At 39.7% G+C, this 115,343-nt stretch carries 116 protein-coding genes and 2 pseudogenes (2 of these 118 cut by a window edge); 79 read left to right on the top strand and 39 right to left on the bottom strand.

The window, feature by feature from the left end; all coding sequences use genetic code 11:
• Positions 1 to 287 carry the end of a DUF6155 family protein gene (locus M3182_RS02950; RefSeq protein WP_251435286.1) on the top strand. 310 nt of this gene lie to the left of the window's left edge, so the window shows 287 of its 597 coding nt (coding positions 311-597); the start codon falls outside the window, past its left edge; it ends in the stop codon at positions 285 to 287.
• A 45-nt stretch (positions 288 to 332) separates the two neighbouring features.
• Positions 333 to 1,019, top strand: coding sequence for a hypothetical protein (locus M3182_RS02955; RefSeq protein WP_251435288.1), 687 nt, complete (start codon positions 333 to 335; stop codon positions 1,017 to 1,019).
• 140 nt (positions 1,020 to 1,159) lie between these two features.
• On the opposite strand, the gene M3182_RS02960 is transcribed toward M3182_RS02955, so the two are convergent.
• Positions 1,160 to 1,708, bottom strand: a complete 549-nt coding sequence (locus tag M3182_RS02960; RefSeq protein ID WP_251435291.1) for a biotin transporter BioY — start codon at positions 1,706 to 1,708, stop codon at positions 1,160 to 1,162.
• A gap of 183 nt (positions 1,709 to 1,891) precedes the next feature.
• On the opposite strand from M3182_RS02960, the gene M3182_RS02965 reads away from it, so the two are divergent.
• The 3 genes from M3182_RS02965 to M3182_RS02975 all read left to right on the top strand — a co-directional run bounded on the left by M3182_RS02965 (position 1,892) and on the right by M3182_RS02975 (position 2,966).
• A complete protein-coding gene (locus M3182_RS02965) occupies positions 1,892 to 2,413 on the top strand; it encodes a hypothetical protein (RefSeq protein WP_251435293.1) in 522 nt (173 codons plus the stop codon).
• Positions 2,410 to 2,619 (top strand): hypothetical protein, encoded by a 210-nt coding sequence (locus M3182_RS02970; RefSeq protein WP_251435296.1) that lies wholly within the window; start codon positions 2,410 to 2,412, stop codon positions 2,617 to 2,619. The genes M3182_RS02965 and M3182_RS02970 overlap by 4 nt, the downstream gene beginning before the upstream one ends.
• A 98-nt stretch (positions 2,620 to 2,717) precedes the next feature.
• Positions 2,718 to 2,966, top strand: a complete 249-nt coding sequence (locus M3182_RS02975; protein ID WP_251435298.1) for a SunI/YnzG family protein — start codon at positions 2,718 to 2,720, stop codon at positions 2,964 to 2,966.
• A gap of 84 nt (positions 2,967 to 3,050) precedes the next feature.
• On the opposite strand, the gene speD is transcribed toward M3182_RS02975, so the two are convergent.
• From speD to M3182_RS02990, 3 genes are all read right to left on the bottom strand, one after another.
• Positions 3,051 to 3,860 (bottom strand): adenosylmethionine decarboxylase, encoded by an 810-nt coding sequence (gene speD, locus M3182_RS02980; protein WP_251435300.1) that lies wholly within the window; start codon positions 3,858 to 3,860, stop codon positions 3,051 to 3,053.
• A gap of 250 nt (positions 3,861 to 4,110) precedes the next feature.
• Positions 4,111 to 5,505 (bottom strand): amidase, encoded by a 1,395-nt coding sequence (locus tag M3182_RS02985; RefSeq protein WP_251435302.1) that lies wholly within the window; start codon positions 5,503 to 5,505, stop codon positions 4,111 to 4,113.
• Positions 5,502 to 5,687: a hypothetical protein gene (locus M3182_RS02990; protein ID WP_251556253.1), complete on the bottom strand. Its 186-nt coding sequence runs from the start codon at positions 5,685 to 5,687 to the stop codon at positions 5,502 to 5,504. Before M3182_RS02990 ends, M3182_RS02985 begins: the two co-directional genes overlap by 4 nt.
• Before the next feature lie 1,079 nt (positions 5,688 to 6,766).
• Between M3182_RS02990 and M3182_RS02995 the strand changes: the two genes are divergently transcribed.
• From M3182_RS02995 to M3182_RS03005, 3 genes are all read left to right on the top strand, one after another.
• Positions 6,767 to 8,842 carry a catalase gene (locus M3182_RS02995; protein ID WP_251556260.1) on the top strand — a complete coding sequence of 692 codons (2,076 nt, stop codon included), beginning with the start codon at positions 6,767 to 6,769 and terminating at the stop codon, positions 8,840 to 8,842.
• Positions 8,843 to 9,231: 389 nt separating this feature from the next.
• Positions 9,232 to 11,289: a catalase gene (locus tag M3182_RS03000; RefSeq protein ID WP_251435309.1), complete on the top strand. Its 2,058-nt coding sequence runs from the start codon at positions 9,232 to 9,234 to the stop codon at positions 11,287 to 11,289.
• A gap of 308 nt (positions 11,290 to 11,597) precedes the next feature.
• Positions 11,598 to 12,794: a hypothetical protein gene (locus M3182_RS03005; protein ID WP_251556261.1), complete on the top strand. Its 1,197-nt coding sequence runs from the start codon at positions 11,598 to 11,600 to the stop codon at positions 12,792 to 12,794.
• Positions 12,795 to 13,064: 270 nt separating this feature from the next.
• Here the strand turns inward: M3182_RS03005 and M3182_RS03010 are convergent, their stop codons facing one another.
• Positions 13,065 to 13,433: a hypothetical protein gene (locus tag M3182_RS03010; protein WP_251556263.1), complete on the bottom strand. Its 369-nt coding sequence runs from the start codon at positions 13,431 to 13,433 to the stop codon at positions 13,065 to 13,067.
• 55 nt (positions 13,434 to 13,488) lie between these two features.
• Between M3182_RS03010 and M3182_RS03015 the strand changes: the two genes are divergently transcribed.
• Positions 13,489 to 13,725: a hypothetical protein gene (locus M3182_RS03015; protein ID WP_251556265.1), complete on the top strand. Its 237-nt coding sequence runs from the start codon at positions 13,489 to 13,491 to the stop codon at positions 13,723 to 13,725.
• 306 nt (positions 13,726 to 14,031) lie between these two features.
• On the opposite strand, the gene M3182_RS03020 is transcribed toward M3182_RS03015, so the two are convergent.
• From M3182_RS03020 to M3182_RS03045, 6 genes are all read right to left on the bottom strand, one after another.
• Positions 14,032 to 14,637 carry a hypothetical protein gene (locus tag M3182_RS03020; RefSeq protein WP_251556267.1) on the bottom strand — a complete coding sequence of 202 codons (606 nt, stop codon included), beginning with the start codon at positions 14,635 to 14,637 and terminating at the stop codon, positions 14,032 to 14,034.
• Between the two features lie 371 nt (positions 14,638 to 15,008).
• Complete coding sequence (locus M3182_RS03025; protein WP_251556269.1) at positions 15,009 to 15,854, bottom strand: aldo/keto reductase; 846 nt, start codon at positions 15,852 to 15,854, stop codon at positions 15,009 to 15,011.
• Between the two features lie 422 nt (positions 15,855 to 16,276).
• Positions 16,277 to 18,865 (bottom strand): FtsX-like permease family protein, encoded by a 2,589-nt coding sequence (locus tag M3182_RS03030; protein WP_251556272.1) that lies wholly within the window; start codon positions 18,863 to 18,865, stop codon positions 16,277 to 16,279.
• Positions 18,862 to 19,545 (bottom strand): ABC transporter ATP-binding protein, encoded by a 684-nt coding sequence (locus tag M3182_RS03035; RefSeq protein ID WP_251435343.1) that lies wholly within the window; start codon positions 19,543 to 19,545, stop codon positions 18,862 to 18,864. Before M3182_RS03035 ends, M3182_RS03030 begins: the two co-directional genes overlap by 4 nt.
• Before the next feature lie 133 nt (positions 19,546 to 19,678).
• On the bottom strand, positions 19,679 to 20,680 hold the full coding sequence (locus tag M3182_RS03040; protein WP_251435416.1) for a sensor histidine kinase: 1,002 nt from the start codon (positions 20,678 to 20,680) through the stop codon (positions 19,679 to 19,681).
• A 1-nt stretch (position 20,681) separates the two neighbouring features.
• Entirely contained in the window at positions 20,682 to 21,365 is a 684-nt protein-coding gene (locus M3182_RS03045; protein ID WP_251556273.1) for a response regulator transcription factor, read from the bottom strand.
• 373 nt (positions 21,366 to 21,738) lie between these two features.
• Between M3182_RS03045 and M3182_RS03050 the strand changes: the two genes are divergently transcribed.
• Positions 21,739 to 22,611 (top strand): AraC family transcriptional regulator, encoded by an 873-nt coding sequence (locus M3182_RS03050; RefSeq protein ID WP_251556275.1) that lies wholly within the window; start codon positions 21,739 to 21,741, stop codon positions 22,609 to 22,611.
• A 62-nt stretch (positions 22,612 to 22,673) separates the two neighbouring features.
• Here M3182_RS03050 and M3182_RS03055 read toward each other — a convergent pair whose 3' ends face one another.
• Positions 22,674 to 23,543 (bottom strand): alpha/beta fold hydrolase, encoded by an 870-nt coding sequence (locus M3182_RS03055; protein ID WP_251556277.1) that lies wholly within the window; start codon positions 23,541 to 23,543, stop codon positions 22,674 to 22,676.
• Between the two features lie 141 nt (positions 23,544 to 23,684).
• Here M3182_RS03055 and M3182_RS03060 point away from each other — a divergent pair, with 141 nt between their 5' ends.
• The 5 genes from M3182_RS03060 (at position 23,685) to M3182_RS03080 (ending at position 27,593) form a co-directional block, all read left to right on the top strand.
• Positions 23,685 to 24,650: a quinone oxidoreductase family protein gene (locus M3182_RS03060; protein ID WP_251556279.1), complete on the top strand. Its 966-nt coding sequence runs from the start codon at positions 23,685 to 23,687 to the stop codon at positions 24,648 to 24,650.
• A gap of 178 nt (positions 24,651 to 24,828) precedes the next feature.
• The gene (locus M3182_RS03065; RefSeq protein ID WP_251556281.1) at positions 24,829 to 25,623 is read left to right on the top strand and encodes a class I SAM-dependent methyltransferase; all 795 of its coding nucleotides are present in this window, start codon (positions 24,829 to 24,831) and stop codon (positions 25,621 to 25,623) included.
• 57 nt (positions 25,624 to 25,680) lie between these two features.
• The gene (locus M3182_RS03070; protein WP_251556283.1) at positions 25,681 to 25,908 is read left to right on the top strand and encodes a hypothetical protein; all 228 of its coding nucleotides are present in this window, start codon (positions 25,681 to 25,683) and stop codon (positions 25,906 to 25,908) included.
• A 475-nt stretch (positions 25,909 to 26,383) separates the two neighbouring features.
• Positions 26,384 to 26,623, top strand: coding sequence for a phosphatase (locus tag M3182_RS03075; protein WP_251556285.1), 240 nt, complete (start codon positions 26,384 to 26,386; stop codon positions 26,621 to 26,623).
• Positions 26,624 to 26,786: 163 nt separating this feature from the next.
• Positions 26,787 to 27,593: an MOSC domain-containing protein gene (locus tag M3182_RS03080; RefSeq protein WP_251435362.1), complete on the top strand. Its 807-nt coding sequence runs from the start codon at positions 26,787 to 26,789 to the stop codon at positions 27,591 to 27,593.
• A 206-nt stretch (positions 27,594 to 27,799) separates the two neighbouring features.
• Here M3182_RS03080 and M3182_RS03085 read toward each other — a convergent pair whose 3' ends face one another.
• Together M3182_RS03085 and M3182_RS03090 are read right to left on the bottom strand one after the other, a co-directional pair.
• The gene (locus M3182_RS03085) at positions 27,800 to 28,342 is read right to left on the bottom strand and encodes a CBO0543 family protein (RefSeq protein WP_251556291.1); all 543 of its coding nucleotides are present in this window, start codon (positions 28,340 to 28,342) and stop codon (positions 27,800 to 27,802) included.
• A 132-nt stretch (positions 28,343 to 28,474) separates the two neighbouring features.
• A complete protein-coding gene (locus M3182_RS03090) occupies positions 28,475 to 29,362 on the bottom strand; it encodes a LysR family transcriptional regulator (RefSeq protein WP_251556293.1) in 888 nt (295 codons plus the stop codon).
• Positions 29,363 to 29,485: 123 nt separating this feature from the next.
• Between M3182_RS03090 and M3182_RS03095 the strand changes: the two genes are divergently transcribed.
• On the top strand, positions 29,486 to 30,145 hold the full coding sequence (locus M3182_RS03095) for a YczE/YyaS/YitT family protein (protein ID WP_251556295.1): 660 nt from the start codon (positions 29,486 to 29,488) through the stop codon (positions 30,143 to 30,145).
• Between the two features lie 222 nt (positions 30,146 to 30,367).
• Here the strand turns inward: M3182_RS03095 and M3182_RS03100 are convergent, their stop codons facing one another.
• Positions 30,368 to 33,016 (bottom strand): penicillin-binding protein 1A, encoded by a 2,649-nt coding sequence (locus M3182_RS03100; RefSeq protein ID WP_251556297.1) that lies wholly within the window; start codon positions 33,014 to 33,016, stop codon positions 30,368 to 30,370.
• Positions 33,017 to 33,348: 332 nt separating this feature from the next.
• On the opposite strand from M3182_RS03100, the gene M3182_RS03105 reads away from it, so the two are divergent.
• Positions 33,349 to 34,038, top strand: coding sequence for an FHA domain-containing protein (locus tag M3182_RS03105; RefSeq protein WP_251556305.1), 690 nt, complete (start codon positions 33,349 to 33,351; stop codon positions 34,036 to 34,038).
• Between the two features lie 244 nt (positions 34,039 to 34,282).
• Positions 34,283 to 34,639 carry a putative zinc-binding protein gene (locus tag M3182_RS03110; protein ID WP_251556307.1) on the top strand — a complete coding sequence of 119 codons (357 nt, stop codon included), beginning with the start codon at positions 34,283 to 34,285 and terminating at the stop codon, positions 34,637 to 34,639.
• An 82-nt stretch (positions 34,640 to 34,721) separates the two neighbouring features.
• Here the strand turns inward: M3182_RS03110 and M3182_RS26455 are convergent, their stop codons facing one another.
• On the bottom strand, positions 34,722 to 34,823 hold the full coding sequence (locus tag M3182_RS26455) for an IS3 family transposase (protein WP_432806634.1): 102 nt from the start codon (positions 34,821 to 34,823) through the stop codon (positions 34,722 to 34,724).
• A complete protein-coding gene (locus M3182_RS03115) occupies positions 34,801 to 35,028 on the bottom strand; it encodes a transposase (RefSeq protein ID WP_251435379.1) in 228 nt (75 codons plus the stop codon). The genes M3182_RS26455 and M3182_RS03115 overlap by 23 nt, the downstream gene beginning before the upstream one ends.
• 224 nt (positions 35,029 to 35,252) lie before the next feature.
• Here M3182_RS03115 and helD point away from each other — a divergent pair, with 224 nt between their 5' ends.
• Complete coding sequence (gene helD / locus M3182_RS03120; protein ID WP_251556319.1) at positions 35,253 to 37,598, top strand: RNA polymerase recycling motor HelD; 2,346 nt, start codon at positions 35,253 to 35,255, stop codon at positions 37,596 to 37,598.
• 251 nt (positions 37,599 to 37,849) lie between these two features.
• Here helD and M3182_RS03125 read toward each other — a convergent pair whose 3' ends face one another.
• Positions 37,850 to 38,173, bottom strand: coding sequence for a hypothetical protein (locus M3182_RS03125; RefSeq protein WP_251435384.1), 324 nt, complete (start codon positions 38,171 to 38,173; stop codon positions 37,850 to 37,852).
• Between the two features lie 61 nt (positions 38,174 to 38,234).
• Positions 38,235 to 38,396 (bottom strand): hypothetical protein, encoded by a 162-nt coding sequence (locus M3182_RS03130; protein WP_251435385.1) that lies wholly within the window; start codon positions 38,394 to 38,396, stop codon positions 38,235 to 38,237.
• Positions 38,397 to 38,504: 108 nt separating this feature from the next.
• On the opposite strand from M3182_RS03130, the gene M3182_RS03135 reads away from it, so the two are divergent.
• The 14 genes from M3182_RS03135 to M3182_RS03200 all read left to right on the top strand — a co-directional run bounded on the left by M3182_RS03135 (position 38,505) and on the right by M3182_RS03200 (position 49,572).
• A complete protein-coding gene (locus M3182_RS03135; protein WP_251435387.1) occupies positions 38,505 to 39,011 on the top strand; it encodes a phosphoribosylanthranilate isomerase in 507 nt (168 codons plus the stop codon).
• Between the two features lie 249 nt (positions 39,012 to 39,260).
• Positions 39,261 to 39,563, top strand: coding sequence for a hypothetical protein (locus tag M3182_RS03140; protein ID WP_251435390.1), 303 nt, complete (start codon positions 39,261 to 39,263; stop codon positions 39,561 to 39,563).
• Positions 39,564 to 40,127: 564 nt separating this feature from the next.
• Positions 40,128 to 40,760 carry a 3-hexulose-6-phosphate synthase gene (gene hxlA / locus M3182_RS03145; protein WP_251435392.1) on the top strand — a complete coding sequence of 211 codons (633 nt, stop codon included), beginning with the start codon at positions 40,128 to 40,130 and terminating at the stop codon, positions 40,758 to 40,760.
• A gap of 6 nt (positions 40,761 to 40,766) precedes the next feature.
• Positions 40,767 to 41,324, top strand: a complete 558-nt coding sequence (hxlB, locus tag M3182_RS03150; RefSeq protein ID WP_251435394.1) for a 6-phospho-3-hexuloisomerase — start codon at positions 40,767 to 40,769, stop codon at positions 41,322 to 41,324.
• Between the two features lie 328 nt (positions 41,325 to 41,652).
• Entirely contained in the window at positions 41,653 to 42,375 is a 723-nt protein-coding gene (locus tag M3182_RS03155) for an acyl-CoA dehydrogenase family protein (RefSeq protein ID WP_251435396.1), read from the top strand.
• Between the two features lie 11 nt (positions 42,376 to 42,386).
• Positions 42,387 to 43,397, top strand: a complete 1,011-nt coding sequence (locus M3182_RS03160; protein WP_251435399.1) for an acyl-CoA dehydrogenase family protein — start codon at positions 42,387 to 42,389, stop codon at positions 43,395 to 43,397.
• Between the two features lie 100 nt (positions 43,398 to 43,497).
• Entirely contained in the window at positions 43,498 to 43,662 is a 165-nt protein-coding gene (locus M3182_RS03165; protein WP_251435403.1) for a hypothetical protein, read from the top strand.
• Between the two features lie 621 nt (positions 43,663 to 44,283).
• Entirely contained in the window at positions 44,284 to 45,135 is an 852-nt protein-coding gene (locus tag M3182_RS03170; RefSeq protein WP_251435406.1) for a VOC family protein, read from the top strand.
• A gap of 18 nt (positions 45,136 to 45,153) precedes the next feature.
• Entirely contained in the window at positions 45,154 to 46,212 is a 1,059-nt protein-coding gene (locus M3182_RS03175; RefSeq protein ID WP_251435409.1) for an LLM class flavin-dependent oxidoreductase, read from the top strand.
• A 619-nt stretch (positions 46,213 to 46,831) separates the two neighbouring features.
• Positions 46,832 to 47,059, top strand: coding sequence for a hypothetical protein (locus M3182_RS26325; protein WP_432806682.1), 228 nt, complete (start codon positions 46,832 to 46,834; stop codon positions 47,057 to 47,059).
• An 81-nt stretch (positions 47,060 to 47,140) separates the two neighbouring features.
• Positions 47,141 to 47,956: an STAS domain-containing protein gene (locus M3182_RS03185; protein WP_251435412.1), complete on the top strand. Its 816-nt coding sequence runs from the start codon at positions 47,141 to 47,143 to the stop codon at positions 47,954 to 47,956.
• A 344-nt stretch (positions 47,957 to 48,300) separates the two neighbouring features.
• Positions 48,301 to 48,564 carry a hypothetical protein gene (locus M3182_RS03190; protein WP_251435414.1) on the top strand — a complete coding sequence of 88 codons (264 nt, stop codon included), beginning with the start codon at positions 48,301 to 48,303 and terminating at the stop codon, positions 48,562 to 48,564.
• A gap of 175 nt (positions 48,565 to 48,739) precedes the next feature.
• Positions 48,740 to 49,192, top strand: a complete 453-nt coding sequence (locus M3182_RS03195; RefSeq protein ID WP_251436897.1) for an SRPBCC family protein — start codon at positions 48,740 to 48,742, stop codon at positions 49,190 to 49,192.
• 179 nt (positions 49,193 to 49,371) lie between these two features.
• Complete coding sequence (locus M3182_RS03200) at positions 49,372 to 49,572, top strand: hypothetical protein (RefSeq protein WP_251436895.1); 201 nt, start codon at positions 49,372 to 49,374, stop codon at positions 49,570 to 49,572.
• Positions 49,573 to 49,670: 98 nt separating this feature from the next.
• Here the strand turns inward: M3182_RS03200 and M3182_RS03205 are convergent, their stop codons facing one another.
• The gene (locus M3182_RS03205; RefSeq protein WP_251436893.1) at positions 49,671 to 49,907 is read right to left on the bottom strand and encodes a DUF2536 family protein; all 237 of its coding nucleotides are present in this window, start codon (positions 49,905 to 49,907) and stop codon (positions 49,671 to 49,673) included.
• A 129-nt stretch (positions 49,908 to 50,036) separates the two neighbouring features.
• Positions 50,037 to 50,627 (bottom strand): YdeI/OmpD-associated family protein, encoded by a 591-nt coding sequence (locus M3182_RS03210; protein WP_251436891.1) that lies wholly within the window; start codon positions 50,625 to 50,627, stop codon positions 50,037 to 50,039.
• Between the two features lie 277 nt (positions 50,628 to 50,904).
• On the opposite strand from M3182_RS03210, the gene M3182_RS03215 reads away from it, so the two are divergent.
• Both M3182_RS03215 and M3182_RS03220 read left to right on the top strand, forming a co-directional pair.
• Entirely contained in the window at positions 50,905 to 52,074 is a 1,170-nt protein-coding gene (locus tag M3182_RS03215; RefSeq protein WP_251436889.1) for an MFS transporter, read from the top strand.
• Positions 52,075 to 52,095: 21 nt separating this feature from the next.
• A complete protein-coding gene (locus tag M3182_RS03220; protein ID WP_251436887.1) occupies positions 52,096 to 52,506 on the top strand; it encodes a DUF4304 domain-containing protein in 411 nt (136 codons plus the stop codon).
• A 276-nt stretch (positions 52,507 to 52,782) separates the two neighbouring features.
• On the opposite strand, the gene M3182_RS03225 is transcribed toward M3182_RS03220, so the two are convergent.
• Complete coding sequence (locus tag M3182_RS03225; protein ID WP_251436885.1) at positions 52,783 to 54,267, bottom strand: aldehyde dehydrogenase family protein; 1,485 nt, start codon at positions 54,265 to 54,267, stop codon at positions 52,783 to 52,785.
• 320 nt (positions 54,268 to 54,587) lie between these two features.
• Positions 54,588 to 55,946, bottom strand: a complete 1,359-nt coding sequence (gene brnQ, locus M3182_RS03230) for a branched-chain amino acid transport system II carrier protein (protein ID WP_251436883.1) — start codon at positions 55,944 to 55,946, stop codon at positions 54,588 to 54,590.
• 255 nt (positions 55,947 to 56,201) lie between these two features.
• Here brnQ and M3182_RS03235 point away from each other — a divergent pair, with 255 nt between their 5' ends.
• The 3 genes from M3182_RS03235 to M3182_RS03245 all read left to right on the top strand — a co-directional run bounded on the left by M3182_RS03235 (position 56,202) and on the right by M3182_RS03245 (position 59,023).
• Positions 56,202 to 56,831 carry a class I SAM-dependent methyltransferase gene (locus M3182_RS03235; RefSeq protein WP_251436881.1) on the top strand — a complete coding sequence of 210 codons (630 nt, stop codon included), beginning with the start codon at positions 56,202 to 56,204 and terminating at the stop codon, positions 56,829 to 56,831.
• A 203-nt stretch (positions 56,832 to 57,034) separates the two neighbouring features.
• Positions 57,035 to 57,853 (top strand): squalene/phytoene synthase family protein, encoded by an 819-nt coding sequence (locus M3182_RS03240; protein WP_251436880.1) that lies wholly within the window; start codon positions 57,035 to 57,037, stop codon positions 57,851 to 57,853.
• A 189-nt stretch (positions 57,854 to 58,042) separates the two neighbouring features.
• Positions 58,043 to 59,023, top strand: coding sequence for an NAD(P)-dependent alcohol dehydrogenase (locus tag M3182_RS03245; protein WP_251556321.1), 981 nt, complete (start codon positions 58,043 to 58,045; stop codon positions 59,021 to 59,023).
• 206 nt (positions 59,024 to 59,229) lie between these two features.
• Here the strand turns inward: M3182_RS03245 and M3182_RS03250 are convergent, their stop codons facing one another.
• A complete protein-coding gene (locus M3182_RS03250; RefSeq protein ID WP_251556323.1) occupies positions 59,230 to 59,439 on the bottom strand; it encodes a helix-turn-helix domain-containing protein in 210 nt (69 codons plus the stop codon).
• Positions 59,440 to 59,451: 12 nt separating this feature from the next.
• Positions 59,452 to 59,949 (bottom strand): DUF2975 domain-containing protein, encoded by a 498-nt coding sequence (locus M3182_RS03255; RefSeq protein ID WP_251556330.1) that lies wholly within the window; start codon positions 59,947 to 59,949, stop codon positions 59,452 to 59,454.
• Between the two features lie 334 nt (positions 59,950 to 60,283).
• Between M3182_RS03255 and M3182_RS03260 the strand changes: the two genes are divergently transcribed.
• The 8 genes from M3182_RS03260 (at position 60,284) to M3182_RS03295 (ending at position 66,654) form a co-directional block, all read left to right on the top strand.
• The gene (locus M3182_RS03260) at positions 60,284 to 60,811 is read left to right on the top strand and encodes a YceI family protein (protein ID WP_251556332.1); all 528 of its coding nucleotides are present in this window, start codon (positions 60,284 to 60,286) and stop codon (positions 60,809 to 60,811) included.
• Between the two features lie 354 nt (positions 60,812 to 61,165).
• Positions 61,166 to 61,723, top strand: a complete 558-nt coding sequence (locus M3182_RS03265; protein WP_251436870.1) for a hypothetical protein — start codon at positions 61,166 to 61,168, stop codon at positions 61,721 to 61,723.
• A 92-nt stretch (positions 61,724 to 61,815) separates the two neighbouring features.
• Positions 61,816 to 62,076: a hypothetical protein gene (locus M3182_RS03270; RefSeq protein ID WP_251436868.1), complete on the top strand. Its 261-nt coding sequence runs from the start codon at positions 61,816 to 61,818 to the stop codon at positions 62,074 to 62,076.
• An 82-nt stretch (positions 62,077 to 62,158) separates the two neighbouring features.
• The gene (locus M3182_RS03275) at positions 62,159 to 62,305 is read left to right on the top strand and encodes a hypothetical protein (protein ID WP_251436866.1); all 147 of its coding nucleotides are present in this window, start codon (positions 62,159 to 62,161) and stop codon (positions 62,303 to 62,305) included.
• 54 nt (positions 62,306 to 62,359) lie between these two features.
• Positions 62,360 to 62,629: a hypothetical protein gene (locus M3182_RS03280; protein ID WP_251436864.1), complete on the top strand. Its 270-nt coding sequence runs from the start codon at positions 62,360 to 62,362 to the stop codon at positions 62,627 to 62,629.
• A gap of 274 nt (positions 62,630 to 62,903) precedes the next feature.
• Positions 62,904 to 64,460, top strand: a complete 1,557-nt coding sequence (locus M3182_RS03285) for an amidase (RefSeq protein ID WP_251556350.1) — start codon at positions 62,904 to 62,906, stop codon at positions 64,458 to 64,460.
• Positions 64,461 to 64,775: 315 nt separating this feature from the next.
• Entirely contained in the window at positions 64,776 to 65,399 is a 624-nt protein-coding gene (locus tag M3182_RS03290; RefSeq protein WP_251436860.1) for a DUF4352 domain-containing protein, read from the top strand.
• Positions 65,400 to 66,066: 667 nt separating this feature from the next.
• On the top strand, positions 66,067 to 66,654 hold the full coding sequence (locus M3182_RS03295; RefSeq protein WP_251556352.1) for a CBO0543 family protein: 588 nt from the start codon (positions 66,067 to 66,069) through the stop codon (positions 66,652 to 66,654).
• A gap of 371 nt (positions 66,655 to 67,025) precedes the next feature.
• Here the strand turns inward: M3182_RS03295 and M3182_RS03300 are convergent, their stop codons facing one another.
• The gene (locus tag M3182_RS03300; RefSeq protein WP_251556354.1) at positions 67,026 to 67,901 is read right to left on the bottom strand and encodes an SDR family oxidoreductase; all 876 of its coding nucleotides are present in this window, start codon (positions 67,899 to 67,901) and stop codon (positions 67,026 to 67,028) included.
• Between the two features lie 309 nt (positions 67,902 to 68,210).
• Between M3182_RS03300 and M3182_RS03305 the strand changes: the two genes are divergently transcribed.
• The 3 genes from M3182_RS03305 to M3182_RS03315 all read left to right on the top strand — a co-directional run bounded on the left by M3182_RS03305 (position 68,211) and on the right by M3182_RS03315 (position 71,237).
• Positions 68,211 to 69,440, top strand: a complete 1,230-nt coding sequence (locus tag M3182_RS03305) for a Bcr/CflA family efflux MFS transporter (RefSeq protein WP_251556361.1) — start codon at positions 68,211 to 68,213, stop codon at positions 69,438 to 69,440.
• Positions 69,441 to 69,577: 137 nt separating this feature from the next.
• A complete protein-coding gene (locus M3182_RS03310; RefSeq protein WP_251436851.1) occupies positions 69,578 to 70,141 on the top strand; it encodes a Uma2 family endonuclease in 564 nt (187 codons plus the stop codon).
• A 364-nt stretch (positions 70,142 to 70,505) separates the two neighbouring features.
• Complete coding sequence (locus M3182_RS03315; RefSeq protein ID WP_251436849.1) at positions 70,506 to 71,237, top strand: gamma-glutamyl-gamma-aminobutyrate hydrolase family protein; 732 nt, start codon at positions 70,506 to 70,508, stop codon at positions 71,235 to 71,237.
• Between the two features lie 98 nt (positions 71,238 to 71,335).
• Here the strand turns inward: M3182_RS03315 and M3182_RS03320 are convergent, their stop codons facing one another.
• Positions 71,336 to 71,896 (bottom strand): NADPH-dependent FMN reductase, encoded by a 561-nt coding sequence (locus tag M3182_RS03320; RefSeq protein ID WP_251436847.1) that lies wholly within the window; start codon positions 71,894 to 71,896, stop codon positions 71,336 to 71,338.
• A gap of 464 nt (positions 71,897 to 72,360) precedes the next feature.
• Here M3182_RS03320 and M3182_RS03325 point away from each other — a divergent pair, with 464 nt between their 5' ends.
• Positions 72,361 to 74,646 carry a helicase C-terminal domain-containing protein gene (locus tag M3182_RS03325; protein ID WP_251436845.1) on the top strand — a complete coding sequence of 762 codons (2,286 nt, stop codon included), beginning with the start codon at positions 72,361 to 72,363 and terminating at the stop codon, positions 74,644 to 74,646.
• Positions 74,647 to 74,906: 260 nt separating this feature from the next.
• Positions 74,907 to 74,990, top strand: coding sequence for a putative holin-like toxin (locus tag M3182_RS26460; protein ID WP_432806649.1), 84 nt, complete (start codon positions 74,907 to 74,909; stop codon positions 74,988 to 74,990).
• Positions 74,991 to 75,217: 227 nt separating this feature from the next.
• Here M3182_RS26460 and M3182_RS03330 read toward each other — a convergent pair whose 3' ends face one another.
• Positions 75,218 to 75,652, bottom strand: coding sequence for a VOC family protein (locus M3182_RS03330; protein ID WP_251556368.1), 435 nt, complete (start codon positions 75,650 to 75,652; stop codon positions 75,218 to 75,220).
• A gap of 464 nt (positions 75,653 to 76,116) precedes the next feature.
• On the opposite strand from M3182_RS03330, the gene sigY reads away from it, so the two are divergent.
• The 6 genes from sigY to M3182_RS03360 are packed head-to-tail and all read left to right on the top strand — an operon-like array spanning position 76,117 to position 79,075.
• Positions 76,117 to 76,641, top strand: coding sequence for an RNA polymerase sigma factor SigY (gene sigY, locus M3182_RS03335; RefSeq protein WP_251556374.1), 525 nt, complete (start codon positions 76,117 to 76,119; stop codon positions 76,639 to 76,641).
• Positions 76,642 to 76,645: 4 nt separating this feature from the next.
• On the top strand, positions 76,646 to 76,975 hold the full coding sequence (locus M3182_RS03340; RefSeq protein WP_251556376.1) for a YxlC family protein: 330 nt from the start codon (positions 76,646 to 76,648) through the stop codon (positions 76,973 to 76,975).
• Positions 76,972 to 77,169 (top strand): transcriptional regulator, encoded by a 198-nt coding sequence (locus M3182_RS03345; protein ID WP_251556378.1) that lies wholly within the window; start codon positions 76,972 to 76,974, stop codon positions 77,167 to 77,169. The genes M3182_RS03340 and M3182_RS03345 overlap by 4 nt, the downstream gene beginning before the upstream one ends.
• 19 nt (positions 77,170 to 77,188) lie before the next feature.
• On the top strand, positions 77,189 to 77,389 hold the full coding sequence (locus M3182_RS03350) for a PLD nuclease N-terminal domain-containing protein (RefSeq protein WP_251436831.1): 201 nt from the start codon (positions 77,189 to 77,191) through the stop codon (positions 77,387 to 77,389).
• 16 nt (positions 77,390 to 77,405) lie between these two features.
• Entirely contained in the window at positions 77,406 to 78,296 is an 891-nt protein-coding gene (locus tag M3182_RS03355) for an ABC transporter ATP-binding protein (RefSeq protein WP_251557074.1), read from the top strand.
• Positions 78,293 to 79,075, top strand: coding sequence for an ABC transporter permease (locus tag M3182_RS03360; RefSeq protein ID WP_251556380.1), 783 nt, complete (start codon positions 78,293 to 78,295; stop codon positions 79,073 to 79,075). Before M3182_RS03355 ends, M3182_RS03360 begins: the two co-directional genes overlap by 4 nt.
• A gap of 186 nt (positions 79,076 to 79,261) precedes the next feature.
• Here M3182_RS03360 and M3182_RS03365 read toward each other — a convergent pair whose 3' ends face one another.
• The 4 genes from M3182_RS03365 to M3182_RS03380 form a co-directional block, all read right to left on the bottom strand.
• Positions 79,262 to 79,969 (bottom strand): DNA alkylation repair protein, encoded by a 708-nt coding sequence (locus tag M3182_RS03365; RefSeq protein WP_251556388.1) that lies wholly within the window; start codon positions 79,967 to 79,969, stop codon positions 79,262 to 79,264.
• 301 nt (positions 79,970 to 80,270) lie between these two features.
• On the bottom strand, positions 80,271 to 81,323 hold the full coding sequence (locus M3182_RS03370) for an ABC transporter permease (protein WP_251556390.1): 1,053 nt from the start codon (positions 81,321 to 81,323) through the stop codon (positions 80,271 to 80,273).
• Entirely contained in the window at positions 81,310 to 82,263 is a 954-nt protein-coding gene (locus M3182_RS03375) for an ABC transporter ATP-binding protein (protein ID WP_251436822.1), read from the bottom strand. The genes M3182_RS03370 and M3182_RS03375 overlap by 14 nt, the downstream gene beginning before the upstream one ends.
• A 2-nt stretch (positions 82,264 to 82,265) precedes the next feature.
• Positions 82,266 to 83,417: a COG1470 family protein gene (locus M3182_RS03380; protein WP_251556398.1), complete on the bottom strand. Its 1,152-nt coding sequence runs from the start codon at positions 83,415 to 83,417 to the stop codon at positions 82,266 to 82,268.
• A gap of 165 nt (positions 83,418 to 83,582) precedes the next feature.
• Between M3182_RS03380 and M3182_RS03385 the strand changes: the two genes are divergently transcribed.
• From M3182_RS03385 to M3182_RS03420, 8 genes are all read left to right on the top strand, one after another.
• On the top strand, positions 83,583 to 84,164 hold the full coding sequence (locus tag M3182_RS03385; RefSeq protein ID WP_251556404.1) for an RNA polymerase sigma factor: 582 nt from the start codon (positions 83,583 to 83,585) through the stop codon (positions 84,162 to 84,164).
• On the top strand, positions 84,157 to 84,858 hold the full coding sequence (locus tag M3182_RS03390) for an anti-sigma factor (protein ID WP_251436816.1): 702 nt from the start codon (positions 84,157 to 84,159) through the stop codon (positions 84,856 to 84,858). Before M3182_RS03385 ends, M3182_RS03390 begins: the two co-directional genes overlap by 8 nt.
• Before the next feature lie 360 nt (positions 84,859 to 85,218).
• A complete protein-coding gene (locus tag M3182_RS03395) occupies positions 85,219 to 85,941 on the top strand; it encodes a FadR/GntR family transcriptional regulator (protein WP_251435003.1) in 723 nt (240 codons plus the stop codon).
• A 40-nt stretch (positions 85,942 to 85,981) separates the two neighbouring features.
• Positions 85,982 to 86,959 (top strand): fumarylacetoacetate hydrolase family protein, encoded by a 978-nt coding sequence (locus tag M3182_RS03400; protein ID WP_251435005.1) that lies wholly within the window; start codon positions 85,982 to 85,984, stop codon positions 86,957 to 86,959.
• A gap of 146 nt (positions 86,960 to 87,105) precedes the next feature.
• Complete coding sequence (mhpA, locus tag M3182_RS03405) at positions 87,106 to 88,677, top strand: bifunctional 3-(3-hydroxy-phenyl)propionate/3-hydroxycinnamic acid hydroxylase MhpA (RefSeq protein ID WP_251435009.1); 1,572 nt, start codon at positions 87,106 to 87,108, stop codon at positions 88,675 to 88,677.
• 205 nt (positions 88,678 to 88,882) lie between these two features.
• The gene (locus M3182_RS03410; protein WP_251556411.1) at positions 88,883 to 89,770 is read left to right on the top strand and encodes a VOC family protein; all 888 of its coding nucleotides are present in this window, start codon (positions 88,883 to 88,885) and stop codon (positions 89,768 to 89,770) included.
• Positions 89,771 to 89,792: 22 nt separating this feature from the next.
• A complete protein-coding gene (locus tag M3182_RS03415) occupies positions 89,793 to 90,089 on the top strand; it encodes an antibiotic biosynthesis monooxygenase family protein (RefSeq protein ID WP_251435016.1) in 297 nt (98 codons plus the stop codon).
• Positions 90,090 to 90,326: 237 nt separating this feature from the next.
• Positions 90,327 to 92,324, top strand: coding sequence for an acetoacetate--CoA ligase (locus M3182_RS03420; protein WP_349775413.1), 1,998 nt, complete (start codon positions 90,327 to 90,329; stop codon positions 92,322 to 92,324).
• Between the two features lie 298 nt (positions 92,325 to 92,622).
• Here the strand turns inward: M3182_RS03420 and M3182_RS03425 are convergent, their stop codons facing one another.
• The 3 genes and pseudogenes from M3182_RS03425 to M3182_RS03435 all read right to left on the bottom strand — a co-directional run.
• On the bottom strand, positions 92,623 to 93,456 hold the full coding sequence (locus tag M3182_RS03425) for an STAS domain-containing protein (RefSeq protein ID WP_251556412.1): 834 nt from the start codon (positions 93,454 to 93,456) through the stop codon (positions 92,623 to 92,625).
• A 168-nt stretch (positions 93,457 to 93,624) separates the two neighbouring features.
• Positions 93,625 to 94,125: a helix-turn-helix domain-containing protein gene (locus M3182_RS03430; protein WP_251556425.1), complete on the bottom strand. Its 501-nt coding sequence runs from the start codon at positions 94,123 to 94,125 to the stop codon at positions 93,625 to 93,627.
• A 63-nt stretch (positions 94,126 to 94,188) separates the two neighbouring features.
• Positions 94,189 to 94,353: pseudogene (locus M3182_RS03435) on the bottom strand (cupin domain-containing protein); the annotation flags it as partial.
• Between the two features lie 169 nt (positions 94,354 to 94,522).
• Here M3182_RS03435 and M3182_RS03440 point away from each other — a divergent pair.
• Together M3182_RS03440 and M3182_RS03445 are read left to right on the top strand one after the other, a co-directional pair.
• Positions 94,523 to 96,445, top strand: a complete 1,923-nt coding sequence (locus M3182_RS03440) for a right-handed parallel beta-helix repeat-containing protein (RefSeq protein ID WP_251556427.1) — start codon at positions 94,523 to 94,525, stop codon at positions 96,443 to 96,445.
• A 255-nt stretch (positions 96,446 to 96,700) separates the two neighbouring features.
• Positions 96,701 to 97,204, top strand: a complete 504-nt coding sequence (locus M3182_RS03445; RefSeq protein ID WP_251557078.1) for a DUF4825 domain-containing protein — start codon at positions 96,701 to 96,703, stop codon at positions 97,202 to 97,204.
• 216 nt (positions 97,205 to 97,420) lie between these two features.
• Here the strand turns inward: M3182_RS03445 and M3182_RS03450 are convergent.
• Positions 97,421 to 97,681: pseudogene (locus tag M3182_RS03450) on the bottom strand (MerR family DNA-binding protein); the annotation flags it as partial.
• A 220-nt stretch (positions 97,682 to 97,901) separates the two neighbouring features.
• Here M3182_RS03450 and M3182_RS03455 point away from each other — a divergent pair.
• The 4 genes from M3182_RS03455 to M3182_RS03470 all read left to right on the top strand — a co-directional run bounded on the left by M3182_RS03455 (position 97,902) and on the right by M3182_RS03470 (position 103,108).
• Positions 97,902 to 98,942: an NAD(P)-dependent alcohol dehydrogenase gene (locus tag M3182_RS03455; protein ID WP_251556429.1), complete on the top strand. Its 1,041-nt coding sequence runs from the start codon at positions 97,902 to 97,904 to the stop codon at positions 98,940 to 98,942.
• 543 nt (positions 98,943 to 99,485) lie between these two features.
• Positions 99,486 to 100,493, top strand: coding sequence for a DUF3231 family protein (locus M3182_RS03460; RefSeq protein WP_251435031.1), 1,008 nt, complete (start codon positions 99,486 to 99,488; stop codon positions 100,491 to 100,493).
• 503 nt (positions 100,494 to 100,996) lie between these two features.
• On the top strand, positions 100,997 to 102,190 hold the full coding sequence (locus M3182_RS03465) for a D-alanyl-D-alanine carboxypeptidase family protein (protein ID WP_251435034.1): 1,194 nt from the start codon (positions 100,997 to 100,999) through the stop codon (positions 102,188 to 102,190).
• Positions 102,191 to 102,511: 321 nt separating this feature from the next.
• Entirely contained in the window at positions 102,512 to 103,108 is a 597-nt protein-coding gene (locus M3182_RS03470; RefSeq protein ID WP_251556431.1) for a hypothetical protein, read from the top strand.
• Here M3182_RS03470 and M3182_RS03475 read toward each other — a convergent pair.
• The gene (locus tag M3182_RS03475) at positions 103,100 to 103,579 is read right to left on the bottom strand and encodes a hypothetical protein (protein WP_251556432.1); all 480 of its coding nucleotides are present in this window, start codon (positions 103,577 to 103,579) and stop codon (positions 103,100 to 103,102) included. The genes M3182_RS03470 and M3182_RS03475 overlap by 9 nt on opposite strands.
• A gap of 557 nt (positions 103,580 to 104,136) precedes the next feature.
• Between M3182_RS03475 and M3182_RS03480 the strand changes: the two genes are divergently transcribed.
• The 7 genes from M3182_RS03480 (at position 104,137) to M3182_RS03510 (ending at position 114,297) form a co-directional block, all read left to right on the top strand.
• A complete protein-coding gene (locus M3182_RS03480) occupies positions 104,137 to 104,589 on the top strand; it encodes a tripartite tricarboxylate transporter TctB family protein (RefSeq protein ID WP_251435042.1) in 453 nt (150 codons plus the stop codon).
• A 16-nt stretch (positions 104,590 to 104,605) separates the two neighbouring features.
• Complete coding sequence (locus M3182_RS03485) at positions 104,606 to 106,126, top strand: tripartite tricarboxylate transporter permease (protein ID WP_432806683.1); 1,521 nt, start codon at positions 104,606 to 104,608, stop codon at positions 106,124 to 106,126.
• 214 nt (positions 106,127 to 106,340) lie between these two features.
• The gene (locus M3182_RS03490) at positions 106,341 to 107,375 is read left to right on the top strand and encodes a tripartite tricarboxylate transporter substrate binding protein (protein ID WP_251556434.1); all 1,035 of its coding nucleotides are present in this window, start codon (positions 106,341 to 106,343) and stop codon (positions 107,373 to 107,375) included.
• Positions 107,376 to 108,397: 1,022 nt separating this feature from the next.
• Entirely contained in the window at positions 108,398 to 108,649 is a 252-nt protein-coding gene (locus tag M3182_RS03495; protein WP_349775418.1) for a hypothetical protein, read from the top strand.
• A gap of 155 nt (positions 108,650 to 108,804) precedes the next feature.
• On the top strand, positions 108,805 to 110,757 hold the full coding sequence (locus M3182_RS03500; RefSeq protein WP_251556446.1) for a putative thiazole-containing bacteriocin maturation protein: 1,953 nt from the start codon (positions 108,805 to 108,807) through the stop codon (positions 110,755 to 110,757).
• Positions 110,757 to 112,694 carry a TOMM precursor leader peptide-binding protein gene (locus tag M3182_RS03505; protein WP_251556452.1) on the top strand — a complete coding sequence of 646 codons (1,938 nt, stop codon included), beginning with the start codon at positions 110,757 to 110,759 and terminating at the stop codon, positions 112,692 to 112,694. Before M3182_RS03500 ends, M3182_RS03505 begins: the two co-directional genes overlap by 1 nt.
• 25 nt (positions 112,695 to 112,719) lie before the next feature.
• Positions 112,720 to 114,297, top strand: coding sequence for a SagB family peptide dehydrogenase (locus M3182_RS03510; RefSeq protein ID WP_251556459.1), 1,578 nt, complete (start codon positions 112,720 to 112,722; stop codon positions 114,295 to 114,297).
• Between the two features lie 145 nt (positions 114,298 to 114,442).
• Here the strand turns inward: M3182_RS03510 and M3182_RS03515 are convergent, their stop codons facing one another.
• Positions 114,443 to 114,778, bottom strand: coding sequence for a L,D-transpeptidase (locus M3182_RS03515; protein WP_251435059.1), 336 nt, complete (start codon positions 114,776 to 114,778; stop codon positions 114,443 to 114,445).
• A gap of 106 nt (positions 114,779 to 114,884) precedes the next feature.
• Between M3182_RS03515 and M3182_RS26095 the strand changes: the two genes are divergently transcribed.
• On the top strand, positions 114,885 to 115,007 hold the full coding sequence (locus M3182_RS26095) for a hypothetical protein (protein WP_285866904.1): 123 nt from the start codon (positions 114,885 to 114,887) through the stop codon (positions 115,005 to 115,007).
• A gap of 248 nt (positions 115,008 to 115,255) precedes the next feature.
• Here M3182_RS26095 and M3182_RS03520 read toward each other — a convergent pair whose 3' ends face one another.
• A protein-coding gene (locus M3182_RS03520) for an HXXEE domain-containing protein (protein WP_251556460.1) crosses the window boundary here: on the bottom strand, positions 115,256 to 115,343 show its 3' end. Its footprint extends 455 nt past the window's final position; 88 of the gene's 543 nt are visible here — the last part of the coding sequence; its start codon lies off the right edge, out of view; it ends in the stop codon at positions 115,256 to 115,258.

Below are 115,343 nucleotides of genomic sequence, written 5' to 3' on the forward strand. Positions count from 1 at the left end.
CAGATGACGAGATGAACACGGTGGATTTAATGCTCTATTATGTTGAAATGGGCACAGACTTCACCGACTCTTTTGGAGGTATTGACCAAAACTTTTATAACAGCATGATTTCCATGTATGAAAAAGTGGTATCAGCGTGTGAATTAGACGAGATATACTATCATGCTTTTGAAGAGCGGTTATCCAGGATCGTAAGAATAGCAGATGGAATCGGTTGGGGGTATGGGGATACAATCGCCGAGCTCTATTTTTCCGTCTTTTATAGTAGGGAAGACGAGGACGAGTAAGCGAATTGAGACATGAAAATATACATAGAGAAGGTTTATATCATCATGGGAAAGAAGAAAAGGAAAAATAAGAATCTAGCGCCCAGGCGAAAGCGAATGAACCGCTCAGGCAGATTACAGAGTGGCAAGGAATGGATTAAGACGTTCGAAGGAAAAAACATCCTTAAATCGTATGCTAAGTGGTATGGAGTTAATAACTATTGTGCAATGATTGAACTTGAAATGTTAGGAGTCAAATTCTCAGAGAAGAAAAAACAGCAAATTCAACAAAGTGAGGCCGATAAAGTTCGCGAAAAGCAACTCCGAAAAGCAAAGCGGAAACAGAAAGAAAGGCTTGAGGACTTTGACTATGACTCTGATGAAACATTCGCCTTTATTGCAGGTTACACTGAAGGAGGTATTCCGTTTGGAATCACATATGATGATATATTAGAAGAGGGGGACGTAGAGTTAAGTTTTCTCGTACCAAACGGCGGGGAGGATGATGTGGAAGACTGGATTGAATTTCTGTTGTTTAAAAATGAAAACTCCTCAATCAAATGGGAAAACGATCACTGGTATTCGGAAACGTTTGATTGGGAACATTATTTTGGACACCAACAAGCTTTTCATAATCAGGATGAACTTGTCTATCAATTAAATCGACTAAACCTTTTGGAGCAGTTTCAAGAGAGTCGCCTAAATAGAGAATTATCTACTGAGAGACTTGGTAAGCTTTCGGGGCAAGAATAACTCTGTGCTGACGACAATGTTCTTGTTTGTCTATAAAAAAGACCAATCTGCTAGTAAACAGTACCCTGTGTAGTAGACACTTTAAAAAAGTCCACTGCACAGGGTCTTTTTGGCTAACCGTGACTATTGAGGGCAAGGGTTTAAGCTGTTTTTTGTAATAAATGTGCGCTCATTAATCGATTTCTTACGATGACTCCTAACCAAGCTGCAGCGATTGCTTTGATAATTCCTCCTAAAATAAATGGAGCGACACCACCCATAAATGCTGCTGTCCAAGATAAATCCGCAACAATCTTCAACCAAATGGTTCCGAAAGCTAAAGTAATCACCATGCCAATTAAATTCGAAATAATACCGTGAACATAATTGTAACCAAACTTGTCCATATAAATTCCCATAATATAGGCTTGAATTAAGAATCCAACAATATATCCTCCAGTAGGACCGACGAGGATCGCGAGTCCGCCTGAAAAACCGGAGAAGACTGGTAAACCGATTGCGCCTAGTAAAATATAGATTAATACTGCAAGTGTACCCAATTTTGTCCCTAAGATCATAACAATTAGACCAACAGCTAGTGTTTGTCCTGTGATGGGGACAAGTGGTAGTGGGATTGTCAGTTGAGCGAGGACCGCAATAATGGCTGCACCAAATGCAGCTAAAACGTATGAATAGGTTTTCGATTTCATTTTATTCCCCCAATTTGTGTTAACCAGAATTAACTTTAAGTTTACATGAATGGTATTATAATAGGGTTATTTTGTCAATACCAGCATTTGAATTTTCAGAATAATCATTGCGGAATAGGGGACGAAAAGTTAGATGGAACTTTTTAAAATCAGATTCGTAAGTGTAATAGGGAGTTGAAAATTATGAAAATAGTGATAACGTTACTTATCGTATTTCTTATTACATTTTTATTGATTTTTGCTTTTATTTTTCGCAGTAATAAACAAGAATCCGAGGAAGAAAAAACGAGCGGTTTCATGGTGATTTTTGTTTCAATCCTTTTTTCACTTGTTATTACTGGTACAATCGGACTGATTCTGTTTGCTATATTTGGTTCTACGAGTCTTGTTAATTCCCTTTTTTCTCTTCATATAAGCACGAATCAGCTTGTGGTTGTAACCATTGCTTTTTTCATTTATTTGTTTACGCTAGACAATTTGCTTGAATGGATTGTGAAGTGGATTATTGGCAAAAATCTTTTCTACACTAGTTTATTAGCGTTTCTACGGATCGGCATATTTTATGCGATTGCAAATCTGGTGGGGCTGACTCAAAACGTTAGTATCACCATCGCAGCAGGAGTCGCTTTCATTCTATTGTTCATTGAAGTTTCATACGAATGGAGAAAGAAAAGTAAAATGGAAATAGGAGGAAGTTCGTCATGAGAGAACGAAAGGATTCGAAAAAATTAGAAACTGGCTTTCACATTTTTATCATTCTTTTTGCCATAGGAGTTATTTTATCTTCCATCGTGGGAAACAAAGAGATGGAACGAGCAACGATGTACATCCTATTAGGGATTATAATTGGTGGTAGTCACTTATTTCGTGTTATCAAGATTGTTAGGAAGCAAAAAAAGCTGGTTTCGTAAAATAAGAATCGTTCCTTATTGACATCGAAAACTTTCATATTAGTAAAATTTTTTTCGTAAAGTTCTATTTAAAATTCATCACTAGGAGATTAAACGATATGTTTGGACTTAAAATAGAAATAAAGGAAGATACACTCATAATGAAATGGCGATTTACTAAAATCGAAATTCCTCTTTCTGAAATAGTTGAGGTGACAGAAGACGATACATATGGTGGTGGTCAGGAGAAGAATGCTATTCGACTTGGTTTTCCTAGTGCAACTACGGATCGAATCGTGATTAAAACGACCACTGAAACTTATCTTTTGTACACGAGTGCTAAGAAAAAACTACTTGCACTTGTTTAAGATATTATTTACGGATGTCTACTTAAAAATGAATTGTTTTATGGGTGGATGGTCGTTAAAAAAGAGCCGAGGAAGGCTCTTTTTTTAATGAAGTATATTCTTCCCATAAAAAATCTCATCCATTTCGAACTTGATTTTCTCGGCAATCTCTTCACAATCTTCAGTTGTTAGTTTGTCTTTTGTATAACCAAACAGATAATTATTCAAATCAAAGTTACGTAATTTGCACTTTGTATGGAAGATATTTTCTTGATAGACGTTCACATCAATCATTTCAAATTGTTCACTAATCTCTTCGGGGATGAAATTTTGAATCGAATTGATTTCGTGGTCAATGAAGAGCTTGTGCCCATCCTTATCCCTTGTAAAGCCGCGTACACGGTAATCCATAATCATGACATCTGTTTCGAACGATCGGATTAAATAGTTAAGTGCCTTCAATGGTGAAATTTCTCCACATGTTAAGACATCAATATCGGCTCGAAAGGTGCTAATGCCTTCATCTGGGTGAAATTCAGGGTATGTATGAACGGTCACATGACTTTTATCAAGCTGAATCACAATTGAACCTGGAAGCGGCCCTGGTGATTCCTCGAAAGTTTCCGAGGTCGCATGTTTTATTGGTTCTTCTGAAACGAGCATTGTTACGCTTGCTCCCGCCGGTTCAAAATCCTGGCTTGCGACGTTCAATACATGTGCGCCAATGATATCCGCAACATTTTTTAGAATTTCAGTCAGTCTTTCAGCACTATATTGCTCGTCGATATATTCTAAATAAGCTTCACGTTCTTCTTTCGTTCGGGTAAAGCATATATCGTACATATTAAAGCTTAACGACTTTGTCAGGTTATTGAAGCCGTGCAATTCAATGGCCTTTTCATGTGTTAGTTTCATCAAACACTTCCCCCTCACTTTTAAATTTTACTTACCTATACGTTACCCAATAACACAAGGTGTTACTTATTTTTAAGGAAAATTCGTGGAATACCATTTATTTGCTTAAGTGTTATGCTTTCTAATAAACCTCTTTGAATTAAAGAAATTAGTTGATTTCGAACAGAAAATGAAATCACTTGTTTACAAACCGGCTCTTAATGAATGTGAAATAGGCTGCGCACAAAAAAGACATGAGCTTTTTCAAGCATCATGCCTTTTGAAGCTTGTTTGTTAATGGTTGTGTCGCTTCCCACGCATGCCCGACTTGGAGCAACAGACTTTCCGATAGATGTTTGCCGAAAAATTGCATTCCGGTTGGAAGTCCGTTTCGATCCAATCCGATTGGTACCGATAAACTTGGTACCCCCGTTAAATTGATAGGGGAGGTAAATGGCATACTTTTTTGAACGACATCCAAATTTTGTTGTAACCAATGCTCACTAAATGCTGGGGTTGTGAACGGAATGGTTGGCCCAAGGAGGAGATCCACTTCCTTAAAGGCTTTACGAAGGGCTTTTACCATTTTTCTACGCGCTTGTAGGGCTTTCACATATTGTGTCGAACCTGACAAAGCACCGGCTAAAAAGAAGGATCGAATATCTGGTGAATAAGCTTCTGGATGTGTTTGTAACCATTTTTTATGAAAAGTGGAGGCTTCTCCTGAGACAATTGCATACCCCGAAAAAGTTGCCATGGAAAGCTCGGGAATGTCGATTTCTTTTATCTCTGCCCCTAAAGTTTGAAGTGTTGTCACAGCTTTTCTAAACAGTTGTTCAACATCAGGGTCTAATCCTTGTAAATAGTAAGTAGGGATTCCTATTTTTAACCCTCGAATGCCTTTCGTTAAATTGTGGGTGTAATTAGGTACTGGCACTTTTAAACTTGCGGGATCCTTCGGGTCATAGCCTGCCATAGATTGAAGCATGAGAGCCAAGTCGGAAACCGATCGTGCCATAGGTCCTGCCGTATCCAAAGACCATGCAGTCGGAGCGATGCCGTGTGTGCTAACAAGTCCATATGTTGTTTTTAATCCATAAACCCCACACATCGCAGCGGGTAAACGAATCGATCCAAATGTATCTGTTCCGGTTGCGAGCGTTGACAGCCCTGCTGCTAATGCCGCAGTACCCCCGCCACTTGAACCGCCAGGCATGTGGTTCAGATCCCAAGGATTTCGAGTCGTTCCATAGTAGGGATTGGTCCCGGTTGACCCAGCTGCAAGCTCATGCATGTTTTGTTTTCCTAGCATAATGACTCCTGATTTTAACAGTTTATTGACTGTAGTTGCATTTTTATCAGGGACATAATTTGAAAAAAGCTTTGAGCCAACGGTCGTGCGGATCCCTTTTGTAAAGTAATTATCCTTGATTCCAGTTGGAATGCCATGGAGAGGACCTTTATACTCGCCACGCATGATACTCGCTTCCGCATCTTTTGCCTGTTTTAAGGCTAAGTCGGGAAGAGGTGTAATATACGTACGGAGAACAGGATCATATTGTTCAATCCGATCTATTGTATGTTGGGTTATTTCAACAGGAGACAGTTGCCTTGATTTGATCAATGGCGCTAGCTCGGTAGCTGTTAAAAAAGTTAAATCGGTCATACCATCAACCTCTTATCCACAACTGTAATTGGGATTTCAGCATTTAAATGAGGAAAGTCGCTTGTGGCCATTTCGGCTTGTTTCATTGTAAAGAGGATGCTTTGAATAAAGGGAAGATCAGTTTCATAAAATGGCAACTGTTGGAAACGCAATCCTTGTTTTATAAAGTTTGGATCTATCATTAGAACTACCTCCTTCATAGGTGGGTGTCATTACTTTATATGAAAGCGAAAGAAAAAGGTGCGGAGGTAGTAAAAGTTGTTTAATTGTTCCTTCAACCGAAGATGAGTATGGTAAGCGAGAGGAAGTCTCGGTGCCCGTTGATACAAAAAATTGAAGTGGATGGTAACCGAGAGGTAGTCTCAGTGCCCGTTGGTACAAAAAATTGAATCGGATGGTAACCGAGAGGTAGTCTCAGTGCCCGTTGATACAAAAAATTGAATCGGATGGTAACCGAGAGGTAGTCTCAGTGCCCGTTGATACAAAAAATTGAATCGGATGGTAACCGAGAGGTAGTCTCAGTGCCCGTTGACACAAAAAATTGAATCGGATGGTAACCGAGAGGTAGTCTCAGTGCCCGTTGACACAAAAAATTGAATCGGATGGTAACCGAGAGGTAGTCTCAGTGCCCGTTGATACAAAAAATTGAAGTGGATGGTAACCGAGAGTTAGTCTCAGTGCCCGTTGATACCAAAAATTGAATCGGATGGTAACCGAGAGGTAGTCTCAGTGCCCGTTGGTACAAAGAATTGAATCGGATGGTAACCGAGAGGTGGTCTCAGTGCCCGTTGATACCAAAAATTGAAGCGAATGGTAATCGAGAGAGAGCGTCAGTGCCCGTTGATACCAAAAATTGAAGCGGATGGTAACCGAGAGGTAGTCTCAGTGCCCGTTGATACAAAAAATTGAGACGAATGGTAACCGAGAGGTGGTCTCAGTGTCCGTTGACCCCAAAAAGAGAAGCGAATGGTAACAGAGAGAGTAGTATAACTATTATTTCGAGTTCTTATTTTTGATGATGCATATGATCGTTACATCTAGAGACTGGTCATTCCGTAAACGATGTTATGTTCTTACAGGAAAAGTTCGCTTCATGCATAGAAACTTCATTAGAGTACGTCTTCGAACGTTATTTTATCTTTATGCTTGTTTGAAAATGAGATTTTTAACCATCGGTCCTAATATCCGTTCTAGTTCAAAAAAATTTGTATAAGTATATAAATGTAGTTCAAATTTTTTATACTAGGGTGGGTGATACAACATGGATGAAAAGTCTTCACGAAACCAACACCATATAAAAGGAAAAATTCCGCCTGCTGATAACATTAAGCAAGAACAATTGAATCAGTACCGCATTCAAAATACAGGGAAGCCATTGACGACGAATCAGGGGATTAAGGTTTCAAATGATTCCGAAACCTTAAAAGCAGGTGTACGTGGTCCTTCCTTACATGAGGATTTTCACTATTTTGAAAAAATGACCCATTTTGTGCAGGAAGAAGAACCGGAAAGAGTGGTTCATGCTAGAGGATACAGTGCTCATGGGGAGTTTGAATGTTACCAATCAATGAGTCATGTGACAAAAGCGTGCTTGTTTCAGCAACCAGGGAAAAAAACGCCTTTAACGGTCCGCTTTTCAACAGTGCAAGGACCTAGGGGCTCTTACGATACGGCTAGGGATTTACGTTGTTTAGGCGTTAAGTTTTATACAGAAGAAGGCAATTACGATTTGACGATGATTGCCATGCCTGTACTAATCAACCAAGACCCGATGAAATTTCCGGATGTGATCCATGCGTACCAAGCGAAGTCGGATGATGATATCCCAACTGCGACTGGTGCACATGACCATTTTTGGGATTATGTTGCCAATAACCCCGAAGCACTTCATATGACCACATGGGTGATGTCTCCGCGAGGCATTTTAAGAAGTTACCGAATGATGGAATCGTGGAGTATTAATACTTATTTGTTTGTTAACGATCAAGGAGTCGCAACCTTTGTCCGTTTTGTTTGGAAGCCTGTCCTTGGTGTTCATTCCCTTACTCAGGATGAGGCAATTAAACTCGGCGGAATTGACCCTGACTTCCACCGTAAGGATTTGCGCGAGGCAATTGATAAAGGATTTTATCCTGAATATGAATTAGGTGTCCAACTGATTCCGATGGAGGATGAATTTAAATTTGACTTTGATATTCTTGACCCTGCAAAGTTCTGGCCGGAAGAATTAATTCCTGTTCAGATTATCGGGAAGATGACGTTAAATCGAAACATTGAAAATTACCATACGGAATCCGAACAAGTTGCATTTAGTCCGGCAAATGTTGTTCCAGGAATTGATTTTTCCAATGATCCGGTTTTACAGGGAAGAATCATTGCCTATCATGCTGCACAAGTCCATCGAATTGGAACGAATTACCAAGAACTACCAATCAATAAACCAGTTTGTCCATTTACGAATAATCAACGACGAGGCCCGATGAGGTATCGGATTGATGTGGACCAAGTCAACTATCATCAAAATTCACTGGCGAATAATACACCTTACACAACGCCACCAGAACAAGGCGGGTTTGAACATTATCCACAAAGAGTCGACGGGCGTGTCGTCCGCGGACGAAGTGAGTCTTTTAACGATTTCTTTTCACAAACGAGAATTTTTTGGAACAGTTTATCGCCTATTGAAAAGCAAATGACCATTGAAGCATTTAGCTTTCAACTTGGAAAAGTAAAAAGCCGGTCGGTCCGCCAACAAAACGTGGATCTGTTGGTGAATGTCGATCAAGAACTGGCTTATATTGTTGCTGATAATATCGGGGTTGATCGCCCTCAAGGGACACATGTTCCTGTCGAGACAAGATATCCTTCTTTAAGCCAAGAGAATACCCCTAAATATGCGGTTACTCAAAAAGTTGGGGTGCTGATTGGCAATGGTTTTAACGGGCAAGAAGTGACAAATGTGTTGAATTTTTTAAAGAAAAGTGGCGTTTTCATTGAGATTGTCAGTGAAAAGCTTGGTACCGTAACGGGTTCCGATGGAACAACGCTTAAAGTGCATCATACGTTCTTGACCTCAAGCCCTTATTTGTATGACACTCTTTATGTTGTGGGAGGAAAAGCTGGGTTTCAAGCGAAATTTAATCAAGACCTCACCTATTTTGTCCAAACGGCTTATGCTCAATATAAACCGATTGGAATTGCTTCGACAGGACAGTCTTATCTTTTATCTTCAGATGAAAACAACTTGGCAGGTGTTGTATTCGCAAATAATAATCCAAATTTCAGCACGGATTATGTCAATGCCATCGCCCATCAGCGTTTTTGGAATCGAACATAATGAAAGGAACTGGAAAGAGTTATGCTCTTTCCATTCTTTATTTTAAAAGGGATGTTCCAAGTTTTGATTGGATCATTCTATTTAATAGTAGAACTAAGGGATGTGTTTTATTCGTAGCAGGCGTCCAAACATAATACTGTTTGGGCGCCGTTTCTGTTTCATGCGATTCGGGGTTCGATTCCCTGTAACTTACATACTTTTTGTTACAGCTTTGCCTTCGGTTGGATAAAGTGCCTCAACCATTGTTTACCTAAATGGATATTCCTTATGTTCCCTTTTTGAGAAAGGGCAGTAATCTGATATGAATAATTTTTCTATCAGGAAAAAACTGCGTAGATATGTATATAAATGGAACCTTGGTAAATTCTATCTTCAGGAGGGTGATACATATGGATGAAAAAAAATCAGATAACCAAAACCCTGTTCATAAGAATGCCAAACAGGAGCAACTAGATGAATACCGCATTAAAAATACAGGAAAGCCTTTGACGACAAATGAAGGAAGAAAAATTTCAAATGATCGTTTTACATTAAAAGCTGCTGAACGTGGCCCTTCCTTACATGAGGACTATGATTATTTCGAAAAGATCACACATTTCGTTCATGAAGAGACACCGGAAAGAGTTGTTCATGCACGTGGTTACAGTGCTCATGGAGAGTTTGAATGCTATCAGTCTATGAAAGAAGTGACGAAAGCAGGATTTTTACAAGAAGCAGGGAAAAAGACACCTTTAACCATTCGTTTTTCTACGGTACAAGGAGCTAAAGGTTCTTATGATACGGCACGGGATTTGCGTTGTCAGGGAGTTAAGTTTTATACAGAAGAAGGAAACTATGATCTTACAACGATTGCTATGCCTGTTTTAATTAATCAGGATCCGATGAAGTTCCCGGATGCGATGCATGCGTACCAATCAAAGCAGGATGATGATATTCCAACAGCAACGGGTGCTCACGATCGATTTTGGGATTATGTAGCTAATAATCAGGAATCTATCCATATGGTCACGTGGATCATGTCAGACCGGGGCATCATTAGAAGTTACCGACATATGGAATCGTGGTCGATTAATACGTACTTGTTTGTGAACGAAGAAGGAGTCGCTACATTTGTCCGCTTTGTTTGGAAGCCTGTTCTTGGTGTTCAATCGCTGCTTCAAGATGAGGCTTTGAAAATTGGCGGTCTTGACCCAGACTTCCACCGGAAAGATTTGCGAGAAGCGATTGAAAGAGGAGCTTATCCAGAATATGAGTTAGGTGTTCAACTCATTCCGATGGAAGATGAATTCAACTATGATTTTGATATTCTTGATCCTGCGAAATATTGGCCGGAAGAGCTCATCCCTGTGCAACTCATCGGGAAGATGACCTTAAATCGAAACATTGATAATTACTTTACAGAGTCAGAACAAGTCGCCTTTAACCCGGCCAATGTTGTTCCGGGAATCGGTTTCTCCAATGATCCTGTGTTGCAGGGAAGATTAATTGCTTATCAAAGTGCACAATACCATCGTCTTGGAGCGAATCATCAAGAATTGCCGATTAATAAACCAATTTGCCCGTTTCATAATAACACTCGGCGCGGTCCAATGAGATTTCGAATCGATATTGATCAAGTGAACTATCATAATAATTCATTAGCAGGGAATACACCACATGAAACACCACCAGACGAAGGTGGCTACGAGTATTATCCAAAGAAAGTAGACGGCAATGTCATCCGCGGTCGAAGTAAATCCTTTGATGATTACTTCTCGCAAACGAGAATCTTCTGGAATAGTTTGACACCAGTTGAAAAGCAACACACGATTGAAGCATTTACCTATCAACTCGGAAAAGTACAAAGCGAATCGGTCCGCCAACAAAATGTCGAATTGTTAGCGAATATCGATAAAGAATTAGCAACGATTGTGGCAGATCATATTGGGGTCGAGCCTCCAAGTGGAACTCATGTTTCTGTTGAGACAAGCTATGCTTCGCTAAGCCAGTATCATACGCCGCCAAATCCAAAAACGCAAAAAGTGGGGATCCTGATTGCAAATGGGTTTAACGGTGCAGAGGTCACAAATGCGGTGAAGTTATTTGAACAAAGTGGATTGTTTGTGAAATTCATCAGTGAGAAGCTTGGAAAGGTTACGGGATCAGATGGAACGACCATTAAGGTAGATCAAACGTTTATCACGTATAGTCCTTATCTTGTTGACTCTGTCTATGTGGTTGGTGGAGAAGCCAAGAACCAACCGAAATTCATGCAAGATGTAATGGATTTCGTAAACGTAGCCTACAAACATTATAAGCCAATTGGCGTTGCGACAACTGGAAAGACGTTTATACAGACAACGGAAAATAATAATTTGGCTGGAGTCGTTTTTGCTGAAAATAATCCAAACTTTGGAACAGATTTTGTCAACGCCATCGCTCAGCTTCGTTTTTGGGAGCGAGTTTAGAGAAGGAGGGGGGACAGGTATTACCTGTTAAACCCTATATTGAAATCCTAAAGGATTAAGAAGATGACTTTTTAAAACTGTTAAGAAGTTTTTAGCTAATGAGAAAAAGATTGTTGAATAGCATGACTCAAAGAATTGGTGCACCAACCTGATGTTGTTAACATCGGAATGGTGTACCTTTTTTTTAGTGTAGAAGATTTTACTAAGCTAGATATATGTTTAATTTTTTACAGTTTGCACGTATGTCCATGGCAGTAGTGAGCTTGGTCACGTATACTATTATGAATAATTTAGAAAGGAGTAGTGGAATGGGAAAAAAGGATAAAAAACTTCAAGAGCAGATTGAAAGTCTAAGAGATGAAATCGAATCTTTCAAGTGTACAGGTAGTCAATTTCCTACGAAAATGAATAAATCACATTCTTATAGACATCAGATGGGGTCTAGCGACGATTATTACATGAACTTCCATTGCAGCTGTGAAAAATGTCGGGAGAGTGAATTTCACGACAGTAGATTTTTTTCAAACCACGATAACGTAGGACATCCTCTTCATCACCACCATAACTCTCACTTTGATGCCAATTTCAAAGGGGAACATTGTGATGTGCTTTTTAAGGTATCGCCATTTAATTCCTGTCTTCCAAACTTTCGCTTGAATTTTAATGGATTGAATGGGAATCTATATTTTCAACTATTTCGTTTTAAAGGCTGTAAAGTAAAAATCTTTTTTGATTGTTCCGAGTCTGAATCAACGAGTCAGATCAGAGGGGTTATTTGCAATGTCGGAACTAATTTTGTTGATGTAATTAAGGAAGATAAAAAGGTTGTAACAATCCTTATTGAGCGCATCTGCAAAATTAAGTGGCTAGACAAGCAATACAATCCATGCCCTGTTTGCTGCCATGATGACCATTGTCCCCATTGTGGTGCTTCATTTGAGGAAGAGGAATCAAGTGACGAGGAAGAATCAAGTGACGAAGAGGAATCAAGTGACGAAGAGGAATCAAGTGACGAGGAAGAATCAAGTGACGAAGAGGAATCAAGTGACGAGGAAGAATCAAGTGACGAAGAAGAATCAAGTGACGAGGAAGAATGGTCAGACAAGTCAAGCATGAGAGAAATCGTCGAACAGAAGGTTAGAGCTGCACTGGAAATGAATGCGACAATTGAAGCGGAAGCTGAAAACGAAGTAAATGAAGTGGAAGCATTGAAAGCAGCGGTTGAGGATCTGAAGGAAGTAGTGAATGATATGCAAGAAGCAAAAATGAAGGACACATTTGAAAAGCCACAATCATATGTACCTGAATGCGAGATTGAATGGAAAGAAGAGGAAACCGTATTTAAGCCGAAATCGAAAAAAAGAAGGAAGCGGCGGAAATTGAAGTCGAAAACGGAAAAAAAAGATTATAGCAAGCGGAATCAAAATGAGGACGCAGAAGAAGTAATGGACTGTAAACCGGATGAAACTTCGGATGAAGGAAATGAAAACACATCTAAAGAGTAAACAAGTAGATAGAGAGCAAACAAGATGACTCTTTTAAAATAGAAAACAGTTAAAACCTTCTCAATGTCATTTATTAAAGGAATGAATAGGATAACAAGAAATCATCTAGGGGGAGCTAAGGTAAGGAGAGCTTGGATCCTGTTCATTTTTATTTTTTGGATGAGTTTTCTACCTGAGCAAGACTTTGCACATGCTGTCTTGAAGGCGGCCAATCAGGCAGCGGGTAGTAGGCTAAACGGAAGTCCGGAAACTGTGATACTCACTTTTAATTTAAAGATTAAAGATGGTCTTTTTGATGTTGAAATCATCAATTAAGAACGCAAAAAAGGTCCAAATCAAAGAGGTGGAGTTAACGGCGGAAGGTCGGCAAATCCAATTATCTCTGCCTGAATACTTATTATTTTTCATCATTTTAATTGTCACACCATTGTTATTACAATCTACTTCTACTGGCATTCCGGTTTTTACTAGCTTCGGATTTTCATAGAATGTCTCTTTAGCTTTATCACTGATAGGCTTTTTTGTGTTAGCTCGCTTTAAGTGGCTCGATGTCACTTGGTTGATTCTCATGCTAGCTGCTAAAAGCTTTAATGGACATGCGAATTCCATATATCCGATTTTGGGAATGATATCAAACAATTTCGTCCATCTCCTTGCGGCTGCTGCGATATGAGCTGGTGGATTATTGTTTATTGTGGTTTTTTGGCGAAAATATCGACTTCAAGTGCGCGATTTTATCCAGGTGTTTTCGATAGTTGCGTTTGTGAGCATACTGGTTCATGATAACGGGAATGGTTACGATCTTCTTCTTATTATTATTGGATATAACCCTTTTATGGATCACCCTGTGGGGCAGATTCTTAATTTTAAAAATGGTTTTCGTTCTGTGCGTGATCTTGGTGGCCTGGATATGGGATGTTTAATGGTGTAGGAAATCGATAAAAAGGTGCATTGTGCATTTTAATAATTGCAAGATTTAAAGTGAAAATATCCATTCGTTACATTGGTCACCTTACCGGTTGAGTAAAATAACGTATTATTTTACATCGATTTTACTAGAAAACAATAGCACAACGAAAACGCTCAGATAAATCCTGAGCGTTTTGGTGTTATAGATTTTGCTGTTAATGGGGAAGGTTTGTCAGTTCGAAGAATTCAGGATCTGGTTTCATGATTTTTATCCCTTTTTCTGATTGAAAATAGATTTCTTTATCACTTTCATAAGAAACCTTAATTTCTAGATTTCCAAAATCGACGACACTTGTTTTTCCCTTTGTGGTAGTTCCTCTTTATCCCAATCAGTTGCTTTATTTATAAGTGAATTGATCTGTTTAATCTTAGACTTATCTTCTATTTCAAGACATTTTTCATCTTTTAGAGTTTCATAAATACAAATGCTGTCTGGAATTCCTTCAATCCAAGAAGTTGATTTATAAATTGTGGTTTTATCAAAGATCACTTTTGTTATTTCATCATAGTGATTATAACTTGCTGAAATCCGCAGTTCCCCGTTGAATCCATCTTTTATCCATAGTGAATAAAAACCAGACCAATCGTTTTCATTATTGTCATCCTCTAGAGCGGTTTGTTCATGCTCAACTTCCCAACCAAGCTTAGGAAGTTCGTTCATATAAAACTGATAAATCTCCTCCCAACGATTTCCCTTTATTTCATAGTGGCTTCTAGTTGGTTTTAATCCCTCATATAAAGGAATATCTTTATGTTGTTCTGGAATAATAGACATCCCCTCATAGGTGTCATCAGTGGCTTTTTGATAGGCAAACCAACCTAATAAAATGAAAATAATAACAATTCCAAGCAAAAGAAAATTTCTTTTGTGCATTTTATTCCCCTTAAAAGTCAACTATATTATTTCTTTATGAAAGATTGATAGATTATAACTCTAGGTAGTAATGAATACATCAAGCAATTTCGCCACAACTATAGCATACCAAGAGAACATAAATTTAGGTTCTCTAGCAAAAATTACTACGTTCATTTAGTTGTTATTGTAGTAGCTATTACATAAAAATTCTCAATAAAAGAGGGACCCAAAAACTTTTGGATTTGTATTCCTTAAATTTTTTGTAAATAATATTTTCTCCCCTAGAAGGGAACCCGTTATGTTTGCCGATGTAATCTTTGTTTCATATCAGTTCTGTTTAGTTGGGTGCTGTCTCAGTTTTTGAGACACATCTCTGTTAAAAACTGTATTTAAAATTCCTCATAAACGGCAGGGTCTTGATTATTAATTCTTCCGTCAGGCTTTGTTAACTGCGAAATGGAGCTCATTTCTTCTGGAGTTAATGAAAAATCAAAAATGGAGATATTCTCAAGTTGTCTATCAGGAGAAGCTGATTTAGGAATGGAAATCGCTCCAATTTGATAATGCCAACGCAAAATTACTTGTGAAACCGTTTTGTTATGGCCGTTGGCAATTTGCTGAATCAAGCTATTTTGCAGGACGTCATTTGCCCGAGCCAATGGACTCCAAGATTGAGTATGAATTTGATTCTGTTCATGCCATTCTCTTTGAGAGGCTTGATTAAAAAACGGATGTAATTCAATTTGATTGATGCTAGGCTTTACGCCTGTTTCTTGGACTAGGCTCTCAATATGTTCTGGTAAGAAATTACAAACACCGATTGAACGGATAAGGCCTTTCTTTTTAGCGTCAATTAACGCTTGCCAAGCTTCTATGTATTGATTTTGTATAGGGTTAGGCCAGTGGATCAGATATAAATCATAATAATCAAGGTTCGCGCGATACAAAGATTCTTCAATTGTCATCACTGCAAGATCATACGAATGATAACGGCCAGGTAATTTAGAAGTAATCCTTAATTCATCTCTTGATACAGAACTGCTTCTAACTGCTTCTCCTAAAGTCCCTTCATTTTCATAATTATAAGCTGAATCTAATAGACGATATCCTGCATGATCAATGGCGTGTTGAATCGCCTTTACCCCTTGATTTCCTTTCAGTTTGTATGTACCCAAACCAATCACGGGGATTGTAACACCATCATGAAGTGTGATTTCTGGAACGGATTTCTCCACAACGAATCCTCCTTTCTTTTATATCTTAAGATTACCATTATTTTGAATCCCTTTCATTTTTTTAAGACCGTTCTGAATCGATTTGATAAATAGAAAAAAGACTGTTGTAACTAAAATTATGAATTAAAACGTAACATTTATTGTTGCACAAGGTTCATCGTATTCTTTTTTTCTTGTTCACATTGAAGGAACGAAAGAGGAATCTAGCGTACCCGTTTGAGTGGGATTCGGATAATTCGGTAACGCAAGATGTGTCTAGCGTTCCAGTCTGAGAAGAATTCAAATGAGTTGGTAACGCAAGAGTATCAAGGGTCCCTTTTGAGAAGATTCTAGAACTCTTAGAATCACTTTTCTGAGGGGGGAGGCTTTAGGTGAAGCAGACATGAAAAAACGCTCAGAGGTTCCGAGCGTTTACAGTAGTTTTAAATATTCTCTTGCTTTAAACTTTCGATGATGTTTTCGTTTTTTATTTTTGAGATGGAGTAGAGCATCGCTGAACCAACAATTAAGAAAATCACGACAATCACGAACAGGATGCTCATCCATGGTAAGCTAAATCCATAATCAAAGGTGTAGCCAATGGAGCGATGAATCGCGAGCATCACCAGGACACTAATTGGCAGTCCATAGGCCAAGGCTTTCACTCCATAAAAAATGCTTTCATAATGAATCATTTTATTAAATCCTTTTGGGGTCATGCCAACGGATCGGAGCATCGCAAATTCACGTTTGCGCAGTGAAATGCTTGTTGAAATCGTGTTGAAAATATTGGCGATCGAGATTAGGGAAATCAGCGTGATAAACCCATAGGTGAAAACAGACATGAGCATAATCATTTGTCCTTCTTGTTGGCGTTGCTGGAAAACATTGAAGATATGAATGCTCGACTCTTTTTGATCTTCAATCGCGGTTTGCGTGGCCATTGGATCTGTACTATTTAAATAGACAAAGGTGGTCAAGGCATCTCGTGAAATCCCTATTTGGTCCAATGTTGCTTCAGGGACAATTAAGTTTACGCCTCCTAGCGAAGCAGTCTGGACGCCCATTGGAACTTGGTCAGTCAAGGCACCAATTTGAACACTGCCGACTACTTCCAAGTTCGGTTGTTCATTCTCCATCTCCCCAGTTACACTAGTCAATATGTCGATTTTATTTCCAACTTCTGTTTCAATTGATTTTGATTCGATAAATTTTCCGGATGCATAATCTTGATAAGAAATTTCATCAATGACAATTGCAGTTGGTGTGTCTTTTTGAGTAAAATCATCCACGTCGACACCGATTTGTTCAGCATAAGCTTGAAAACTCTCTTCATCCATCGCATGCAGACCAACATAATAAGGAAATTTTCCATCTTCAATCGCCATATTGTTTGCTTCGATTTGCGCTTTCAATTGAGCGGGAACTTGATCCATTTCAATGAGTGTTTCTAATTGTGTTTCCTCAATAATGCTGGAATTGGTGACATGATCGAGCTTGGTATAAATGGCTACCTCTTCGCGACTTAATTCGCTGCTGGAAATTTGAATATCAAAGGTAAAATCATTTTGTGACATCTCTAGCGACTTTTTTAGATTGTCGGTAAAATAACTGACCGATAAAAACAAGACAATGCTAATCACGAGTGAAAACACGGTGGCCAAGTATCGTTTTTTATTTCGTTTCACGTTTTTTAGGCCAATTTCGGCTTCCATTCCAAAAACTTTGCGGACAAATTTGCTCGTTTTCACTGTTTTCCCTGACAATTTAATATCATGTGTTTGGCGAATCGCATCAATCGCGGAAACTTTTGATGCTTTTTGCGCTGGAATATAGGTGGAAATAAAAATCGTCAAGATGGAGATTCCACAAGCAATCAAAAGAGAAGATGGGGTGACAACCAATTCTAGATTTTCAGAAACTCCGAGTGCCCCTTGTAGGTATTTATTGATAAACATAAAGGTGATCCCAATCCCTACAAGGCCAGCAAGAATCCCAATCGGGATACTGATCGCGCCAATCACCGCGCCTTCAAAAAACACAGAATTTCGTTTTTGTTTTTTCGTCGCACCAACGCTCGAAAGCATTCCTAGATGTCTCGCACGTTCGGATACACTAATCGCAAAGGCATTATAAATCAAAGCTACGGAACCAATGATAATGACGCCCATGATAATACCAGCTAAAGAAAAGAGAGTCATGCGCAATTGGTCATTTTTCGTAACTCCATAATAGCGAAGCAGATCAGAATTATAGTTGATGGTTTCAATTCCGTGGGTATCGGCGAGTTTTTCTGCATGTTCATAGAGGGAACTTTTCACTTTCGGCAACACGACAAATGCTTCCACGGTGTCATTTTCGCTGATTGTTTTTTCATCCACATAGCCGATCACCGTGTAACCTGGCGACCAAGTTTGTTCCCAGGTTGGACGTTTAATTTCACCAACAATTGTGACGGTTTTGGTTTCAGTGATTTTTAATTCTTCGTTAATTGTTTCCCCATCGCTAACGAGGGAATTATTTTGTGTTAACTTCGTTCCGTCCGTTTTATTTAACCGATCCCCAATGTTAACTGTGAGTTGATCGCCGATTTTGTATTTAACTTTCCCATTGCTTTCAATCGCTTCAGAAATCGCAATCTCATCTTCGCTTTGCGGAAGTCTACCTTCGATTACTTCAATTGGGAAATGCTCCATACCGGTTTTGTTGTAGTTTTTAAAATATAAATAGGGTTTATAGTCATTTTCCGATTCTTCTAAATGAGCATAGGCTTCACTAGAAAGAATCAGCTGTTTTGTTTCACTGTCTTGTTCAATCGCTGCGACTTGTTCTTTGGTGACGCCTTTATATTGTACATGCCACTCACCATTGGTATTGATGTCCTGACGAATCAATAAGTCTAAAAACGAAACCCCAAGTGTAGATACGGCGGTAATCATGGCCACTGAAATGATGACGCCCATGATGGTCACGAGTGAGCGGCGTTTGTTTTCTTTTAAATGCCGGAGGGTGACTTTGTTGATAATGTTCATGGACGAATCACCTCATCTCTGGCGACTTTACCATCTTCAATGGAAATGACGCGGTCGGCTTGAAGGGCAATGCGTTCATCGTGGGTGATGACAATTAGTGTTTGATTGTAAGTTTTATTAAACATTTTTAACAGTTCCATGATTTCTTTGCTGTTTTGACTATCAAGGTTTCCTGTTGGTTCGTCCGCAAGCATAATGGCCGGATTGCTGATGAGCGCTCGTCCAATCGAAACACGTTGCTGCTGACCGCCGGAAAGCTGGTTTGGCAAGTGGGCAAGCCGTTTGTTTAATCCTAAAACGTCGACAACCTTGTTAAACTGGTTCGGATCGACTTTTTGCTCGTCTAATAGCATTGGCAACGTAATGTTTTCTTCGACCGTTAAAATCGGAATCAGATTATAAAATTGATAAATTAAGCCAATTTGTCGGCGTCGAAAAATCGCAAGTTGTGTTTCATTCAAGTCATAAATATCGGTTTGATCAATGAGTACTTTTCCGCTCGTTGGCCGATCAACGCCACCAAGTAAATGGAGGAGTGTCGACTTCCCTGAACCAGACGGCCCGATGATGCAAACAAAATCGCCTTTTTTAACCGAGAATGAAACATCATCTAACGCTTTAACCGCCGTTTCGCCCTTGCCATATACCTTTGATAGGTTTTTAACTTCTAATATATTCATAAGAAAACCTCCGTCATTTGTTTGTCTTGAGGTCAGTATATCGGGCTAGTATGACTATAAAGTGACTCTTAAGTGACAATTTATTCACTTTGGGACGGAGGGATGGGACGGAGGGACAGGCACCTTGTCCCGCTCAGATTACTTGTTTGTAAAATTTTATATGGAATTTTGTGCCAATACCTGGTTGACTTTGGACTTCAATATCGCCTTTTTGACTGGTGATGATGCTGTGCGCCATTGCGAGTCCGATTCCGACACTGTCATCACTCGCGTTTTTCCCTTTATAAAACCGTTTGAAAATGTAAGGGAGGTCTTCCTTCGAGATTCCTTTCCCGCTGTCAGCAATCGTGATTTCGGTGAAGAGAGCATTCTCTGAAAAATGAATGGAAATTTCGCCTTCTTCAGCTGTGTGTTCAACACAGTTTTTAATGATATTGATGAGCGCTTCGGTGGTCCAGTTGTAGTCACCGAAGAACGTAGCTTTGTCATCGCCTTGGATGTTTAAGCTTTGCATTTTTATGTCCATTGGAACCAAAAGCGGTTCGACTGCATTTTGAACAAGCTCACGCACCATAACTTTTTCTTTTTTAAACATAATCGTACCGGCATCGATTTTTGAAAGTTTTAATAAAGAAGAAACGAGCCATTCCATGCGTTCAAGTTGGACTTGAAGGTTCCGAGTGAACTCGGATCGTTTTTGATCATCCAAGTTTTTATCACGCAACAAATCCGCCATCACCATCATCGAAGTGAGGGGCGTTTTTAGTTGGTGCGAAATGTCGGAAATCGCATTGGTAAGTTTTGCTTTGTCCTCTTGTAACAGTGTTCCTTGCTCAGAAAGCATTTTTGTCACTTTGTAGATTTGACTTTTTAAAATGCTTAGCTCGCCTTCATAATTATCACGAACGTCCAACTGGAAATCGCCACTGCTTATTTTCTGCAAATAGCCTGATAGTTTTTCAATTTCACGGTAGCGCCATTGAGTAAAAATTAGCGTGCAGCTGATGAGGAGGATTGCGACTCCGAGCATAATCCAAGCTGCAAGTATGGAAATGAAAAACGTCATAGAAAAGCCGATGATACTGACGAGGAAAAGAATTGTCAGGAAGATTTGAACTTCTCGATTGCGAAGCAACTCACTCACCGACCTTATAGCCCATGCCTCGGACTGTCTTGATCAAGGTAGGGTTTTGCGGATCGTCTTCCAGCTTTTCACGCAATCTTTTAATATATACCGTCAAGGTGTTATCATTGACGAAATCACCGGCAACATCCCATATACGATCAAGCAGCTGTGCCCTGGTGAGAACTTGTCCAATGTGATTGGCAAAAATCAAGAAAAGTCGATACTCTAAAGCTGTCAACAAGATTTCATTGCTTTGTTTATATACTTTTCCTTCTAAGGTGTTGATTTGAATGCTGTCGATTTCAATCGTGTTTTTCGGTTGTGTATGACGATTGTAGCGCCGGTAAACGGTTTTAATTCTTGAGACTAGTTCACGAATCCGAAATGGTTTAGTGATATAATCATCCGCCCCCATATCAAGCCCCATGACGACATTCACTTCATCATCATAAGCGGTTAAAAAGATCACCGGGATATCTTGCTTTTTTTTCACGAGCTCACATAAGTCGTAACCGCTGCCGTCAGGAAGGTTCAGGTCAAAGAGACATAAATCGATATCTTGGATTTTATTATGTATGACCTCTTGGGCGGAAGCGGCATTATGACAAACCAGTGTTTCATACTCTTCTTGTTTCAAGGAATACTCCAATCCTGAAGCAATGGTTCGATCATCCTCGACCAATAAAATTTTCATAGTGTTCACCCTAACAATCATTATTATCTTTTTATCTTATGGGAAGAGGGCATTATCGTCAAAGTATTGTGGGGGAATATGGGGGAAGATTGAAGCTACCTGATCATACTTGAAAAGATAGGTTTCGGTAGAAGTGAGTCGGAGTGGTCTTAGTTGGAAGGGGATCTAGGACAGAATTAGTTGAAACAAACTTGGTGTTGTCTTTGAACTGGGTTTGTAAGACAGAAACTGTTGTGAAGGACGAGAATGTGTCTAAGAAACATGGTTTGAAAGAGTTTCGATGTTAAACATAACTCCGATAAACTCCATATTGAAAAAATCGAGTAAACCACCATTGTGAACGGTAAGATGGTTTTGTAAAGGAGGGAAATGAATGTTACAGCAATTCAATCAACTTATGGACTATATTGATGAGCATTTAACAGAAGAAATCTCTGGAGAGGATATCTCAAAAATTGTCGGTCTCAGTGATTATCATTTTAAACGAATGTTTTCGTATATGGCTGGGATGTCTTTGAATGAGTATATCAAAAATAGGAGATTATCTGTTGCGAATGTGGAATTAATAAACGGCGCAAAAGTGACGGATGTTGCTTTTAAATATGGCTATCAATCGATAGAAGGGTTTTCACGAGCTTTTCGTGATTGGAGTGGTTTTTTACCTTCAGCAGTAGCGAAAAACAAAATCCAAAAATCATTTCCCAAATTTATCTTTTATATCGATATCAGGGGAGGAACATCAATGGAATTCAAGATCGAGAAAAAAGCGAAGTTTCATATCGTCGGGGTATCAAAACGAGTACCGATTCAGTTTGAAGGGGAAAATCAGGAGATCATTGAACTCGCTCAGAGTATTACCGAGCAGCAAAGAAAAGAAATGCATCAGTTAGCTGATTTATATCCACAACAAGTTTTGAATGTTTCGTATGACTTTGATGATGGTTTCTTAGAAGAAAAAGGCTCTTTAACTCATATGCTTGGTTTTGCGACGACAAAGGAAAATCCATTCCAAGATTTAGAGCAAATTACGATTGAAGAAAGTCTTTGGGCGATTTTTCCAAATCGAGGACCATTTCCTGCTACGCTGCAAGAAACACACGCTAAAATTTATTCCGAATGGTTGCCATCATCCGATTATGAGGTCGTCGATTTACCTAGTATTTCTTTTACAAAGCACAGTGATCCATCGGACAATGTTTATAGTGAGATTTGGATGCCGGTAAAAAAAAGTAAACGAAGAAGGTAAACAACCACACACCATAAAAAGGAACTTCCTATATCCTGGGAGTTCCTTTTCTAGTTTTATAGTCAGTAATGTTCTTTTAAAAACTTAGTAATATCCTGATGGATTTTTAGCAAATACTCTTCAGATGGGAAATGGCACATATCATAGCTTTTATACTCAATTAAATTTGAGAAAATTTCTCTAGCAGCTTCCTTTACTCTATTATCTGGAAAAAAGAGATCTTTTTTACCGGCTATGACCATAGTAGGTGCGTGATAGTGAGCTAACTCTTCTTTCGTTGTTAATTTGGGCATGTCTTGTTCCAATTTTACATATTTAAAAACGTCGCCAATAATGGTTTTATCTCTTTCTTTCATACCAGAATCGGCCATATGATTGGCGATTTTATCAAGATAGGTTGGGGAGGAGGTTCCATGAAACAACACTAAAGGTAGGAGGATGTCTTGTATCATTTTAAGCTTTGAACCTAGTTTAATCCCTGCGGGTGCTACCAATGCTGCACAGGCAATTTTATCGGGCAGATAAGTGGCTAATCGTAAAATAATTCCGGCACCGTAAGATGGACCGACGAATGCACAACGATTTATTTGAAAAGTATCCATCAGTTCCTTGATCCAGTAGGCAAAACTACCGTCTTTTGCTGAAATTCGGTTTTCGTCGCTATATCCTGGATGACCAATGGTGTCTGGTGCGTAAACTCTGTATTCTTTTACGAGTGGTAAAAACCATGAAAAGGTCATTGGATTGATGCAATTTCCACCTTGAAAGAGAAAAACTGGTTTCCCGTCTGGTGGGCCTGCTATAAGAAGATGGGTTTTCCCATAACTTGTATCAACGTAAGTCCTCTCGACTTCAAAATCAAAACTTTCTATGTACTCTTCATAATGTTGTGCAATGACCTTTTTCCCATCCCTTTTATATATCGATTTCATCCTCAGAGACATCCTCCTTAGATAAACGCCAACGTCCGAATATCCTATCCTTATATATTCTGATATTTTAAAAAATAATACAATGGTTATGGTATTCTTTTAATAGAATCGTAGTTCATTGAAAACGGAGGGGATCAAGAATTGAAGGCTGTCATTCAACATGAATTTGGCGATGCTAGTGTACTTTCTTATACAGAAGTTGATACACCCGCGATTGGTGAGAATGAGGTTCTCATTAAAGCTGCTTATACGAGTGTGAACTATGCTGATATTAAAAAACGGGTCGGCAATAAAGGGAAAGGAAAATTTCCTTTGATGCTTGGGCTGGATGTTGCGGGGGTTGTTGAAAAAGTCAGACCAGATTCCACCTTTTCAGTCGGCGACCGAGTGATTGCTTTTCCTAAAAGTGGTTCTTATGCCGAATATGTTGTTGCAAAGGAATCATTAGTTTTTAAAATTCCAGAGCAGTTACATTTCGAGCAGGCGGCAGCAATGCCAACGGTTTCAATTTTATCCTATATTCTCCTCCACGAAATCGGCCAAGTGAAACAAACTGACACCATCGTTGTTCATAGTGCAGGTGGTGGAGTTGGTTCGATGTTGATTCAATTGGCCAAATTAGCAGGAGTCGATAAAATTATCGGCACAGTTGGAAGTTTGGATAAAGCATCCTATGTCAAACAGTTAGGTGCTGATGTGGTATGTACGTATGAAAATTTCGCAGAAGAAGTTTTAAAAGAAACCAACGGTGCAGGGGCTAATGTGATTTTCGATAGTGTTGCGGGTGAAGTGACCGATAGGAGTCTAGACTGCTTAGCTTTTTATGGGACACTTGTTCAATTTGGAAACAGTAGCGGGAAAGTTGGTCATATAAAAACAAGTGATGTACATAGTAGTTGTCGAAACATAAAAGGTTTTAGTTTAGGAACCACGAGAGAACGAGACCCAGAAAGATTGAAGCCGGTTGCCGATAAGGTAATCGAACTGTTTGCATCGAACAAAGTCTCGCTTCCGATTGCTAAAGTGTTTCCTTTGAAGGATGCTGCACAGGCTCATCGGTTAATACAAAGCAGGAAGTATCAAGGGAAAGTGCTGTTGAAAATGTAAACAAGGAAGCTAGGAATCTAGTTGAAGAATTGGCTGTTAATCACTAATCTATAAGTTTTAAGGTTGAAATTATTGTAAACAGACCAGGTCGGATAGGCCGATAGATTTGGTCTCTTTCTTTGCTAAACGATGGGAGTTTGCTGTAAAAGAACCATGATTTGAGGGGGTGATTTTTATCATGACAGGTTATGGGGATGAGTTGTTCAAGGGGACAGCTTGGTATTATTCACGTTATCGACCTTTATATCCGGCTTCTTTAATTCGCTTCTTAGTCGAGCGGTTTTCGCTGGATGGGAAAGGTCACATGCTTGATTTAGGGTGTGGGACTGGACAATTGGCGTTGAGGTTTGCTGATTGGTTTGAAGGGATTGTTGGGGTTGATCCAGAAATTGAAATGATAGAAGAAGCCATGCGTCTTGGGAAGGAATATCGAGTGGGGAACCTGAAATGGTTTCCTGGTGATCTTGATACTTATAAGAAAACGATGGATCTAGACTATAGATTGGTCACAATTGCAAAGGCCTTTCACTGGATGAATCGCGAGCAGGTTCTTGATACTTTGTATGAAATGGTGTCATCTGGCGGTGGTGTGGCGATCGTTGATGATTATTCTCCACATAAAAAAATTTTACCTTGGCAACAGAAAGTGAACGAGCTTGTTAAGCAATGGTATGGATTGGAAAGAAGAGCAGGAAAGACAACCTATTCAGAGCCAGCACTTCCTTATCAAGACATCATCACCGCTTCAAAATTTGAATTGGAAATCCATGAACTCCCTCCGTATGAACATGTATGGACCGTGGACTCCATTATTGGCAATCTTTATTCAACTTCGTATGCTGCGAAACGATTTTTAGGGGGAAAAGCTCCTTTATTTGAAAAACAGTTAAAAGAAGAATTATTAAAAATCGATGATTCTGGTGTTTTCAAGGAACAAATCACGATTTCAATTAAACTGGCAATAAAAAATTGAACGGTTAGTAGAGTAAGTAATTGGCGAAGGTGGTCGAATTTTACAGGGAGGATTGCGATGAATATTTCAATTTCGAATAAGTTAGTTGATTACACGATTGTCTATGACGATCGGAGAGAGGTGAATTCAGGAAAATACCAACATAAGAAAGACATTATCGATGAAATAATCCAGAAGTTTAAGAGTAATGTTGAAGCAAGAGTTGGGAAGGAAGTCGTCGTTGTTTATGATTGGCGGAAAACACATAGTGGCATGGAGATTATTTTATATGCCTATGAGTCTTAATTGGAGGATCTTAACTTTTTGTTTTAATTTCCAACTTACATTTAGGAACTTATGTTCTCGTTTTACAAAAGCAAACACCTTCTAAAGAGGTCTGGCTAACAAGGTACGGGCCTTTCTAGTTAGGTAACCGTGCAAGCATAGTGTTAGCAATCTGATATTTACGTTTTTATATGGTTAGGAGGGTGATTAGACATGGTCCGATTAATCACTGTCAGTTTCATCTTTTGGCTGCTTGCATTGATACTTGGCTTGATCTTAGATATAACGCTGACCTCTTATGGACTACCAATGAATAGATTCTTCGAGACTTTGGTGCAATTACTCATAATCTATTATGGAGTGTCTAGGTTTGGTTTTAAAACGATCAATAAAAACTATTAAAAAAACTTAGTTGTAAGGATTTGTTGTTAGGCTACAAAAAAGCTAAGAACTACTGTTATTTTTAGCCTCATGGTTGAAGGGGGTGTTGACTAAAATGAAGCATTCGATAATTGGACTAACCTTGTTAATAGCGAGTGCGATTATTTATGGAGCATCACTGATAGCAGCTTCGATTTATTCTCAAGTTTTGGCTCAGGTAGTGGGAGAGTGGGACTCTCGTTATGGAATTTTTGGAACAGCTTTACGAGAAGTAGGCTCAGTTCCGCTTACAATTGCGATCTTGCTCGGGTTATTGGGTGGATTTTTGATTGTGAAATCTTTTCGAAAAGGTTAAGATTGAGAGTTTATCAACAAGAGTACCTCATTCATGGCATTAACAGGACAACCTTTCAATGATAATTGTTCGAATATTTAAATCTTTTATTTTGCAAATAATAGGTAAACCAATATACTTACATATAAGACCAAATGGATTACATATGGGAAGGGTGATAGGTATGGCAGCCCTAAAGGTTGCTTCAATTTGGAGATATCCTGTTAAGTCGATGATGGGCGAGGAATTGAACGCGTGCGAGGTAACGGAGAAGGGGTTATTGGGAGACAGAGCGTATGGCGTCATTGATAATGAAACGGGAAAACTTGCGAATGCAAAAAATCCTAAAAAGTGGCCAAACATGTTCCGGTACCGAGCACATTTTATTGAACCTCCTGAGAAGGGAGCGGCTATTCCACCGGTAAGAATCACTTTGCCGGATGGTCGCTCGATGGTTAGCACAGACGGAGAAAAAAATGAAATGCTTTCAAACAGCCTTAAACGAAACGTTCATTTGTCAACCGTATCCTCGAGTGATGTCCAGTTTGAAGGATATATTCCTGAAGAAATTGAGGAACTCGACAACAAAGGCACTGTTTTTACGAGAACGTCACCTAAAGACACGTTTTTTGATATTGATATGGTTCATATTGTTACAACTTCCACAATCAATTACGTAAGAAACCTAGCACCGGATAGCAGAATTGAGCCACGCCGGTTCAGGCCAAATTTAATTATTGAGGTTCCGGATACAGAAGCTTTTATCGAAAATGAGTGGGTGGGAAAAACCTTAACTATTGGTGATGTGCAACTCAAAATTTCGCAAGAAACCAAAAGGTGTATTATGACAACCTTGGCCCAAGGCGACCTTCCGAAAGATCCGAATGTTTTAAGAACGATTGTGAGAAAGAATGCTGGAAGTTTTGGTGTTTATGCTTCGGTTGTGAAACCTGGAAAAGTCAATGTTGGGGATCAAGTGGAGATTGAATGATAGGTGAACCATAACATAGGGATAAAGCCTGCTTTGCTTTAATCTTGCCTGTATAAGGGTTCTCTGATGAGAAACCCTTATTTTTTAGCATATTCATTGATGTAATGAATGAGTTTGTTTTTGAGACGAAAAGGAACTGTGAATTTTCCTTTTCCTTCCTTAATAAATTCCCTTGCTAATTTTTTTGCAATTGCAATACTTAATTATTAAGTATTCATTTTTGATTTAAGGCTGACTATGATTAAGTATACAACCTGGGACAGGATGAAAAATCCTATAAAGGACTTTGTATGTGTCCAATTATGTAAAATTAACATCCCGCCTTTAATAAAAAGAGGTTCAATTACATAAGAGAATAATGCAGAACCTAGTACAGAAAAAATAAAATAACGATAAAGGTTTTTGGAAAACTGGTAAATAAACATAAATAAAACAGGAATGACGGTAATATCTGCTGGGAATAACGGAGGAACCATTGGTAACAGTTTGTCTGGATAACCCCATAAAATCAATTCCCCACCAATCACATCAAAAAGTGAGGACAATATAGCCCAAATAAGTCCGTAACTTAAAATTTCAAAGGTTCTGTTTTTATCGTGAAATTTAATCCATAAAATCCAAGGGATGATCGTGGCTGCAAGTAATAACCACCATTTCCAAGTAAATAAGTCATCATGAACCCAATGCTCAAATGCAACATCTCTTAATGTTTCCCTTGCTTTTTTTACGTCTTCAAATGATGGTTTCATTGTCTTTCATTCTCCGCTTCCTAATCTCTTCTTTAACCTTTCCATCATTAAAAATAGTATTCATTAACTAGGTATTGGGGGAGTTTGGGTTAATTTTCTACAGTCATATGCACTCTAGCAATTGTAAAATTACTATGTAAAAAATGACTCAATCATCTCCCAAAACTGACTTGCTGCTTTTGGAATCGGTTCATCTTTTAATCGTAAAAATACAGGCTCCATGCTGAATTCAAAACCCTCCAAATCCAATAGCGTTGTATGTTCTGAATACGGGGAGGCATAATCCATTCGGGGTATAATCGATAAACCTAATCCTCTGCTAACAAGTGCGACGACCATCGTAAGATTTTTGCATTCAATCACAATATTTGGCTTTAACCCACGTTCATCAAACGCTTTGAGGATGTTTTCATAAAAAAAATGTCCTTCCATCGCCCCAAGCATAATGATGGGGAAGGAAGCAAGTTGGTCAAATGTTAGTTTCTCCGTTGAAAACTTTGACTTCCAATGGGTAGGAATGATGACGACGTAAGGCTGCTTGTTTACTTTCTTGATATGATAGTGTTCAGTGTTTCCAGGTCGTAAAAGCAAGGCGACATGGATCTCTCTTTGCTCTAGTTTTTTTAACAATTCCTCTGAGTCTCCGGAAATAATCTTGATTTTCACACTTGGAAAATGAGAGCGAAGCATACTGACATGATCAATAAGTAAGTTGGAGCATGCTGAAGATACCCCAATGTTTATCGTTCCCGAGACTCCTTGGTCAATTTCTAGGATTCGCTGTCTGACATCCTCGGTTTGCCTTAACATTTTCTCTGCATATTGATAGTAGATTTCACCTGTTTCGGTGAGCTCCCATTTTTGCCGATAGCGATGAATCAAAGTGGTTCCAAGCTCGGTTTCGAGTTTTTTTAACAGCTGACTCAGCGGGGGCTGGGCGATATGTAGGACTTCAGCTGCCTTTGAAATACTGCCTTGTCTTACGATTTCCCTAAAATAATGCAATTGTCGAATATCCATTTTGCGTCTCCGTTATATGTTTTTTCATATGATTAGTTTACCAGATATATATTATTAATATGTTTAAAAGGGTGTTATATTTAAAAGTATGTGAAATTATAAGCAAAGGATGATTGGAATTATATGAATGTAAATGCGAAGCGCTTGATCCTTTATATGGTCGGCTTATTTTGTTTGTCTTTGGGTGTCAGCCTTTCGATTCAAGCAGGGCTCGGCGTATCGCCTGTGTCATCACTTGCGTATGCCATTTCGCTAACCGGAGGCTTATCGATTGGATTAACGACCATCCTTGCCAATGTTTTGTTTATCATCGTTCAAGTTGTATTAAATAAACGCATTGAGTTACAAGAGTTTGCCGTTCAATTCGTTGTTTCGTTTTTATTTGGGTTCTTCATGGATGCAACGCTCTTCCTTGTCCAACTTTTCCCTACACCTGAAACCATGCTTGCCAGAGGTCTATTTTTAGTTGTTAGTTTATTCGTCGTTGCGCTCGGCTTACTAGGCTATTTTACAGCGAAACTGCCATTAATGCCTTACGACGCTCTAACCTATGTGATTAGCGAAAAGTTCAGGCTGAAGTTTAGTAAAGCGAAGATTAGCAGTGATTTAATCAATGTAGCTGTAGCAGGTGCTATTTGTTTAATTTTCATTCAATCATTTGGTTCAATCGGAATTGGCACACTTGTGGCCGCTTATTTTATCGGGAAAATTCTAGGATGGTTGATGCCGCTTTGCCAGAAACCACTTCAACAATGGGTGTATGAAATGAAGAAGGCTGTTTAGAGAAAATGGATTGAAAAAATCAACATATTCCCGTGTACTAGGTTTAAGACAGGCATTTAACGTGAGATAATCCTAGTACTCACTAAAGCTCAGCGAGTTACCGGCGATAACTTTAGTACTCGCAAAAAATTGGCGGGGTAGTGGGCATAGTGCAAGTACCCCAACATGTTGTAAACGTTAAAAAAGGTCACCAATTCAACTTGGTGACCTTTTTTCTTCCAATCATGGAGTTATTCCTATACCGTCGCCGGCGCCGTTATCGTCTCCAAACCCTTCCCAAAAGTCAGGTTGAGGTGTAGGAGGAGCATCGACGGTAACAGAAGTCGTGGCAGGTTGACTTGAACCTACTTCATTGGTTGCCGTCACAGTGATGACGTACGTTTGTCCTGGTTGAGGACCCGTCAATGTTGCTTGCAATTCGGTTGTTGGTGCGAGTGTTTGTGGAATGCCATTCACGGTAAACGAAACGGTATATTGCACGTTTTTCGCGTTGTTTCCAGGTTGCCAACCAATCACAATGCTATTTGATGATTGATCAAAGGTTGCTTGTAGATTACTTGGGGTAGCTGGTGTTGCCTCTTCAACCGTAAGTGAGGTTGAAGCAGCATCACTTTTCACATCTCCCGCAATCGCGACAACGGTAAAGGTATATGCTTTTCCTTTTTCAGGACTAGGGAAAGTAACTTGCTGATCCTTTGTCGTTGTTAAGGTTTCAGTATTTCCGTCGACTGTATAAGACACATCAAAGCTTGTTTCTAAACCACTATTGGAAGTGTGATTCCAAGATAACTGAATCTGATCGGATGCTTCATCATAGGTAGCTTTTAAATCGGACGGTTTACTTGGTTTCGGTGGCTTTGGCTTTTCGCCGCCTTTTACATAATATTCATAACCTAATTTTCCGACGCTATCTGGTTGTTTAAAGGTATCTGTACTGTTGGCTGCTTCCGTGAAGATTTTTTTGAATACCAACAATGGGATATCATCACTTGTGCTATTCAAATAGTCATCTGACCCTGTGGTTTTATCATAGCCTGTCCATACGGCCGCTGTGTATTGAGGCGTATAGCCAACAAACCAAGCATCTCTTACTGCTTTCTCTGGTAAATCGTATTTCTCAATCGTTTTTTTATCAAAGTTGGTTGTGCCCGTTTTCCCAGCCAAATCGAGACGAGGGACATTTGCCTTTGTTCCTGTTCCTGAATCGACCACAGAACGCAACATATCGGTAATTAAAAAGGACGTAGAATCTTTCATGACTTTTTCTTTTGACGGAGCTACTTTTTCCTCCCGGCCATCGGAGTGGACAATTTTTGTCACGGTATGAGGCTCGTAATAATAACCACCATTTCCAAAAGCCGCATACGCACCGGCCATGACTAGTGGAGAAGCGGCGTCAATTCCGCCAATCGAGTTTGATTCGTTCGTTTTTTGTTCATCTGAAATCGGAAAGCCAAGGCTTCTAGCAAATTCAGTCGCATTATCCGCGCCAACTTCTTGGAACGTTTTTAACGCTGGAATATTCCGTGACCAGACGAGGTGATCGCGAATGGTCTTCGTTCCTGCGTAGTTACGAGTTGCGTTTCGAATCGGCGTTCCATCGCTATATTGATATTCTTCATCTTTAATTAAGTGCCCAGTCGACCATTTGAATTTTTCAATCGCCGGACCGTAGTCAAGGATGGGTTTGATCGTCGACCCAGGCTGGCGTTTCATCATTGTGGCATAATTGTATCCGCCGGCTTCCTTGTTACGACTACCACCTATGGCTTTAATTGCTCCCGTTTGGGTATCAGTAATCACAATCGCTGTTTGCAAATTCTCATTATCAGGATAAGCGATATGCTCGTTTGTCGTGAGAACCTCTTCGGTCAATTCCTGAATCTTGGGCTCAAGGGTTGTATAAATTTCTAAGCCATCTTCGAAAAGGTTGGCGTCGGTCTTTTCTTGGACTTCTTTTAAAACAGTTGAAACAAAATCCTCATATTTATTGGCTTTCGGAGTTTGAAGATTTAACGTGTCTTCAATTGGTGTACTTTGCGCTTTTTTCATCTCATCTTTGGAAATATAATCATGTCGGTTCATATAGTATAGAACCATATTTCTTCTTTCTTCGGCGCGCCCAAGGTTATCTTCGTCTGTTGGCATATATCGATTCGGACTTTGTGGAATACCAGCTAAAAGGGCCGCTTGCTCGAGTGTTAATTTGTCCAACTCTTCAGGTGGTAGCCCGAAGAAGCGTTCCGCTGCTTTGGCTACGCCATACACATCGCCACCGTATAAATTTTTATTAAAATACATTTCAAGAATTTCTTCTTTGGAAAATTCTCGTTCTAATTGAAGCGCCAAATACCATTCTTGAATTTTTCTTGTCGCTGTTTGTTCAATCGATAAAAAAGAGTTTTTGACGAGCTGTTGCGTAATTGTACTTCCGCCACCACCTTCTAACGATTGAGTTGTGAGCACTTTGAAAATGGCTACTAACGTTCGTTGTACATCAATTCCATGATGTTTATAAAAACGTGCATCTTCGGTTGCTAACACGGCATCTTGCAAAACATCGGGTATTTGTTTAAGCTCAATATCTTCGCGTTTTTCTTTTCCAACTTCAGCGATGATCGTTTCGCCATCACTTGCATAAATGCTTGAAGATAACGGGGCTTTTAATAACGTTTCATCAAACTTTGGCGCGTCTTTTATAATCCAGGCAATTGCCCCAACACCGATCACCATAAGCACAGCTCCGATAATCAGAGCATAATAGAAGATTCTTTTCCATAACGCTTTTTTGGAATCGTCTTTATTTGAAGAACGTTTTTGTTCTTGTAATTTTTTTCTGCGCTCAACGCGAGAAGATGGGTTTTCTGTCATGGCTCTTTGCTGCTAACGAATGAACTCTTTGCTAGCAGTATTTTCACCTCGATTTTGTTTGAGTCTGGTGGTACAGAGGACTATTAACGAACTTTTTGCATTTTGTCTTAGTGTGATAGAATGTTTCTCTAATCATTCGTTGAAATGGGATTTTTTTTAGGACAGGGGGTCATATTCCTTGTCCCAGATCGCGTCAAACGCTGGGACAAAGTGTGCCTGTCCCTGTGTCCCGAATTTTGATATGATGATAACAGGAGTTTACATAATAATACGATGAAGGTTCAATAGTAGAAAAATGATAAAAGAATGATAACGATTTGGGGAATAAAAAGATGAAAGACTCGATTTGCTTAATTGTGGAACAGGGGGCTCCTTTTAAGGAAGGGGACTTTATCCCGCTGAAGAGGAATTCGATGATGATTGCAGGGAGAAAAGGGACGAACTGGAATCCGGATCTTTGTTTTAACAATCTATTTGTCTCAAGAAAACAGTTTGCGATTTATCAGAAAAATCATCAATACTATATTAAAGATTTGAACAGTAAGCATGGAACATTTTTAAATCAGAAACGATTAAAAGCAAACGAAGTGACGCTATTAAACGTTTCCGATGAAATCTCATTAGGAAATGACTTGATTAGACTTTCTGTTGCTTCGATCTCAGATGAAACGTCTGATATTGGCCCGCTTATCCATGGAGTGGTAGAAAGACTGACGAAACAAGAGTTGTATATTGATTCCATTAAACGGGAATTCAACTGGCAAGGTGAAACATTCAAGTTCTCCGACAAGGAATTTAAGTGTATTGAGTTTCTTCTTCAAAAGAAAGATCAATTTGTCTCGAAAGAAGAACTGATTCAGTGTGTTTGGCCTGAAAGAATTATGGATGTGAGCAATGAAGAAATTAATTCAATCATCTATCGAATCCGCAAAAAAACGCAAAATGTCGTTGGAATTGAAAACATAAGAGGGAAAGGATTTATTCTTTCTTTTATTGGTGAAAAAATGAGCATTTCTCTGTGAAAAGAGAAATGCTCATTTTCGTTATTTGGGAAAGAAAGTAAAACTGTCTCCTTAGAAAGGAACATTGGTTTCACACAGAATTTTTGTTTTTGAAGCGGAAAACCTTTTGAACATCGCAGTTAGCGCCAATACATCGATCGCGAGTGTGATATTATTTACAGATTATTTAAAATATACAAATTAAAATGAGTTTCGAGATTGGGCTTGAGCCTATTATGGAAAACTGTAGATAGGAGAGGGGAAAATGACAAAAACAGACTTACCGATTGTCTATTCGTGCTCAGGATGTTCATCGGCCGCACAAACGGCAAACTGTATTGCGATTAAAATGGATCGTGAAAAAGTAGCGGAAATGTCATGTATTGCCGGTGTTGGAGGGGATGTAAAGCCACTTGTGCGAACTGCAAAATCTGGTCGGGAAATTATCGCGATTGATGGTTGCCCATTAGAATGCTGCAAACACTCGCTAGTAAGACATGATGTTCATGCGAAGCACCATTTTGTGTTATCGAATTTTGACGTACCGAAGAAGAAAGGTGTAGATCCAGACCCTGTACTAACAATGAATGCATATATCCAGATTATCGAGTACATCAGGTAGCGGGACACGGTGTATAATGCCTGTTCCTGTGTCCCAAAAAAAGAGTAGCGCTTGGTGGTTACCCCAAAAAGTTAGAGTTTTATTATGCAGCTAATTGGCTAGATTGAATTCGGTATTCTACTGGACTCAGTCTAGCCAATTTTGCTTTTGATCGTTCATTGTTATACCAGTAATTGTATCGTATCTAATTTTAATTTAATAGAATAAGCTTCCTTCATTTTTCTTCGCTTTAATCCTTCAACCCCTTGGGTCTTATAGGCTCTTACCCAATCTTGTAATGGTGTTTGAGAGGGCATATTGTATTTCTTCGCCAATGAGTTATATCCAAGATTTCCATGTAAATACTCAGTAACAAGCTTTATTTTAAATTCCTCACTATATTTGACCATAAAAACACCCCCAAAAGTTAGTTTTATACTCTAACTTTTGGGGGTCGGTACCAAGCCCTACTCTTTTTTATATCCGATCCATTGAAAAAAAGACGATGCTGTGATAGAGTTAGATAGATGCGCATTATCTAAATATAATCGTATGCTATTATCCTTATTATAATTATACAATGCAACTCTTACTAAAGTCAACTTTTTTGCAAAACTTTTTAGGGGTGTGGGGAATGAATTCTGAACTTCAGCGTGAGCAAAAACGTGTAGACACTGTAATGGCGATGATTGGGGAAGAAATCAACAGATTAGAAGAAGAAACAACCAAGCGTAAAAATGAAGTGGTTCATATCCGCAAGCACTTTTGGGATGAAGTAAAGGTCAATACCGATACTTTTGATGATTATCTTGAGACGATTATTGGCTTGCGGCAAGAAGCTCAAGCTCTGTCTGTCACTCAAAGCACGCATCGACAAGCATCGAAGCGTTTATCTACTTTGAGGCGAATGCAGGAAGTACCCTATTTCGGTCGGATTGATTTAATAGAAGAAGGGAACTCAACTTGTGAAAAAATTTATATTGGAATTTCCTCGCTTACCGACCCTAGTGGTGAAGAGTTCCTCATATATGACTGGAGAGCTCCGGTTTCGAGTGTTTACTACGATTATCAGCCAGGTCCCATTGAGTATAAAACGCCCGGAGGCACCATTCAAGGTAGGTTGGAGAAAAAGTACCAATATTTGATTCGCGGTGGTTTCCTGCAATCGATGTTCGATACGAGTCTCACGATTGGTGATGAGATTTTGCAGCAGGTTCTGGGTAAAGGGACGGATAAAAAAATGCATAATATCGTAGCGACGATTCAACAAGAGCAAAACAAGATCATCCGTCATGATCGTGGCAGGTTGCTTATTGTTCATGGTGCAGCCGGCAGCGGCAAAACATCGGCGGCGATGCAACGAATTGCTTATTTGCTTTACAAATATCGCGAGAATCTGAATGCGGATCAAATCATCTTGTTTTCGCCTAATAGGATGTTTAATAGTTATGTATCGAATGTACTGCCGGAACTCGGCGAGGAAAATATGCAACAAGTGACGTTTCAAGAATATTTGGATCATATGCTGAGTAAGGATTTTCAAATTGAAACTCCTTTTGACCAATTGGAATATGTGTTAACAGCAACGAAGGATTCTTGGTACAAATCTAGGCTTACCGGAATCCGGATAAAAGCATCGAAAGGTTTCTTTGAAGCAATCCAAGCTTATCGAAAGTCACTAGAAGAGTCAGGAATGCTCTTTACGGACATTCTTTTCAGAAGGAAACCAATCGTTACAGGTAAAGAAATCTCGGAACAATTTTATCGTTACGACCCTTCACTTCACTTCCATAATCGATTGGAAAAATTGCAAGATTGGCTCCTAGCGAAAATAAAGGAAGTTCAAAAGAGTGAAAAGAACAAAGCATGGGTACAGGAAGAAATCGAGCTGCTTAGCAATGAAGAATACCATAAAGCTCATCTCTATTTAGCGGAAAAACGAGGCTATAAACGCGAAGAGGTTGCAGATTATGAAATCGAGCCGGAAGCACTGACTAGGTTCATTGTTCATAGAAAAATGAAAAAGGTACGTAAGTTGATCAAGAAATTTCGTTTCATCGACTATAAAGCGATGTACCGTCAGCTCTTTGCGAATCCTGACTATATTAAACTTTGGAAAGAATCAAATTCAGACCAAGAATGGGCGGCGATTTGTCGAGGAACGTTGGAAAAGCTGGATAAAAATCACTTATTTTATGAAGATGCGACTCCGTTTTTATTTTTAAAAGAGTTAATTCAAGGCTTTCAGAAGAACAGCGCTATCAAACACATCGTTGTGGACGAAGCGCAAGATTATTCCCCGTTTCAATTTGAGTTTTTAAAACAGTTGTTTCCTGCTGCAAAAATGACTGTGCTAGGCGACTTTAATCAAGCGGTGTTTGCTCATGCCAGCGAAATGGTTGATTTCAACAATCTTACCAATCTGTACGGACCAGAGGAAACAGAAGTGATTAACATCGCGCGGAGTTACCGCTCCACGAGACCTATTATTGAGTTTACAAAAAGACTCGTTCCGAATGGGGAAAAGATTATTCCATTTGAACGAGACGGGGAGCGTCCTGCGTTAACACAAGTATCTGATCACGGAGAACTGCACCGCAAAATTGCCGCTAAAGTCGCAGAATTGCGCAATCGCGGGCTTACTAGCATTGCGATCATCTGCAAATCAGCTGAAGAAAGTGAAAAGGCGTATGAAGCGTTATCCTCGATACAGGGATTAAAACTCTTAAAAAGCAATTCACTTGAATATGAGCAAGGTGTCGTTGTTGTCCCATCGTATTTATCCAAAGGAATCGAATTTGATGCCGTCATTATTTATGATGCTTCGAAGCAGGTATACGGAGAGGAAAGTCTGCGCAGAGTGTTTTACACAGCTTGCACCAGAGCGATGCATGTTTTGCAGCTTTATAGTGTCGGGGTACCAAGTCATTTTTTACAAGACGGATTGCAGGAAGGTTTGGTTCTAGGTGAGTTTTGCTGAGTTTTTTTGACACTAGAAAGCGATTGGATCAATAAATAGGATAGGGAAGAGGTTACTAGACTGAAGGGTTTCCGCCAAAGGAAAGTATTTGAAACACCAACCCAAATGGATTGGTCAACCTTCAGGTATTGGCTAACAGTCTATAAAAAACCTCTTCCCTTAACTGGTAAAAATGGTACCTCTTCGCTTTTACAGTTCAGTAATTACGGTACCAAAATTACCCAGTTGGGTTGCGGTACGTTCTTATTGAATTAGTGCGGTACCGAATTTGTTGCAAGATAAACAGCCGTTGATAAACTTAGAATACTTAAAAGAATTAAACTTGCATAAAAGACTTTTCTCGCTAATCCTCCTATGAAGTAAATATTCACTAAGAAGAAATAGATGGCCGCACTAACACCTACAAAGAGTAGAAAGTCTTTTGTGTATGTACTCGAAGGTAGCGGAGCGGTTACACTCGTTAATGCCCATCCAGCAAAGATGAAAAGTCCGATGAGGTTGAAAAATTTTCTCGTATTCGGTTCTATTGTAGTTTTAATTTCCATATTCTGTGAAGTTTGTACTTTGGTTTGCATTCTAACCCCCCCATTTATAGTGTAACAAAGGATTACATTTGTTTAGGATAATATCCAAAACTTAAAAAGAAGTAAACAATCGAGGAAATACAACAAGGAGAAATAGCCCTACAGAGGTAAATATTAGGTACTTTTTCCGATTCGTTCCTGCTCTTAATTCCCAAATCCCTAGTGTAACGAAATATAATCCAATCATAAGCGATAATAAAAAAATCAGTGCCAAGAAACATTCTCCTTTCCATAAAATATTAACATAGAAAAAGAGAATGTTCAGCTAAAAAGCTATTTTAGTGATGGTTGTTTGTTAGACTAAAGAAAAGTTGGTGGGGAAATGGATCAACACAAGTTTGATGAGTTTATTAAAATCGCAAGGAAGTTAAATGAAATGGGGATTACTCCATTGTTAATGGGTTCCGTTGGTTTAGAAGTGGTGACCGGGAAGTGTTGGCATGCCCAAGATTTGGATATTCATGTACCTGGTGATGAGAGAGGCTGGGAGGTTCCAGCTGAATTATCAATCTTTCAATGGTGTGAGATTATGAAAATTATGGAATCAATGGACTATCAGTTAATAGATTTGCATGAACATGAGTTCTCGAAAAAGGGACTATCAGTGGAGTTTGGGATTATCGACACATTGCCAAGTTTCGCAGGCGTGCCTTTAGAGGAATTAGAAATACATCAAAAAGCTGGTGTAAAGTATTATCTACTCAATCCAAATCAATATTTACGTGTTTACGAGGCCTCTTCTAAAGATAGTTATCGTGCAGAACAAAATAATCATAAAGATCTTGGGAAGATCGAGTATTTACAAACTATTGTCCACCAAGATTTGTAATGTAAGAGAGTGCTAGCGTGCCGAAAAGGGGAGCCTCGAGTAGAAAAGGAAACGCAAGAGTAAGGGAGTAATCAAGCATGCTGAAAAGCGGTAGGTTGTGGTGAAAAAGGTGTACATAACTACTATATGTAGGGGGAGGGATAGCTTGAAAAATGGGTCATTGTCAGTACGATCTTGCTTGCGAGCTTTTTAGTCCCTTTTATCCTTCAATTATCAAAGTACACAACGTTCAGAGAGGCTGTATCCGGAATGTTGAGTGGTGAGACTATTCATAAAATTATGATATCTGACAATGATAAAGAAAAAGTCTTTGATTTACTAGAGGATGAAACCATTAAATCAATGATTGAAGCAGCTTCTGAAACAAGACTGAAAAAAGCAAATGATTTTATAAATCTTAAATATACATTGTATCTATACACCAATGATTATAATGTGTACACTATCAAAATTGATGAGGATCAGATTTATTTAGACGACCACTTCTATACAGTTGTGGGGGAGAATGGTTTTTATCAGATTGTTGAAGAAATCCACAACCAACAAAACTAGAAACTTAGGCGCTTTGTTTTCCACAAACATTTTCTCTCTTTTTCAAGAAATGTCATTAGGACGGTTGAATGTCCGAGGAAGAAGATGCTGATTTGAGTTTTCTATGGATTAAAGAACAAGAAGTTTTAAATGACTTTTACAAAGAAGGTTTTTAAGACCATTGGTTAAAACATTAAAAAAGAACTTCGAGCAGCAGGTATTTCATAGCAAAAAAACTGAATTTGTCCCATTTTCCCCTTTGGCTCTTTTTAGTTAAAGGGTGTTTCTTTTATAAGCTTAAAGTCTAGAATTCCATTTGTTTCCAAATCCAATAAACGTCAACTCTTTTTTACTGGTTACATCGTGTTCTCACCAAAAATTTGGCATGATGTTTCTTCAGCGTTATTTTCTCCAGAAGCATCCTTTTTAGCACTAATTTGCGCTAAAAAGGGTCTTTTATTTTCAAATCAACGTGAGAATACTAAGACGGTGCTAGTGAGTAAATCACTTATAATAGGATATTTACGGGCATGTACTGACGGCCAGCTAGCATAATAAATGGCATTCTGGAAGGAGCGGACATAAATGAAATTACAATTAGCGTTAGATCTTGTCGATATTCCAGGAGCAATTGAAGTGGTAAAAGAGGTAGAGGAATATATAGATGTTGTCGAAATTGGTACACCAGTGGTTATCAATGAAGGTCTTAAAGCAGTAAAAGAAGTAAAAACTGCATTTCCTAACTTAACGGTGTTGGCTGACTTGAAAATTATGGACGCAGCTGGATATGAAGTAAGCCAAGCATCTGCTGCGGGTGCTGACATTATTACGATTCTTGGAGCAGCAGAAGACGAGTCCATTAAAGGGGCAGTCGAAGAGGCGAAAAAGCAGGGGAAACAAATTCTTGCGGATATGATTGCTGTGAAGGATATTGCAGCACGTGCAAAAGAACTAGATGAACTTGGTGTTGATTATATTTGCGTTCATACCGGTTACGATCTTCAAGCGGTTGGAAAAAATTCTTTCGAAGACCTTGCGACCATCAAGAGTGTCGTTAAAAATACGAAAACGGCGATTGCAGGTGGAATCAAATTAGAAACACTTCCAGAGGTCATTAAGCAACAGCCAGATTTAGTGATCGTAGGTGGCGGGATTACGAGCCAAGAAGATAAAAAGGCTGCCGCACGTGAAATGCAAGAATTATTAAAACAAGGGTAATTCAAAATGAAGACGACCGAATATTTAGCAGAAATTATTCGAGAACTAAGTCAAACCGGTGACTTCATTTCTGATATAGAAGCAGAGAAATTGGTAAACCAAATTTTAGAATCTAAGAAAATCTTTGTCGCAGGTGCAGGGCGATCTGGATTCATGGGCAAATCTTTTGTGATGCGTATGATGCATATGGGAATTGATGCCTATGTTGTTGGTGAAACCGTAACAGCTAATTTAGAAAAAGACGATCTTTTAATCATTGGATCGGGTTCAGGAGAAACGAAAACATTGGTGGCGATTGCTGAAAAAGCGAAAAACTTAGGAGGGAAAGTCGCAGTCATCACCATTTCACCTGAATCCACGATTGGACAATTAGCTGATCTGATTGTGACCTTACCGGGAGTTACGAAAGACCAGTCTGCCGGGGATTACAAAACGATTCAACCAATGGGCTCTCTATTTGAGCAAACAATGTTGTTGTTTTATGATGCCTTGATCTTGCGTTTTATGGAGAAAAAAGGCTTAGATTCGAATAAAATGTATGGCAAGCATGCTAACCTTGAATAACCAAAATAGAACGAGGAAAGACCGTGATTTCTTTGATGAAATTGCGGTTTTTCTTTTATAAAAATACATTGTTAGTAAAAATAGATTTTGCACTCTTTTTATTCTAATCCTTCTTGCCATCAAAAATTAGACTCCGGACAAAACGGTTAAATGGAAATCTTTTGCTATTTTAAATCTTTATTTTTTACCTTATAAACTATTTTGAATATTTTGACAGTTATTAATTTCCATGGTAGTCTGAACTCAAGTTTTAGCTAGCTGAGGTTCATGGGTGTTTGGGTTACATGTTGCTGCTGTTTAATAACACAAAAGGGAAGGAGTTGTAAGAATGAGTGAACATACGGTGAAAGAATCAGCGAAAATCGATTATTCTTTATGGGAAAGTAGCAATCAAGCCAATTGGTATACTGACGATCCGATTTTAACACGGTATGCGGAGCGCTATCTCCCAAAGTCTGTCTTGAATTATGTAAAAGAGAGCTTTGAGAAAACCGGAGCCCTAGCCGCGGGTCCAATGGATCGGCGGGCGGTTCATACTGACCGGGAAGGAGCACCGCGGTTAATCCGCCACAATAAAAAAGGCGAGGAAATCAACCAAGTTTGGTATAACGAAGGCTATCGTCAGACTGTGCGCGATGGGTATGGAACTGGTGTGGTCGCATACCGATACGATGAAAACGCGCCCGAAACGATTCCGTTTTTCGTGAATATGGTTTTGATTTATTTAATGTGTGAAACAGAACCAGGGTTTACGTGTCCGGTTGGATTGTCACAATCGACCGCGTTTGTGTTGGAAAAATTCGGTTCGGAGCAGCAAAAAGCAGAATACCTCAGTCGTCTTGCCTCTTGGGACCCTGAAACGCTTGCGGAGGGCGCGACCTTTTTAACTGAGATCCAAGGAGGTTCCGATGTTGGCGCAGCGAAAACAACAGCGATTAAAAACGGGGACCATTATTTGTTGTCTGGTGAAAAATGGTTTGCGAGTAACTGTGACGCAGAAATTGCGATTGTGTTGGCGCGGTCAATGATAAACCTTCCACAAAAGGCTTAGGGTTGTTCTTGGTGCCGCGTACACTCCCGAACGGAAAACAAAATAATATCACTATCCGGAGGTTAAAAGATAAACTCGGGGTTCGTGCGGTTGCAAGTGGGGAGTTAATTTTAAATAAAGCGGTAGGGTATTTAATTGGAATAGAAGAAAATGGCTTTAAATATATGGCAGAGGCGTTAAATGTCTCGCGCTTAGGCACGGGCATGAGCGGGATTGCAATTGCGCGCCGAGCGTTTCTTGAAGCGGCGATCTATACAAAGCATCGTGAAGCGTTCGGTTCGAAGATCAATCAATATCCGATGGTGCGGGAAACATTGGTCAACATGATGGCCGAAATTGAAGCAGGTTGGGCGACGACTGCACAAACGCTTAAACTGTTTGATGAAGTTCATACGTATAATCAAAAAAATGAGGAGAACTATCCTTTGCTCCGCATATTATTGTCATTGCTGAAATATCGAGGCAGCGAACTGGGCGTGTCTGCGGCTAAAGATGCGTTAGAGCTTCATGGCGGGAATGGCTATATTGAAGAGTATGTGACACCACGATTAATTCGCGATGCAATCGTGAATCCTGTGTGGGAAGGAACGGCCAATATACAAGCGCTCGAAATCTTGAAAACTTTATCGAAAGTGAGTGGGAGAAAGTTTATTCAGGAGCTTCGTGCGACGTTGAATGCTATTGACCATAGAGAGTTAATGGCTCTTAGAAAATTCTTTGAACAGGAAGTCGCTCGTTTAGAAACATTGATTGTTCATGTGTTGCAACAAGATGAGTATACTCAAACAGCGTTAGCCAAGAAATTAGCGGATATCATGTATGATGTTTTTTCAGGTGTGCATTTGTTGGAAGAAGCGCAGTATGATGTAAACCAAGACAACAATGCTCGTCGTGTGTTGGCGGTTGAACAATGGATTTCTTTAAAATTTGACCGGTCCGAAGATAGGGGAATATTGGCGAATTGTGCGATTTCTGAGGAAATATTTAACGCGTTAGTTTGCTTTGAGAAGAAGGAATTGTAAGCTGAAGCGTTAGAATAAAGGAAGGAAATAAAAAATACTTTGCTCTGGTAAATGACCGGTTCAGTTCTATCAGATTGAAAAGGGTGTGAAGATATTTGTAATGATGACTCTAATCACTTCAATTATTCCATTTTTGTCATTAATCGCAATCATCATGTTGATTGGGTGGATTTTCACCATAAAAAGAACAAATGAAAAGCAGGTTGAACAAAATAATGAAATAATTGAACTTTTAAAGAAGGTAAATGATAAACTTCAGGGGTAGATGATCGTCAGTGAACGAGTGTTAGATGATTTTTACGAAGAAAATAAATTATGTTAAAAAACGCTCATGGGGCGTTTTTTTGTTTGCATTTTCTATTGAAAGTTCGGACGGAAAACACCTGCTAATTGTGATGTTTTTCGATGTTTTTTACTCTGCCGAGAGTGAACCAAATGGTTTTATATCGGGCGATACATATCCTAGGCAGTACCTTAAAGTTCAGATCTCTAACATGGCACAATGCAATGTGCTCAAGCATTTATTTTAGGAGAGTACAACTTCCTTGCAAAAAGAAAATTACTGTTTTAAAGTTACTTACATAAAGTAACTTAATAAAAATGGGATGCAGGTAAACTGTACCGTTTTGTCAGTCCTGTGTCCCTGCCCGCAGCTTCATGATTGAAATGAATTGGGGAAAGGTAATGAAAACGAAAAGTTTTTCATCATTACGAATTGTTGGTGCCCAAACTGTTGTCAGCGAGAAAGAGAAAGGTCACCAATGGGGTTGATTGGTAACCAAACAGATGTGCAGAAGATGGAAAAGGTCTAATGAGGTTGAATTTGTGAGCGAAATAGTGTGAAAAATTTGAGAAAAACTAAAAATTTTACAAACGGAGTGATCATATGGAGTTTCATAGTAAGCCGACGACATTTGTTGGGCATGTAAAAATTAAAGTGGAAAATTTACAACGTTCATTGCACTATTATCAAGAAATCATCGGGTTTGAGGTTTTAGAACATACCGCTAGAACGGCTAAACTAACGACGGATGGGAAAACAAGCATCTTGTCGCTTGAACAACCCGAAAATGTAATCCCTAAACAGGGGAGAACGACCGGCTTGTATCATTTCGCGATTTTGTTGCCACAGCGATCTGATTTAGCCAATATTGTTACACACTTGTTAAACAAAGGAGTCCGGTTTGGGTCGTCTGATCATCTTGTGAGTGAAGCGTTGTATTTAAATGACCCGGATGGTAATGGGATTGAAATTTATACCGATCGAGATCCTGCTGAGTGGAGTTGGCAAGACGAGGAAGTGGCAATGACGGTTGATCCACTTGATTTTCAAGATTTAGCGACCGCTGCGGTTCCAGGGGAAACTTGGCAAGGAATGCCGGTGGGTACAGTCATGGGGCATATTCATTTACATGTATCTGAGTTGCAAAAGACAGAAGATTTTTATGTGAACGGGCTTGGCTTTGAGGTCGTCAATCGTTTCGGCACGCAAGCCTTATTCTTTTCTACTGGAAAATATCATCATCATATCGGCGTTAATACATGGAATGGCGTCGGGGCACCAACTCCTCCCGAAAATAGTGTCGGCTTAGAATCTTTTACGCTCATTTTGCCTAATGAAGAAGCACGCAAACAAGTTGTTGCGAACTTGAAGCAGATTGGTGCCAATGTGATCGAAGAAAACCATCAAATGATAACTCGTGATCCTTCCGGAAATACGATTGAATTAGCAGTTTAAAAGAGGAGAGAATTCACGATGTCTACTAGAAATCAAAGCGATTTTGAAATCGGGATATACACACTTGCTGATATAGGTCCGGATCCGTTGACGGGTAAAACCATATCGCCTCAGCAAAGAATGAAAGAAATTATCCAGGCCGCGAAGCTTGCGGATGAAGCTGGTCTTGATGTGTTTGGAGTAGGCGAACATCATCGCTTGGATTATGCTGTCTCATCTCCAGCCGTCGTTTTGGCGGCGATTGCGCAAGCAACGAAAAACATAAAATTAACAAGCACAACTAGTGTATTAAGTACGCTTGATCCTGTTCGTTTATTTGAGGATTTCGCAACACTAGATTTGCTTTCTGGTGGCCGCGCAGAAATCCTCGCTGGTCGTGGAGCTTTTATTGAATCGTTTCCGCTTTTTGGCTATAACACTGATGATTATGATGAGCTTTTTACCGACCATATGAATTTGCTTTTACAATTGAATAAAAAAGAGAAAGTCACGTGGTCGGGGAAATTTCGGTCTCCGTTACGGGAGGCAGAAATCGCACCACGGCCTGTACAAGAGCAACTGCCAATCTGGATTGGAGTTGGTGGGACGCCAGAGAGTGCCGTACGTGCTGGGAAATTCGGAGTTGGAATGGCGCTGGCGATTTTAGGAGGTGATCCGATTCGTTTTAAACCACTTGTTGACCTTTACCATCAAGCAGGAAGGGAAGCAGGTCATTCACCTGAAAGATTAAAAGTGGGAGTTACGGGACATGCCTACATAGCAGAAACCAATCAGGAAGCGAAAAATGACTTCTATCCTTACTATTCAAACTATTGGTACTATGTGAATCGTCAAAGAGGGATGGGAACGAGGATGTCAAGGGAAGACTTCGAGTATATGGCAAGCCCCAACACCGCTCTATTTGTCGGAAGTCCAGAGCAAATCGTCGAGAAAGTACTTCGGCAACATGAACTATTTGGCCATAAACGCTTTTTAGCGCAAGTGGATATTGGAGGATTACCTATTGAAAAAGTAGCAAAAAACATTGAATTATTAGCTACTAAGGTGGTTCCAATGATTAAAAAGGCAGTTAACTAAATCTTAGACAATGGGACAGGTGCACTGTTCTATTTTTATCAGATTTCACTATGTGCTAAATACAAACTGTAAAAATTACATTTGCGCTCGTACTCTATTTTTCTGTGAACCTCTACAACTTTGCTCGTAGCTAGTGGCTAACAAAGTTCCAGTCTCTGTTCAATGGAAGAGCAGGGACTGGGAAGGCTTTGTTTGGTTCAGAAACATCTCATTGATCAAGCTACACTTAAGCCATTTTAGATTTATAAAAATACTCTGTCCGTTTTCATGCAACCCACTCAAATGGTAGCTTAGTGGCAATTGATACTGCACGCGTGGTTGAACGAAATGTCACAGAATATGAGATCGTTTAATAGATGAAAGACCGGATTCCACTAGGAACCGGTCTTTTTTAAAGGATCTTTTCATAAACTCCTTTTTAAGGTGAAAACGACGTTTGGGCTATTTATAAATCTAAACACCCAGATAGATGAAGTAAGAGATTACACAATGAACGATAAATCGGATTATAAGATTATAACTACATTTTAGATGAAACGGAAAGGAGTTTTCTAGTTTACAAGAACAGCTCATCCAACTCATCAGCGAAGTTGGCTTTCTGATTGTCGTCACTCTGTACTTGCTTTACCCAATCGAAACAAAGCTCGAACATGTTAACCAGTTGATTCAAAGTCTGCCAGATCCGAATGGAAGAACGAGTTTGATAGTGGCAGGGCGGAAGAGTACAACTTGGGAGGAATCCTCTTCCATCCTTGCTTATTGCTTAGGGATTAAGGATCGTTATACTCCTTTGAGGTTCGTTTACAAAATATGGGATAGTTTGTTAAAAAACGACATTTTGCTATAAATATGCTAATATTGGAGTTATTCAGGAAAAATGGATCAACAGTAGAATGGTATTTACATAATCGAATAAGGGCGTGTTTCTTTGATCAAATTTAATTCTCAACTAAAAGAGATTTCCGAAAAGTTATTGAATTCTAGTGATGATTTAGTGGCCAAGCGTTACAATGCTGACGACAACTTCTATTCAAAAGAGATAGATGAGTCCCTCCGCGGGTGGCGTAGTAACCTTGTGGAAATATTTGCACTTTCAATATACAAAGAAAAGAAAGACACATATAATCAATTAGAGATTTGGGGTTCAGATGCAGTTGATTTATTAATTAACTTGAAATTACCACTAGATGTCGCGATTGAAGAAGTGCGCTTCTACCGGAACTTAGTTGGTGAAATTATTCGAGATGAAGCAGTAAAAAATAATTTTTCGCTTGAAGTTTTTTATGAAATTATTTCTCGATTTGATTCTATAGTAGACCGTGCCATATACTGGTTGAGCTTATCCTACTCTGGCAAATATCTATCAAGAATTCAAGCGGCAGAAATTTTATCATTAGAACTTTCAGTACCACTTATTCGAATCTCATCAAAAATGGCCATACTGCCACTAATAGGGGATATTGATACAAATAGAGCAAAACATCTGATGGACAAGACATTATTGCAAGGAAGTAAGATGGATCTCACTTATTTAATTATTGATTTATCGGGTGTTCCGGTTGTGGACACGATGGTCGCTAATCAAATCATCAGCTTAATCAAGGCCCTAAAATTGTTAGGCATACAAACCTTACTGTCGGGCATCCGACCTGAAATCGCTCAAACAATTGTAAAACTTGGCATTAACTTAAAGGATATCCCTACATTTGGAAATCTTGAACAAGCGTTGCAACAGATCAATTAATGGGTCACGGAAAAGAAAGTACAGATTAGGAAATCGATTTTCATTTGAGAAGCTATATCAAGGAAGACTTTGAGAAACGAAGAGAGTCGAGGCTTAGTCTTGGCTCTTTTATCATAGGCTCTTTTCTTAAACTCTGTTGCTTTTAGGTATAAAGAGAAAAGAATTAGTTGTGTTTTCGCTGGACAGCGACTTTAAATTCATGAGAATAGAGCCAGTAAATCTAGTATAAACGCACAAAATGGCTTATCCTGCGTTAAAATCGGCTTTAGGATTTTAACAACAATCTTTACGGAAATAGCCTTATCATAAATTAAAATAAGGAAAGGGCGAGGGGAGTTAACGCAGTGGATAAGGAACAATTAAGAGTGGTTAATAAGCTGCAGATAATCGCTCTTGTTTTAACAGGGATACTGTCGTTCGTTCCGACAGTTGGTCTTAATGATGGGAATAGGTATTATGGTGTCCCATTGCAATCATTTTCTTACAATGGATCAGGTTATTTTGGAATGGATGTAAACATGTGGGCTTTGATCGCCAATTTTATCTTTATCTACTATTTGTGTAAAATTGGATTGAAGTTGTGGAGGTCTGTTTTGAGTAGACTGTAAATTCAGAAATTTCAAATGACAGCTGGGGCTCTTACTAAAGATCATCTATGTTACTAAAAAGACTCAATGAAAATAGCAGGTATCTTTGCCTATCAAAGTTCGAGTGGGTAGAATGAAAGGAGGATTGTTGCTAAGGAGTAGTTCTGGCAATAATCCTAATAAGGAGGAAATAATCTTGAGTATTCATTTTGAAGTGAAAAGAACCATCTCTGTTCCGAAGGAAAAGGCCTACGCAGGTTTGCTTGACCTTGATGCTGCTAGCAATTGGATGCAAGGCTTCGTTGGGATTGAACGATTGGATGAGGGGCCGTTACAAGTGGGAAGCGAGTGGAAGGAAACGAGAAAAATGTTTGGATCAAAAGCTACGGAACATTTTGAAGTAGTGGAACTCCATCAACCTGATAAAATTGTGCTTCGGTGTGATGGAACAAAAGGAACAACAGGCAAAGGAGAATTTGTGTATACATACTATATTACATCATCAGGTGATCATTCTGATGTGACCTTAAAAGGGGAAATAAATGGGCTTACTGGGGTAGCGAAATTATTCGGAAAAATGATGGCAGGGACTTTTTCAAAAGCGTGTGCGAAAGATTTAGATGCATTAAAGAGTTATTTGGAGAAGTAAGTGTACTCAATAGTGAACAGTGTTTGGTTCTGTTCTTCATCGGGGAAGATGCTTGAAATTAAATTTTCAGTCTATTCAATTGCAACTTTTGGCAAAACAGTTTAATAGCATGCTAAAGTTGATTGGTGTTTAAATGAAAAGAATGGAAAGATATCCTTCTATTATAGGGAGGGAAATAAATGTCAGCAAGAGAAAGAAAGTTTCAACTTCAACTATGGATTAGTGCTATATTAGGCTCATTCATCGCTTTTCTTGCGATTAAATTTATATGGGCAGATGATAGCTATTCGTTTTTACTAGTATTCTTGTTGGTTGGCTTTGTGATTAATTTCATGATCTCAACCATTCGTGCTAAAAAATATAAAGAAGAAATTCTTTAGTACAGTAAACAGAGCCAGTGGCACAGTTCGGTAATAAATATTTACATAAAAAGGCCCAACTAGCATTTACTCACTAGTTGGGCTTTTAAATTCTTTTATTACACTGAAAGAGAAGAACCACCATTTTGCTTTAATTTAAAATGCACAACAGCACTATAAAAGCGGCGCCCGTCTTCAGCTACGTACATTTGGTGGGAAACAGAATGAACGGTGAGCAGCAGAGCTTTGTTGTTTTCAATTTGGGCTTGAATTTTTTCTTCAAGCTTTTTAATGCTTTCTGCTTCAAAGAACTCAATTTTATCTTCATAAAAATCTAAATTTAATTGTAACCCCATTTTTTCCTCCAATAAGCCTGCTAATAAGTCTTATTTTATCATCGTTAATGAGAATTCTACAAGGAACAAGTATGAACTTGGACTACAATGGCAGACGGTGGGACAAGGTGTGCCTGTCCCAGTGTCCTGCTACTCATTTAATCCTTTACCATCAAAGATTTGTTGGGTGTATTTTTCTATTCTGGATTGTCGGGTTTTGGATTGTTTGGCTTTTGAAAAATAGAGAAGATAGGCTTTTTGCCGTCCGGGTGTTAGTGCTTCAAAAGCTGTTTTCAAGGCAGGCATTTCAGCGAATTTACTTTGAAGTTCTTCAGGAATGATGAATTCTGTTATCTTTTTAGATTCCACTTTTAGACCAGCTTTTTCTACTAAGATCGCTTCCTGAATATAGGCTTTCAAATTTGATTCCATTTCGTCAATTTCCCGTGCATTGGTGAACCGAATTTGCCGTTGCGTCTGCGAATTCTCCCCAGGTGCGATGAGAATGTCATTAGGATCTTTTAACAACACTCCTTTAAAAAACATCACTGCAAAATATTCTTTAAATGGTTGGATGATGACGATGTTCTTATTTTGAAACATATAACAAGGTGTGCGCCACTTCAATTCCTCAGTTAACTCACAGTCAAGAATGATTCTTCTCAACTTCGCCATTTCTTCCTTCCAAGTAGTGGCTTGGCTTAAAAATTCATCAACTTTAGGATTCATTTTATTTGGCATGAAGGAAACCTCTTTTCCAATTTTCTTTGATTATTCCTGCAACTTCTATGGCCTTTTTTGTCACTAGTATACATGTTTTATAACTGTTCAACCATACAAGCTGGGAACAAGCTGAAAATCCTAGAGTTGGTGAGAATACAACGATTCATATACCGTATAATTCAGCCTAGTTTGAATGGGGTCAATTCAATATCCCTTTGTCACAACCTTTTGTTATACTGTAATAATGCTAGACTAAGTCTTTCTGCATTTTTACATAAAATATTGGGGGAAGTTCATGCGTCAGTTCTTGTTTATCTTGATTATCTATGCAGCCTTTATTAGTTTAGGGTTGCCTGATTCGCTTTTAGGGGTCGCTTGGCCCAAGATGGTAGGAGAATTTCATGTAGCATACAGTGCGGCTGGGATTATCTCCATGACCATTGCCATTTGTACGGTTATTGCTAGTTTGCAGACGGCAAGAATTACGAGAGTAATGGGTACGGGCAAGCTTGTTTTAGGAAGTGTTTTGCTTACTGCAATTGGGTTGATTGGCTTTGCGTTTACCCAAAATTTCTTTTTATTGATTGTTGCTGCGTTACCACTTGGGTTAGGAGCAGGTGCGATTGACACTTCTTTAAATGATTATGTAGCTGTCAATCTCAAGGCACATCATATGAATTGGTTGCATGCTTTCTGGGGAGTGGGAGCAACGCTTGGGCCAATGATTATGGGGCTTGTGCTTAATCATCATTTTTCCTGGAGAAACGGTTATTTAATTATTGGCGGCATTCAATTATTGCTCGTTTTGATTCTTTTCCTATCGCTCCCTCTTTGGAAACAAAACGAACAAAAAGAAGCCAAAGAGTCGAACGAAAGTACAAGTTTACAATCTCTTTTGAAACAAAAAGGAGTTCTCTTTGCTCTGCTTTCCTTTTTGTTTTATGTTGGGTTAGAAGGAACCATTTTTTTATGGGGAAGTAGTTATTTATTCGAAGTGAAATCTTTATCCGTCGCAACTTCTAGTTTCATCCTGTCGATCTTTTTCGCCAGTTTAACGCTTGGTAGGATTTTTTCTGGCTTTATCACTTTTTGGTTATCGAATCAAAAAATGTTGTTGTATAGCGAGATCGCCCTTTTGCTTGGGATCTTGATCGTTGCGTTTGGATCGGGCAACGTGTTATACGGTGGCTTTCTCCTTATTGGTTTAGGATGTGCCGCGATTTTCCCGACAATGATTCATGAAACGCCGAGAAGGTTTGGCGAAAGAAATTCGAGAAGTATTATTGGGTTTCAAGTAGCTTCTGGTTATGTTGGGATCATGGTATTGCCTCCATTATTAGGAGTCTTGTTTGAAAACTTCAGTATGAATCTTTTTCCAATCTTTTTATTTGTGTTTGCCTTTCTTTTACTTGGAGCGACCGTTGTGATTGACAAGGGGAGAAGAACAACCAATTTAGAGAGTTAGATAGAGTGGAGTGGGGATTTTGTGAAAAGTCGTGAAAAGATGCAGCATGCTTTGAGGAATCGTGTCATTCCGATTTTACGAAGACAAGGTTTTAAAGGTTCGTTTCCCCATTTTAGGAGAGCGAACGAACAGAATATTGATCTACTAACTTTTCAGTTTAACAGATGGGGAGGTTCGTTTGTTGTTGAGCTAGCTTCTTGCCCACCAGAAGGAATGACCATGTCGTGGGGAGAAAAAATTCCACCGAATAAAGTAAATGCTCATCATGTAAATGAGCGTTACCGGTTAGGAGCGAATTCTTTTGAAGCCGAGGGGATATGGTTTGATTACGAAACAGCCAGTTCTGTAGAAGACTATGACGAAATCGCTGGGAAGGTACTACAACATTTGAAAACTTCTGATTCTACATGGATTTCTTCACTATTTCGTTAACTGAGAAAAAATTTTTAAAAAAAGTTCGCTAGGTTTTAGCGAACTTTTTCGCTTTTTTAGGTGAAAGCCAAGTGTTTGGACGGAGTATTTTTCATATACAAAGCTAGTCATCTTAGCACCTACTTTTCATGTGGAGGGGTTAGTTTATACCTTTTCTCTGGTTGATTGATTTCTTTTCAAGAGAAGATAGAGCTTCTTTTTCTTACAGGTGGAAAAGAAACCAAAGAAAAATGCTTGGAATTGATCCAAGCATTCTTTAAAGGGGTAGGGGTACAACTATTCCATTGCTACCCAAACACTCTTTACTTCTGTGTAATTGTTCAATGCATAAGAGCCCATTTCGCGCCCGATGCCGGATTGTTTGAAACCACCAAATGGGGAAGCGGCGTCGAAAGCATTGTAGCAGTTGACCCAAACGGTACCCGCACGGAGATTGTTGGCGATATAGTGTGCTTTTGCGACATCACGTGTCCAAACGCCTGCAGCCAAGCCGTATTCACTATTGTTCGCGCGATTGATCAATTCATCCAAATCGTCGTATGGCATCGCAGAAATAACAGGTCCAAAGATTTCTTCTTTTGCAATCGTCATTTCATCGCTTACATCGGCAAAAATGGTTGGAGAAACAAAATAACCATCTTCTTGTGGTTTTGTGCCGCCGACGACAAGTTCTGCTCCTTCGTTCAGTCCTTTTTCGATATACCCAAGAACACGTTGTTGTTGTTCAACGGAAACGAGAGGTCCAATCTCCGTGTCCGCATGCAGCCCGGCTCCTTGTTTGATTTTACTCGCATGACTCGCCATATCAGCAACGACGTTGTCGAATTGCTTCTTTTGAATAAATACGCGCGAACCGGCGCAACATACTTGGCCTTGGTTAAACATGACACCGTTTAGTGCACCTGGGATGGCCTTTGTTAAATCTGCGTCAGGCAGGATAATATTTGGTGATTTACCGCCAAGCTCTAGTGTTACGCGTTTCATTGTTTTTGAGGCATTCGCCATGATCTGTTTTCCGACTTCAGTTGAACCGGTGAACGCAATTTTATCAACTAAAGGATGGTCAACAAGCGGCTGACCAGCGGTTTCGCCAAAACCAGGAACAATGTTCACCACACCATCTGGGAACCCTGCTTCTTGAATTAATTCAGCTAAGTAAAGCGCGGAAAGTGGAGTTTGCTCTGCTGGTTTTAACACAACTGTACAACCTGTTGCGAGCGCCGCGCCAAGTTTCCACATCGCCATGAGAAGAGGGAAGTTCCAAGGGATGATTTGTCCGACAACGCCTACCGCTTCATGACGAGTATAGTTAAAATATGGTCCATTTACAGGAATGGTTTGTCCAACAATTTTCGTGGACCAGCCTGCATAATAGCGCATATGTTCAACGGCCAATGGAATATCCGCATTCAGCGTTTCACGAATGGGCTTCCCATTATCCAATGTTTCTAATTGAGCAAGTTCCTCACTGTTTTGTTCCATTAAATCAGCCAATTTGTACATCAGTCGACTACGAGCAGCAGTACCCATCTTTGACCAAGGACCTTCATCAAATGCTTTACGCGCAGCTTTTACAGCAAGATCAATATCCGTAGCATTTGCTTCGTAAACATTCGCTAATACTTCACCAGTGGCAGGGTTGTAAGTTTCAAAGGTCTTTTGTGAGGTACTCTCGACAAACTGACCATTAATAAACATTTTCTTCTTCCCACTTAGAAACTTTTCAACCTTTTCTTTCAAGCCTACTGTTAATTGACTCATCCAATTCCTCCTCAAAATCGTAATCTATGTATATTTCGTGGTGATGTTGGACTTACATCTAAAATGGTAGCATCTAAGGAAATTAGACTCAACGAAATATTATCGTAATTTTCTGACACCAATCCTTAAATTCCTATTAAACTCAACAATACCTAACAAAACTAAATGAAACGAAACGGAAACGAGCCATTTCGTGAAAAACTGACATTTTTATAAAATAACAATAGGTTTGGAGGATAAAATAGGGGCTTCTTGTGAGCAGTCATTTTATACAAAATAAAAAGCCTCATTTCTCCAGGAAATGAGGCAAGCTAGGATAACTAGCGAGATGCTGCGGCTATTTTTTTAGAGTAGGTAGGCCATAATAACCCAAGCACGACACCAACTAATGCAGGCAAAATCCAGCCAAGGCCAATCTCGTAAAGTGGCAAATAGTGCATATAAAACATTTTAATGGTTTCAAACCATGAGAGAGTCGCACCTGGCAAACTGTCAACTAACGTGCTGTAGCCGTCGAAGAAGCTTACACAAAACGTGAAAAACATAGCTGATGCGTAAACACTCTGTTTATGGTTGAATAAAGGTGAGCAAAGAGTTAATAAGATCAGGACAATGGCTAAAGGATAAAGCAACATCAATACAGGTACGGCATATTGAATAATATTGTTTAATCCAAAGTTAGCAATGGTAAAAGACAACAAACAAAGAATTAGTACGAACCATTTATAGCTGATTTTCGGCAAGAGTTGATGAAAAAACTCGCTGCAAGCGGTAATCAGACCAATGCTCGTTTTTAAACAAGCTAGGACGATAATAATCGCGAGCAAAATCGAGCCAAATGATCCGAAATAATGCTGCGCCACAGCAGCAAAGATTAAGCCGCCATTTTCGTAGGACCCGATGGCCGAAATGCTTGATGCGCCCATATAAGTAATCAGTCCATAAATTAGCATCATCAATAGCATGGCGAATATACCTGATTTCCAAGTGGCTTTTGCAATCTCTTTTGTATCGGTGATGCCTTGTCCCTTAATCGCGTGAATGACGACAATGCCGAATGCGAGCGACGCGAGAGCATCCATCGTGTTATATCCTTCTTTAAAGCCGGTGATAAAAGCTAAGTTTTGGTAGTCACCTGTTGGCTGATCGAAAGGACCCATAGGTTTGACAATCGCAATCACAATTAATAGAAATAAAAATACTAAAAATGCAGGCGTTAAATATTTGCCGATATAGTCAATAATTTTTGCTGGGTTTAGCGAGAAATAATAGACAATCGCAAAGAAGATAAAGCTAAAGAGCCCTAAGTAGAAACTGCCTTGTGACGGATTGATATATGGTTCAAAACCGACGACAAAAGGGACCGTTGCTGTTCGTGGAATCGCAAAAAACGGGCCAATCGTTAAGTACAGGGCCACTGCGAAGACCACGCCAAAGAGTGGGTGGACTCGGCCTGCTAAATCACGCAATCCACTACTTCCGGATAAACCAAAAGCAAGAATCCCGATAAATGGAAGCCCAATGGCCGTTGTGAGGAAACCTATCAAGGCCGGCCAATAGTTTGTACCAGCGAGTTGCCCCATTTGGATGGGGAAAATTAAATTCCCGGCACCAAAAAACATGCCAAACAGCATCGTCCCGATGATGGCATACGTCGAAAAGGGTATTTTTTGTTGCATATGTGTGCTCCTTCTAGATGAATTTCGTTTATTTTAACAGCTTTTTTAGAAGTTTGCTATAGCGTGAGGGTTAAATATGGAATGGTAGCTACTTTATAGGAGGGTAGTTGTTCAAAAAACCATTGTTTATTTGCTGTAGGGAGAATAAAATTTGGACCGAGTGCAGGATATTCGCCGTTAACGCAGATATATTCGCCGTCATGGTAGTTTTATTCGCTGTAGGGCGAATAAAACATTTTTAAAGGGGTATAAACAATGACAGAATTCTGGGAATCAAGTTTTATCGAAAATCAATTGATGTGGGGGTTTGAGCCTTCAGACTCGGCCATTTTAGTAAAAGACTTTTTCCTTGAAAAGCATGTGAACGAAATATTGATTCCAGGGATTGGATATGGTAGAAATGCCAAGGTTTTTCTGGACAACGGCATCAATGTTACAGGGATTGAAATTTCAAGAACAGCGATTGAATTGGCGAGGCAAAATGGATTAAGTATTCCTATTTTTCATGGTTCAGTCAGCGATATGCCGTTTGAGGACAAGCTTTATGTTGGGATCTTTTCTTATGCGCTGATCCATTTATTGAATAAAAGTGAGCGCGTGAAGTTAATTCAAGATTGCTATCATCAGTTGAAGCCAAACGGCTTTATGATTTTTACGACAATCTCAAAAGAAGCGCCAATGTATGGGAAAGGCAAACAAATAGGGAAAGACTATTTCGAAACTATGAATGGAGTAAAAATGTTCTTTTATGATGAGGATTCCGTCAAACAAGAGTTTGGAAACTATGGACTGGTCGAAATTTCGGAGGTTGTTGAGCCACATAAAGACAAGGAAGATAAGCCTCCATTTAAGTTTTTAATGATCACATGTAAAAAAGAAGGATAGAAAGGGAAGTCTTTTCGGCGCTTTGACAAAAAGGAAAAAATTCCCACCAGGCGACTCTTATCAAAGAAATATCTTATTTTAAATGCTGGCCATAAATAGCTTAACTATATGAAATTATTTTGCATATATAATATAATTATGAAATGAGTCACAAAAAACTACTGCTTATATAATCAAGCATTTAAGGGAGAGGAAAGGATAAAATGAATAAGAAAAATTTCCCAAAGGATGCTATACGTGTATTAAAAGAAACGAGTCGTACATTTTATATTCCAATTACCTTTTTACAAAAAGAGTTAAAACATTCGGTTGCATCGGCTTATCTTGTCTTTCGTGCGATTGATGAAATTGAAGACCATCCGGAAATAGAGAATGATGTAAAATACGAGATTTTAATGCAAGTGAGTGAATTATTTAAACAAGCCTTTAATGAAGAGAAGTATGTACAGATTCTCGAACCAGTCAAAGATCGAATGCCTGAAGTGACCCTTCGTTTAGGTGAGTGGGTACAGGCTTGCCCAAAGAATGCTTTACCACTCGTTATGGCCGCTACTAGTGAAATGGCATTTGGAATGGCGAAATGGGCAAAGGTAAACTGGAAAATTGAGACACGTGCAGACCTGGATGATTATACATATTATGTTGCAGGACTAGTTGGCGTCCTGCTTTCCGATTTATGGGAGCTTTGTGCTGGTATAAAAACAGACCGAGACCTGGCGATTGGTTATGGACGTGGACTTCAAGCCGTCAATATTTTGCGAAATGAACAGGAAGATTTAGATGAACGGGGTGTACGTTTTGTGCCTGATGGTTGGACGCGCACGGAGCTATTTGATTATGCCACAGAAAACTTAGCGAAAGCGGACGAATATATGAAGTCCCTTCATAACCGTAGCGTTATCTTATTCTGCCGTCTGCCACTGGCACTAGCACATAAAAGCTTAAAAGCGATGAAAGATGGACGTGAGAAAATATCACGTACAGAAGTAGAAGAAACAGTTGATGAAATTCAGGTAGACTAGGCTAGTGAAAGAATTAAGCTGAATTTTTATACTCACGATCAGTCTATTTATGACTGGCATAAATAGGGTTACGGGCATTGTCAAAAGACAATGCCTTTTTTACGTCACTGACCAATATTTTTAATGTATAGGTTCTGAATCCATAAATAACTTGATAATGTTTTATAAGGTTAAAGAGGGAGGAAGATCATGAAGTCCATTTTATCTAGGGAGTATGGATCACCTGAGACATTAATCTATCAAAATGTGGAGAAACCCATACCAGGGGATGGTCAGGTGTTAGTGAAAGTGCATGCTACATCCATCAATTATAGCAATTTGGTTTTACTAAGAGGCAAGCCTTTTCCTGCTCGCTTTGCGTTTGGACTGTTGAAACCGAAGTATCTTATTCCTGGTGGTGACATTGCCGGTGTAGTTGAGATGGTTGGCAAAAACGTTACACAGTTTCAGATAGGTGATGAAGTGTATGGGGACTTGTCGATTTGCGGTTGGGGTGGATTTGCTGAGTATGTTGTGGTACCTGAGCAGGCGATTGCCCCCAAACCTAGCCTTCTTACTTTTGCGGAAGCGGCTGCCGTCCCGATGGCTGCCGTGACGGCTCTTCAAGGGATTCGTGATAAAGGGAATGTCACGGCCGGGCAACAGGTTTTGATTTATGGCGGCTCTGGTGGAGTCGGGACATTTGCGGTGCAATTGGCGAAAGCGCTCGGTGCCGAAGTAACAGTGGTTTGTAGCACAAGCAATATTGACATTGCGAAATCGATAGGAGCAGATGTGGTGATTGATTATAAACAAGAGGATTTTTCACAGCGGCAAGAGCGTTATGATGTGATCATTGGGGTGAATGGACACCAGCCAATCTCAATCTATAAAAATTCTTTGAAAGAGAGAGGGACTTTTGTTCTTGTTGGCGGTTCAGAAAGTCAATTGTTTCAGATGATGATTAAAGGGCCATGGATTGGCTTGAAGGATAAAAAGACGTTTGTGCATTTTTTACAAAGAGCTAAACAAGAAGATTTGATTTTTATGAAGGAACTGATTGACGAGGGCAAAGTGAAGCCAGTGATTGATCGGCTATATCATGGCTTGATGAACATTCCTGAAGCTCTAACCTATTTCGAACAAGGTCATGCGAAAGGGAAAGTGGTGATATCGGTTGTAGGGGAATAGGGGCTAGCTGAATGTTCAAGTATGCTTCGATGATTCATTCTTTGTGTGGGAAGCAATAAGGTTGGTGAAAATTATTTAGGGGCGGGTATAGTTAGTTGATTTCTAAGCTCAAGTCAATTCAAATAGCCTAGCTTAGCTGCTGAACTAGGCTATTTCTACTTCTTTAATTTCCCTACGGTGGGTGGTGGGACAATGTCCCTGCGTCCCTACTCGTCGCTTCTGTATTCTAAAATGTCTCCAGGCTGGCAGTCTAAAGCTTTGCAAATTGCTTCTAAAGTGGAAAGGCGAATTGCTTTTGCTTTTCCATTTTTTAAAATAGAAAGATTGGTCATCGTGATTCCAACCCGTTCCGAAAGTTCGGTTACGCTCATTTTCCTTTTTGCCAACATCACATCAATATTAATTATAATTGCCAATGTTTTTTCACCTCAGATGATCAAGTCATTCTCTGATTTTATATCAATCGCTTCTTGGAGTAGTCTTTGAAGAACCGCTGCAAAGACGGCAACCACCATGGGAGCAAAAATCATGCCCATTCCGACGATAGCAAGTCCTGGTGCATCATCCCACTGCGCGATGACAAAGACCAAAGGCAAGGCGACCACATACAAGCCGCTGATGGTGATGGCACAGTTTCGGATTGTTTTTAGAGCATTTACAGAGATTTGGGAAAAAGCTTTGTTTTTATCAATAAAACTTAATAGTTTAAAAGCTTGAACCAAAGCAATGTAAAATGGGATGGCCGAAACATACATGATTGCTAATAAGCCAAATACGATATAAGCCAAGGTTTCTCCATTTTGCTGTGACTCTCTAAATGCGACACTCGCAATCTGAGGCAATAAAAATACGCACAAAGCCAAAACTGGGATGCCCATTAAAATTACAGCTCCCTTTAAAAAGGTTGTTGAAGTATTACGTTTCATTAAAAAGCACCTCAATTCATAATGTTCTTTTTTGATTTTAAAACAATATTTATCGTTTTACAATAAAAAAATATTGAATTTAAAAAGATAATTATTGTTACTGTTATACTATAGAGGGAATGACGGACAGATAAAGATTGGATCGAACGTCCTTATCCTTGCAATTTCCATCTAATCTGATAAAAAAATTCCTGTAAATTGTTGACAGTAACATAAGACCTGTGATAAATTTATCTCAAGTTAAAGATATTTGAAGTCGAGAAAAACTAATTAATTTTTTTAGGTATATATCTCGAATTCGAGACTAAAATAAAACAATTTGGGGGAGAAAAAAATGACAAAATGGACAGTCGATCAATCGCATTCTGCAGTAGGTTTTGAAGTGAAACACATGATGGTATCAAAAGTGAAAGGTCAATTTGAGTCTTATTCAGCAGATGTTGAAGCAGCAGATTTAACGGATTTAACAACCGCTTCGATTTCATTTAAATTTGATGTTGCAAGCATTGATACAAGAAGCGAGGATCGCGATAATCACTTGAAATCAGCAGATTTCTTTGATGTTGAAAATTACCCATCCATCGACTTTAAATCTACAAACATTACAAAAGATGGCGAGGAATACAAAGTAACAGGGGATTTAACGATTAAAGGCGTAACAAAGCCGGTAACGTTTGATGTTGAATACGGTGGAAAAGGAACAAACCCATGGGGTGTTGAAGTTTACGGTTTTGAAGCAGAAGCGAAAATCAACCGTGAGGAATTTGGTCTTACATGGAACGCAGCGCTTGAAACGGGTGGCGTGCTAGTAGGGAAAGATATTAAAATTAAAGTTGAATTAGAAGTAAATCCTGCTGCATAAGGTAGGGACACAATAAGAAAGATGCTGAATGGATATTAACGTTCAGCATCTTTTTTTTTGTAGGAAGAGATTCGAACGCTAGATTGGGAAAAAGCAAAACGGAGTTGTTAAAAATGGTTTTTTTACACCAACTCTGATTAGTTTGGGAATCATTTTTGGGGCGAGTCAAATCGGTTTGAACAGGCAATGTGGATGCTTGTGGGTAATATCTTTCTTATAGTTAATTAAAAAAATGAAGCTGCCTCTAAAACCAAATCATACTTGAAGGCCCGTAATAGTTAAAGAAAAACTCCTGCTATCAAGGCCAATCATTTATACTGATTATTGATGTCCAATAAAAAGGGGGATTTTCAATTGGATACTAATTTTAAAAAACGTTTGGCCGCCTATATGAATGATTTGATGATGACATTGGGTGCGACCATTTTTTTATCCATCGGATCTTTAGGATTGATGGGATTGATTGCTATCTTTTTCTCAAAATCGGAAAATGTGAATACTGTTTTTCTCTGGATGATTGTATTCTTTCTGTTTCCAGTTCTTCTCGGTGCGATGCAATTTACATATGGAGCTTCCTTTAAGGTGAAGCAACGAAAGCTGTTTTCGCAAAAAGTGGATGTTCTTTTTGACTTTTCCCAAACCCGTGGGCAAAAACGCCAACAGCTTAGAGTCAAGGGGACACAATGGCAGTGCTTTTTACATTGGTTTCTACATTATGGCATCATCAGCATGCTTGTTTATGCAAGTAGCTTAGCTTCGATGGTTGTAAACTCGTTCAACAACGTTTTTACGGGGATCACCTGCTTATATATCGTGTTTTTGCTTGTGAACGGCATCATATTTTACCGAGCCTCTCCCAGCAAATCGCTGATTGAAAGAATAACTGGCACCGAGATAGTCGAGGTGGAATAAGGGAAGGCGACAGGTGTTGTTCCTTGATAAATATATTTCGTCTCCTTGGACAAACTTATTTTGTGAACTGAAAAGTCAAGGAGGAGATTGAGATGGTTAATGATCCTAAACAGGAAATGGAACGCATATGGAACCAAACATGTGGTTCGTGGGAAAACTGTAATGAGGAAAACATTCAGTCTTTTTTATCACAATGTGAGGAAAAGAGCATCGACCCACAATATTGCATGAGTTGGGTTGAGCAGCACAGCAACCAAATTCCGAATTGGTCAGATGTTTCAAAAGTTTCTCTTGAATGGGTGAATGAACATACATCAACCGGTGGACCTTTTAGCGGGAGAGAACCTCAATAAAGAGGAGACATTGTTCTCTTCTTTATTATGCTAAAACTACCACCTTTATTTTGTTGAAATAATAGTGACTGGAGGTGCTGTGATGGAAAATAAAAATGCTAACTCCCCAAAAGAAATTCAGTATAGTATTTGGGATACAAGAACAAAAGAAATGCCTAAAGCTCCTACGATTAAAAAGGACATTGATCGAGTCACCATGGCATCGGATATCGAAGATAAAAACGAATAAAGTAAAAGATGTTGTCTAGAATTTATCCACCTAACCTTTATGGAGGGAAAAGCTTTGACCGAAACACCTAACGATCGTTTTCATTTTAGCCTTGAAAAAGAAGAAGGACAGCTTGTGGTGAAAGGAGAAATTAGCGGTACTGCGGCAGTCCCATCTTTAGATGATTTAAAGTTTCATGCCGTGATTGCACTATTACATTCAATTGATAAAAAGAACTTCAGTGAAGTAGACAAATTGCATCTTTTTGATCAAGCCATAAACGAAATACAAGAAACCATTACCGAAATGAAGAAACATGTTCAATTCCAGGGTGAAAAGAGATAAAAATCCCGGCATACAGGCAGAGAGTAGTAATTTTTTTAAAAAAAGGTGTCCTTAGTAAAAATGATAATAGTCTCTTTAGAGGGAAGAGTACTCGCTGAATGAGTGTTTTTCCTTTTTTTCTATTTTGAGTTTGCTATTCTATTTTCTATTCTATCAATCTATATGCTTAGTCCATTTTTCCTATACCTTACTAGCAAACAAGACTTTCCACTTATTTACAATAGGATAATAGATTGATATATTCCTATTAATAAGTCTTAGTAGGAGGTACTAAATGGGAAAATGGTTGAATAAATGGCTGTTGTTGCTAACGGCAATTGTTTTGACAGGTAGTTTGTATGCGGTTCCAACTGAAGCGGCGGGGAACCAATATAACCCTGTTGTCGAACGTGTCTTATCCGTTGATATTGAAGAAGCAACGATTTTTGAATTGCAGCACGCGTTGCAAAGCGGCAAGTTAACTTCCGAGGAATTGGTTCAATTTTACCTTGAAAGAATTGAAGCGTACGATGACACTATTAACTCGATTATTACGGTTGATGAAGATGTGTTAGAAGAAGCAAGACAGCTTGATCAAGAGCGCAAAGCTGGGATAGTTCGTGGCAGTTTGCACGGAATTCCTGTTATTTTGAAAGACAACTACGATACCTACGATATGCCTACCACAGCAGGATCTCTCTCCCTTGAAAATTCAATTCCTTTAGATGATGCTTATCAAACGAAAAGATTGCGAGAAGAAGGCGCGATTATTTTAGGAAAAGCCAATCTTCATGAATTTGCCTTCGGTTTCCAAACCATCAGTTCTCTGGGTGGACAAACGTATAATCCATATGATGTGACTCGATATCCTGGCGGTTCTAGTGGTGGTACTGCTGCGGCAGTGGCTGCCAATTTTGTAACAGTTGGGTTAGGAACTGATACAGGTGGGTCGATTCGGATTCCATCTTCTTTTAATAACCTAGTAGGAATACGGCCAACCATCGGACTTGCCAGTCGGGACGGAATTATTCCATTAGCACTCACGCAGGATGTTGGTGGACCGATTGCTCGCACGGTCGAAGATGCGGCCGTTGTGCTTGATGCAATTGCAGGCTATGACCCGGCGGACCCAACGACAGAAAACAGCATTGGGAATGTTCCAAAAACGTACACGCATTACTTAAAGAAAAATGGCTTGAAAAAAGCTCGAATTGGAGTTGTTCGTGAACTGTTTGGAAATGACCCTCAAGTGAATGCCGCGATGGACCAAGCAATTGCGGATATGGAGAATCTTGGCGCTAAAGTGGTTGAAGTTAGTATTCCAAATTTAAACCAAATCTTATCTTACCCAAGCTTAAGTGGATATGAATTCAAATTTCAGTTGAATGAGTACTTAGCTAGCCTCGGACCTGATGCACCTGTCCGGACTTTATCAGACATCATTGAAAGCGGGAAGTATCACCCAAGTTTAGAATCTGGCTTGAAAGCACGAGATGAACGGGAGTCATTGGAAGACGATGAGCGATACCAAGAAATCATCACAACTCGCCCGAAATTGGCTCAGGAAAGCTTAATGGCAACGTTTAATGAACATGATTTAGATGCGATTTTTTACCCAACTTCTAGTGCGTTGCCAGCTAAAGTAGGGGGCGGACAAGGAGCAGGAAGCGCGAATCGCCTTAGTCCATATTCCGGTTTTCCGGCCATCTCCGTGCCGGCAGGATTTAGTGCAGAAGGCCTACCAATCGGGCTAGAATTGTTAGGGAAGGAATTCGATGAACCTACTTTGATTAAGCTAGCTTATGCTTATCAGGAAGGGACGAAGCATCGGAAAGCACCGGAGTTAGAATAGGATATTTTAAAATTAAGGCCAGTCATCGCATAAGGATGATTGGCTTTTTTATTGTGCTTTCATGCTTTAACCTGGTCTTAAACATCCGCAACGGATCTGGGAGAATTCCTTAAAAGTTAATCAGTTAAGTAGTAATACTAAGTCCAATCGAAAAAGAAGGGTACGGTATCACACGGCGGGACAATGTACCTGTCCCCGTGTCCTGAAATGTGTCTAAATTCCTACAAATATACCGAAAAATGTAAGTTTGATATTATTCTATGATAATATGTTACTGCAACTGACGAATTTTAACAATTTTGGAGGGGTCTACTAATGGCAAAAGAAAAGGGAAAGAAGCCGTTTTATAAGAAATGGTGGGTGTGGGTACTGGCAATTATCATAATCGGTGCAGCAACAAGTGGAGAGGAAGAGACTGATTCAGCAACAACTTCAATAGAGCCGACTGAAGAAGTTTCAAGCGTAGAGAAGGAAGCTCCAAAGGAAGAAGCTCAGGAGAAAGTAGAAGAAGCACCGAAAGAAGAGGCGAAAGAGGAATATAACGTAGGACAAGAAGTTGCAGTTGAAAAGCTTACATACAAGGTTAATGGGATTGAAGAAACAACATCCGTTTCAAATATCTTAGGAGAAAAAACAACAGAAGGAAAATTTGTCATTGTTGACTTAACCATTGGGAATAAAGATAAAGAAGCTCGTTTTATCGATACTGAAATGTTCCGTATTCTTACTGATGATGGAACAGAGTACTCTAGTAATTCAGAATTAGATATGTATGTGAATGAAGATATTGGATTTTTTATGGCTGAAATCAACCCTAACCTAACCAAAACGGGCAAGGTCGTATTTGAACTTCCTGCAGATGCTGAGGATTACAAGTTGCAAGTTTCATCAGGTTTTGGATGGTCTGGTGGCAAGTACGAAAATATCAAATTAAAATAACATACTTCACAAATACGGGAAAACGTTTTAAAAACTCTTGTCTATATATAGATAGGAGTCTTTTTGTATTTGAAAAATATTGGTGAACTCTTGTTACCGAGTGGGTTGCGGATCAACCACTAGCTATGATTGGCTTTCTTTTATAGGGATTCAGTAGATGGACAGGTTACGTGGGAATTTTATTTGTGGGCAGGGTATCTTTTGTGAAGACTACAACCGCAATCTCACTGAATGATGAAATGTGCTTAGAAAAGATAATCTTGTCTAATTTCACTATTTGCTAAATACATATTGTAAAACTAAACATTTACTCTCGTTCTATATCCTTCCTTAAACTTGATAGAAGCTCGTAACAGGCTGTTAGAGGGGTCTCATCAGGCAAATTTGTGAACGTAGTTCCGAAGAGAGGAGTCATTGTTTCTTTTAAATGTTTACGGGCAAGGACTTCCTATATAATATATAATCCCAAATTGGGTACTATTTAAACGCATTTTTATATAAAAGGAAACTTTAGAACATTATGGACTCAGTTTCCATCGGAACTTTAAAGGGTTTAGTGGCAAATGAACCTATATTTCAATAATTTGTAAAAAATATGGGAATTTAGTCGTAGGGAAGGGCAACATAGTAACGACAAAACTAATTAAAGAAAAAAGGAGGTGACGAAGTGAAGAACGATCAACTAAAACAGCTTGAACAGATTATCCATGCAGAAATTGAACAAAAAAACAGGGTCTTTGATTATTGGCAGACTTATTCTGATTTTACAAATTGGCAGTTTTGGCTTGTTGTTGCGCTGTTTGCGATTCCGCTAGTTCTATTAATTCTCTTTATTGATCGAAGAAGAGTCTTTCTTCTCGGGTTTTATGGATACAGTGTTCACGTGTTTTTTGGGTATACAGATATCATTGGGGTCGATCGAGGGATATGGCAATATCCATACAAACTTTTTGCGTTCCTTCCTTCAAGTTTTACGCTGGATGCCTCATTGGTTCCGGTCATTTATATGCTCTATTACCAATACTTACTCAACCGAGGGAAGAATTATTATCTTTGGATGCTGCCACTATGCTTTCTGTTAGCTTTTTTCATGAAACCGTTGATGGTTGGAATAGGGCTCTTTCATTTCCATGAGAAAGAGAACTTTCTTATACTGTTTGCAGGGTACGTATTCACGGCTTTAATTGCTAAATGGTTAACGGATCTTTTTGTCTTTTTAAGTAAATCAACAAAATGGAGTTTGAATAGGAAGTGAAGTGTTTTCTTAAAAGAACTTTCGGATTAGCCAATAAATTCATACTAACATAATTTGGGATGACTCTTGATTGGGGAGCGGATCAACGTTTTCAATTTAGTCTTGAGGATGGGGTGAAAGTAAAAAAGGAAAAGAGTCATCTTTTGGATTAATACATAGTAGAAGTAGGTTACACCAATACGGAAATAAAGAAATATGACTAAGTTCAGGGGGGATAGGTATCACCAAAAGGGCAGCCAGGCGGGCTGTCCTTTTGGTTGCTTGGATGAGTATTGCTACTCTAGTTCTTTTATTACTGAGATAATCTATGATCTACCTTTTGAAATTCTTGGTTAGAGAAAAAAATGAACAAGCAATAAACCATTCCTAAATTACGTTGTGACAAAAAGCCCGCCATTTAAATGGAGAATTTGACCGGTCACATAGGAAGAATCATTTGAGGCTAAGTATACATACGCTGGTCCAAATTCTACTGGTTGGCCAGCACGTTTCATCGCTGTATCGCTTCCCCATTTTGCAACCTGATCTTCTGGGAAGGAGGAGGGGATGAGTGGGGTCCAAACTTTACCGGGAGCCACCCCATTCACTCGAATCCCTTTGGAAGCTAGAGATTTAGATAAAGAACGAGTAAAGGAAACAATCGCTCCTTTCGTTGCCGAATAATCAATGAGTTTCGGGTTTCCCTCATAGGCAGAGAGGGAGGTGGTGTTGATGATACTTGAGTTTTTCTCCATATGGGCAAGAGCTGCCTTTGTTAAGTGAAACATCCCAAAGACATTCACTTGAAATGTCCGAAGCAATTGCTCTGTCGAAATATTTTCAAGTCCATTTTGAACATATTGAACAGCGGCGTTGTTTACTAGGATGTTCAACTTGCCAAATGTTTGGATGGTATCTGTGACGACTTGTTTGCAAAAGGTTTCATCGGCGAGGTCACCAGAAATCGCTAAACATTTACGACCCGTTGCTTTAATCAGTTCAGTCGTTTGCTTTGCATCTTTTTCTTCATTGAAATAAACAAAGACGACATCGGCGCCTTCTTTAGCAAATGTCAAAGCAACAGCACGGCCAATCCCACTGTCTCCACCGGTAATCAACGCCACTTTATCTTTAAGCTTTTCACTTCCTATGTAATTCTGATTATCGAAAATAGGTAAAGGATCCATTTTATATTCCATTCCCGGATGTTCATTTTGATGCTGGGGCGGGAATTGCTTCTTTTGATCCTGATTATTTGAATTGCTCATGATTAGACCTCCGCGTTATATAGCTGTTGAAAGAAAAGAGTGAATTCAGTTGGGAGATGAATCTTTCCACACTTTGCCTTCTAATTTCGCCTTTAGATTGCCCTGAAGGGAGGTTTTTATGTTGAGAAATGTGAGACGTATTTAGTTTAGTCAAAATGAAAAGAATTTTGGTCGCGAACAGTGACAGACCCTGTTTGCAAGGGCATAAGACAGAGGGACAGACCCCTTTTATAAAAAAATTGAAACATGTCCCACTGTTCCATATGTTATGATAGGTAGGTATGTTTTTACGGAGAGGAGATGGGGTGTTTGATTCAAAACCCGACAGGTAAGGAACGGATAGGGTTGGCTTTTCTTCTCAGTATGCTGGGAATCTTAGGTCCACTAAACATTGATATGTATTTGCCGAGTTTTCCTGAGATTGCGGATGATCTCGGTGTTCGGGCTTCACTCGTTCAACTGAGCTTAACAGCTTGTTTGATTGGTCTAGCGGTTGGTCAGGTGATCGTTGGGCCGATTAGTGATGCCAAAGGGAGAAGAAAGCCGTTATTGGTTTGTATTTTCTTATTTGCGTTATCTTCTCTTTTTTGTGCGCTCGCACCGAATATTACGACCTTCGTTGCAGCTCGATTTTTACAAGGTCTAACGGCATCGGCTGGAATTGTTCTTTCTCGTGCAGTTGTCCGGGATGTATTCAGCGGACGCGAACTGACGAAATTCTTTGCCTTACTAATGGTGATCAATGCAACGGCTCCGTTAATTGCCCCAATGGCGGGAGGAGCGATCTTGCTTTTGCCATTTGCAAGCTGGAATACGATTTTTTACTTTTTAACATTAATCGGATTTCTAATCGTGTTAACCATTGCACTGAAATTAAAAGAAACGCTACCTCCTGAGAAGCGGACACCAAGCTCAATTGGTCACTCTGTTCACACGATGGGAAGCTTGATGAAAGACCGCTCATTTATCGGCTATGCATTAACCGTGGGCTTTATCCATGGTGGCAGCTTTGCTTATGTTTCGGGGACACCTTTTGTTTACCAAGGCATTTATGAAGTATCTCCCCAAGTGTTTAGTATATTGTTTGGTATAAACGGGTTGGCGATCATTACGGGAAGCTTTTTGATTGGACGCCTGAGCGCAATCATCGATGAAAGAAGTTTACTTCGGATTGCGGTTATTGCAGCTGTAGGTGCGACTTCCGTCTTATTGGTGATGACCATCATTCAAGGGCCACTAGCTTCACTTGTTATCCCGATTTTTATCTATATGACAACAATGGGGATGATTCTTACAAGTTCGTTTACGCTCGCGATGGAGAAACAAGGTCACAGAGCAGGAAGTGCGAGTGCTTTATTAGGTCTTCTGCCTCTATTAATTGGTTCATTTGTTTCGCCGCTCGTTGGCATAAATGAATCGACGGCTGTCCCGATGGGGGCCATTTTGTTTCTAACCTCGCTTATTGGAGCGATTGCTTTTTTCACCTTAACAAAACAAAGAAAACAACAGCATATGGTGGCAGTAAAGGTGGGGAGCTAGAAGCTCTCCATTTTTTTCTTTTTGTTCTAGTTCTTGCAAACGGTACGACAAGAGATGTAAAGGTGCAAGGTACCTACGATATCACACCTTAGTCTTGTGATATAATAGAACAAAGTAAAATAATGGAGGAGATTTGCATGAGTCTTCCCGAGGATAAAAAAGTAAGTGTAGAAGCCTTTTATAACATGCGTAAAAACACAGATTCTTTATTGGAATATGCCGATGGAATGGTTTTTATGTCGCCATCTCCTTCGACACGACATCAACAGGTTTCTGCTAGGATGCAGGCAAAATTATTTAATTTTCTAGACGGTGGAAATTGTCAAGTATTTAGTGCTCCTTACGATATTCATCTGTATAGAGATGACCTTGATGAAACGAATATATTTATACCTGACTTATCTGTTATATGTGATGCGGGAGGACTAGAGGAAAACAGGTTTGTCGGAGTGCCTGAGTTAATTGTTGAAATTCTTAGTCCATCCAACCAAAGTCATGACCTCATAACAAAAATGGAAGCTTATATGAAATATGGGGTGAGAGAATACTGGATAGTGAACCCTATGCTGAATGCGATTCAACTTTACGCATTAACGGCCGAACAGGTGTATCAACAAGTTGACGTATTAAAGGATAAAGGAACGATAAAATCAACGATATTAAAAGGATTACATGTTGAGTTGGAAGAAATCTTCAGGTGAAAAATAGGGATAAGGGAACAGTGACCCGGGTTGTTGAACCCATGTTTTAAAAGGTTTGAGAATTGCACTAGACGTGGATGTACTTATTTTTGTGTGCCTCCAGTTGTATTCATATTTATGCAAGGATCCTATACTGAGGTTCCTAAGGATGATCATGATCACGATAAAAAGGCTCAATCCTTTATAAAACCGGATTGAGCTCTTTTCTTTTCCATAAATGTAAAACAAGATCTTTCGGGGCGTGACTATGTACTTTTACTAAAGGTTAGATACTCCGAATTGCATGTGAAATGTTTTATAATATCACCTATGATTCTATTAGAATACAACAAGTCAGGAAAACCATACATTTGGGGGTAATGAAATGAAAAAACCAATAATAGGCGTTCTACCATTAGTAGATAATGAAAAAGAAAGTTATTGGATGTTACCAGGATACATGAAAGGAATTCAGGATGCAGGTGGGATCCCAGTGATGTTGCCACTTTCGACAGATAAAGAAGTTCTTTCAGCCTTAGCCAATACGTTTGACGGTTTTCTTTTTACTGGCGGACAAGATTTGAATCCCGAACTATACGGGGAGAAGGTAGAGGATGTTTGTGGGGAGCAGTGCGAGGAAAGAGATACAATGGAACGTATTCTCTTTCAACATGTCCTAGATTTAGATAAACCTGCATTAGGGATTTGCCGGGGTTTGCAATTGTTTAATGTTTTGTTAGGTGGAACGCTGTATCAGGACATGCCGAGTCAACGGAAAACAGACTATCACGTTCAACATAAGCAAGAACCACCCTATACGAAACCTGTTCACAGTGTATACATAGAAAAAGGGAACCCACTTTATAACATCATCCAGAGTGAAAGTATGATGGTTAATAGTTATCATCATCAAGGGATTAAGAGATTATCGGAGAAATTATTGCCTGTGGCGACAGCGGAAGATGGTTTAGTAGAGGCCGTTGTGATGCCAGACAAAAAGTTTGTTCTCGCTGTTCAGTGGCATCCGGAATTTAGTTATCATGTTGATGAGTTTAGTTTTAGAATTTTTCAGGAATTTGTAGGTATTTGTAAGGGTGGTCTAACGGACAACCAGTAGGGGAGGAAGAAAACCTTGCTGAGTCCTCAAAGATAGAAAAAACGAGGGATAAGAGAAGCAAAACTCTTACCTCTCGCTTCTTCAATGTCTTCATAAGATTAGTTTCGAATTGTTTTTAATGCGCTGGCCCAATCTATGACCTCATTCAACATGGTTTGAACAGTTTCTGTATGAAAAGGAGCTGGCTTAAAGGTTTGCATGTCTTCAAAATCAGTAAACAGACTGAGTGCTGGCTGAGTACCAACTGTTGCAACTTTTGGCACAGTTAGAATCAAGCGCAAATTGTTTGCTGCTGTCACTCCAAGAGTCGACCCATAACTTACAATTCCAGCCGCCTTATTATTCCACTCAACATACAAGTAATCGATGGCATCTTTTAATCCGGAAGTAATACCTTTGTTGTATTCCGGTGTGACAAAAACAAAGCCATCAAGTTCGTGAATCTTTTTAGACCATGCATGCGCTTCTATTGCTTGATAATCCTGTGACATAATGGCAGGAATAGGCTCATTAAATTTTGGGAGGTTGTAATTTTTAATATCGACCAACTCAAATTCTGCATCTGTTCGTTGGACGGCAATTGATTTTACCCATTCTGCCACTTGAATATTGACTCTTGACTCTCTCGTACTCCCAGTGATAATACCGATTTTAACCATTTTCATTCTCCTCCTAAAATTGTATGAATTAAGCGCCTTAATGAATAAACCCAATGTTTTTCCTTCCTTACAATTGAATCTTAAGCCAAAAGCAAACACACCAAAAACCAATAGTTCTGTGAATTTGTCGCTTAAGCAACAGATTCATGAAATTGTTTAAAAACTAAGAGCGAAGTAAATATTAATAGACTAGGAGAGTCACATTCAGGCGGGTCTGTATGGTGGTGTCTGACAAATCTTACAAAATGGCCAACTTATATACTTGATAAGATTTTTACAATCATTGAACTTGGGGAAATTGATTCCTGCTTAAAAGACTAGTATAATAAAAACAAGAACAAATATTCGTATTTAGTTTAGTGATTTGGTGAAAGTGAAAGGATTAATGCGTAACTCTCCATTTATTAACTGGGGAGATAATCATTCGTTGATTTGTATCTAAATTTGAAAAATTAGGAGACAAAATGCTACCGGAAATAAAGCTCTCTGTTCGCACATTAGTGGAATATGTATTCAGCAGTGGAAGTATAGATAATCAATTTCGAACCGCAACCACCATGACGGAGGGGACGAAAGCTCATAAGGCCATCCAAAAGACGTATGCCGATACCGATCAAAAGGAAGTACCGCTTAAGACGGAAATTGAATATGAATCGATGGTTTTCTTGATTGAAGGTCGCTGTGATGGGGTGATTTTTCGGGAAGAGGAAATTCTTATCGACGAAATTAAATCGACTTCAAAAGACTTGAGTAGGATTGATGAAAATACCAACCCTGTGCACTGGGCTCAGGCGAAGGTTTATGCTTATATTTATGCGAAAGATCATGACTTGCAAGAAATGAGTGTTCAATTAACATACGTGCAGAATGTTACCGATGAGCAAAAGAAATTTAAAAAGAATTTTACTTTCCTGGAGTTACAAAAATTTGTTCGCGAGCTCGTGGAGAAGTATGCTCCTTTTGCCTTGCTAATGGAAAAGCATCGTTTACAGAGAGACCAAAGTATTCAAAAGTTAGCTTTTCCTTTTGCTGCTTTTCGAAAAGGACAACGCAAGCTTGCAGGTGCGATTTATAAAACAATCTCCGAGGAAAAAAACATCTTCGCTAATGCTCCTACAGGAATTGGCAAAACAATTTCGACCATCTTCCCGACCGTGAAAGCGATGGGAGAAGGAAAACTTGAACGAATGTTTTATTTAACCGCGAAAACGATTACAAGGCAAAGTGCGGAAGATGCTTTTTTACATTTGAAAAAGAATGGTTTATGTATGAGTGCTGTGACCATCACGGCAAAGGAAAAAGTCTGTTTTAAAGAAGAAACCATCTGTCAGAAAGAATATTGTGAGTTTGCAAATGGATATTATGACCGTATTAATGAAGCCGTTTTAGATATCTTCACTCATGAAACGTTTATCAGTCGCTCGACGATTGAAGAATATGCACGAAAGCATCAACTTTGTCCATTTGAGTTTTCTTTGGATCTAGCGTTTATCGCCGATGCGGTTATTTGCGACTATAACTATATTTTTGATCCGAAAGTATCTTTAAAGCGTTTCTTCGATGAACATAAAAAGAATTCGGTATTATTGATTGATGAAGCCCATAATCTAGTCGATCGAGCACGCGAGATGTTTTCTGCAGATTTATCAAAGTCAAACTTCCTAGCATTGAAACGGGAATACAAAGGTTCACCAGTGCACGATGCTGTCACGAAACTCAATCAATATTTTATTGACCTGAAGAAAAAGTGCTCAGATAAAGGGCAGCTTGTTCTAAGAGAACGACAAGAGGACCTTGTTGAACTGCTAGAAGAGTTTGTACATCTGGCGGAAATGGAGTTATTATCATACCCACCCAAGTCCGAACAGCAGCAATTGCTCTTGGATACGTACTTTGAGGTAACTGGTTTTGTTCGTATTTCTAAGCTTTACGATGAACGGCATGTGACTTACGTAGAGACGGAGAAAAATGATGTTTTTCTTAAAATGTTTTGCCTAGATCCTTCTTATTTGTTGCAGCAGGTTCGCAAAAAATTTCGAACAACGGTCCATTTCTCGGCCACCCTTTTGCCGCTGCCTTATTTTATCGATATGCTTGGGGGTTCTGCTGAAGATTACCGAATTAAAATTCCATCGTTATTTGCGAAAGAACAAAATGAAGTCTTTATTCAGCGACTATCGACTCGTTATCAAGATCGCGAGCATACGAAAAACAAGTTGGTTCGCATGATTTCAGAATTGGTCAGTAAGCGGAGTGGGAACTACCTGATTTTCTTTCCTTCCTATCAATATATGAAAAGTGTTTATGAGGATTTTACAACAAACTATCCTGAAATTCGCACCATACTTCAAACTAATAAAATGGACGAGGAAAAACGGGAACAGTTTTTAGCGGAGTTTAAAGAAGATGGTTCAGAAACACTCCTTGGGTTTGCGGTTTTAGGAGGGGTGTTTTCTGAAGGTGTTGATCTCAAAGGTGACAGGCTAAATGGTGTCATTGTTGTCGGAGTCGGCCACCCGCAGGTTTGTCTCGAACGCAACGTGATGAAAGAGTATTTTCAATCCACAGGTAAAAATGGCTACGATTATGCTTATACTTATCCTGGCATCAACAAAGTGATTCAAGCGGGGGGAAGATTAATCCGCTCGGAGAAGGATACAGGAACCATTGTACTCGTTGATGATCGTTTTCTTTCGCCGAAATACCAACAACTTTTACCGGTGGAATGGGGAGATTTTAGGGTGATTTAAGGCCCTTTTCAATGTTCTCAAAGGGCCTGGTGTCATCCCCACTTACCATGCTTTTTAGTTTAAAAAGCAAAGCGGATGGTAGGAGAGTATAAACTGGTTATCTCTTAAGGCTTGAACAGAGGGTTACTTATTTATTTTATTTCGTTACACACAAAACGTACGTTCTTATTTGTGTATAAATATGATAAACTAAAAAAGCAATAGAATAGGTTTTCTCAAGGGTGGTCGGCACTCCCCAAGAAGGAAGGGGGTGGTGCTGAATGACGGTATTTGAATCAATTATGATGGCGATTGCTTTTGCAAGTCTAATCATAGCGATTTTGTCGTTTAACCATAAAAAATAATCCACCCTTGAGTTGACGGCAATGGGTGGATTATTTCAGAATCACAAATAGCCGACCCCTTCTTGGGGAACCGTCTATTGCTGGACTGGACATGTTCGCGCATGTCCGGTCTTTTTTAATTTATGCTGTCCTTCATTTTATTATAACGGATAATCAGGAGAAAGAACAATTGGTAGATAAAATCGTACAGATGAATAGGCAAGCGATTTATCCATTTTTTAAATAGGTTAATTTTCCCTTTTTTCCTCCCAGAGCTGTAAACGATCTTCATGGCTAACCTCTTTATGTACTTGGTGTAGCATCCAGATATAACCAAAAGGATCCGTGAAAATCGCGTTCGATACCCCGTGGTCAGGAATTTCAGTCACCGGCTGGATCTCTGTACACCCTAAATCCACCGCCTTTGCATAGGTTTCCTTAATATCTGGAACAGTGACATTCACCCAACTTGTTTTAGGATGTTCTGGATTTGGTGCGTTTAAATGGAAATCTGGGTTTTCATCTAACAGATGAAAGCGAACACCGTAAAGGGTAAAAACTGCTTCATTTTCGCCACGAGGAAAGTTTGAAACCTCCACAACTTCAATATCAAATATCTTTTCGTATAACTCCAATGGTTTAATGCTATCTTTCACAACTAGATCAAGTTCTACTCCAACCATTGAACACACTCCTATTTAATCAAACTTCTATCTTTCAACATTTTCTCCAGTTCTATCTATTTAAGTATATCAAATTCAACTAATATTTTTCTTTGTCACTTCGGCGAAAAGTAGGGATTGCTCTTTTTTGTTACTGGAAGGTTAGTTAGATCATTTTTGGGCACATTACTTTTAAAAAAGGTAGTCTACTTCAGATAAGGGAATATGTTTGCCTTACAAAAAAGTACTTTGAAACGATTCTCTATATAGGTGCCTAAATTGAATTAGACGAAGAAAACGCTTAGAGCTTTGAGATTCTGAGCGTTTTTCTATGCAAACAGGGACAGGCTTGAAACGAACATAACTAGGTACAGACTGTGGGACAATGTACCTGTCCCTGTGTCCCGAAAAAATTTTAAAAAAGAAATGAACGATTTGGCGATGCTAAGCGTCTTATAACTGATTTAGATAGAAAGGGGCATCGTATGGAACATGAGCAAGATTGGAGTTTAATTGAAAAGGCCAGAACTGGGGATCAGGATGCATTCACTCAGCTGTTTCAGCGTTATTATTCGTTCTTATATAAATATTTATTGAAGCTTACTCTAGATGAGGAAGTGAGTGCGGACCTTGCCCAAGATACGATGTTGAAATGCTATACGAACCTTGCTTCTTTTAAAGGGGAAGGGAAGTTCTCCACTTGGATGATTTCGATTTCGACGAGGTTGTATATGGATCTTCTTCGTAAACAGAAACGAGAAAAGAATTGGCTTAATCAGCTAAAGCGTACGCTTTCTCGCCAGCTTTCTTGGCAAGCGAATACGAAAGGAATGGAATGGAGCGATGTGTTTACCGATTTTAACCAATTGGAAGATGATGTGAGAGTGCCGATTCTTTTGCATCATTATTATGGGTACTCATATGACGAGATTGGTCAAATCATGAATATACGCTCGGGTACAGTGAAATCAAGGGTTCATAATGGATTGAAAATATTGCGAAAGGAGTGAGTTGGTGAAGCAGAAAGAAAAGCAATATCATCAAATTGAGAAGCTAAAGCAAGATTGGAATCAACTAGATGAATTAGCAGGGAATCCGTCGCTTTCAACAATTGAAATGAAGCAACAACTCGAGGTATATCAGGAGAAACAGAAAAAAAGATTTTATAAAGAATTGGTAATCTTTTTCGCAACAGCGGTCTTGATATTAAGCTGTTTTATCATCAGCTTTGTTCAAGTACCCGTGCTGTTTATTGTCATTGAAATTGGGGCGATGATTCTTGGACCAATTGTTTACTTTGCTCTTGTTAAGAGGAAGAACAAGGAAGGGAAGGTGCTTTTATGACAACCTTGGAATTATACTTGCTCCCGGTTCTTGTCCTCGTTTTGCTAGTCCAAAGTACCTTGTTGTTTATTGATGCGAAAAAGAAACAGGGTTTTGCCTGGTTTTGGGGGCTTTGGGGATTGATACAGTTTCCAATGCCGACTTTGTTTTATTTCTTATTTGTGATTTTACCGCACAGAAGACGACAAAAATAAAAAGAAATGGGGAAAGAATATGGGGGTTTTAACTGAAGTGAATTGGGCACTCATCGCACCACTCATCGTTTTACAACTGATTCTGATGGTGTTTGCGCTGGTGAACTGCGTCAAACAAGAGGAAACAAATGGACCAAAATGGATGTGGATTCTCATCATTATCTTTGTGAATATTGTTGGTCCGGTGCTTTACTTTTTAATGGGCCGTAAAAATGGATAAAAGGAGGGAGAGCATGCTGGTTACAGTCAAAAATTTATCAAAAACCTATAAAAAGCATATTGCCGTTCAACCGATGTCATTTTCGATTGGAAAGGGGCGCTGCATCGCTTTGCTTGGTCCGAATGGCGCGGGGAAAACCACTACCTTGCAAATGCTCGCAGGTTTGCTGGTTCCGACTACAGGGGAAATTGAGTTTGCAGGAAACATGGATAAAGATCATCGTACACAGATTGGCTTTTTACCGCAGCATCCCTCTTTTTTCAATTGGATGAGTGCTGCGGAGTTTCTTCAGTTTGCAGGCGAATTGTCTCATGTTCCGAAAAAGCAATTAGCACGCCGGATTGAGGAGACATTGGCGTTTGTTCGGCTGGAGGATGTGAAAAACAAAAAAATCGGTGGTTTTTCAGGGGGAATGAAGCAAAGATTAGGCCTGGCGCAAGCTTTGTTGCATGAACCAGAATTGCTCATTCTTGATGAACCGGTTTCCGCCCTTGATCCGGCCGGGAGAAGAGATATCCTCGAGTTAATGAAGCAATTGAAAAGTCATATGACGATTCTGTTTTCGACTCATATTTTACATGATGCTGAGCAAGTGTGTGAGGATATCCTTATGCTGAAAGATGGGAACTTAATATGGAATGGGACGTTAGCAGAGTTAAAACAGGAAAATGGTGCGCTGGCGATAAAGCTTCAAACAAAGGAACCGATTGAAGGAGTACTCGAGCAGCTAGATATTATTGAAGAGGTTGAGTATGTGGATGTTTTTACAGCCAAGGTTCTAATGAGAAATCTAGCTGATTCCAATGAGTTGGTTCAAACGCTGTTGCAGCATGGGCGGACGCTGATTCATTTTGAATGGTTACAAGATTCATTGGAAGACGCCTATATGAAGGTGATGGGAAAATGAGGAATTTTATCATTCTTTTTAGAAAAGAAATGAAGGAAGGTGCGCGCAGTGGGAAATGGGTATGGCTGCCGATTGTATTGATGGTAATTGGCATTTCGCAGCCGCTCACAAACTTTTATATGCCACAAATCCTTGAGATGGCGGGAAACCTTCCTGAAGGAGCGGTCATTGAAATCCCGATGCCATCAGGAGAAGAAGTGTTGATTGGGACATTGTCACAATATGGGACTATTGGGACGTTGTTGTTCGTCTTGGCGATGATGAATGTGATTTCCCACGAACGGCAAACGGGTGCGTTAGCGTTTGTGATGATGCGACCTGTGAGTGCATTTCAGTATATGGCTAGTAAATATGTGGCACAGCTTTGTATTTTACTAATATCGCTTGCAGCTAGTTACATCTTAACTTGGTATTATACCAATATCCTTTTTGATCACGTAGCTTGGACCTTAATGCTAGCGAGCCTAGCTGTATATAGTCTTTGGATTGTCTTCCTTGTGGCGGTCACGCTTTTTGTGGGCACACTGTTACGGAGTAGTGGTGGGATTGCTGGCGTTAGTGTCGTGTTTTTATCTGTCATTAGTCTTCTAACCACTTTGTTGCCGAAATATATGGAATGGAGCCCAGGCAATTTGCGCGCAGAAGCATCGAACATTTTACTAGAAGGAGAGTGGGGGAGCTCCGCTACACTCGTGTCCCTCAGTACATTAGCATTATCAGTCCTATTTTTAGGCTTAGCTGTCTACATGTTTAAAAAGTTTGAACGATTCGGGGAATAAGATGGAAGAAAACTGGATGGTGCCTGGCACCATCCAGTTTTTGTAAGAACAGACAGGTTGTATTACTACAATGAATATTCCACTTCACAATCATTCGTTATGCAATTGCCTTTGCAAGTGTAATCAGGTTTGAAATAGAAAAAATCCACCCTCGAGTTGACGCGAATGGGTGGATTTCAGCTTATGTTAACATCTTACATATTTGCGTTTGAAACCTAGTCTTCCTTTATCGAGTTCTTTTTGGATATTTTCATAGGCGTTTAGGAAACTAGTCTTTTTCTTGTCGCGTTTGACTTCCACGATGCCTACTTCTTTGGCGGTTTCTAGTGCCTTTTCATGTAGTGGCAAATAAGATATTCCTACCGTGTAAAGGAAATTATTCATCGAGGCTTTCGCTCGTTCTGGTGAATCGTGAATGGTGTTTTTCACAGAATCAAGCATATCGGACATCTTGCTTTCGGGAAATTCATGATCTTTACGATTTCCTAACAGCCAGCAGTAGCAACTCCAGCCTGCGGACATTCTTAGTTCATCTCCACTAGCAATCCATTTATCCGCGACCTCTTGCGCAAAATCGGATTCTGATAATGTGACCGCTACTACATAATCGGACAGCATATAAAAATAGGCTGCATCCATCCAGCGATCAAAATCGGACTCTGTCATTGCTTTCGGTTCGGCAATAATGCCGGCAAAATACATGGCATCATAGTTTCCTGTAGCATAAAGCTCTTCCGCTAAAGGTTGATTGATTTTTATTTTCTTTGCGATTGGTTTCATCGCACCGGTAGCCACGCCGAAAAGCGGTTCGTGCGCCCCATTGGATATGTACATTTTCTTCGTTCGTTCCTTGCCGAGGGCTTCGAGCTCCTGCATCACTGTTTCAAAATCCATTTTTTTTGCCCTTCCTTCCTATTTTTATCTAGTTCATTGTAAGCTTAAGATCGTTTTATAAGTCGCATCCTTCTCCATTTTACCATTAATCTGATTCTAGTATTCTGCCTCATTATTTTAAAAAAGGAGCAATGGCCTTAACCAAATTTGTAAGGGACCACAATTAGAAGAGAGAATGTTGATGCTTTGTTTATTTTTGTTTGGAGAAGAGGATCAGAATGGCCCTTGAGGCGTAAACTGGAATTTTTTATAAAAAATAGAAAAAGGAGAGTATCCCGTTTTCTCTCCTTTTTCATCCATATTAATTTGTTCGAATTTCCTGTCGCATAAAGCTAAGATAGGCGATTGCAAAGCAAATTAATGTAGCGGCAACGAGTCCGGTTAGCTGTGGCCAGATTAATAGTAAGCTTTGACTAAGTGGCAACGGTCCGGCTACAGCTCCGACGGTTTGTTCAACTGTTAAGGGGCCGAGACTGCGAACATTCGGCGACAATAAAATCGTTGTCGATTCGCTAAATAAATAATTTGGGGAAAAGCGCATCAGCGTAAGAACCGTACCTTGTTTATTCAACACTTCGGAAACACTAGTCAGTTTTTCCGGATTTAACAGAGATTTTGAAACCAAATTGATGATCATGGAATAGAACACGTTAAAAAAGATCCAAACCGCAATACTTGATAAAGCGGAGGTGGCTTGACTTTTAAACACAACTGAAAACAAGATGCCAAGGTTCAGCCAAAAAGCAATATAAACAATACATAAACAGAGAAAGAAAAAGATTCTCAAGAACTCTTCAAAAGTTGGTGGAATGCCGAGAATGAGAATGCCAAACGCCATGACCAACAAACCTAGGGAGAAGAAGAGCAACACATTCAACAATAAAGCAGCAACAAACTTGGCATTGATTAAATAATCCCTTGGAATCGGTTGTGAAAGCAAGCGGCTTAACGTTCCACGGTTTCGTTCAGAATTGATGGCATCGAATCCTAAAGCAATTCCAAACAAAGGACCAAGGAATCCAACAAAAGTAATGAACGAAGGCAAAGTTCCATCCGAGACGGTAAACAGCTGCAGAAATAAATATAAATCGGAACCAAGGGTTTCGGCTTCTTTCCCAGCTTGATCAATCGCATCAGAAATGGAAGTGATGGCCGTATAAAGAGAGCCGATGCAAGCTAGTAAAATAATGACCCCTAAAATGAGGATCCGCCAGCTTCGAATATAGTCGGTAAATTCTTTCCGAACAATCGCCATAAAAGCAGAAGGGTTGGAGTTTTTCCCTTTTTCTGCCTGAACAGACTCTGTTTGGACAGAAAAAAAACTGATTTTATTTTTAAGTTTAGCTAGATTCACGCAGATCACGCCCTTCAAAATACCGGTGGTAAATTTCATCCAAACCGAAGTTTTTCTGGCTGATATGAGTAAGTGCGGATCCCATTTCCACAATCGTTTTGCTAATCATCGCGGAAATGTCCTCATAACATGTGATTTCAAGTCCGGATTTTACGACTTGTACTTGTTCCACTTGCTCCAACTCTTGAAGCCGCCGGATAAGCTCCGGTGTGATTGGGGAGGCATGGACGGTGATTCTTAAGGTTGCTGAATCAAAAAGCTGTTCGGCCAGGGTTTGGACGTTTCCTTCTGCAATTAGATGTCCTTTGACAAAAAGGCCGACTCGATCACAAATTTGCTGAACTTGGTGCAAATGATGGGACGATAATAGCACGGTCATACCTTCTTCTTTCCCAAGTTCTTGGATCATTTTTAACAGTTCGCGAACACCCTCTGGGTCAATCCCTAATGTCGGTTCGTCGAGAATGATGACTTCAGGATTTTTCATTAACACATCCGCCAAGCCTAGCCGTTGCTTCATTCCGCGAGAATATTTACCGGTCTTTTTATATGCTGCATCTGTCAGATTCACTTTTTCCAACAAATATTCTGCCCGCTCGCGAGCTTGTTTTTTTGGAAGATTGTTTAATTCAGCGGTATACACTAAATTTTCAAGACCCGTCATATTTTGATAGAATCCAATATTATCAGGTAGGTAGCCTACTCTTCGTTTCACTTCTATCGGTCTCCTGACAGAGTCGATGCCGCAAACAGTGACAGAACCGCTTGTAGGTTCGCTTAACCCTAGCAACATTAAAATTGTCGTTGTTTTCCCAGCTCCGTTCGGGCCAAGCAATCCGAAGATTTCCCCTTTTGAAATGGTCAGAGACAAATCTTTGACAGCGAACTGATCATCATATTGTTTACTGACTTGATCCAGTTGGATAACAGTTTGATTCACGCTTATCTCCTCCCATATTTTCTCACCATATAATAAAATCCACCAAGCACCATAACAATAATGGCAACAGCAAATAGCCCCCAAAGCATCGACGTTTCAACGGAAATCCGGAAATCGGCTTCTGCAGAAGACTCAGCGGCTGACGCAGAAATGGTGGTTACATAGTCACCGGCAATTGCTTCATCTGATGCGGTTATTCTTGCTTTTACGGTTGCTTTATCGCCCGGTTCAATCTTCGGAATCGTACTAGGTTCGAATGTTGTTTCCCAATTTGGTGGAGCGGTTGCGGATAACTTGACCTCTGTCAGTGGAGCACTTCCTGTATTTTCCACAACAACATCAATCGTTTTTTCACGCCCTGATTGCAAATCTGTACTCAAGTTTCCATCTGGAGTGGTTACTTTTAATTCATAGGATCCTGTGATTACGGCCTCCAAATCGGTTTTTGTGGAGGTCCCACTTCCAGCTGCTGTTAAGGCAATTTTATATGTGTCTGCACTTGCCTTTTCAGGTGGAGTCACATTGATGGTGAGATTCGCTTCACTGTTTGGTTCTACCGCAACGGATGTGACATTGTCTCCTCCAGATTGAAACTGAACGCCCCAACCTTTAGGGGCTTGAGCTGTTAAAGCATAGTTTTGTTTTTCGGCAGTTCGATTGTGTAGAGTGGCAGAATAAGAGAAAGAAGAGTCCGTTTGTCCTTGTAAATTCGGTTGCTCGACATTGAATTCCGTTTTGAACGTTCCTTTTTCTGAAAGAGTCACAAGAAAAGGGAGCTCCGAAACATTGCCATTTTGGTCGGTCGCGACTAAGGTAAATCGATAATCGTCTTGTTCAATTTTGAGTGGAACTGTGATTTCAAGGTTGATTTGCTGTTCGCTATTGCCGCGGACTGTCAGTTGCTTAAGCGCACTCCCATTTGCAGTAATTTCATGTGACCAGCCTTTTGGTAAATTTTCGACATCAAAAGTTACGGTGCGAATACTAGATTCTGTGTTGATCACATCAACTGAATAATCAACGGTTTCCCCAGGGGTTGCGGTAATCCCGGTGTAAGGGGTGTATAAAGTTACATTTGCTAATGCTGGTCTGCTCCCAATAAAGATGGTGAGAGTAAGCATGAACGTAAAAATACTGAAGATTTTTTTACCCATCTTCATCATCCTCCTTGTTGTTATTCATAGTAGATACGCAGTAAAAAAACATTTGGATTTGTCATATTAAAAAATTTTTAATAAAATTTTTTTAAAATGAAACTTAATAATAGGAAAAACGACCATTTTAATAAAATGATAGATTGCCTTGAAGGAGTGCATAACATGGATCAAAATCAAGAGAGTGTCCAGTTATTGCAGGATATCAGAGCTGGCTCGCGTCAGGCTTTCGACCATTTTTATGAGTTGCATATTCAGTTTGTCTTTCAGATTGCTTTTCAACTTGTAAGGGAACAGGCTGAAGCCGAGGACGTGTGCCATGATGTTTTTCTTGAAGTCTTGCAAAAAACAACACAATATCAACCTGCAAAAGGAAGCGTCAAAGCATGGCTTGCAGTGAAAACTCGCAGCCGTGCCTTGGATCGACTGCGGAAAAAGAAACCTTTGCTTACGGATGAATGGGAGCAGAAAATGGGAAAAGAGGAGTCTGGAGCCGATCTCAAGGTTTTAGAGCAAATCGAAAAAGATGTTTTGTTTGATGCTTTAAAACAAATTCCAACCGAACAACGCGAAGCCATTTACCGGTCGTATTATCAGGGAGAAACGCATAAAGAAATCGCGATGACGATGCAGAAACCGCTTGGTTCCGTCAAATCGTTGATTCGTTATGGCCTCAACAACCTACGCAAACAAAAATCCATATTCCATTGGGCGAAATCGAGCGGAGGTGGAAACCATCATGAGTAAGAAGCATTTTTCTGAAGAGGTTTTAATCGACTTTTGTTTAGAGGAGATTTCGGAAGAGCGGCGTCAAGAGATCCGAGAGCATCTTGATAACTGTGCTGAATGTAAACAAGTGACCGAACATTGGCTGGAGGTGTTCAATCAATCAAGTAATGGGAAGCCTTCTGCTGAATTGAAAGATAGAATTTGGGAGAATGCTAGGAAAAACCGAGGGGCGCGTAAGAAGAACCGAAAGCTTATGATGGCGATTAGCAGTGCAGCGGCATTGTTTATATTCAGCATTGGCTTGTTATGGGATCAGTCTTCTGAATATCATCGCTACGAAGTTGCCCATAACGGTGAAATTCCGACAGAAAGCATCCAAACCAATCCACAAACACAGCAATTGGCCGTTATCCCTGTTGCGGCGAATCAAAACATAAACGGGAATTTGTGGATCAATGGAGTTGACGAAGAATTGCTTTTAGAAGTAGATGGGCTGGAGGATATTTCGAATCGAGATTATCAATTATGGATGATTTACGATAATAACAAAATCAAAGGGGAGCTCTTGTCGACAGTGGATGGATCTTCCCGAATCCTGATTAAAGGAAAAGATGTGAATCACTTTAAAATCATCAAAGCAAGCATCGAGCCAATAGGTGGCAGCCTGGAACCAACAGGGCCGGAGACGTTTGTTGTGCCGCTGAATAAGTAAAGGAGGAAGGACAGGTCTGAGCTGCCCCACAATTGGGCTCAAACGATAGGATAAAATAATTGTTCTTATTTGCCAAAAAACTGGATGGTGCCTGGCACCATCCAGTTTTTTGGTAGGGCTTATCTGGTGGGACAATGTACCTGTCCCTGTGTCCTACAGAAAATTCTGAAAATACTGTTGACACAAAAATAAATATTATTTATTATAATATTTAAATAAATCATATTTATTTCAACTAGTGAGAGGAGGTAGAGTGTTTAGAAACTTCCTTATTTTCAAAGACCTCCAATTTCCCTCATTTTTATCATTCAAGTATGCTAGTAAGTAAGGGAAATTTTAGTAGAGATGGAGGCAGTTTTTATGAAAAGCAGAAGTGAACAGCTTGTTGACGAGCTTGGGAGAAAAATTGTGACAGGTGAGTTTGTCCAAGGTGACATTTTACCGAAAGTTGAAGATTTGAGCGAGATTCATCAAGTAAGCCGAACGGTTGTCCGTGAAGCGCTTAAAGGGTTATCCACACTTGGCTTGGTGAAGTCGAATCAGCGATCCGGTACGGTTGTTCTTCCGAGGTCGGAGTGGCGCTGGTGGAATATTGATGTCCTGACATGGGTACTTGAAGATGAGAAAAATCGCGACTTTTTGTTGCATTTAACAGAGGTCAGGTTAGGACTTGAACCAACTGCGGTTGCTTTGGCTGCAACAAGGGCTACGGATGAAGACCGAATGAAAATTAAGGATGCGTTCACCAGAATGGAGCAATCACTTGGCGATCCAAAAGCTTGGGCGGTCGCAGATTATGATTTTCATAATGTTTTATTATCCGCTTCTTATAATGATTTAATCATTAATACCATTAAGACGCTTCAAAAAGCGCTGATTATTAGTCGTGAAAAAACATTACTAGCGGCAATAGAGGATAAAGATTCACCTTATGATTCGCCAACAACCGAAGCTTTGGAAAGGCATCGTGCCATCTATGAAGCGGTAATGAATCGTGATGAAGTCCTCGCGCATCAAAAAACATCAGAATTGATTTTACGTGTAAAACGAATCTTAGAAAAAATCTACACTCGTGACTTATAGAAAAAGATAAAATCCAAAAAAGAGAGGGGCACAAACTGTTATGGGTTTACAAATTGTTCGGTTTGAAAAAAACAACCAAGTTCAATGGGGAGTTTTATCAGGGAATCAAATTCTTGTGTTGAAAAATTCCTATGATTCTTTAGCACATTTCTTAGAAGAGGGAAAAGAAGAAGCAAGAGAAGTGAAAAGTATCGGAGCGGGAGAAGCGGTTTCCCTTGAGGAAGTTACGATTTTAAGTCCGGTGACAAAACCAGCTCGAATTGTTTGCCAAGGTGCGAATTATTCGAGCCACCGTGCAGAAGCTGGCTTAGAGGCAACGCGCCCTCCATTCAATTTGATTTTTAGCAAATCTGACAGCTCCCTATGTGGTGCATATTCGGAAATTATTCGCCCTGCAAATGTAAAATTACTAGATTATGAAATTGAGTTAGGGATCGTAATTGGGAAAGAGATTTCGGAAGAAGTCGAAGTCACGGATCAAAATCTTCATCAATATGTTGCGGGTCTTGTCATTGTGGACGATGTTTCCGCGCGTGATGTTCAACTAACAGAAGGACAATGGTTAAAGGGGAAAAGTTATCGTACTTTTGGACCAACAGGACCTTACTTCTATCTATTAGATGAAGACGAAATTAACGAGATTCATAATCTTGAATTGAAACTATGGGTAAATGATGAATTGCGCCAATCTGCTAATACAAATCAATTATTATTCAAGCCTGCTGAAACACTAACCGAATTGTCCGGCATTATGGACCTTTCGAAAGGCGACCTTGTGATTACTGGGACAACAGGTGGCGTCGCACTGAATCTTTCAAAAGAAGAATTAACCCAAGTTTCAAGCCCAACCGTTCCATACGGCGAGAAATTGAGTGCACTGGAACAAGGTCAATTAGCGAACGGGAAATACTTAAAAGACGGCGATGTGGTTCGTTGTTCGATCAAGAGCCCAGATGGAAAGATTGACCTCGGTGAACAAGTGAACAAAGTGGTAGCAAGTAAAGTAAAAGTTTCCTAAAAAAAATGCTGGGATTTGTCTTTGATAAATCCCAGCAAACAGTAAAAAACTCCTCATGTCCAAAAATCATCCATGATAAATTTTTTCATCCTTATAATGTATCCGCTTACAAATAAGTTTAAAAATTGAATAGGGGTGTGTGTCGAATGAATCAAGAAAGAGTCGATGTTGCGATTGTTGGTTATGGTCCGGTTGCGAAGCTACTCGCGACTTTACTTGGCCAAAAAGGTTGGAAAGTAGGCGTTTATGAACGATTTCCAAAAGCTTATGTTTTGCCACGTGCAGTGACTTTTGACGATGAAATCGCGCGAATTTTACAAAGTATTCTACCTGTAAGTGAAATTGAAAAAGTGACCGTACCTGTACCAGATGACTATTTATGGGTTAACGCAAAGCGCGAAACACTGTTGGCATTAGATTTTTCTCAATTTGGGGTTTCAGGCTGGCCAGGGAGATTGTTTTTTAACCAACCCCAACTAGAAGAAGTGATGGATGTGGCCTGCCGCCAGCAGCCTACTGTAAAGGTACATCTTGGTTGTGAAGCAGTTGGATTGAAAGAATTTGACGACCATGTCGAACTGATTGTCAAAGATGAAAATGATGAGGAAACAGAAATTTTTGCGAAATATGTCATCGGCTGTGACGGTGCAAATAGTTTTGTCCGCCAAAACATGGAGCATACGATCACAGATCTTGGGTTTGTGGCCGATTGGCTTGTGGTTGATATTATTCCGCAAGAAGAGCGTGAATGGAACCCGATGAATCTCCAAGTATGTGATCCTGCTCGACCAACTACAGTTGTTTCTGGTGGTCCAGGAAGAAGGCGCTGGGAATTCATGGCATTACCAGGGGAAACAAAGGAAGCTTTAAACAAAGAAGAAGTTGCTTGGAAACTGCTTGAGCCTTGGGATATTACGCCTAGTAACTCCATATTAGAACGACATGCCGTTTATACGTTTAAAGGCTTGTGGGTCGATGAATGGCAGAAAGGTAGATTGATGGTCGCTGGAGACGCGGCGCACTTAACTCCTCCGTTTATGGGGCAAGGGTTATGTTCCGGGTTACGTGATTCAATGAATCTAGCTTGGAAGCTGGATCTTGTTCTGAATGGCAAAGCAGAAGAAAAAATTCTAGAAACGTATACAGAAGAGCGAAAGCCTCATAATCAGACGCTTGTGGAAGCGGCGCTTTATTTAGGGAAAATGATTTGCATTACCGACCCAGAAGCTGCGGCAAAACGTGATGAAGACTTTTTTAGCGGGAGTGTTCCACCGTTTCCAGATTTCCCTCATTTAACAGAAGGTGTTTTCTGTGAAAACGAAAAAGGCTTAAGTACCGGGAAACTTTCTTTCCAAAGTCAAGTGATGTATCAGGGAGAAACGGGATTATTTGATGATGTCGTTGGTCGTGGTTGGATGGTCATTGGGTTCGAGGAAGATCCGAAAAAGAGTTTATCTCAAGAGCAAATTGATTTTGTTAAAAACCTTGGTGGTCAGTTTATGACAGTTTCAAGTACGCCAAGCTTAGAAGCTGATCACGTCTTTGATGTGGAAGGCAAATATCAGCAGTATTTTAAGGAAACTGGATTTGAAGTCGTCGTTGTTCGACCTGACTTTTATCTGTACGGGGGATGCGCTTCAATCGCTGACTTGTCAGTAGTGGTTGATGATTTAGTCAAACAATTGGGGACTTATCTGAACACAGCAACTGCTGGATAAACATTGGGAATGTCTCTCATGCAGTTACTGGTTCACAAACGAGCTGCCATGCTGTAAAAGCATCTACTAATTTGGTTGCACAAATTAGTGGCAGTAAAACAGTAGACTCGGCAAAGTCTACTTCTATAAGTATAGCAAGCATCGATCCTATTTGTCTAATATTGGAAATTAAATTCAAAAAATTCAGTAATTTGGAGGGTTTAAAATGGCACAAATAATAAAAGCATTTCGGTTAGCGTATGTTGATTTTTATGCAAAAGATGCGGCGAAAATGGTGGACTATTATACAAAAACAATGGGATATCGCGTAACGGAAGAGCGAGAAGGAGTAACGTATTTAAGCAATGCACTCGATCATCATAATATTGTCATTACCCCGTCCACTGAAAAAGGAATTCGTCGTTATGGGTACCAACTTGATGGGAAGCTAAGCTTAGAAGAAGTTTTAGCAGAACTGCATATCAAAGGAATCAGTGCGAGCATCAAAGAAGGAGAAAAACCTGGAGTTGCGAAACTAATTGAACTGCAAGATCCAGCCGGAAACACGCTTGAATTATTTACCGAAATCGAGCAATCAAAAGTTGGCTATGGTTCATCTGGCATTCTTCCTCATAAATTAGGGCATATTGCGTTTTATGCGAAAAATTTCCAAGAGACGATTGAATTTTACCAACAAGCTCTAGGGTTTGAGTTTACCGATCAAATCGGTGTAGGATTTGCCAATTTCTTAACTTGTAATACCGATCACCATGTCATCAATATCGTGGCTTCTGATGAAACGCGTTTGCATCATATTGCTTTCCAATTAAAAGATGCAAGCCATCAATATGCAAGTTCTGATGTATTAGCAAAGCATGGCTATCCTGTTCTTTGGGGACCTTCTCGCCATACAGCTGGACATAATATTGCGACGTATCATCATGACCCAGACAAAAATGTGGTGGAATTGTATACCGATATGGATGTGCTCATTCCGGAACTAGGCATTTTTGAACCGCGGCCATGGCATGAAGAACTTCCAATGAAGCCGAAAGTTTGGGAAGCATTAAGTGCTTGGGGAACAGAGTTTAACGTGGACTTGGCGAAAATTTAAACCAATTAAGGGGTTAGGATGAATGGTACAAGAAACGTTTTTACTTGAAGTAAAGCCGGGAACAGAACAAGAATTCGAACAAGCTTTTCAAAAGGCAGCAGCTTTGGTTCAGTCTGCGAAAGGGTGTATCGGTAGTGAACTCCAACGCTGCCTTGAACAAGAAAATAAGTATTTGGTTGCGATCGAATGGGAAACCGTTGAGGACCATCTCGTAGGATTTAAAAATTCACCTGCCTTCGAGGAAATGAAAAGTTTAATCGGTTCTTACTATTTACATCTTCCACAGGTCGAACATTATCAAAAGGTTAAGTTTCAATAGATTAACAAAATGGGGATGTTCAATAATCCCCATTTTTCTCGTAATGATAGAAGGGAAATTGTATATAGATAGAAACATAGGAATAAGGCTTGCCTTTAGATTGCAGATGGTGTTTGAAGTTTTAAAAAGAAGGTTACACCCCAGCAGAAGGAAAAAGCAAAGGGGCAGAGAATAGGTAGTTAACAACAAACAGAATCCACCACTTTATCAAATCAAAGTTCAGGGAGTTGAAGGACAGTGCAAGAAGCCACAATCAATAAAAAACTGCTTTGGCAGCCATCGGAAGAAATGATCTCTCAATCAAATGTGAAAAAATTTACGAACTGGCTGAAAGAAACGAGAGGGTTGGAGATTGAGGAGTATAATGACCTGTGGAAGTGGTCCGTGAACGACCTAGAAGGTTTTTGGTCCGCCATTTGGGACTATTTCGAAATCAAATCTTATACCGATTATCAAGAAGTGGTGTCTGGCGGGAAGATGCCGCAGGTTCAATGGTTCCAAGGAGCGACGTTAAATTATGCGGAGCATGTTTTTCGTAATGAAGTAGAAGATAAAGCAGCGATCATTTCTCAGTCAGAGAACCGACCTAAACAAGAACTCACATGGGCAGAACTTAAAAAAATGACGGCGGCGATTGCGGCTTATTTGAAGGATGCAGGGATTAAGCCTGGGGACCGAGTTGTTGCTTATGCGCCAAATATCCCGGAAACGGTTGCTGCCTTTTTAGCATGTGCGAGCATCGGTGCTGTTTGGTCAAGTTGTGCACCTGAGTTTGGAATCAAAAGTGTGATTGATCGCTTCAAACAAATTGAACCAAAAGTATTGTTCACGGTTGATGGTTATCAATATAGTGGCAAGAAGTATGACCGCCTCGAGAGCGTGAAAAAGATTCAACAAGAATTGCCTTCGTTACAGGAAACCGTGATCATCCCTTATTTAGAAGATGAGCCTGTGATGGACGGCTTGAATAATTGGATGTTTTGGGATGAAGTGCAAATCAACTATCAAGATCAACCATTAACGTTTGAGCCTGTTCCGTTTCAACATCCGTTATGGATATTATATTCGTCTGGAACGACTGGGAAACCAAAGGGAATTGTTCAAAGTCAAGGCGGAATTGTGATTGAACATCTAAAATCGTTAACATTTGGAATGGATTTGAAGCCGGATGACAAGTTCTTTTGGTATACAACCACTGGCTGGATGATGTGGAACTTACAGGTGGGTGGCTTACTAGCGGGAACAACGATACTTTTATATGATGGCAATCCAGGGTATCCGAATCATGAAACGTTATGGAAGTTTGCCGAGGACACGCAATTAACGGTGTTTGGAACAAGCGCGAGCTTTATTATGGCTAGTATGAAAGCGGACGTAAAGCCATTGGAACAGTTTAATCTTAGTCAGTTAAAAGCCATCGGTGTGACAGGTTCGCCGTTGCCGGAAAGCGGTTTCGATTGGGTGTATGACCAAGTAAAGAAGGATGTTTGGCTTTATTCAACCTCTGGTGGAACCGATGTTTGTTCAGGATTTGTTGGTGGAAGTGCGTTATTGCCGGTTTATCGTGGCGAAATTCAAGCGCGTTCCTTAGGAGTAGCGGTTCAAGCGTATAATGATGCAGGGAAAGCTGTTTATGATGAAATTGGGGAACTCGTCGTGACTGAACCGATGCCATCGATGCCGATTTATTTTTGGAATGACGAAACCGGGGAAAGGTATCGAAACAGTTATTTTGATGTTTTCCCTGATGTGTGGCGGCATGGTGATTTTATCAAAATTTCTCCTAAAGGAAGTTCTGTCATTTATGGACGTTCAGATGCAACGATTAATCGCGGGGGCATTCGAATGGGCACAAGTGAAATTTACAGTGCGCTTGAGGTGATTCCTTCAGTCGTCGATAGTTTAATCATCGATATCCCATTAAATGAAGAAAATTCGTTTATGCCGTTATTTGTGGTATTAAAAGAGGGTGTTGAGCTGACCGATGAATTAAAAACAAGTATCAACCAAACGATTCGCCAAAACTGCTCTCCACGCCATGTACCGAACAAAATATATGAGGTGAAAGCACTGCCTAAAACATTAAATGGCAAGAAAATTGAAGTGCCGATTAAGAAAATATTAATGGGTGTGCCGTTCGAACAAGCTGTGAATGCCGACTCGTTGTTAAATCCGGAAACATTGCAATATTTTGTTGAGTTTCGGGAAAACATTGAGGATGAGGCGGGAAAATAGAAGTAGTTGAGATATTCCTAGTTTACGAACATAGAGAAAATGAAGAGATGCATTTTGTAGAAGAACATCCATCCTTGAGTGGGTGATTTAGACTCATGAATAACAGATCCTTCTTGCTGGACTGCACATGTTAAGCGCATGTACAGTCCTTTTTTAAAATGGGTGCTGATGAATTCTATTCTAAAGGAAGGTTAGGACTTAGAACTTATTTAACCTAACGGATTGAACACGGAGCTTTACTCAGTAGACGTTTTTACGAAACATAATAAAAGAAAACAAGACCGTTTTGACGATCTTGTTATTCTTGTAAATTAAGATAGCTCTTTAATGTCTCTTTGAGTGTACCTGTTGTTTCTGCATCTTGATTAAAACGGATTCCGGCACGAACCATTTCTTTAACAAGGTCAGGTCTAAGTCCCGTAAGGACGGCTTTGGAACCCATCATCCCTACTCCAGTTAAAACTTTTTCAAATTGATCAATCACGTCCATTTCCATTTTAGCGACACCTGATAGGTCGATTACAAGTGTTTCGATTCTTGTAGCAGCTATTTCGTTCAACACTTTCTCCACTAATATGTTCACTCGATAAGAGTCAATTAAGCCAATTAAAGGTAAAACAGAAACAGTTTCGCTTACTGGTATAATCGGAACCGATAAATGTTCAACCATTTCCCTCTGTTTAAGGAGCATGGCATCTTTATATTTTGAGTAACTTAGAAAGAAATTATTTAGAAATTGGTCAATCTGGTCATTGAGCACTTTTTCCAAATTAAAAAAATCTAGAGATTGAATGTTCAGGTCTTTTTTCTCATTAATGTCACAAACAATCTGCCACATCGTTCTTCTAATGGCTTGAACCCATTCTAATTTTAAAGCAAGCGTTAAGGAGTGCTCTGCCCAAGCAACCCCTTCTTGCTGAGCAAATGCAATTAGTTCTCTTTCGTTTCCATCAACGATAAAGTAAATTAATGTCCTGGCATTTTTTAATAAGTCAATATTCCCCATTCTTAAAATATCATTGATTTTCCCTGAAACATTTACTGCTTCCGTTAATAATTTATTTTCAAATTCGTCCCTATTATCATTGATATAGTCAACCAGGTGATCCTTTAATCTTCGTGTTTTATTCATTTCTGCACTCTCCCCTGCGATAAAACAACTAACTTTACCCTTATTAGATGTCAGTTAAACCACATCTATAAAATTTTTTTGTGAAATCGCAAAGATTAAACCACATAAGAGCAAAAAAGATGTCAGTTTGTTGGGGAGAAAATGAATGAAGCCTTTTTGAGTGAATGGTTAAGTCCCCACAGTCTCGTCCCTATGTTCCTCTCGATATCGCCGCGGCGAAACGTTCGTGATTCTTTTAAAATTGCGGTTGAACGACCGGAGATTATTGTACCCACAATTGTTTGCAATCTCGCTAATAGACTGCTCACTGTTTTTTAATAGGTAACAAGCCTGTGAGGTTCGATAATGGTTCAAGTATTCGGTGAAGGTCATATTGGTCATATGCACAAACAGTTTTGATAGATAAGCATAATCGTATTGAAGTTGTTTGGCAATTACTTTTAAAGTGCAATCGGTACTATAATTTTGGTCCACATACAGCAGAATTTTATGTAACACTTTCGTTTTCGTGGACTGTTCAACTGGAATAAATTCCGTATTTTCTACGAGAGTCGCGCACAGATTATAAAGGAAACTTTTTTGCCGATAAAGCGACTGGAGCGCCGTTAAATCGGGAAGATGATGGAGGTGGATGAGATTGTTCTCTGGAATGTACCCTTTATAGTTCATAAAAAAGTCCCCGATGATTTCAGGTGAAAAAATCACGATGCTAAGATCCGAAGAATTCACTGTTTTAAATTCATGCATCTGGTTATTAAAAACAAACACGGCATCCTTTTTATGTAGCAGATACTCCTTTTGATCAATGGTTACGAGTACTTCTCCTTCATTGACGATAATCAGTTCGTACGCATGGTGAAAGTGAAGCGGAAACGTAAAATTATGAAGATAAAAGATTGAAAAGAGTCGGTCTCATCTACGCCATGATGTTCGAAAAAAGCCACAAGTTTCTCCCCCTAGGATAAACATGATTATTGTCTTAAATTATACTATTTTTTGAATAGAAAGAGAGTGTTTTTTCCACCTATAATGAACGTAGGTTAGAACAAATAGAGGAGGAATACACGTGGCATTTGAATATCATGTAGGCAAAAATGGTTCTATTTCTGCACAAGGAACAAAACAAGATCCATTTTTAACGATTAATCAAGCTGCTTCTGTTGCGGTTGCAGGTGATACGATTATTGTCCATGAGGGAGAATATCGCGAATGGGTGAAACCGAAAAATTCAGGTTTAAGTGAATATAGAAGAATTACTTATCAGGCAGCAGACGGGGAAAAGGTTGTCATTAAAGGTTCCGAGCGGATTCAAGATTGGGAACAAGTCGAGGGAACTGTCTGGAAAGTCGTGATTCCGAATGAGTATTTCGGAGATTATAATCCATACATAGAAGAAATTTTTGGGGATTGGGTTGTCTATAACCCAGGTCGACACCTAGGCGATGTATATTTGAATGGGATGAGCTTCTATGAAGCTGAAAACCTAGAACAATTGCAAAATCCTGAAGTGAGAACAGAAGTATTAGATCACTGGACACAAACAACTGTTGCAGTTGTCAATCCAGAGCAAACAAAATACCTTTGGTTTGCAGAAGTGGATGAAAAAAACACAACCATCTACGCGAATTTTCACGAAGCCAATCCGAATGAAGAAGTAGTTGAAATCAATGTCCGTAAAGCTTGTTTTTATCCGGAGAATATTGGCATCAATTATATCACGGTAAGAGGATTTGAATTGTGCCAAGCGGCCACTCCATGGACGCCGCCAACAGCGGACCAGCCAGGATTAATTGGCCCTCATTGGAGCAAAGGTTGGATTATCGAGGATAACATCATCCATGATTCCAAATGTAGTGCGATTAGCATTGGGAAAGAAGCTACAACCGGAAATAATTATCGTAGTAAAAGAAAAGATAAGCCAGGTTATCAATATCAGTTAGAATCTGTTTTTCTCGCGAAACAAGCTGGGTGGAGCAAAGAAAAAATTGGCTCTCATATCATTCGCAACAATACCATCTATGATTGTGGTCAAAATGGTGTCGTTGGTCATTTAGGCTGTGTGTTCAGCGAAATTTATAACAATCATATTTACAATATCGGCATTAAGCGCGAGTTTTACGGCCATGAGATTGGTGGAATCAAGTTGCACGCCGCGATTGATGTGCAAATTCACAACAATCGGATTCATGACTGTTCGTTAGGAACATGGTTGGATTGGCAGACACAAGGAACAAGAGTCAGCCGAAACCTGTATTACCGCAACTCTCGTGATTTGTTTGTGGAAGTGAGCAGTGGCCCGTATCTTGTCGATCACAACATTTTAACCGCTGATTATGCGCTAGACAATCATGCCCAAGGTGGAGCGTATGTAAATAACTTAATCCGCGGAAAAATGGTTCAGCGGAAAATGCTTGATCGTGCAACTCCTTATCATGTACCGCATAGTACCGAGATTGCTGGGTTTGCGGTGACGTATGGTGGAGATGACCGCTTCCTGAACAACATCTTCATTGGGGACGATAATTTAGAAAAAGTGGGGACAGCTCATTTTAATGGATACACTACTTCCCTCGAAGAATACATTGAAACCGTACATCAAGATGAGGGCGACCATGAAGCGTTTAATAAAGTCGAGCAGCCTGTTTATATTAATCGGAATGCCTACTTACATGGGGCCGAAGCGTTTGAACGAGAAGAGGAGAAGTTGGAAGCAACGGACTTTAATCCTGATTTAAAAATTATTGAAGACGGAAATGAAGTGTATCTTTCGCTTGAGCTTCCTGAAGAAATTGCGAGTTTCTTTGGAGGTATTCAATCAACGAAGACCCTTGAAAAAGTCCGGATTGTTGATGCTGAATTTGAAAATCCAGATGGCAGCGAAGTTGTTTTGGATACAGACTTATTAGGAAATCAACGCGAAGAAAAGAGTGTAATTGGACCAATTGCTAGTTTACGAGCAGCGAAGAATTATATTAAGGTTTGGGGATAAGTAGATGTAGGGACTCGTTTTTATGGCGAGTCTCTATTTTTATGATGATGTCCATTATAAAAAGGAGAGCGTATTGATTCGGTTATTTGGGAGAAACATTTGAGTAACTTTCTGATAGGGGACAGGAATTTGAGTTGGATATGCTAAAATTCATTTAAAGTTTGTATCAGGATGTATGTAAACTAGCGAGCAAGGAAGTTGAACAACTAAATGTATTTTTATGGTAAGGTTGTTAGGTTAGGAGGAATAAAAGTGATGAAAATGATTAAGATTCTTTTCTATTCGTTATTGATTTTATTGATCTTGAATGGTTGTAGTTCAAATGAAGTGAAAGAAACCGAAGATCTATTTCAATTTAAAAATTCTTACGTAGGTGATGCCGGAGCTGTCGGGAATATTACGATGAAGTTACCAAAACCAAATGGAGAAAAGATTAGTGGATTAGAGTTAGAAACAACAGAAGAACCTTATGGAATTATCGTAAATTATAGTTCAACAGAAGAAAATGAGCCTATAGAGGTAAATTACAACGAACTAGCTTTATTTAATGCTACCTTCATCCTTTCTTTAGTTCAAAATGCGGATTGGGTAAAATTCAATTTTGTTGAACAAGAGTTAAAAATAAGTCGAGAAGAATTACAGAATTATTACGGAAAAGATATAAGAGAATTTAATAACGAAGAAGAGCTAAGTAAGTTCATTCAAGAAAATTTGGCAGATGAAAAGAGAGTTACCCAATTTTACAACGAACGAACCTAATCTTTCATCTTGATGTTCGATCGGTGATGACATCGATTCAACATTCCATTGTCATATGAAAGGTCTATCCTGCCGTGTAAAAAAAATTTATTGCACTGCAGGATAGACCTTTTTTTGTTAACCTCGAGAAATGTTTTCGTGGGGGCTAAACCTCGGGTGAGGAAGGATTGGTTCTTAATAAGAATATCCACATAAATGAAAAACAGGGATTTTCCGTTAATTTTTAATCACAATCTTATTGTTTTTATGTATATCTTCCGTTCCGGCATCCAAAGCAAGCTTATAAAAAGAACATTTGTGCTCGATTAGTTCGATTGTTTTCTTTAGTTCTTCCATCTGAGCTTCGACAGTCGCTTTTCGTTCCATAAACATGTCGAATCTTTGCTGCAACGTGGCATCTCCCTCAGAACACCAATCAATGAAATGTTTAATTTCCTTAATTGGCATTCCGGTCGATTTCAGACATTCAATGATTTTCCTTATAAAAATAAAGCTCTAGGCTATCTTGATCGTTGACCTGAATTTTCGTAAAAAAAATCTAAATGGATCACTTGACCTAGAGTTAACTATAAGGTTTACGATTGTTTTTGCAAGGGAATATGGGGATAGAAATGGAATCTTGAAATCTATCCTGAAATCTTTAATTTTACCCGTACATATTATTCTCTTGAAAATATCAATTATTGGAGGTTTTTTTATGGTAATGGCTAAAGCACGAGCGATCGATGGTCCTGACAAACAGTTTCGAAGAGCTGAAATTAAACGACGTGATCTTGATTTGCATGATGTTCTTATTGAAATCAAATACGCGGGAATCTGTCATTCTGATATCCATACGGCTCACGGCGAATGGGGTCCGGTAAATTATCCACTTGTTCCTGGGCACGAGATTGCGGGAATTGTTACCGATGTCGGAGCAGAGGTAACCAAGTACAAGGTCGGCGACCGAGTAGGGGTCGGTTGTATGGTGGACTCCTGCGGGGAATGTGAGAACTGCCGTAAAGGTGAAGAACAATACTGTCTCAAAGGGAATATTCAAACCTACGCTGGTGTGGACAAATATGGCGAGCCAACTCAAGGAGGCTATTCGACCCACATTGTTGTGCAAGAAAATTTCGTTCTTAGAATCCCTGATGCTATCGAGCTTGACGTTGCAGCACCATTGCTTTGCGCTGGAATTACCACTTATTCTCCCCTAAATCATTGGAATGCTGGGTCAGGGAAGAAGGTTGCCATTGTTGGGATGGGCGGACTTGGTCATATGGCTGTCCAAATTGCACATAGTATGGGTGCTGAGGTCACCGTACTGTCCCAGACATTGAAAAAAAAGGACGATGGTTTGCAATTAGGTGCAGACCACTACTATGCCACAAGTGAGCCAGAAACATTCGAGAAACTGGCTGGTTCTTTTGATTTAATCATCAACACGGTAAGCGCAAAACTCGATATTAGTCAGTATCTCTCACTGTTAACGCTCGATGGAACACTAGTAAATGTTGGGGCGCCTGCAGAGCCGCTGCCAGTAAATGTGTTCTCTCTAATCGGTCATCGTCGGTCTTTTGCCGGTTCAATGATTGGCGGCATTCGTGAGACTCAAGAAATGTTGGATTTCTGTGCAGAACATAACATTGTTCCTAAAATTGAAGTAATTTCTGCCGATCAAATTGACGAGGCTTATGAACGCGTTTTAGCTTCTGATGTGAAGTATCGATTTGTCATTGATACTAGTACGATATAAGTTGCGTTCATTGTCTATTTTTATAGAATTGATGAGGTGTCCTAGAAGTTTAGCTTTTGGGGCACCTTTTTTTGAGGCTTTGTTCTCGGGAATTGCTAGTGGGACGACATATGGATTCTCCGGAGTAAGAGGAAAGTACTGTAAAAAGAGTTCATGAGACACCAAACGGCTTTGGAGCCAGAGAAAGGTGCTCCATGGAGGATTCATGAGACAGGAAACCTGTTCGGAGCAAGTGAAAGGTGCTTCAAAAAGAATTCATAGAACAAGGACCAGCAAGTAGTTTGATGAATTCTTCGGTATGGCTAGAGGTGCCCATATTACAAATAAAGTTTTCAGAACATGTTCTTTCGTATTACCTAAATTACAATTTTAATTCCCATTTACCGGGTAATTGTTAAATAAATGGGGAAATTAATCTTGAGAACATCTAATTGAATTATGTAAAATTATAAAAATTTACTACTTATAGATAAATATAGCGGGACTATATGAACTAACAACTCAAACAAAACATCAGTGATCAGGTTGAAGGAGAGTAGCATAATGGATCGTAGCCATGAACCAATTAAGTTAACGAGTGCGGAATTAGGTTATTTATGGGATACATATATAGCAGATAGTATGTCGATTTGTGTTTTTAAGTATTTTCTTGAGCACATTGAGGATGTTGAGATTAAAACTCTTGTCACACTGGCCATGGATTTATCTCAACAACATATCGAGATGATTGCTGGAATCTTTAAAGAAGAGGGAATTCAAATTCCAGAAGGATTTACGGAGAAGGATGTAAATCTACAAGCAAAGCGCTTGTTTTCGGATGTATTTTATTTAAAATACCTTAAACATATGGCAAATGGTGGGCTGGCTACCTATGGGCGGGTTTTGCAGCACATCTTTCGCGGGGATCTACGTGCTTTTTTTTCAAAATGTTTAACCTCTACCATGGAACTTTACAACAAGGTTACCGAAGTGTTAACCGAAAAAGGTCTATCAACCCGTCCCCCTTTCATTCCTTATCCAAAAACAATTGAATATGTTCATAAACAATCCTTTTTATTAGAAGGGTTGGGCCGTAGAGAAGGACTAACGGCAGATGAGGTCACCCAACTTCACTTTAATATCCAAACCAATCTGTTAGGTAGTAGCTTGGCGACTGCCTTTAGCCAGGTCACAGAGTCTGATAAAGTGCGCAAATACATTCAAAGAGGAAAAGAGATCGCAATCAAACATGTAAAAGTATTTAGAGATCATTTAGAAAATCATGGCCTCCCAGTTCCAATGTCTGTCGACCAAGAGGTAACCGATTCCACAGAATCGCCGTTTTCAGATAAATTAATGATGTTTCACTTTGACCTGATGATTTACTCAGGAATTGGAAATTATGGGGTAGCCATTTCTGAAAGTAGAAGGAGCGATTTAGTGGTTGATTACTCCCGGTTGTCTGGCGAAATTCTAAAGTTTGCGGAAGACGGGGTCAATATTATGATTAACAATAAATGGTTAGAGCAACCTCCGTTAACCATTGATCGGAAGGATTTAACGAAAGATTAGTTAAGTCCCTGACACGCCTACTTCAATTTTTTTTAGTTTCATGAAATGTTCCATAGGGTACTGAAAACTCGTCAGCGTATGACGGGTTTTTTTTATAAAAATCCCACTTTAAAAAGGATAGGAGTGTTTTTAGCAAATATGAAAAGTATTTGTTCTGTAACAAATATAAGGTGAATTTTAAGCGACATGATATCTATTCGTGCACATTTTATAAAAGAATGTACTTACGTTAACGGGTGTGCTTCTGAAAAGTGGCATAAAACGATTTGCATAAAGGGCAGGGACATGAGGGGGCAGACCTTATCCCAGTATATATTTTGGGGCTGCCCGCGAGTGTAGTAAAGCTTTACTACACTCGCGAACAGGGGCTAAAAGACAATCCATCGTATTTTCTCTCAATCTTTTCTATTTGTATTTTTCTGTAAAAAAAGATAGCAAATCGATTACAGAAAAGCTATTATAATACTTATCTAGGAGAAAAGTCTGATAAGAAGGCAGGGGCTATGGTGAAAAAATTTTTAACGGTAATTGTAATCCCTTTCATTTTGCAGCTGTTCGTTTCTTCCAATGCGCTGGCAGAGGAAGAGCAACCGAAGATTGAATGTGAAGCTTTTATTATCATGGAAGAAAGCAGCGGCAGGGTGTTATATGAAAAGAACGCGGATGTGCAGATGTATCCGGCAAGTTTAACAAAAGTGGCAACGGCCATTTATGCGATTGAAAACGCGAATCTCGAAGATGTGGTGACGGTTAGTGAACGTGCTCGAAACGCGGAAGGCACAAGAGTATATTTAGAAGAAGGAGAGCAGGTTCCGCTAAAAAAGCTTGTTCAAGGATTGCTGGTAAACTCGGGGAATGATGCGGGCGTTGCCATTGCGGAACATATTGATGGGTCCGTGGGAGAATTTGCGACACAGCTAAACCTCTATTTGAAAGAAATTGGGCTCAAAGATACTTATTTTAAAAATCCCCATGGGTTATTCGATCCTGACCATGTGACGACAGCGAAAGATTTAGCGAAAATCACACAATATGCGGTCAAGAATGAAGAGTTCCGCTCCATTTTTGGTATGAAAGAATTAAAATGGAAAGGAAAAGCTTGGGATACCACCATTTTTACGCATCATAAATTGATGAGAGAAAGGCCGTATGAAGGCGTGACAGGTGGGAAAACCGGCTATGTGGACGAATCGGGAAACACGTTAATTACGACAGCGAAAAGAGGAGATCTGTCTGTCATTGTTGTGGTATTAAAAGGAGATTCACAAAATACAGCATATAACGATACCGTCGAGCTGCTAGACTATGCCTTTGACAATTTTAAGTTAACCGAGATTCCAGCGGGGAAAGAGTTTAATCAAAATCAACATACATACACAACAACAGCAAGCTATTTTGTACCGCTTGCTCATGGTGAAGAAATTAACGAACAGGTCACAGAGGAAGGAAAGCTTAAAGTGACTGTTGAGAACCAAGACTTTCTGGCCACTCTCCCTCTAAAAGACGAATCAGCGGAAGTGGTATCAAGCCCACCAAAGGAAGTCGCAGCAACTAGTTTGCCAAAGGAAGAGGAAAAGTCCTCAAATCCTTTGAATCTATTGGTCATTTCAACCCTGATTTTTATTGGGATTGTGGTGATTTTTATCGTGAGTAGGAAATTTAGCAGGAATAAAAAGTCTAGGTCATTAGATAGGTAAGGCTTCATACGTTCATTTTTTGTTCCATTTATTTAGGTGGAATCAGTGATACCTTTTACATGATTTTTGACCAAACATTGGAGAAAAGCATTGATTTGATGCTTTTTTCTTTATTTTACGCAGTTACGTTTAATTAGGGTCAATTAACAGAAGAGCTAGCGCCCTACTGATTAGCTACTCCCTTTCCAATACCCATGAAAAAACCATGCATCAATTACTCCTACAGGAATACATGTAAAAGGTAGCTCCAATTTTGAGCTAATCTAATCCATTAGACTGATTTAAGCGGTTTGGACTGTTACCAGTGGGGGAGGGATGTGGATGAGGTTCACTAGTTTTAAGGGAATAGGAACAAAAGCTCATGGGATCATGGCTATGCATTATTCAAAAAATATGAAACTAGTTGTCGGCAGCTTGCTAAGTACGATGGCGGCCATCTTTCAATCTGCGGGATTATTTGGCGGAATTGGTTATGCGTTTAGTATGATGGCTACTGGACCGATTGTGCTCGTAACCGTTATTTCACTCCGTTTTGGTTTGTTATCGTATGCTGTCACGACATTGTTATTAATGATCCTTCAGCCTAGTGAAGTCCTGGTGTTTATGTTTACCACTGGCCTTCTTGGCATTTCGCTTGGAGTCGGATTTAAACTATTTCAAACTAGGTTAGTGGTTTCTCTAACAGGTGGAATGCTTCTTGCAACGGGCATTTTTCTTTTACTTTATTTATTTCAATTCCCTATATTAGGTCCTTCGATTTCAAGCCAGGTAAGTTTTACGGTTATAGGTGGAGTCTTGCTGTTTGCTTTGTTTTATAGCTGGATTTGGATGAAGCTAAGCAAGCTTGGGATGAAACATCTTAATAAATTCATGGTTAAAAAAGTTTTGCTCGATAAAGATGAATCGAGTTCAAGTTGAGGGGTGAAATCCTTCACCTTTTGTGTTGTGGGACATAGTGCCTGTCCCTCTGTCCTCATTGCTACGATTATGTAAGACGATATCGCATTCTCCATTCAATATGTGTTCACTCACTGATTCAAAATTGCATTTGCCTTGGCCATTATAGGAAATGGCAAAGATTCCATTTGCGACCGTCTCTTGGTACATGATGATTAAAGCCATTGGTAGAATGCTATAGGCGCTTATACTTAAGACGACTGTCCGGAAGCGATATTTTGCCAAGCTTATAACCAATAAGAAGATGGCGACAATAAACAAAAAAGATCCAATGATTCCGAGTGGAATATATCCCTCTTCGTTGCGAATTGGAAATGTCATGAAGGAAGAACGTATTCCTCTCATGTGATTGTCAGGAAACGGAAAAAATAGACACATGCAGATAATGAATAGAACAACGGAACCAATGAGGGCAATTTTATTTTTTATCATGGGACTCTCCTTTTTTTATGATTTTAACTGGCCATCTATATATTGAATTCTTTCAATCTACTAAGTTGCCTTCCTTGAAATAATTCCTTTCTCAAGATAAGAAAACCCTTCGTTTATCAACTCTCCAAATCCCTTAATATTCTATTTGTAGCGTAACACAATACCAATGAACAATAATACAAAATTTGGAATCAACGGCAAGCGCCTTGGATCAAAAATAGAATACTTGGGGTATTCCGAATTGACGAGGTTGTTTGGACAGGCACTATCCCAAATTTGGGTTTTAGACAGTGGGACAATGTCCCTGTGTCCCACGGATTTTATTTTTCAATTTATTCAAGGTCTTTTGTACAAAGTGTTTTGAATAAATATATGTAATAACGATTTTTGAGAAGTTGATTTTGTTTCTAATAGGAAGAAACTAAGTTGGAAATAGTAAACGGCCATTCTATTAGTAGAAGGCCAATCTTTCTTCCTGTAAAAAGAGACATACTCATTTGTTCATTTAAACAATCGAAAACGATGAAAAAACTTTTAGCGAGGGTGGGGAGGGGAATATGACATTTTTATCTGAGAAAAAAATTGGCGGGTTCATCGCGGTCCTCCTTGGAATTTTATCGTTATATGAAGCTTCTTTGCTGTACCCCTATAGTCGTCAATTATTGACAGGTGACCATACATTGCCTGGACTCATTGGAATTCTGCTTGTCTTATTTGGAATAAGCATGTTCGTTGAAAAACAAAAACCAAATAGAGTAGAGTTTCCGACCGGTAAGGTATTATACACCCTGGTTGCTACGATCATCATTCTATTCCTTTATTGTTTCCTCCTCACGGTGATTGGTTATGCTATAAGCACCTTCGCTGTTTCGTTCCTATTATTTAAGTTAATCGGAAAGAAACGGTGGATTGTGTCATTGATCATTGGCGGAGTGCTGACAGCAACTTTCTACTATTTATTCATTGTTTTGCTAAAAACGCCTTTTCCAAGTGGCATTCTTTTCTATTAGAAGGGGGGAATCTTTCGTGGAAACCATCATGTACCTCTTGAATGGCCTTAGTGAAGTGGTTACTCCTTACAATCTACTCATTATTTTGATTGGGTCGCTATTGGGAACCTTAGTTGGGGTACTTCCGGGACTTGGTCCAACGTCTGCCATTGCGGTGCTTTTACCAGTTACGACCTTTCTCGACCCTGCTCAAGGAATGATGATGATGGCCGGCATTTACTATGGAGCCATGTATGGAGGATCGACAACCGCTATTTTAATGAATATTCCTGGTGAGTCTTCCTCTGTTCCTGCCACATTGGATGGTTATCCACTTTCCCAGTTAGGTAAAGCCGGTACAGCACTAAGCATTGCAGCTATTGGATCTTTTATCGCGGGAATGATTGGATTAGTTGGGCTTGTTCTATTTGCACCCCTATTAGCGGATCAGGCGTTAAAATTTGGACCACCCGAATATTTTACGTTAATGTTAATTGCCCTTTTGGTTCTCTTTAATTTAACCGGATTTTCTTTAAGAAAATCCATCCTCATGGGCTTATTTGGGTTTTTAGTTTCATTAGTTGGGATTGGATTAACAACAGGTATGCCAAGATTTGACTTTGGATTTAGTTTCCTGAGTGGCGGGTTTGAGATGGTCAGTATCATTATTGGATTATTTGCCATTACAGAAGTATTAAAAGGGCTCGAAGAAAATCGTGCACAAACAAGGAAGCATTTTAAAATAAAGCGCCTTTATCCAAGCAAGAAAGATTTAAAACAAAGTGGCGCCCCCATTATTCGAGGGAGTTTGCTAGGATTTTTCCTCGGTATTCTACCAGGGATCTCCGCAACGATTACGTCTTTCTTATCGTACGACTTGGAAAAAAAGCTTTCCAAGCAACCTGAAAAGTTTGGGAAAGGGGCCATCGAAGGGGTCGCAGGTCCAGAATCAGCGAATAATGCGACAAGTTCTGGAGGATTTATCCCGTTGCTGTCACTAGGTATTCCCGCCTCCCCGCCATTAGCGGTTTTATTAGCCGCCCTCATGATCTATGGATTGACCCCTGGCCCTATGCTGTTTGAGCAAAACAGTCACATGGTCTGGATGATTATTGCCAGTATGTTTATCGGAAATATTATTCTATTAATCCTGAATTTACCGTTAGTTGGGCTATGGGCCAAACTGACGGAGGTTCCATTTGGGATCCTGGCTCCGATTATTTTATTAATCAGTATGATTGGAGCTTATTCGGTAAGAAACAGTATGTTTGATGTCGTTGTCGCGGTTCTTTTCGGAGTATTCGGCTATTTCTTCCACAAATTTCAATGGCCAATCATTCCTTTTATCCTATGTATCGTCCTCGGCCCCAAAATCGAAAGTTCTTTTATTCAATCAATGGAAATGTCCTCCGGTAACTTATTGATCTTTATTGAAAGACCGATTTCCTTAACGATTTTAGCGATTGCAGTCGTCTTTTTCATTTTATCAATCTTTCTCATGAAACGAACGAAAAAAAGGATTTTCCAAGAAACAGGGGAAGAGCAGGAATTTTCTTAGGAGGAACGGATAGGAGCAACTATAAAACAATCTTGTTCTAGGTGTAAGGCGTAGCATCGGACTTGTCGCCAATAGTGAGAAGGGAGCCAAAACGGCTTGACCTGAGGTTCTATCGACAAAATAAGCCTGCTTTTCAGGTAGTTATTTTTATCAGAATAAAATAGAAATTCGATACGAATAATCAAAAAAAAAAGCACAACAGGGAGGGTTTAAGGTGAAAAAGCTTTCTTATTTACTTTTGGGTTTAACATTGATGGCTGCGCTTTTTCTTACAGCTTGTTCCTCAAGTTCTACTTCAAAGTCTGAAAATGAAACACATTCTAAGCATGATGAGACGGCAACAGATTATCCCAAAAGACAAATTGAGCTCGTGGTTCCGTTTGCAGCCGGAGGTGGTGTGGATTTAGCAGCACGTGCGGTGGCCGAATACTTGAGCAAAGAGTGGGGGCAGCCGATTGTTGTCAACAATAAGCCAGGGGGAGGCGGAATGATCGGAGCACAATATGCTCTAAAAGAGGCAAAGGCGGATGGCTATACCGTTCTCGTAAACAATAACTCTTCAACAACGATGTTTGAAGCGGGGAATTCACAGACGACTCTTACGATTAAAGATAATGTCTTTGCTTCGAGGGTGGCTGAAGCGACAACGGCCTTTGCAGTAAAGGCGGATGCAGAGTGGGATAACTTGAAAGAATTGTCCGATTGGGCAAAGGAAAATCCCGACAAACTGACGTGGGCGAGTGTAGGGCCTGCGGGCTTTTCTTCCTTTGCAGTAGCCGAATGGTTGGATACGATTGGCGTTGATTTTCAAGATACCAAAATGGTTTCTTCAGAAGGAGCTTCCGATTCTACAGCAAAAGTAGCAGGGGGGCACGTGATTCTTGCTGTGCACAATGCAGGAGAGGTCGCACCTCTCGCCCAGGGAGGAAAAATAAAGGTTCTTGCGGTGTCATCTAAAGAACGTCATCCTTTATTCCCAGATGTGCCAACGGCCAAGGAGCAAGGATTTGAAGATTTAACTGTAAAATGGTGGACGGGATTATCTTTTGCAAAAGACACACCTCCAGAAATCGTTCAGAAATGGGATGAAGCCGTTGCGAAAATGGAAAAAGATCCTGAGTTTATAAAGCAGCTAGAAAAAATAAAACTAGAACCTTCCTATCTGAATTCTGCTGACTTTACAAAAAATGTCCAAGAGGAAAAGGATAGGTATTTAAAATTAGCGGAAGAGACAGGGATACGGAAGTAGCGATTTTGATCTTCGCTAGAGGATAATTTATGAACTTTCTTGATTCATCTACCGGGCCGCAATCCATATCCACATTGTCAGAATGGAGGCGAACAGTCTTGGAAACTGTTCGCCTGATTTGTGATTTCTCCTGCTCGTTGCTAGTGTGGAAATACTGCTTATGTGACTGATACCACTTATTTTTCTTCCCACTCGGGCAAATAGAGCTTTTCTATGTTACTGGAAGATCTTCCTGCTGCATTAAGGAAAGAGGATCCCGAATACCGAACAGGGAATCCGCTGCCATATAACCATTACTAAGGGAATGATGAGGAATAGAGTGTTAGAATCATTGAACTTCACTGCAATAAATGATCTGTCTTATAAAAGACGGGTCATTTTTGTATGATGAGTCGCCGCCGCTTTGGTTAAGTGAAAATCCAACGGTGCGATCCTAGAAATGAAAGCGGTCCAATGGTTCTTTGAATAATCTTAGCTCAGGACTCTGACGGAATATCTGCTTGGGATGGCCGTTATAACATGAGATCAATGAATCAATAGGTTACAGAAAAATAGAAGATTTCAGGGTGAAACCATCTGTAAAAAGAACAGGCAAGTATTGAAGCGTGTTTATAGGCAAAGGCTCAACAGATCTTTCATTAAGGGTGTTTTCGTAACGATGGTTGTTAAAATCTTAAAGCCGATTTTAACGTACAATCAGCCATTTGTGTGTTCGTTACTATGTTTGCTATCCCTTTTCTACTAATCTAAAAGGTCCTTTCCTGTGAAGATAAAGTGATTTCTCTTTATTTCATCTCGAAGAGCAACAAAGTTTGAGAAAAGAGCCTTCATGAATTATAGGCTTTGACATCAGGAACAACCACCTATCGAGAATCATATTTTGTTGAAGAGAGTATACGGAATATTGATCATTTCAGTTCGCAACCTTATATCATCATGTCTTCATTCTCTCTTGCCCGAAAAAAACAAATTTGAGGAGGATTAATATGCAAAATTTTCAACATGAGTTACAAAATTTAGAAATGGACCCCTACCAAATTGGTGAGTTAACACCAGTTTCTTATAGCGACGATCCACGCGTATTTGGTATCGGAATCGGTGGCTTTGGCCGTTGTGGAGGTTTTGGCCGTTGCGGAGGCTTTGGCCGTTGTGGAGGTTTCCATCGTTGTGGAGGTTTCCATCGTTGTGGAGGTTTTCACCGTTGCGGAGGATTTAGTTGTTTTAGTTGTTACAGTTGTTATGGTTGTTCTAGCTGTTTTAGCTGTTGGGGTTAGTCGTTCTTTACGAAAATTAGTGATTAATTGATAAAAAAGTGCCCCTTCATGACTGTATGAAGGGGCACTCCTTTTTGCTTTATCATATGGGACAAAGAAAACTACATAGAATGATAGTGCATAATCGGCGATGATTCGAAATAAGGAGGAGCGTAATGACAAAATTAGACTCGTCCATGCGTCTAAAAGTAAAGAGGGATACATTTTATTTACCTGACCCAGAAGGTGGTGTGTATTTTAGAAATAACGAAAACTCATTCCGCATAAAGGGAGGCACCATTTATCAGTGGATTGAAACACTGTTACCAATGTTCAACGGAGTGCAAACAATGGGTGAATTAACAGCGGGGTTAACAGCCTCCTATCGGAACAGAGTATATGAGATTGGAGAAACGCTGTTACAGAATGGCTTTGTACGAGATGTAAGTCAAGACCGACCTCATCAATTAAAGGATGAGATCATTGAAAAGTACGCTTCACAAATTGAATTTATTGAGAATTTTGTTGATTCTGGAGCCTTTCATTTTCAGGAATACCGCCAGGCTAACGTTCTAGTAGTAGGATCTGGTCCCATTCTCGTTTCGTTGATTCGTTCATTAATCGAATCGGGACTTCCAAAAATCAATTTTCTGGTAACGGAATCCATCCCTACAAATCGCCAACGGATAGATGAGTTCATGCAGAATGCCCGCAAAATCGACTCTGAGGTGGAGATTCAGGAGGTGCCTTTTGAAAATGGGGACGATAAAAGGTTTTGGAAACAAGCCGTAAGACCTTATAGTTACATTTTATATGCCTCGCAGGACGGGAATGTAGATGAACTAAGGGATCTTAATATCGTTTGCAAAGAGGAAGGGAAGGTATTGCTACCTGCCATTTGTTTAGGGCAAGTAGGGTTATCAGGTCCAATTGTTCATCCAGAATCAGATGGGTGTTGGGAGTCTGCATGGCGCCGACTTCATCAAACTGCCATTCAAACCGATCAGGAGCCGAACATGGTGTCTTCAACAACGGGGGCCATTCTGACAAATGTCATTGTATTTGAATTGTTCAAAAAGGTGACCGGAATTGTAGGATCCCCGAATCAAATTTATCTCCTTAATTCTGAAACTTTAGAAGGTGAATGGTTATCATTCATCCCTCACCCATTGGTAACGTCGACAAGTGTTGCGCCGAGATTGGTTGAAGACCTGGATATACGAATGAAACAGAACGAGAAACGAAACAACCCACCACATAGTCTATTGGATTATTTTAGTGACTTAACTTCTGAAGAGGTTGGAATTTTTCATACATGGGAGGAACGAAATTTGTCACAACTTCCTCTTGCACAGTGTTTTGTTCAAGCCGTTAATCCCATATCTGACGGACCAGCAGAACTTCTTCCGGAAGTCATTTGTACTGGATTATCACATGAGGAAGCAAAAAGAAATGCCGGACTAAGGGGCATTGAAATGTATGTGTCAAAATGGATCGATTTTTATGTTCGGAATCAGGATGATTCGATAAACGCTAAATTTACGGAGGGTACAATTGGCATCGGAGCAGGAGAAACCGCCGATGAGGCAATATGTCGGGGACTGCAGGCCTATTTAGATGAAAAATTGAGAAACCGAATGGATGATATGCAAGACGGCGTGATTGATTTGCAGCTAGGTTCCATTGAAGACCAGGCATGCAGAGTATATATTGATGCTCTTACTACCTTGAACGGCACACCGATCATCGATTTGAAAGAGGATATATTAGGTTTCCCTGTCATAAGTGTAAGAACGAATGGGAAAAGGATGACAAGTACAGGATTAAATTTAACACTTGCATTGCGAAATGCATTACAACAAGCACTTTTGAATACACAAAATCACCAACAAAATCCAATGGTAGTGGAAGATCAAACGAAGCCGGAAGTATTTCGTGAAAAGAAGGAATTCAAACTCTATATCCCCTCATGTGAGGATATGACCAGTTTGGAACTATTACAATCTTCCATGCAGGTCCTACACCAAAATGGCAAAGAATTACTCGTTTATGATCTTGCGTTCGAACCGTTTTTAAACGAAGAACTGGCAGGGGTGTTTGGTGTAGAGATTCGAGAGGAGGGATTATAATGGCTGCTCAAATTCTAGTGGATGGAAAGGGATTATTGGCGGATATTGTCTACCATCAATTAGCCGAAACCCATTCTCTAAACCGTCAAAGTATTTTAGAAGAGGTATCCGAAGAATTAGAATTCGTTCTAGTGCTTCATGATGCCTGGAATCCATCTTATTATCCAAAAGTGGAAAAAAGAATGCAGGCATTAGGGGTGCCGTGGCTTCGGGGGGGTGTTTCATTCGGAGAGGGAATCATTGGCCCATTGGTACGACCTGATACCACGGGGTGTACTTGCTGTGCTGATATTCGTCGTATTATCGCGGGTCCTGATCGTGAAGAAATGTGGAGGTTTCAGAAAAGTAGGGCAGAAGGGAAGAGTAATGTGCAGGACGCTTGGATATCCCATTCGGGATTATTTCAAATGGCAACATTGATCACAAATGAAGTACGGAGGGTTCTTCAAGGCGAATCCAGCAATTTAGAAGAAAAAATGTACATTACGAGCCTAAGAACACTATCGACCTCCAGTCATTTTTTCTTACCTGATCCAACATGTCCGATATGCAGTTCATTACCAAATGATACAGCAGAATTAGCTCAAATAAACTTGCAATCTAGTCCTAAAATAAATGGTGGGTATCGCAGTCGTTCAACGGAAGAATTAAAAACGGTGCTAGCCAAAGGTTTCCTGGATTCTCGTACGGGGCTCATGAATGGGAAAATGCAGGATTTGAGACTGCCGTTTGCTGATGTTTTAGTGAACATGCCTCTCTTTGGAGGGAATGAGGGAGTAGCAGGCCGGACGAATTCTTATGAAATCAGTGAGTTGACGGCCATTTTGGAAGGCTTAGAGCGATATTGCGGAATCAAGCCTAGAGGAAAAAGGACCGTCGTTCATGAGAGTTATAATCAATTACAAGAAATAGCCCTAAATCCCACAAGTATAGGTGTTCATGAAAAGGATCAATATGAAAAGCCTGATTTTCCGTTCAAAAAGTTTCATCCTGAAACCCCAATGAACTGGGTCTGGGGTTACTCATTTTTACAAGAACGTCCAATTTTGGTTCCAGAGTTACTTGCCTATTATAGTGTAAGTTGTGGGGAGGGCTTTGTCTACGAAACATCGAATGGATGTGCATTAGGGGGGAGTTTAGAGGAAGCCATTTTCCATGGGATTATGGAGGTCGTCGAACGAGATTCGTTTTTGTTAACCTGGTATGCTAGACTTCCTCTCCCACGGCTTGATCTTCGTTCGGCAAACGATAAAGAATTACAACTGATGGTGGACCGTATTCGTGATGTGGCCGACCATGACCTTTATTTTTACAATTCGACAATGGAACATGGAATCCCGAGCGTTTGGGCAGTGGCAAAAAACAGAAGATCCAAAGGCGTCAACCTCATTTGTGCTGCTGGTGCAAACCCAGATCCGATCAGGGCTGTAAAAAGCACGATATTCGAGCTAGCGGGAATGATGTTTAGGGATGATGAAAAAATAGAGTCAAACAGACTGACCTATGAAAGGATGCTGCAAGACCCATTCGCAGTCCGTAACATGGAGGATCATGGTATGTTATACGGCCTGCGAGAAGCAGAGGAACGACTGAATTTTATCTTAAAGGATCATGGTCCATTACGTACGTTTGCCGAGGAATTCAAAGAACCACCGTCCCATAATGATTTGAAGGATGATCTTGAAGAGGTTCTTCAGAGATTCCGCGATTTAAATCTTGATGTCATTGTTGTTGACCAGTCTGCACCGATAACCAAACGAAATGGATTATTCTGTGTAAAGGTCATCATTCCTGGAATGCTACCGATGACATTTGGACATCACCTTACTCGTGTGAAAGGGTTGGAAAGGGTACTTACGGTACCGACGCAGTTAGGGTATGCGAAGGAACCGTTAACGTATGAAGAGCTAAATCCATATCCCCATCCGTTCCCATAATTTCAAAGAGTAGGAGGATAAAGATATGGACCTTGACTATTTTCTATATCAACTGCATTTTGATACGGATAACATCTATCCGCCGGATTGGCAGGTTGATTGGGAAGATGCACCACTTCCTTATAAGCTATATCGTGACTTGCCAGCGGTGCCACTTTCCGCAGAAGTTCCGTTCACACTGGAAAAACTGGAAGAAACCCCTCATTTAGAAGAACTGGGGCATTTTTTATGGTATATATACGGGCTCACTCAATACTCTCAATCTCCCATAATCGATGAATCGGTGGAAAAAACCATCAGCTTTACTGGGTCGCTACGAAGATTTGTACCCTCTGGAGGGGCGCTCTATCCGAATGAACTATATGTATATATCAAGCTAGATGAAGTTCCGAATGGAATTTACCATTATGATGTGGCTCATCACCGTCTAATTTTGTTACGTGAAGGAAATTTTGACTCCTACTTAACTAGAAGTCTTGCGCATACTCTTCCTGTTTCAGAATGTTTTTGCACTCTTTTTGTCTCGACCGTTTTTTGGAAAAATTTTTATAAATACAATAACTTTTCCTACAGGCTCCAAGGGTTAGATGCTGGTGTCCTTATTGGGCAAACATTAGAAGTGGCCAATCAGATGGGGTTCTCCCCAAAGGTTTGTTATCAATTTCTTGATCGACCGATGAATCATTTGCTTGGGTTATCGCAGCAGGAGGAAAGTGTGTATGCGGTGATCCCAATCAGGATGAATCCAGCTATTCTATGTGATGACAGACAGCAAAATAGAGCAGAAACGGTATCAGCATCTGAGCTTTGTCGGGAAGTTCCCGTGTTGAATCATGTTTCCTATAATCGTTCAAAGAGAGTCCTTGATTTTCCGATGCTAAGAAAACTAAATGAAGCATCGATGTTTGAAACTACACAGGCATTTGTGAAATTAATGAAAAAGGATGATCAGAAACTTCCTTTTGATACGGAGATGGTCTTGCTCCCATTTACGGAGGGCTTTTCGTACGACTTCGCAACTGTTTGCCGAAAACGGTATTCACCTGATCTTGATTTTACTTTAGGAGGAGTGAGCCAAACCCAATTATCGACTTTATTAAAAGAGCTCTATTCTTTCTCGTATCAAAATGACCTTGACGATACACAAGGACAGATTGAGACTCGTGTTTCTTTATTTGGAAGTTTATATCAGGTAGAGGGGATTCCGAATGGTGCTTATTCTTATGACAATGGCACTCATGGTATCCGGAGAATAACCGAAGGGGATTACCGAGAGTTTTTACAATCTGGATTAACCATGCCCAATGTGAATTTGTATCAAGTTCCACTTTGTATGCATTTGGTTGGGGACGTGGAACACCTCAAAGAGAGCTTGGGATATAGAGGATACCGTATTCAACAGATGGAGGCGGGTATTCTCGTCCAACGTCTGCTCTTAGTGGCGGGTGCATTAGGAATGGGGGGCCATCCATTGTTAGGATTCGATTCGACCCAATGCGATGAACTTTATAGAATCCATTCAAAAGGAAAAACCAGTTTGATCCAAATTCCAGTCGGACCATACCGTCCACGCGCCTGGTTACGAGGGAGTTTACTTAGCTAGGCAAGGGTCACGCATTGGTTTTCATATAAGAATAGTGGTTTAATCGGTACTGAACTTGAGCGAGAACGATAAAAGCAGGAAAATCCCGCCTCCTTTATGCCGTCTTTAAACCCAATTTGCATGAAGGAGGGGAGATTGTTCAGAGTTATTTGTGAATAACCACACTAGTACCGATCGGGACTCTTGAAGATAAGTCGAGAACATCCCGATTATACATTCGAATACATCCATGGGAGACATTCTTGCCAATCGATGAAGGATTATTTGTCCCGTGTATCCCATAATGAGGTTTTGACAAACCCATCCAAAGCACTCCAAATGGGCCTCCCGGATGTGGCTGTTTATTAATAATGGTATAGGTCCCAAACGGGGATGGTGACAATATTTTTCCAACTGCAATCGGATACGTTTTTAAAAGGTTGTTTCCATCAAAAAGTTTTAATTGGTGTTTTAATGTAGATACGTTAATCCATTTCACCATAAATAATTCACTCCGCTTTTTGACTAGTTTATGAAGGGAATGAATGTTAGGTACCAGAGATATCTGAACAGATTAAAATGAGGAGGCAAGGAAAAAAGCTGGATGCATGAGTAAAACCAAGCGAAGATCTTATGACTTTATAATTGGCAATCGGAAATCATTGTTTGCGGTTGCACCTGGAGTTGGGACTTCGAATATTCCAGAATCGGTTCTGTCTGATTTAAGATAAAGGGTCGAAGAATCGAGCAACAAGGTTTTGATCGGCGAAAGAAGTTGGCTAAAAGGATGAGAATAAGAGGCAAAAACCGATTGTTTTCTATCAGGCAGTCGGTTTTTTTTATTTTATCTACTAATCTATGAAAATTTCGTACCATTGATTAACATGAAACCAAATAAATGAATAGCCAATCCTTTTCAAAAGAATCATAACTTAATGGGCCTGTCCCCTTGTTCCACCAGGACAAGGCCCTTTCCCACTTAGCGAATAAAATAACGGCCTAAAAGATTGCCGACTAGGAAAACAAGGATCATGATCAGGCTAATTGGAAGACTGGTGAAGATCAAG

This window comes from Mesobacillus maritimus (assembly GCF_023715205.1).
Classification (GTDB): domain Bacteria; phylum Bacillota; class Bacilli; order Bacillales; family Cytobacillaceae; genus Mesobacillus_B; species Mesobacillus_B maritimus_C.

Bases quoted from the DNA above. Each gene is read 5' to 3' on its own strand.
- M3182_RS02955 (WP_251435288.1), top strand. From the start codon at position 333: ATGGGAAAGAAGAAAAGGAAAAATAAGAATCTAGCGCCCAGGCGAAAG.
- M3182_RS02960 (WP_251435291.1), bottom strand. From the start codon at position 1,708: ATGAAATCGAAAACCTATTCATACGTTTTAGCTGCATTTGGTGCAGCC.
- M3182_RS02965 (WP_251435293.1), top strand. From the start codon at position 1,892: ATGAAAATAGTGATAACGTTACTTATCGTATTTCTTATTACATTTTTA.
- M3182_RS02970 (WP_251435296.1), top strand. From the start codon at position 2,410: ATGAGAGAACGAAAGGATTCGAAAAAATTAGAAACTGGCTTTCACATT.
- M3182_RS02975 (WP_251435298.1), top strand. From the start codon at position 2,718: ATGTTTGGACTTAAAATAGAAATAAAGGAAGATACACTCATAATGAAA.
- speD (WP_251435300.1), bottom strand. From the start codon at position 3,860: ATGAAACTAACACATGAAAAGGCCATTGAATTGCACGGCTTCAATAAC.
- M3182_RS02985 (WP_251435302.1), bottom strand. From the start codon at position 5,505: ATGACCGATTTAACTTTTTTAACAGCTACCGAGCTAGCGCCATTGATC.
- M3182_RS02990 (WP_251556253.1), bottom strand. From the start codon at position 5,687: ATGATAGATCCAAACTTTATAAAACAAGGATTGCGTTTCCAACAGTTG.
- M3182_RS02995 (WP_251556260.1), top strand. From the start codon at position 6,767: ATGGATGAAAAGTCTTCACGAAACCAACACCATATAAAAGGAAAAATT.
- M3182_RS03000 (WP_251435309.1), top strand. From the start codon at position 9,232: ATGGATGAAAAAAAATCAGATAACCAAAACCCTGTTCATAAGAATGCC.
- M3182_RS03005 (WP_251556261.1), top strand. From the start codon at position 11,598: ATGGGAAAAAAGGATAAAAAACTTCAAGAGCAGATTGAAAGTCTAAGA.
- M3182_RS03020 (WP_251556267.1), bottom strand. From the start codon at position 14,637: ATGCACAAAAGAAATTTTCTTTTGCTTGGAATTGTTATTATTTTCATT.
- M3182_RS03030 (WP_251556272.1), bottom strand. From the start codon at position 18,865: ATGAACATTATCAACAAAGTCACCCTCCGGCATTTAAAAGAAAACAAA.
- M3182_RS03035 (WP_251435343.1), bottom strand. From the start codon at position 19,545: ATGAATATATTAGAAGTTAAAAACCTATCAAAGGTATATGGCAAGGGC.
- M3182_RS03045 (WP_251556273.1), bottom strand. From the start codon at position 21,365: ATGAAAATTTTATTGGTCGAGGATGATCGAACCATTGCTTCAGGATTG.
- M3182_RS03050 (WP_251556275.1), top strand. From the start codon at position 21,739: ATGTTACAGCAATTCAATCAACTTATGGACTATATTGATGAGCATTTA.
- M3182_RS03055 (WP_251556277.1), bottom strand. From the start codon at position 23,543: ATGAAATCGATATATAAAAGGGATGGGAAAAAGGTCATTGCACAACAT.
- M3182_RS03065 (WP_251556281.1), top strand. From the start codon at position 24,829: ATGACAGGTTATGGGGATGAGTTGTTCAAGGGGACAGCTTGGTATTAT.
- M3182_RS03070 (WP_251556283.1), top strand. From the start codon at position 25,681: ATGAATATTTCAATTTCGAATAAGTTAGTTGATTACACGATTGTCTAT.
- M3182_RS03075 (WP_251556285.1), top strand. From the start codon at position 26,384: ATGAAGCATTCGATAATTGGACTAACCTTGTTAATAGCGAGTGCGATT.
- M3182_RS03080 (WP_251435362.1), top strand. From the start codon at position 26,787: ATGGCAGCCCTAAAGGTTGCTTCAATTTGGAGATATCCTGTTAAGTCG.
- M3182_RS03085 (WP_251556291.1), bottom strand. From the start codon at position 28,342: ATGAAACCATCATTTGAAGACGTAAAAAAAGCAAGGGAAACATTAAGA.
- M3182_RS03090 (WP_251556293.1), bottom strand. From the start codon at position 29,362: ATGGATATTCGACAATTGCATTATTTTAGGGAAATCGTAAGACAAGGC.
- M3182_RS03095 (WP_251556295.1), top strand. From the start codon at position 29,486: ATGAATGTAAATGCGAAGCGCTTGATCCTTTATATGGTCGGCTTATTT.
- M3182_RS03100 (WP_251556297.1), bottom strand. From the start codon at position 33,016: ATGACAGAAAACCCATCTTCTCGCGTTGAGCGCAGAAAAAAATTACAA.
- M3182_RS03105 (WP_251556305.1), top strand. From the start codon at position 33,349: ATGAAAGACTCGATTTGCTTAATTGTGGAACAGGGGGCTCCTTTTAAG.
- M3182_RS03110 (WP_251556307.1), top strand. From the start codon at position 34,283: ATGACAAAAACAGACTTACCGATTGTCTATTCGTGCTCAGGATGTTCA.
- M3182_RS03115 (WP_251435379.1), bottom strand. From the start codon at position 35,028: ATGGTCAAATATAGTGAGGAATTTAAAATAAAGCTTGTTACTGAGTAT.
- helD (WP_251556319.1), top strand. From the start codon at position 35,253: ATGAATTCTGAACTTCAGCGTGAGCAAAAACGTGTAGACACTGTAATG.
- M3182_RS03125 (WP_251435384.1), bottom strand. From the start codon at position 38,173: ATGCAAACCAAAGTACAAACTTCACAGAATATGGAAATTAAAACTACA.
- M3182_RS03135 (WP_251435387.1), top strand. From the start codon at position 38,505: ATGGATCAACACAAGTTTGATGAGTTTATTAAAATCGCAAGGAAGTTA.
- M3182_RS03140 (WP_251435390.1), top strand. From the start codon at position 39,261: ATGTTGAGTGGTGAGACTATTCATAAAATTATGATATCTGACAATGAT.
- hxlA (WP_251435392.1), top strand. From the start codon at position 40,128: ATGAAATTACAATTAGCGTTAGATCTTGTCGATATTCCAGGAGCAATT.
- hxlB (WP_251435394.1), top strand. From the start codon at position 40,767: ATGAAGACGACCGAATATTTAGCAGAAATTATTCGAGAACTAAGTCAA.
- M3182_RS03155 (WP_251435396.1), top strand. From the start codon at position 41,653: ATGAGTGAACATACGGTGAAAGAATCAGCGAAAATCGATTATTCTTTA.
- M3182_RS03165 (WP_251435403.1), top strand. From the start codon at position 43,498: ATGATGACTCTAATCACTTCAATTATTCCATTTTTGTCATTAATCGCA.
- M3182_RS03170 (WP_251435406.1), top strand. From the start codon at position 44,284: ATGGAGTTTCATAGTAAGCCGACGACATTTGTTGGGCATGTAAAAATT.
- M3182_RS03175 (WP_251435409.1), top strand. From the start codon at position 45,154: ATGTCTACTAGAAATCAAAGCGATTTTGAAATCGGGATATACACACTT.
- M3182_RS03200 (WP_251436895.1), top strand. From the start codon at position 49,372: ATGTCAGCAAGAGAAAGAAAGTTTCAACTTCAACTATGGATTAGTGCT.
- M3182_RS03205 (WP_251436893.1), bottom strand. From the start codon at position 49,907: ATGGGGTTACAATTAAATTTAGATTTTTATGAAGATAAAATTGAGTTC.
- M3182_RS03210 (WP_251436891.1), bottom strand. From the start codon at position 50,627: ATGCCAAATAAAATGAATCCTAAAGTTGATGAATTTTTAAGCCAAGCC.
- M3182_RS03215 (WP_251436889.1), top strand. From the start codon at position 50,905: ATGCGTCAGTTCTTGTTTATCTTGATTATCTATGCAGCCTTTATTAGT.
- M3182_RS03225 (WP_251436885.1), bottom strand. From the start codon at position 54,267: ATGAGTCAATTAACAGTAGGCTTGAAAGAAAAGGTTGAAAAGTTTCTA.
- brnQ (WP_251436883.1), bottom strand. From the start codon at position 55,946: ATGCAACAAAAAATACCCTTTTCGACGTATGCCATCATCGGGACGATG.
- M3182_RS03235 (WP_251436881.1), top strand. From the start codon at position 56,202: ATGACAGAATTCTGGGAATCAAGTTTTATCGAAAATCAATTGATGTGG.
- M3182_RS03240 (WP_251436880.1), top strand. From the start codon at position 57,035: ATGAATAAGAAAAATTTCCCAAAGGATGCTATACGTGTATTAAAAGAA.
- M3182_RS03245 (WP_251556321.1), top strand. From the start codon at position 58,043: ATGAAGTCCATTTTATCTAGGGAGTATGGATCACCTGAGACATTAATC.
- M3182_RS03255 (WP_251556330.1), bottom strand. From the start codon at position 59,949: ATGAAACGTAATACTTCAACAACCTTTTTAAAGGGAGCTGTAATTTTA.
- M3182_RS03260 (WP_251556332.1), top strand. From the start codon at position 60,284: ATGACAAAATGGACAGTCGATCAATCGCATTCTGCAGTAGGTTTTGAA.
- M3182_RS03270 (WP_251436868.1), top strand. From the start codon at position 61,816: ATGGTTAATGATCCTAAACAGGAAATGGAACGCATATGGAACCAAACA.
- M3182_RS03275 (WP_251436866.1), top strand. From the start codon at position 62,159: ATGGAAAATAAAAATGCTAACTCCCCAAAAGAAATTCAGTATAGTATT.
- M3182_RS03285 (WP_251556350.1), top strand. From the start codon at position 62,904: ATGGGAAAATGGTTGAATAAATGGCTGTTGTTGCTAACGGCAATTGTT.
- M3182_RS03290 (WP_251436860.1), top strand. From the start codon at position 64,776: ATGGCAAAAGAAAAGGGAAAGAAGCCGTTTTATAAGAAATGGTGGGTG.
- M3182_RS03300 (WP_251556354.1), bottom strand. From the start codon at position 67,901: ATGAGCAATTCAAATAATCAGGATCAAAAGAAGCAATTCCCGCCCCAG.
- M3182_RS03310 (WP_251436851.1), top strand. From the start codon at position 69,578: ATGAGTCTTCCCGAGGATAAAAAAGTAAGTGTAGAAGCCTTTTATAAC.
- M3182_RS03315 (WP_251436849.1), top strand. From the start codon at position 70,506: ATGAAAAAACCAATAATAGGCGTTCTACCATTAGTAGATAATGAAAAA.
- M3182_RS03320 (WP_251436847.1), bottom strand. From the start codon at position 71,896: ATGGTTAAAATCGGTATTATCACTGGGAGTACGAGAGAGTCAAGAGTC.
- M3182_RS03325 (WP_251436845.1), top strand. From the start codon at position 72,361: ATGCTACCGGAAATAAAGCTCTCTGTTCGCACATTAGTGGAATATGTA.
- M3182_RS26460 (WP_432806649.1), top strand. From the start codon at position 74,907: ATGACGGTATTTGAATCAATTATGATGGCGATTGCTTTTGCAAGTCTA.
- M3182_RS03330 (WP_251556368.1), bottom strand. From the start codon at position 75,652: ATGGTTGGAGTAGAACTTGATCTAGTTGTGAAAGATAGCATTAAACCA.
- sigY (WP_251556374.1), top strand. From the start codon at position 76,117: ATGGAACATGAGCAAGATTGGAGTTTAATTGAAAAGGCCAGAACTGGG.
- M3182_RS03345 (WP_251556378.1), top strand. From the start codon at position 76,972: ATGACAACCTTGGAATTATACTTGCTCCCGGTTCTTGTCCTCGTTTTG.
- M3182_RS03350 (WP_251436831.1), top strand. From the start codon at position 77,189: ATGGGGGTTTTAACTGAAGTGAATTGGGCACTCATCGCACCACTCATC.
- M3182_RS03360 (WP_251556380.1), top strand. From the start codon at position 78,293: ATGAGGAATTTTATCATTCTTTTTAGAAAAGAAATGAAGGAAGGTGCG.
- M3182_RS03365 (WP_251556388.1), bottom strand. From the start codon at position 79,969: ATGGATTTTGAAACAGTGATGCAGGAGCTCGAAGCCCTCGGCAAGGAA.
- M3182_RS03380 (WP_251556398.1), bottom strand. From the start codon at position 83,417: ATGGGTAAAAAAATCTTCAGTATTTTTACGTTCATGCTTACTCTCACC.
- M3182_RS03385 (WP_251556404.1), top strand. From the start codon at position 83,583: ATGGATCAAAATCAAGAGAGTGTCCAGTTATTGCAGGATATCAGAGCT.
- M3182_RS03390 (WP_251436816.1), top strand. From the start codon at position 84,157: ATGAGTAAGAAGCATTTTTCTGAAGAGGTTTTAATCGACTTTTGTTTA.
- M3182_RS03395 (WP_251435003.1), top strand. From the start codon at position 85,219: ATGAAAAGCAGAAGTGAACAGCTTGTTGACGAGCTTGGGAGAAAAATT.
- M3182_RS03400 (WP_251435005.1), top strand. From the start codon at position 85,982: ATGGGTTTACAAATTGTTCGGTTTGAAAAAAACAACCAAGTTCAATGG.
- mhpA (WP_251435009.1), top strand. From the start codon at position 87,106: ATGAATCAAGAAAGAGTCGATGTTGCGATTGTTGGTTATGGTCCGGTT.
- M3182_RS03410 (WP_251556411.1), top strand. From the start codon at position 88,883: ATGGCACAAATAATAAAAGCATTTCGGTTAGCGTATGTTGATTTTTAT.
- M3182_RS03415 (WP_251435016.1), top strand. From the start codon at position 89,793: ATGGTACAAGAAACGTTTTTACTTGAAGTAAAGCCGGGAACAGAACAA.
- M3182_RS03425 (WP_251556412.1), bottom strand. From the start codon at position 93,456: ATGAATAAAACACGAAGATTAAAGGATCACCTGGTTGACTATATCAAT.
- M3182_RS03430 (WP_251556425.1), bottom strand. From the start codon at position 94,125: ATGAACTATAAAGGGTACATTCCAGAGAACAATCTCATCCACCTCCAT.
- M3182_RS03445 (WP_251557078.1), top strand. From the start codon at position 96,701: ATGAAAATGATTAAGATTCTTTTCTATTCGTTATTGATTTTATTGATC.
- M3182_RS03455 (WP_251556429.1), top strand. From the start codon at position 97,902: ATGGTAATGGCTAAAGCACGAGCGATCGATGGTCCTGACAAACAGTTT.
- M3182_RS03460 (WP_251435031.1), top strand. From the start codon at position 99,486: ATGGATCGTAGCCATGAACCAATTAAGTTAACGAGTGCGGAATTAGGT.
- M3182_RS03465 (WP_251435034.1), top strand. From the start codon at position 100,997: ATGGTGAAAAAATTTTTAACGGTAATTGTAATCCCTTTCATTTTGCAG.
- M3182_RS03470 (WP_251556431.1), top strand. From the start codon at position 102,512: ATGAGGTTCACTAGTTTTAAGGGAATAGGAACAAAAGCTCATGGGATC.
- M3182_RS03475 (WP_251556432.1), bottom strand. From the start codon at position 103,579: ATGATAAAAAATAAAATTGCCCTCATTGGTTCCGTTGTTCTATTCATT.
- M3182_RS03480 (WP_251435042.1), top strand. From the start codon at position 104,137: ATGACATTTTTATCTGAGAAAAAAATTGGCGGGTTCATCGCGGTCCTC.
- M3182_RS03495 (WP_349775418.1), top strand. From the start codon at position 108,398: ATGGACCCCTACCAAATTGGTGAGTTAACACCAGTTTCTTATAGCGAC.
- M3182_RS03500 (WP_251556446.1), top strand. From the start codon at position 108,805: ATGACAAAATTAGACTCGTCCATGCGTCTAAAAGTAAAGAGGGATACA.
- M3182_RS03505 (WP_251556452.1), top strand. From the start codon at position 110,757: ATGGCTGCTCAAATTCTAGTGGATGGAAAGGGATTATTGGCGGATATT.
- M3182_RS03510 (WP_251556459.1), top strand. From the start codon at position 112,720: ATGGACCTTGACTATTTTCTATATCAACTGCATTTTGATACGGATAAC.
- M3182_RS03515 (WP_251435059.1), bottom strand. From the start codon at position 114,778: ATGGTGAAATGGATTAACGTATCTACATTAAAACACCAATTAAAACTT.
- M3182_RS26095 (WP_285866904.1), top strand. From the start codon at position 114,885: ATGAGTAAAACCAAGCGAAGATCTTATGACTTTATAATTGGCAATCGG.